Below are 112625 nucleotides of genomic sequence, written 5' to 3'. Positions count from 1 at the left end.
CAGGCGCGGCAGCCGCGCCGAAGCCTGGTGCAGTACGGCGGGGATGTCGGCCTTCGCGTGGAAGGCGCGCGTCAGCAGCAGCGGGAGCGCGACCACATCCTCGACGCCCTCGGCCGCCAGCCGCTCCAGCACCCTGGGGACGGTTGGGGCGTTGAAGTCGAGGAAGCCCGTCTCCACGCGCAGCCCCGGCCGCAGCGAACGGGCACGCTCCACCAGGGCGTGCACGGTCGCCGCGTGCCGCGGGTCGCGGCTGCCGTGGGCGATGACGAGGAGGACAGGACGGTGCATGACGGAGCTCAGTTCTTCACAAGGAGACCGCGGCTGCGCAGCACCCACCGCTCCAGCGGACTGAAGATCAGCAGGTCGATCGCGATACCGACGATCAGGATCAGAATGATGGCGAGGAAGACTCCGGGCATGTCGGCGTTGTTGCGGCCGTTCTCGAGCAACTGACCCAGACCCAGGCCCAGTTCGGGTGAGGAGGCGATGATCTCCGCGGCCATCAGCGAACGCCAGGAGAACGCCCAGCCCTGCTTGAGCCCCGCCACATAGCCGGGCAGCGCGGCCGGCAGCACTATGTGCCACGTTCCGCGCAGCCCGGTCGCGCCGAGCGTGCGCCCGGCCCGCAGGAACAGCGGCGGCACCTGGTCGACACCGGACACCAGTCCGTTGGCGATGGACGGCACGGCGCCCAGCAGGATCACCGCGTACATCATCGACGGTTCGAGGCCGAGCCAGATGACGGCCGGCGGCACCCAGGCGACCGACGGGAGCGACTGCAGCCCGGACAGGATCGGACCGATCGCCGCCCGTACGAACTTCACCCGGGCGACCAGCAGCCCCAGCGGCGTACCGATGGCGAGTGCCATCAGGAAGCCCAGCAGACCGCGCGAGACGCTGGTCCACACGACCTCGAGCAGTGTGCCCTCCAGCCACATCTGGGACACGCTGTCCCACACCGCGGACGGCGCCGGCAGCTTGTACTCCTCGGTGACCTTCGCCCAGACCAGCACCTGCCACACCACGATCACCAGCGCGACGGCGATCAGCGGCGGCAGGACCTTCTTCAGCAGCACCTCGCGTACGGGCGTGCGGTTGACCTGCACCGCGTCGAGTGCGTCGAGGCCGGCTTCCAGACCGGCGAGATCGTCGGCCTTCGCCACCTTCGGGGTGGTGTCAGTGCTGGCCATGTCGGCGGATCTCCCCACGCAGTTCTTCGGTGATCTCGACGGACAGCTCCGCCACGGCGGCATCCTCGATACGGCGCGGCTGCTCGATGTCGACCGTCCACTCCCGGGCGATCCGGCCCGGACGCGATGACAGCAGCACCACCCGCTCCGCCAGCCGCACCGCCTCACGGACGTTGTGCGTGACAAAGAGAACCGAGACGTTCGTCTCGCGCCAGATCCGGGTCAGCTCGTTGTGCAGCACGTCCCGTGTGATGGCATCCAGCGCCGCGAACGGCTCGTCCATCAGCAGCAGCTGGCTGTCCTGCGCCAGCGCCCGCGCCATCGCGACGCGCTGCCGCATACCACCCGACAGCTCGTGCACCCGCTTGTCGTACGAACCCTGGAGGCGTACGAGCTCAAGCAGCCGCTCCGCCTCGATGCGCCGCTCACCCTTGGGCACGCCGCGCAGCCGCAGCGCCAGTTCGATGTTCTTGCCCGCGGTCAGCCACGGGAACAGCGCATGCTCCTGGAACATCAGGGCGGGCCGCCCGCCGGGGGTCTCGATGGACCCCGCGGTCGGACGGTCGAGCCCCGCCACCAGATTGAGCAGCGTCGACTTTCCGCACCCGGAGGCTCCCAGGAGGGTGACGAACTCACCTGGAGCGACATCGAGACTGATGTCGTCCAGCACGAGCTGCTGCCCGGAAGGTCCGGCGAAGGACTTCGAGACATGCTCGAGACGGGCGGCGGGCAGGCCCGTCGCACGGTCCTCGGCCTGGGCCTTGTCCTTGGTGAGGGTCTGGGCCATGGTCGTCACCTCCTGGGAGTGAACGGGGAGCGAGGGTTACTTGACGCCGAGCGAGGCGTCGGCGACCTCGGGCTTGCCCGCGGCCTTGAGGACCTTGTTCAGCGGCTTCAGGTCGTAGATCCCGGCGAGGTCGGGCTGCTTCAGCAGACCGGCCTTGACCGCGTGCTCGGCCTCCGTCTGCAGCGTCGCGGCCAGCGGATCGTCCGTGAACTGGATGGACTTCCACGCCGGGTCGATGACCTCGGGCGGCAGAGCCTTGCCGCTGAGCTCCTTGAGCTTGGCGTTCGCGGACGCCTTCGCCTTGTCCGGGTTGGCGTTGATCCACGCGTTGGTCTTCACCGAGCCGCGCAGCACCGCCTCGACGACGTCCGGGTGCTCCTTGAGGAACTTCTGCGACACGATGATGTTCGTGATCACGAACTTCTTGTCGGGCCACAGCGTCGACTCGTCGAGCAGCACCTTCCCGCCCTCGCTGACCAGCTTGGACGCGGTCGGCTCCGGCACCCACGCGCCGTCGATGGCACCGGACTTGTAGGCGTCCGGGGTGACCTTGTTCTCCGTACGGACGACGGAGACGTCGCCCTTGCCGCTCTGGGCGTCGACCTTCCAGCCCTTCTCGGAGATCCAGTTGAGGAACGCCACGTCCTGGGTGTTGCCGAGCTGCGGCGTGGCGATCTTCTTGCCCTTGATGTCGTCCAGGGACTTGATCTTCTTGGGGTTGACGACGAGCTTCACACCGCCGGACGCGGCACCGCCGACGATCCGCAGGCTCTGGCCCTTCGACTTGACATAGCCGTTGATGGACGGCGAGGGGCCGATGAAGCCGATGTCGATGGAGCCCGCGTTCAGCGCCTCGATCTCGGAGGGGCCGGCGTTGAAGGTCGAGGCGGACAGCTTGGTGCCGCCCAGCTCCTTCTGGATGATGCCTTCCTGGTCGCCGACCAGGGCGGTGGCGTGCGTGAGGTTCGGGAAGTATCCGACCTTCACGGTGTCCAGGCCGCCGACTTTCTCGCCCTTGGCGGCGGGAGCGACCTTGTCGTCCTTCTTGGCGTCCGAGCCGTAGCCGCAGGCGGTGAGCGCCACGGCGAGCAGCGGAAGTGCGGCGGCAGCGGCGAGGCTGCGGCGCAGGGTGATACGGGTGGCAGGCACGGGAGGGTTTCCTCTCGGAGGCCCGGTTCTTACGTCACGTCGGACGTGGCCGGGGTGTCGGCGGTCTTCGTCGCTGCAGGGTGCGGGGGGTGCGGGCGCGCAGGCAGTGCGCGTACGTCATCGCGCACATCGCGCCACCCCGCCCGTTCCCGCGCCGAGGTTGCCGCTGCCGACGCGGCCGCCCTCCTTCGCGAACGTCGCGTAGAAGTCGGTGGTCATCAGAAGTCCCACCCCTCGTCGTCGGCCTCGTGCACGACCTCGGCGCTGGTGGCGAAGGAGTCGCCCGCCATGCCGGCCGCCAGCGTGGTGCCGTCCGCGGGGTCGATCAGCAGGAACGACCCGGTGCGGCGGGAGTCCGCGTACGAGTCGAGCGCGAGCGGCTCGGCGGTACGGACCTTGACCTGGCCGATGTCATTGGCGACCAGCTGACCGGGGTTCGGGTGCTGCGAGAGGTCGTCGAGGGTCAGCCGCGAGGGGATCTCCTTGACGATCGCCTTGACCGTGCGGGTGGTGTGCTTGAGCAGCACCCGCTGGCCGACGGTGAGCGGCTGGTCCGCGACATGGCAGACCGTCGCCTCGATGTCCTGCGTGGTCGCGGGCGCGTCGCCGCTCGGCACGATCAGATCGCCGCGCGAGATGTCGATGTCGTCCTCGAGGAGAAGCGTGATGGACTGCGGGGTCCAGGCGATGTCCACCGATTCGCCGAGCAGATCGATCCCGGCGATCTTCGAGGTGCGGCCCGCCGGCAGAACGGTCACCTGCTCGCCGACCCGGAAGGTGCCGGCGGCGATCTGGCCCGCGTAGCCCCGGTAGTCGGGGTGTTCGGCGGTCTGCGGACGGATCACGTACTGCACCGGCAGCCGCGCGTGGCAGCCGGTCAGATCGTGGCTGACCGGGACCGTCTCCAGGTGCTCCAGGACGGTCGGACCGCCGTACCAGTCCATGTTGGCGCTGGGCTCCACCACATTGTCGCCGGCGAGCGCGGAGATCGGGATCGCGGTGATCTCCGGAACGCCGAGCGACGCCGCGTAGGAGGTGAACTCCTCGGCGATCGCAGCGAAGACGGGCTCGGCGTAGTCGACGAGATCCATCTTGTTCACGGCAAGGACGACATGCGGGACGCGCAGCAGGGCTGCGACCGCGGCATGGCGGCGGGTCTGCTCGACGACGCCGTTGCGCGCGTCGACCAGCACGACCGCGAGCTCGGCGGTGGACGCGCCGGTGACCATGTTCCGGGTGTACTGCACATGCCCGGGGGTGTCGGCGAGGATGAACCGCCTGCGCGGGGTGGCGAAGTAGCGGTACGCGACATCGATGGTGATGCCCTGCTCCCGCTCGGCCCGCAGACCGTCGGTGAGCAGCGCCAGGTCGGGCGTCTCCTGACCGCGCGAGCGCGAGGCGTGTTCGACGGCCTCCAGCTGGTCGGTGAGAACCGACTTGGAGTCGTGCAGCAGCCGCCCCACCAGGGTCGACTTGCCGTCGTCGACGGACCCGGCGGTGGCGAAGCGCAGCAGGGTGGTGGCTGAGATCCCGGAGAGTTGCCCGGTCGTGGTGGTCATGGTTAGAAGTACCCCTCGCGCTTGCGGTCTTCCATCGCGGCCTCGGACATCTTGTCGTCGGCGCGGGTCGCGCCCCGCTCGGTCAGCCGGGATGCGGCGATCTCGGTGATCACGGCGTCCAGCGTGGTGGCCTCGGAGTCGACGGCACCGGTGCAGGACATGTCGCCGACGGTTCGGTAGCGGACGAGACGCGTCTCGACGCTCTCGCTCTCCTTGGGGCCGCCCCACTCACCGGCGGTCAGCCACATGCCGGAGCGCTTGAAGACCTCGCGCTCGTGCGCGAAGTAGATCTCGGGCAGCTCGATCTTCTCGCGCTCGATGTACTGCCAGACGTCCAGCTCGGTCCAGTTGGAGAGCGGGAACACCCGGACATGCTCGCCCGGCGCGTGGCGGCCGTTGTAGAGCTGCCACAGCTCGGGCCGCTGCCGGCGCGGGTCCCACTGCGAGAACTCGTCGCGCAGCGAGAACACCCGCTCCTTCGCGCGCGCCTTCTCCTCGTCCCGGCGGCCGCCGCCGAACACCGCGTCGAAGCGGTGATGCTGGATGGCCTCGGTCAGCGGGACGGTCTGCAGCGGGTTACGGGTGCCGTCGGGGCGCTCGCGCAGCTTCCCGGCGTCGATGTACTCCTGTACGGAGGCGACATGCAGCCGCAGCCCGTGCTGGGCGACAGTGCGGTCGCGGTACTCGAGAACCTCGGGGAAGTTGTGCCCGGTGTCCACGTGCAGCAGGGTGAACGGCACCGGCGCCGGCGCGAACGCCTTGAGCGCCAGATGCAGCATGACGATCGAGTCCTTGCCGCCGGAGAAGAGGATCACCGGTCGCTCGAACTCGCCCGCCACCTCGCGGAAGATGTGCACCGCCTCGGACTCCAGGGCGTCCAGATGCGACAGGGCGTACGGGCTGTCGGTGCCTTCGTGAACAGTGGCGGCCGTCGTCATGCCAGACCCCTCTCGGTGAGCAGCGCGTGAAGCGCCGCTGCGGACTCCTGCACGGTCTGCTGGTGCGACTCGATCCGCAGATCCGGGTTCTGCGGCTCCTCGTACGGGTCGTCGACACCGGTCAGGCCGCTGATCTCACCGGCGGCCTGCTTGGCGTAGAGACCCTTCACATCGCGTACGGAGCAGACCTCCACGGGAGTGGCGACATGCACCTCGACGTACGGCGTGCCCTCGGTGGAGTGGCGCTTGCGGACGGCCTCGCGGCTGTCCTCGTACGGGGCGATCACCGGCACGAGCGCCTTGATGCCGTTGGACGCGAGCAGTTCGGCGACGAAGCCGATCCGCTGGACGTTGGTGTGGCGGTCCTCGCGGCTGAAGCCGAGGCCGGCGGAGAGGAACTCCCGGATCTCGTCGCCGTCGAGCACCTCGGTCCGGTGGCCCTCGGCGCGCAGCCGCCCGGCCAGCTCGTAGGCGATGGTGGTTTTGCCGGCGCTCGGCAGCCCGGTGAGCCAGATGGTGGCCCCAGTCACGTTCTTGTCTCCCAGAATCGTCATCCGTGCAGCCCGCATTCGGTCTTGCCACGCCCGGCCCAGCGCCCGGCCCTCGCGTCCTCGCCCTCCAGCACCCGGCGGGTGCAGGGCGCGCAGCCCACGGAGGCGTAACCGTCCATCAGCAGCGGGTTGGTGAGGACACCGTGCTCGGCGACGTACGTGTCCACGTCGTCCTGCGTCCAGCGGGCGATCGGCGAGATCTTGACCTTCTGCCGCTTCTCGTCCCAGCCGACGACCGGGGTGTTCGCCCGGGTCGGGGACTCGTCGCGGCGCAGACCCGTCGCCCAGGCGTCGTACGCGGTCAGTCCCTCTTCGAGGGGCTTGACCTTGCGCAGCGCGCAGCACAGGTCGGGGTCGCGGTCGTGCAGCTTCGGGCCGTACTCCGCGTCCTGCTCGGCGACCGACTGACGCGGCGTGAGCGTGATGACGTTGACGTCCATCACGGCCTCGACCGCGTCACGCGTGCCGATGGTCTCGGGGAAGTGGTAGCCGGTGTCGAGGAAGACGACGTCGACGCCCGGAAAGGCACGGGAGGCGAGATGGGCCACCACCGCGTCCTCCATCGAGGAGGTGACGCAGAAGCGCGGCCCGAAGGTGTCGGCCGCCCACTTCAGGATGTCCAGGGGCGAGGCCTCTTCCAGGTCCCGCCCGGCCTGCTCGGCGAGCGACTTGAGCTCGTCCTTGGTCTGAATCACCGTCATATCTCGTTCCCTCCACCGTCGTTGCGCTGAAGTCCACGGGACAGCAGCCCGAGGAACTTCAACTGGAAGGCTCGATTGCAGGCTGCGCATTCCCAGGCGCCGTGGCCCTGCTCGTTCGGACGCAGGTCCTCGTCACCGCAGTACGGGCAGTAGAAGGGCGCGGCACGCTCACTCATGACAGGGCCTCCTCGGACGCACGCGCGGCCCAGGTCGCGAAGCGCTCGCCGTCCTCGCGCTCCGCCTGGAAGCGCTTGAGGACGCGTTCGACGTAGTCCGGCAGCTCGGCCGACGTGACCTTCAGACCGCGGACCTTGCGGCCGAAGCCCGCCTCGAGGCCCAGCGCGCCGCCCAGGTGCACCTGGAAGCCCTCGACCTGGTTGCCGTCCTTGTCCAGCATCAGCTGGCCCTTGAGACCGATGTCGGCGACCTGGATACGGGCGCAGGCGTTGGGGCAGCCGTTGAGGTTGATGGTGATCGGGTGGTCGAACTCGGGGATGCGGCGCTCGAGTTCGTCGATCAGCGAGGCGCCGCGCGCCTTGGTCTCGACGATCGCCAGCTTGCAGAACTCGATACCGGTGCAGGCCATCGTGCCCCGGCGGAACGGGGAGGCGTTGACCCGCAGGTCCAGCGCCTCGAGACCGGAGACGAGCGACTCGACCTGGTCCTCGGCCACATCGAGCACGATCATCTTCTGCTCGGTGGTGGTACGCAGCCGTCCCGAGCCGTGCGCTTCGGCAAGCTCGGCGATCTTCGTCAGGGTCGCTCCGTCGACACGTCCCACGCGCGGAGCGAAGCCGACGTAGAAGCGGCCGTCCTTCTGCCGGTACACGCCGAGGTGGTCACGCCACGTCTCGGCCGGCTCCTCGGGCGCGGGACCGTCGACAAGCTGGTACTTGAGGTACTCGTCCTCCAGGACCTGGCGGAATTTCTCCGGGCCCCAGTCGGCGACCAGGAACTTCAGACGGGCGCGAGTGCGCAGCCGGCGGTAGCCGTAGTCACGGAAGATGCTGATGACGCCGCCGTACACGTCCGGCACCTCGTCCAGCGGGACCCAGGCGCCGAGGCGGACTCCGAGCTTGGGGTTGGTGGAGAGCCCGCCGCCGACCCAGAGGTCGAAACCGGGACCGTGCTCGGGGTGGTTGACGCCCACGAAGGCGATGTCGTTGATCTCGTGCGCGACATCGAGCTGCGGGGATCCGGAGATGGCCGTCTTGAACTTGCGCGGCAGGTTCGAGTAGGCGGGGTTGCCGATGAAGCGGCGGTGGATCTCGTCGATGGCGGAGGAGCCGTCGATGATCTCGTTCTCGGCGACGCCCGCCACGGGCGAGCCGAGGATCGTGCGGGGCGTGTCACCGCAGGCCTCGGTCGTGGACAGTCCCACGGCCTCCAGCCGATTCCAGATCTCCGGGACGTCCTCGATCCGGATCCAGTGGTACTGCACGTTCTGCCGGTCGGTGATGTCGGCGGTGCCGCGCGCGAACTCCTGCGAGATCTCGCCGATGACCCGCAACTGCTCGGTGGTCAGCCGGCCGCCGTCGATACGGACGCGCAGCATGAAGTACTTGTCGTCCAGCTCCTCCGGCTCGAGGATCGCGGTCTTGCCGCCGTCGATGCCGGGCTTGCGCTGGGTGTACAGCCCCCACCAGCGCATACGCCCACGGAGGTCGGCCCCGTCGATCGAGTCGAAGCCGCGGTGGGCATAGATCGTCTCAATGCGTGTCCGCACATTGAGACCGTCGTCGTCCTTCTTCGTCTGCTCATTGGCGTTGAGCGGCGTCATATGGCCAACAGCCCACTGACCCTCGCCGCGGTGACGTCCGGCCTTGCGGCGGGGCGCGGCGGGGGCGGGCTTTTCAGGGGAGGCGGCCATGGCGAATACGTCCTTCGAGACTGCAGGAGGGCGGCTCTGAGCTGCACACTCGCGCGAGGGCGCGACAATGCGCAGGAGGGGAACAGAGAGTGGGGAATGCTCGGCTGTGCTGGTCTTTCAGCAGACCGGACAGATGGCGCTGGACATGCGGCCGAGGTCGACGTGCCGCCGACTCACCAAGGCAATTCCAGCTCGAGACATGACGGAAGCGTGTCACGGCGATCCGACGGCAGTCCACCGTCGTCCAAAATGTGGACAACACTGTCCCGCATCGCGAGACAGTGTGTTGCCGGTCACTCAAGCGTGGGCACCTGGCCAGGGGCCGGGCGCGGTCACCTCGGGCTCTTCCTCCGTCCTGGTGTCGAAGAGAGTGAAGCCGCGCCGCAGATAGTTGTCCATGGCATGCGGGCCGTCCTTGGAGCAGGTGTGCAGCCAGACCCGCTTTGTCGGCGTCAGCCCTGGCCACCGCTCCGCCAGGTCCCAGGCCCTCGCGACACCGTAGGAGAGGAGATGGCCGCCGATCCGCCGGCCCCGGAACGCCGGGATCAGCCCGAAGTAGACGAGCTCGACCGAGCCCTCGCCCTGCGCCTCCAGCTCCACATAGCCGGCCGGCGTCCCCTTCTCGTACGCCACCCAGGTCTCGGTGCCCGGCCTGGCGAGCATCTCCTCCCACTGCGCGTACGTCATGCCCAGCCGGTCCGTCCAGCGGATGTCACCGCCGACGGCCGTATACAGAAAGCGGCTGAACTCGGGCGAAGGCACCTCGGCCCGTACGATCCGCAGATCCCCTTCGGGCGCGGCGGCCGGCCGCAGATCTGCCGGCGAGGTCTGCTCCAGGGACCAGGTGGTCACAGTGATGCTCATGAGCGCCAGGGAACCACGATGTCCTGATCCGGCCAAAGCCGAGTCCTCTCTGAGTCGCCCGCAGCCTCGCCGAGCGACCCGGAGCCGCCCGCAGCCTCGCCGAGCGACCCGGAGCCGCCCGCAGCCGCGCCGAGCTGTCCGCCTTCCGCTCACAGCCGCTTGGTCAGTCCGGCGGTCGGCGCGCGCTCACCACCGCCGGGGCCGTCGACTGCGGCAGCAGATCGGCCGGATCGTCCGGCTGGACCAGCTCCACCTCGACCTCGTCGACGAAGCGGTACGGGCGGTGCGCCAGCACCTGCGCCAGATGCCGCCGCAGCCGCGACATCTCGGCCCGCACCGTCACCGTGCGCGTCGGGTCCTCGAAGAGCGCCTGCGCCAACTGCGCCGCGGTCCGCCCGTCCCGGTGCAGCGCCAGCATGTACAGCAGCTCGGCATGGCGTGGGCTGAGCTCCTGCGCCCAGCTGCCGACGGCCCCCGCGACGGTGACCGAAGGCTGCCGTGGCCTGCTCAGATCCAGCACCACCCGGCCCGGCGGCGCCGCGGAGCTCCTCTCGTCGACCCGTATCAGCCAGCCGCCGGGCAGCGGCTCGACCGTGCACATGCCGAGCGAGGGCAGCCAGAGCCGACCGCCGCCGACGGACTTCGGCAGCGAAAGCCGACCGGTGGGCGGCATGCCGGTGACCGCGGCCGGCCAGCCGTTGACGTCCACGGCCAGCGCCCGGCCGGTCAGCCGGGCCAGCAGCGGCGACGCCACGCTGCGCAGCCGGTCCAGCGCCGCGAAGTGCCGGTTGCGCAGTTCGGCCTCGGCGAGCCGGGCGACCGAGGTGACCAGGGAGAGCGTCGCCGGATGCATGGTGGACAGGGGTCCGCTGATGTCGACGACGCCGATCAGCTTGCCGTCGCGCGGATCGGTGACCGGTGCGCCCGCGCAGGTCCAGGTGTGGTGGGTGGAGACGAAGTGCTCGGCGGAGTGCACCTGGACCGGCCGCCGGGAGATCAGCGGAGTGCCGATACCGTTCGTACCGACGAGCCCCTCGCTCCAGTCGGCGCCCAGAACGAAGCCGTGCGAGTCGCCCTTGCGCAGCACGGTCGCCTTGCCCTCGCGCCAGAGCATCCGTCCCTCGGTGTCCGCGACGACCATGATGTGCTGGGCCGCCTCGGCGATCGACACCAGGCTGTCCCGCAGCACCGGCAGCACCTCGCGAAGCGGCGAGGCGAGCCGACGGCGTTCTATCTCCTCCGGCGGCAGCAGCCCGGCCCTGTGGTCCCGGTCGGGATCCATACCGCCGCGCAGCATCCGCTGCCACGACTCGTTGATGTCCGCCCGTGGGCCGACCTGCGAGCGCCGGCCGTTGAGCGTGGCGTCCCGCACGCCCTTCAGTAACCTGGCGGCCTCCGCGGTGTCCATGGCGGCGAGCCTGGCCAGGTCGAGTGATGTGCTCTGCACCGGGGTCCTCCTGGGCGGCGCCGGCGTTCGGATGCGGGGGGCTGGCTCAATCGTGCCCCTTCCCGTGGCAATGCGTGGCGATTTGGGCCACAAGACTGCAACCCCTTGCAACTCTCGCGTACAGGCGTGCACATATATCAGGGTGGTGGAACACCGGTTCGCCGGTCGTCATGCACCGCACTGCCCTGCACTGCAGGGCGCATGACAGCGGGCGGGGTGGTGCCGTGTCGGCGCAGCACCACCCCGACAGCCGTCGGCGGCGCGGGCCTCAGACCACGGCTCGCGCCCGCTCGACGACCGACGCCAGATCGAGCGTGTGCGGCAGCGTGCCGAAGGCCGTGCCCCAGTCCCCGCCGAGCCGTGAAGCGCAGAACGCGTCCGCCACCTCCGGCGGTGCCCACCGCACCAGCAGCGATCCCTGCAGCACCAGCGCCATCCGCTCCACCAGCCGACGCGCCCGCGCCTCGATCCCGTTCAGATCGGCCAGTTCGGTCAGCAGGTCCTTGATCGCCCCGTCCAGCCGGTGATCGGCGCCGCGCGCCTTGCCGACCTCCTGCAGGAAGGCGTTCAGCGACTGCGGCTCACGCTGCAGCGCCCGCAGGGCATCGAGCGCCTGCACGTTGCCCGAGCCCTCCCAGATCGAGTTGAGCGGCGACTCGCGCAGCAGCCGCGGCAGTCCCGACTCCTCTACGTAGCCGTTGCCGCCGAGACACTCGAGCGCCTCGGCCACGGTCGGCGTACAGCGCTTGGTCACCCAGTACTTGGCGGCGGGCACCGCGAGCCGCAGGAAGGCCCGCTCCTCGTCCGTATCGGCGTCGTACGCGGCGGCGAGCCGCAGCGCCAGTGTCGTCGCGGCCTCCGACTCCAGCGCCAGATCCGCCAGTACGTTGCGCATCAGCGGCTTGTCGATGAGCAGCCCGCCGAACGCGCTGCGGTACGCGGAGTGGTGGATCGCCTGTGCCACCGACTGCCGCATCAGCGCGGCCGACCCGATGACACAGTCGAGCCGGGTGGCCGCCACCATCTCGATGATGGTGCGCACCCCGCGTCCCTCGTCGCCGACCCGGCGCGCCCATGTCCCGTCGAACTCGACCTCGCTCGACGCATTGGACTTATTGCCCAGCTTGTCCTTGAGACGCTGGATCCGGAACACATTGCGGGTCCCGTCGTCCAGCACCCGGGGCACCAGGAAGCAGGTCAAACCCCCTGCCGCCTGGGCGAGTACCAGAAAACCGTCACACATAGGAGCGGAACAGAACCACTTGTGACCGGTGAGCAGATACTCCCCGTCACCGGCCAGCGGCTCGGCCCTCGTCGTGTTCGCCCTGACGTCGCTGCCACCCTGCTTCTCGGTCATTCCCATGCCGAACAGGGCCCCGGCCTTCAGTGAGGCGGGCCGCAGCCCCTCCTCGTACACCTGCGAGGTCAGCCGCGGCTCCCACTCCGCGGCCAGCGCCGGGTCCGTACGCAGCGCGGGCACCGTCGCATGCGTCATCGACACCGGACAGCCGTGCCCGGCCTCCGCCTGCGTCCACACCAGGAACCCGGCCGCACGCCGTACATGCCCGGCCGGCCTGCCCCAGGCGTTGGTCAGCCCGGCCGACACGGCCTTGCCGAGGAGCCGGTGCCAGGCGGGATGGAAGTCGACCTCGTCGATCCGGTTCCCGTACCGGTCGTGGGTGCGCAGTTTCGGTGGATTCTCATTGGCCTGCACACCCCACTCCTGGGCCTGTGCGGAGCCTGCGGTGCTGCCGAGCGTCTCGAGCTCCTCCCGGGCCTCGTCGAGGAATTCGGGCGCGACATGCCGTTCCACGCCCTCCGTGAGGGCCTGGTCGGCGCTGAAGACGTCGTACCCGACCAGGGGCGGAGCCTGGTTGGTCACTGTGTGGGTGGTAGCTGCCATGCCGATACGGTAAGGAGGTGCAGGCAGCAAATGAAACACCCGAGCGGCCATCGGGCCGACTCCACCGGGCCCGAGTCCTCTACCGCAACGTCTCCAAGCGGAAGATGGCGTGGGTGCTGCTGAAGGACACGGTCAACTCGTGCATCGAGTACCGCATCCTGGGCCTCGCGGCCGAGGCGGCGTTCTTCACGCTGCTGTCCCTGCCGCCGCTGCTGCTCGGTCTGATCGGCCTCCTCGGCTATGTGGACGTGTGGACCAACACCACCACCGTCGCCTCGATCGAGGAAAACATCCTGAGAGCGGCCGGCACGGTGCTGTCCGACCGGGGTGTCAACCAGATCGCCAAGCCCCTGCTGGAGGACGTCACCCACGGCGGGCGGCCGGACGTCATCTCCATCGGCTTCGCCATCGCGCTCTGGTCGGGTTCGCGGGCGGTCAATGTCTTCATCGACACGATCACCGTGATGTACGGCCTCGACGGTCAGCGCGGCATCGTCGCCACCCGGCTGCTGGCCTTCCTGCTCTACATCGTGGCGCTGCTGATCGGCGCGGTGGTACTGCCGCTGGCGGTGGTCGGCCCCGACCGGGTGGTGGAGTTCATTCCGTGGGGCACGGAAGTCGTCAGCGTCCTGTACTGGCCGGTGGTCAGTCTGCTCTCGATCGCCTTCCTCACCACGCTCTACCACGTGTCCGTCCCGGTGCGCTCGCCGTGGATCGAGGACGTCCCGGGTGCGCTGGTGGCGCTCGGGATGGGGGTGCTGGGCTCCTTCCTGCTGCGTATCTACCTCACCAGCACGGTCGAGGGCCCGACGATCTACGGCTCACTCGCCGCGCCCATCGCCGTCCTGCTGTGGATCGGCCTGACCGCATTCGCGGTCCTGGTGGGCGCGGCGGTCAATGCCGCGATCGACCGCGTCTGGCCGTCGGTCGCCACGGCCGCGGCCCGCGCGGCCAACGAACGCATGCGCACGCTCAACGCCGCAGAGCTCCTCGCCCGGGCGGAGGCCGCCCAGGTCTACGGGGAGGGCGAGAGCGAGGACGAGGACGACGGGGCCATGCCATCGGAATACCCGGAGCGGTGGTCGCGGTTCCTGCCGCCGGACGATGTGAAGTCGCGGCTGCACGCGGGTCGGGACAATGGCCGTGAGAGCCGTGAGAGCAGCCGTGACAAGGAGACCGGGGAGCAGCGGAAACCCTGAGCCGGGCCACCGCTGTCCGTGCGGGTGCATTCCATGAGCGCGCTCATAACGGCCCCCGGCATCAGCGGCGTTGGACCGAGGGGCCGTTCTCGCCGTGCGGGCACGCGCGGGCAGCTGCGGGATAGCCTTGTAAGGGTGTACGAGGAATGGGCGTCGCGGCTCGAAGGAGCCGTCGTCTGGACGCGGACCATGGACCGGCACGCCGGTGCGGTCCACCCCGTGCTGCCCGACGGCTGCATGGACCTGCTCTGGTTCGAGGGCCGGCTCCTCGTGGCAGGACCCGACACCCGCGCCCACACCCCCGGGAGCGGCCCCGGCACCCGGTGGGCGGGGGTGCGCTTCGCGCCCGGGACCGCGCCCGCGATTCTCGGCGTACCGGCGTACGAGCTGCGCGACCGGCGGGTCGAGCTCGCCGATGTGTGGGGCGGGGCCGAGGCGCGCCGGCTCACCGCGCGGATCGACGCGGCCCCGGACCCGGTGGCCGAGCTGGAGGCCGTGGCGCTGCGGCGGGCGGACGCGGCCCTGCCGCCGGACCCGCTGCTGGGCGAGGTGGTGCGCCGGCTGGAGGCGGGCGGCACGGTGGCCGGGGCGGCGTACGCGGTGGGCCTGGGCGCCCGGCAGCTGCACCGGCGTTCGCTGGACGCCTTCGGATACGGGCCCAAGACGCTGGCCCGGGTGCTCCGGCTGCAACGGGCGCTGACGTTCGTACGGGAGGGTGTGCCGTACGCCGAGGCGGCACTCGGCGCGGGCTGCGCCGACCAGGCGCACCTCGCACGCGAGATGCGCGACCTGGCCGGAATCACCCTCGGCGCCTACTCGGCGCTGGCGAACAGCGAGACACCGCAGCCGTCGGGGTCGAGGACCACCGCGTAACGCTGCCCCCAGAAGGCGTTCCAGGGCTTGAGGTGCCCCCGGTATCCCGCCTCGGTCAGCTCGGCGTAGACGGAGTCCACCTCGGCGGGGCTGTCGCAGGCGAAGGCGAGCCCGAGCCGTTCGCCGCCGCCCGGCGGCCGGGTCCACTCGGGGTCGAAGGAACGGATGGTCTCCTCGGTGTCCCACAGCACGCGCAGCCCGCTGGGCAGCGTCGCCTCGGCGTGGGGCGCGGTGTCGGCGTCGGCGGGGATGTCCAGGCCGAGCCGGCGGTAGAAGGCGAGAGAGGCGGCCATGTCGGAGGCGACGAGGCCGATCGCGTCGAGTCGTGGAGTCATGACCTCAACGTAGGCAGGCCGGGACCGGGAGTCTTGAACGAATCGGACGTCCCTCCGTCGCGGGACGTCATCGGCGCGGGACGTCATAGATCCGTAAGGCGCCCCGTGTGATCGACCGCACTTCCTCGGAGGACACTGACCGTATGCACAACATTCTGGTCGTCGACGACGATCCGACCGTCGCCGAGGTCGTCACCGGCTATCTGGAGCGCGCGGGTTTCACCGTGGACCGGGCCGCCGACGGGCCGCAGGCGCTGCGGCTTGCCGCCGGGCGGCGGCCGGACCTGGTAGTCCTCGATCTGATGCTGCCGGGTATGGACGGGCTGGAGGTGTGCCGCAGGCTACGGGCCGGTGCGCTCGCCGCCGTGCCCGTGATCATGCTGACGGCGCGCGGCGACGAGGACGACCGGATCCTGGGGCTCGAGATAGGGGCGGACGACTATGTGACCAAGCCGTTCAGCCCGCGCGAGCTGGTGCTGCGAGTCGAGTCCGTACTCCGCAGAGGGGCCACGGCGGGGGAGCGGCGGGCCGGGCCGGGGCCGGCGGCCGCGGGCATCGTCCTCGACCCGGCCGCCCGCAGGGCCACCAAGGACGGCCATGAACTGGCTCTGACCCTGAGGGAGTTCGACCTGCTCGCGCATCTGATGCGGCACCCGGGCGAGGCGATCGGCCGGGAGCGGCTGATGCACGACGTGTGGGGCTGGGAGTTCGGCGATCTGTCCACCGTCACGGTCCATGTACGCAGGCTGCGCGGCAAGATCGAGGACGATCCCGCCAGGCCGCGACTGATCCAGACTGTGTGGGGCGTGGGCTACCGCTTCGATGTGCCGGGTGACGGGGACGTACCGCGAGACGTAGCGCGGGACGAGCCGAGGGATCCATCGCCCTCGCAGCTGCCGCGGGAAGAGGCCTGATCGTCGTGTGGGACATGCTCCTCATCGCCCTCTTCGCCTTTCTCGGGGCCGCGGCCGTCGGCCTGCTCGGGGCCGTGGCCCTGCGGGCGCTGCGCCACCGGTCCGTCGCCGTCTCCCTCACGATCGTCGCCGCCGTCGCCGTCACCGCGATGCTCGCCGGGACGCTCGCCGTCGCCCAGGCGATGTTCCTGTCCGCGCACGACCTCACCGTCGTCACCACGGTCGTCGCGATGGCGGCGGTCGTCTCACTCGCCACCGCCCTGCTGCTCGGCCGCTGGGTCGTCGCCCGCAGCCGCGAACTGGCCCTGGCGGCACGGTCGTTCGGCGACGGTGGCTCCTTCGCCGCACCCGACGGCGCCTCCACCGCGGAACTGGCCGCACTGAGCCGGGAGCTCGCCGCCACCAGCGACCGGCTCGCCGCCTCCCGCGAGCGTGAACGCGCCCTGGAGACCTCCCGCCGCGAGCTCGTCGCCTGGATCTCCCACGACCTGCGCACCCCCCTGGCCGGGCTGCGCGCCATGTCCGAAGCGCTGGAGGACGGTGTCGTACAGGACCCGGAGCGCTACTTCCGCCAGATCCGTACCGAGGTCGACCGGCTCAACTCCATGGTGGGTGATCTCTTCGAGCTCTCCCGCATCCACGCGGGCACGCTGGCTCTCACCCCCACCAGGATGTCGGTGTACGACTTGATCGGCGAGGCGATCGCCGGCGCGGACCCGCTGGCGCGCGAGCACGGCGTACGCCTCGTCGGCGACAGCGTCGAGTCCGTCCCGGTCGAGGTGGACGGCAAGGAGATGACCCGCGTACTGGCGAACCTCCTGGTCAACGCGATCCGCCGGACCCCCGCCGACGGCACGGTCGCCGTCGCTGCCGAACGCCGCGAGGAGTGGGTGGTTCTCTCCGTCACCGACGGCTGCGGCGGCATTCCCGAGGAGGACCTCCCACGCGTCTTCGACACCGGCTGGCGCGGCACTCAGGCCCGTACGCCCCCGGCCGGCGCCGGTCTCGGCCTCGCGATCGTCCGCGGCATCGTCGAGGCGCACGCCGGCCACGCCGACGTACGCAATGTGACGGGCGGCTGCCGCTTCGAGGTGACGCTGCCCGCCGCGGCGGTCCCACTTGGTTGAAACAGCGAGCGTCTGTATGCGTGACCGCGGAGACTGACGGGCAGTCAAACGTCGATGGCCTCGGGGAGAGGCATCGCGATCCGTAGCCGCAGAAGTCAGGGGTGGGACAGATGGCGCGACAGCTGGATTGGGAGTTCCTGGACGATCGCGGGCGGTCGGCGACGGCGGCGCATAGGCCGTCGAGGCTGGTCGCGTACATCCAGGCCGGAGCGACACTGTTCGACCATGGCATTCGGCCGGTGGGTCTCTTCGGATCCCACCACGACGGCGAAACCGCCGACCCGGCGAAGGCCGGCACGCTGCCGCTCGAGGACATCGCGTACCTCGGATCGGGCACCCGCGTCGGGGTGGACGCGATCCTCGACGCGGAACCCGACCTGGTGGTCGGCGTCGGCTACGGCTCCGACCAGGTCTACGGCCTGGATCCGGACACGGCGAAGCACATCGAGGAACATGTGCCCGTGGTGGTGTGCGACGTGGGCCAAGGGCGTTCGCTCGCCGATGTACGGGACCGGTTCACAGCGCTCGCCCGGTCGCTCGGAGCCGAGCAGAACCTGTCGGGGGCGGCGGAACTCGACCGCGCGGAAGACCGGCTGCGCACGCTCGCGGCCGACGCCGCTCACTTACGGATCCTGGCCCTGTCGCCCGGCACGCCGGAGAGCGTCCATCTCGCCAGGCCACGGGCGTGGCCGGACCTCAGGGCGCTGGCCGAGTGCGGCATCGGCCTGGTGGAGCCCGAGCGGGGTCCAGGGGCCAACTGGTCCACCGTCGACTGGACGGTGGCCGCCTCACTGGAGCCGGACATTGTGCTGACGGACGTACGGGCCAATGCCCTGCCGGTCGGTGCACTCGAGGGAGTCGAGGAGTGGCAGTCAGGCGCGGGCAGGGCCCGGATCGTGCCGTGGAACCCTGAGGTTCCCTGCAGCCATCTGGCGCACGCGCGCTTCTTCGACGCCGTGGCGGACGCGGTACAGGCGTCCGCCTCGTCCGGCAGCTGAACGTCCGCCTCGTCCGGCCGCCGCGGCAACGCCAGAACCCGCGGCAACGCCAGAACCCGCCGGGGAATCCCCGGCGGGTTCTGATGGCGCTGATATGTCGCGTCAGCCCGCGGCAGACGCTGTCCGCGAGGGCGTGCTGCTTCCCGCGGCCGCTGTCCGCTCGGCGCTCGGCACCAGGAGGCGCTCCGCGAGGTGACCGAAGACCAGCGCGAAGAACGTCCAGAGGGTGACCTGGATGGCGAGCGTGGCCAGTCGGAAGTCCCACACCACCGTGGCCGGGAAGTCCTTGGGCACCTCGTTGAACGAGGGCAGGAAGGCGAAGGCGAGCCCGGCCGCCGCGATGAATGCGGCCGCGGCGGCGACGGTCGCGTTCCAGTTGCCCAGCCGGGGAGCCAGCCGCTTCCCGAGGATCACCGCTGCGACAGCGAGCAGCACGCTGAGCACGATCATCAGGAAGTACACGGTGGTGCGCTTGCCGATCGTTTCGGGGTCACCGACGGCCGGCGGGTTCGGCGGGTACTTGAGATACGGCACGACGTACACGGCCAACAGCGCGCCCAGGGAGACCAGGGCGGCCGTGGCGCGCGGGCCGAACCGGCCGATGCGGCCGAGCGCGACACAGAAGGCGAGGGCGGCGATGCCGCCGATCGCGACGCCGAAGACCAGCACACCAGTGGCGAGGCCGGCCGTCGACTGCATGGCACGGCTGACGAGTTCCTCGCCGCCGTGCTCATGGCTGTGCGCTTCCTCGAACGCAATGGCGGAGTCCACGGGGGACTCGCCGAGCAGGTAGGCCACGACCAGGGCGAAGAAGCCTGCGATCAGGCCGGCGAGCATGCCGCGGACGAGCAGAGCTCTGACAGAGATGGAGTTCATGAGTGAGTGTTCCCCTGGTTCTCAGTGTTCTCAGTGGCAGGGGAAGCCGAGCAGGTGGCGTCCGTCGTGGACCCACTCGTGCACGTTCTCGCCGGAGATGAGCGCGGTGGCGCCCTGCTCGGCGCCGACGAAGTAGAGCAGGACGAGCATCAGCACGCCGAAGAAGAGCGCCCACGGGGCGATTGCCTTCAGCGAGATGGGGGTGATGGCCGGTGCGGCGGCGGGTGCAGCAGTCTGTGCCATGACAGAACCTCCTGGGGGAACACGCGTCCCGATCGTGGTGCCTGAGACGAAGGTGCTGGGTCTGACTTCCCGCAGAGGTACGGGTTCACAGTGGCGCGACCGTGCCGGATTCTCACCGGACTTCCGTCACACCGTCGTCATGTCCACGAGACCGTACCGCTTGGCGGCCTGCACCGCTACGGCGCAGGGGCGCATGCCGGGGCGCCTCAACGCCCGTGATGTGCTTGCACCATGGGCCGTCTGGTGGAGAGGAATGTGCGGGATGACGGTACGGGTGATGTTGATCTCACCGGCGATGAGTGCCGCGCTGCGCGAGGCGCGCTTCGACGGGGACGTACCCCTGGACGAGGCGGGAGTGTGCAGCGCCCGCGCCGCCGCCGGTGCGCTGCCGCGCGCCGGCCGGTGGGTGAGCGGCCCGTCCGCGCGCTGCCGTGAGACGGCCGAGGTGCTGGGTCTGCGGGCCGAGCCCGAACTGCGGCTCGGGGGCTGGGACATGGGCCGCTGGCACGGGCGCACACTGGAAGAGGTGAGCGTGAGCGAGCCGGAGGCGGTGTCGGCGTGGCTGACCGATCCCTCGGCCGCTCCGCACGGTGGTGAGTCGCTGCTGGCTCTGTGTGCCCGGGTCGGCGGCTGGCTCGAGTCGCTGTCGGCCGACGGGCGTGTGCTGGCGGTCACCGAGCCCGCGGTGGCGCGTGCGGCGATCGTGCATGCGCTGGCGCTGCCGGCGGAGGCGTTCTGGCGGCTGGACATCGCGCCGCTGACCCTGACCGAGCTCAGCGGACGGGCCGGGCGCTGGAATCTGTGCTGCGGACGGCCGTTGGCGGCGGACGCGGACTGACCTTCGGCGGTCAGTACGGAGAGATCCGCAGGTTGGGGCACCCGCGGGCCTCCCGGTCGTGAATGATGGGCCCGGCATGCCGCAGACCCTCCGTCCTCCGTCTCGCAGCGCGCCGCGCGCTCGGTGGAGTGTGCGGGGCGCTCGGGCGGGTGTGTTCGCACTGGCGAGCGTGGGCCTGGCCGGCGTCGGACACCATGTGGCGTCCGGAAAACCGGTCGCTTGGCTGCTGCTGTCGGCCGCGGCCGGCGCCGCCTTCCTCGGGGTGCTGCCCTGGGCGGGGCGGCGGCGTTCGCTCGCGGTGGTGGTGACCGCGACCTGCGCCGCGCAGCTCGTCCTCCACCAGGTGCTGGCGACGGCCGGGCCCGGCCGGCACGGCGCACCGCACGCAGCCGCCCACCCGATGGCCGGTGATCACGGCCTGCATCCGGGCACGGCCGTGATGCTCCTGGCGCACACGCTGGCCGCCGTGGCCGTGGCGGTGCTGCTGCACCAGACGGACGACCAACTGGCGGCGCTCCCACGGCTCGTGGGCCTTCTCGCCGGCACGGTCCGCGACACCGTGGCGCGCCTGCTCGGCCGGTGGGGTGTGTACGTGTTCCGCTGCCCGGACGCCGCTCCAGCCGTCGCCGGATCGCGGCTGCTCCCAGGAGAGCCGGCGTGCGTCGTCCTCGCGCACATCGTGGTACGCCGGGGGCCTCCCGGTCATGGACCGTCACCGTCCCGTCCATGACCGACCAGCGGGCCTCTCGCCCTGTCGAGGGCTGCGCTGCCTTCGAGTTTCGAGGAGAAGATCCACACCATGAGTACCTTTCCCATGCCGTCCGCCGTCCGGCGGTCGTTGCTTGTCGCCACCCTGGCCGTCGGCACAGTGCTCGCCGTGGCCGGTCCGGCCGCCGCTCACGTCGAAGTGACCGCCTCCGACGACCGGGCCCTGGCGAAGGACGTGACGCTGACGTTCACGTCCGAGGCGGAGTCGGACACTGCGGGCATCGCCAAACTGCAGATCGTCCTGCCCGAGGGCATCGCGCCGGATGCGGTGAAGCTGAAGAAGGCGCCCGACGGCTGGAAGCTCACGCCGGGCGAAGGCGGCTACACCATCGGCGGCAAGGCGCTGGCCACCGGCACGGACGTGGTCCACAGCATCACGGTGACGCAACTGCCGGACGTGAAGTCCCTGGTGTTCAAGACCGTGGAGTCGTACGGCGACGGAAAGATCGACCGCTGGATCGAGGTGCCCAAGGGCGCCCAGGAGCCGGAGAATCCGGCGCCGGTGCTCAACCTGAAGCCGGCCGCGCCGGGCTCGACACCGATCAATGCCGGCTCGAGTCCCACTCCCAGCACGGAGCCGAGTAAGGCCTCGCCCGCGCCGTTGCTCTCACAGCAGCAGCAGCAGCCAGCGGCGAAGAAGAAGGACGACGGCGGAGGCAGCGGGGTTGTCGTCGCGGTCGCCGCCGTCGTGGTGGTGATCGCCGCGGGCGTCGGCCTGTGGTGGTTCAAGCGCCGTCCGGGCGCCGGATCAGCCTGAGCCGGAGGCCGGGGGGCGGCAGGTTGCCGCACCCCGGCCCGGGCGTCCCCGGGCGTTCCCGCAACAGCTGACGCACCGACCGGTCACCGTCCGCCTGTGGGGTCCGGCAACCCGTCGGTCTGCAGCGGCTGTTCCGTCCAGATGACCTTGCCGTCGGCGGTGTACCGCGTGCCCCAGCGCTCCGCGAACTGGGCGACGAGGAACAGCCCCCGGCCTCCCTCGTCCGTGATCGCCGCCTGCTTCAGGTGCGGCGAGGTGTTGCTGTGGTCGGAGACCTCGCAGATCAGGCTGCGGTCGCGGATCAGCCGTACGCGGATCGGGCCGGAGGCGTACCGAATGGCATTGGTGACCAGCTCGCTCAGGATCAGCTCGGTGGTGAACGCCTCCTCCGCCAGGCCCCACTCCGCCAGCTTGTCGGCCACAGCCGCTCGTACGCGTGACACCTCTGCGGGCTCGGGCGAAACCTCCCAGTCCGCCACTCTCCCGGAGTCCAGCACGCGCGTACGGCCGACGAGCAGTGCCACGTCGTCGCTCGGGCTCTCGGGCAGCAGCGCCTGCAGTGCCGCCTCGCAGGTTTCCTCCGGTGTCCGGGCCGCGTGGTCGGCGAGCGTACGGCGGAGCAGGGCCAGGCCGTCGTCGATGTCCCGGCGCCGGTCCTCGACGAGCCCGTCCGTGTACAGCACCAGTCCGCTGCCTTCGGGCAGCCGGATTTCCAGGGTCTCGAAGGGCAGACCGCCGAGCCCGAGCGGCGGGCCGCCCGGTACGTCGGCGAACTCCGCGCTGCCGTCCGGCCGCAGGAGCAAGGGCTGGAGGTGGCCGGCCCGTGCCATGGTGCAGTGGCCGGAGACCGGGTCGTAGATCGCGTACAGGCAGGTGGCTCCGGTGACTCGCGCCTCGGAGCCGTCGACGGCCTCGTCCTGGTCGATACGGGCGACCAGCTCGTCGATGTGCCACAGAAGCTCGTCGGGCGGCAGGTCCAGGGCGGAGAAGTTGTGGACCGCCGTCCGCAGCCGGCCCATGGTGGCCGCGGCATGCAGGCCATGACCTACGACGTCGCCCACCACGAGCGCCACCCGGGCGCCGGGCAGCGGGATGATGTCGAACCAGTCGCCGCCGACTCCGCCGAGTCCGCCGAGCCCGGCCTGTGCGGGCCGGTACCGATAGGCGGCGTCGATGGCGTTCTGCTCCGGCAGGCCGCGTGGCAGCAGGCTGCGCTGCAGGGCCACCGCCATGGTGTGCTCGCGCGAGTAGCGCCGGGCATTGTCGATGCTCACCGCGGCGCGGGCGACCAGCTCCTCGGCGAGCGACAGATCCTCGTCCTCGAACGCCTCGGGCTTCTCCGAGCGCCAGAACATCGCCACGCCCAGAATGACGCCGCGGGCGCGGAGCGGAACCGCGATCATCGAGTGGATTCCGTAGTCGGCGACAAGCTTGCGGGCTCGTTCCGGATCCTGTTCCTGCCAGCCGCCGAAGGCCGCCAGATCCGCCTCCAGGACAGCCTCTCCCGCCCCGATGCCGGTACCCAGCCGGGTGGACGGTACGAAGCGGATCAGCTGGCCGAGCGGGTAGAGCGCCGTGTCGTCCCGGAGGCCCTTGAAAGCCGTACGACGCATCTGCGGGCCGGCTCCTGTCGGCTCCTCGCCACGCAGTACGTCCTCCACCACATCGACGGTGGCGAAGTCGGCGAAGCGGGCCGCGGCGAACTCCGCCAGTTCCTCGCACGTCCGCACCACGTCGAGCGTGGTGCCGATCTCCGTACCGGCGTCGTACAGGAGCTTCAGGCGCCCCCGCGCCACATCGGCCCTGCCGGAGAGCGCCCGCAGTTCGGTGGTGTCGCGCAGCGTCGCCACGCTGCCGGGCGGCCCGCCGGCCTGGTCCGTCGAGCGCTGGTTGACGGCGAGCAGCCGCTCTCCGACCAGATACACCTCGTCGTTGGCGATCCTGCCCGAGACCAGCAGCCGGGCGGTGAGCGGATCCAGCCCCAGCTCGGTGACCGGGGCCCCTTCCACGTCCGCGGGGAGCCCGAGCAGCCGGCGCGCCTCGTCGTTGGCGAGGAGCAGCCGTCCGTCGCCGCCGACGATCAGCACACCCTCCCGTACGGCATGCAGAACCGCGTCGTGGTGCTCGTACATCCGGGTCATCTCGGCAGGGCCCAGACCGTGGGTCTGGCGCCGCAGCCGTCTGCTGACCAGCGCCGTTCCACCCGCGGTCACGAGGAGTAGCGCGGCGGCGGCGCCGAACAGGAGAGGGAACTGATTCTGGACGACACCGCTGACATGCGCGATCGTGATCCCGGCCGAAACCAGGCCGACGATCTTGCCATGGGTGTCGGTGACGGGTACCACGGCCTGCACCAGAGGCCCGATGGTTCCGACGATCTTCTCGGTGACGATGCCGCCGTGCAGCGCAGGCTGGAGGTTGCCGACGAATTTCTTTCCGATCCGGTCGGGAAGTGGGTGCGTGTAGCGGATTCCGTCGGTGCTCAGTACGACGATGAAGTCGACGTCGGACCGTTTGCGTGCCCGCTCGGCCAGGGGCTGCAGTATCGCGGTGGGGTGGGGACTGGACAGGGCTGCCACGATGCCGGGTGAATGCGCGAAGGTCTGGGCCACGGCGACGGACCGATTGCGGGCCTCACGTTCACTGTCGGACCGGGACTGCAGCACGAGCGCCGCCATGGCGGCGGCGACGAGCAACACCACGATCGCCACCTGCAGGAGAAAGACCTGACCTGCGACAGTTCGCATCTTCAGAACCGAGCGCGGGCGGCCGTAGCGTCCGGCCATGTGCTATTTGTACACCTCCGGCATACGCTGGGCGATCCGCATACCGTAGATCGCAGGCGGCGCGCACGCGACGCACTTGCCGTAATCAGCGGCTCGGGGCCGGGTTCTGGACCAGGTGGATCATGGCTGGTACAGGTCGGTCGGGGCGGGGGCGGCGCCAGGCGTCGGGGGCAGGCCGGGGAGCGTGCCTGCGGGATCCGTACATCACCTCGGCCCGCACCGGCCTCACCCGCCCGCACCCGCTGTCGGGGGCGGTGCTGGTGCTGTCGGATGCGGGCCGAGGTCTGCTCTGGCCAGTGCGGCTTTCGGCGGTACGGTCAGTCGCGGTACAGCAACTTCGTCATGACCTCGCGGACGGTGGCCTCCGGATCAGCCACCGCGCCCGCCGACCGCCAGGCGACGAAGCCGTCCGGGCGTACGATCAGCGCGCCCTCCGCCGTCGTGCCGTGCGTCTCGGCCCAGTCGGCCCCGTTCCCGGGCGTCAGGTCGGCGTCCGGTCCCGCACCGATCGCGTACGCGTCAAGCCGCACGGACAGCGGCTCGGCGACCTTCCGGGCCGCCGCACGCCACGCCGTGCCCTCCGAGCTGAGCAGCACGAACGCCCGCTCGTAGAGGTCCAGCGTGGACATCCGCTCACCCGATCTGACGACCCACATATGGGGGGACCTGGTGCCGGGTTCGCCCGTCAGCTGCATTCGCTCGGGCACCACGGGCTGTTCGGGGTCCACACCCAGGACGGCGCCGCGGGGGTAGCCGTAGCCCATGGCCACATTGAGGATCCCGCCCTGCCGCCCGCCGCCCGGGGTGCCGACGGGCGCGTACCCCGGGTGGCTGTGTTCGGCGGAGCGGGCCGACGCGCGCTCGCTCGTCGCGCGCGCCACCGGCAGCCGCTCGGACTCGTACGTCGAGAGCAGTTCCGGCCCCGCCGCGCCCTCCAGTACCGCCGCGAGCTTCCAGGCGAGGTTGTGCGCGTCCTGGATTCCGGTGTTGGAGCCGAAGGCTCCGGTCGGGGACATCTCGTGCGCCGAGTCCCCGGCGAGGAAGACCCGGCCCGAGGAGTACCGCTCGGCGACCCGTTCCGCGGCGTGCCACGGCGCCATGCCGGTGATCTCAACATCCATGCCTGACACGTCCGTTGCCCGGCGGATGTGCTCGATGCACCGCTCGTCGGTGAAGTCCGCGAGCGTCTCGCCCTGCTCCGGGTGCCACGGCGCGTGGAACACCCACTGCTCCTTGTTGTCCACCGGCAGCAGAGCGCCGTCCGCCTCGGGGTTGGTGAGGTAGCAGCAGATGAAGCGCCGGTCGCCCAGCGCCTCCGCGAGCCGCCGCGAACGGAAGGTGATACTCACGTTGTGGAACAGGTCGCCGTGGCCCGTCTGGCCGATGCGGAGCTGCTCCCGGATAGGGCTCCGCGGCCCGTCGGCCGCGACGAGATAGTCCGCGCGCACCTTGGTGTGCTTGCCGGTCTCCCGGTCCTTCATGACCGCGCTCACGCCCGTCGCGTCCTGCTCGAAGGTCATCAGTTCGGTGGAGAACCGCAGGTCGCCGCCCCCCCTCCGAGCACAGGACAGCAGCACGGGTTCGAGGTCGTTCTGACTGCACAGACACCACGAGCTCGGGCTGAAGCGCGCGAGCGCACCACCGGGGTCGATCTCCTTGAACAGCCACTCCTGGTCGTCGCCGGTCAGCGATCCCGCTTGCAGGATGCCGTGGTTCTCCGCGAGGACCGATGCGGCCTGCCGGATCTCCGGCTCTGCCTCGGCGCCGCGGAACAGCTCCATCGTACGAACATTGTTCCCGCGTCCACGCGGGTGCTTCGAGGTGCCTGAGTGCTTCTCGATCAGCAGGTGACTGATGCCGAGGCGGCCCAGGAACAGCGAGGTGGACAGGCCCACCAAGGACCCGCCCACGATCAGGACCGGCACGCGGTGGTCGATGTTCTCTTCCAATGCCATGAGTTGCTCCAGCTCCTGCCGCCCTAGGGGGATGGAACTTTCATGCCCTCTACGGGAGCCGATTGCTCCCGCATTCACCCGCATGGTTCTCAGCTCTCGCGCCACTCGTGGTACCGGACCACGATCGGTTGCGGGAGCGCCCCCCAACACATGGGAGGCGGACCGTCCGTATCCGCAGGGCGATTGACCCGGCGGATTCCACTGACGACGGACGAGGTCCACGCGAAGTGGCGGCCACGCTGTCGCAAAGGAGAGTGAAAGATGACAACCCTGTCGGAACGGACATCGCAGTCCGCCTTCGACGGCTCCAGGCTTCGGGTCGTCCTGCTATTGGATCTTCATGACGGTGCCCAGAACCAGTTCCTGGAGGCGTACGAGCATCTGCGCAACCAGGTGGCGTCGATCCCCGGTCACATCAGCGACCAGCTCTGCCAGTCGATCGAGAACCCGTCGCAGTGGCTCATCACCAGCGAATGGGAGAGCGCACCGCCCTTCCTGGCCTGGGTGAACAGCGAGGAGCACGTCGAGACGGTCCAGCCGCTGCACAGCTGCGTGCGCGACACGCGGTCGCTGCGGTTCAGCGTTCTGCGGGAGACCGAGGGGATCGCCGCCGGTTCACCCGACCAGCTCAAGCGAGGGCTCCAGGCCGCGCCCAGGCTCGGGGACGGCGTGGTCCGTCACGCGCTCACCTTCACGGTCAAGCCGGGCAGCGAGAAGGAGGTCGCGAAGATCCTCGCCGGTTACACCTCCCCGGCGGCCCAGGTCGACGAGCACACCCGGTTGCGCCGTACCTCGCTCTTCATGCACGGCAACCGCGTCGTCCGGGCCATCGAGGTGCAGGGGGACCTGCTTGCGGCACTGCGCTACGTGGCCCGCCAGCCGGAGGTCAGGAAGGTGGAGGAGGCCATCAACCCGTATCTGGAGCAGGACCGGGACCTGAACGATCAGGACTCCGCCCGGATGTTCTTCACCCGGGCGGCGCTCCCGGCGGTCCACCATGTGGCGGCCGAGGGGCCCCCGCCCACCGACGTACACCGGCACGCGCTGCTCTACCAGGCCAAGGAGGGCTGCGGGATGGCCCTGGCCCGGCTGCTCGCCAAGCAGGCCGAGACGGCGGCCAACGACCCCACGACCCCCATCGCGAGCTGCACCATCTTCCAGCGTGACGACATCGTGGTCCGGCTCATCGATATGAGCGGCCCGCTCAAAGCGCGGCCGGAACTGGCGCTCGGCATCAGCGGTGCCAGGAAGGCAGCCACGCTCACCCGTCTGCTCGCCACCGGAAAGGACGGCGTGCCGACGACCGACGAGGAGTTCTCACGCTTCCTCGCCACCTCCGACATGCGCCTGATCACGGACCGCTGCGCCTCGTCGGAATCCTGAACCCGATTGTCCGGCCCATCCAGCCACGCGGCCAAGGCCGTCGGGGGCAACGCACCTGGAGGAAGCAGTCATGACCACGCACCGCCCACGCATCGTGGACCTCAGCGAGACCCAGCCCAACCGCAGGCGCGGAGGCGACCTGCGCGCCATGCTCACCCCGACCGCGGTGGGTGCCACCACTGGCTTCATGGGGCTGGCCATCGTGCAGCCCGGTGAGCGTATCGGGGAGCACTATCACCCGTACTCCGAGGAGTTCGTCTACGTCGTCAGCGGGCTCCTCGAGGTGGACCTGGACGGAGAGACGCATGCGATGCGGCCCGATCAGGGCCTCATGATCCCGCTGAATATGCGCCACCGGTTCCGCAACGTCGGAAACGTGGAGGCCCGCATGGTGTTCCACCTCGGTCCGCTGGCCCCGCGCCCGGAGCTCGGGCACGTCGACACCGAGAACACCGAGCAGGGCCTGCCGCCGGAACGGACTGGGGCGGTGTCGTGAACCGGCGGGTGGCGGTCACCGGGGTCGGTATCGTCGCCCCCGGCGGAGTCGGCGCCACGGCGTTCTGGGACCTGCTCGCCAACGGCCGTACGGCGACGCGGGGCATCACCCTCTTCAACCCGGAGGGTTTCCGCTCCCGTATCGCCGCCGAGGTCGACTTCGATCCGGCGGCGCACGGTCTCGACGAGAACCAGGTGGCGCGCTCGGACCGGTACATCCAGTTCGCGCTGGTGGCCGCCCGGGAGGCGGTACGTGACGCCGGTCTCGACCCCGAGAAGGAGGATCCCTGGCGCATCGGGGTGTCATTGGGCACCGCGGTCGGCGGCACCACACGTCTCGAGCACGACTACGTCGCCGTCAGTGAGAGCGGCACGTACTGGGACGTGGACCACCACCCGGCCGGACCTCATCTGCAGCGCGCGTTCTCGCCCAGCTCACTCGCTTCCGCAGTGGCCGAGCAGGTCGGCGCCCACGGCCCGGTGCAGACCGTCTCGACGGGCTGCACCTCGGGACTCGACGCGATCGGCTACGCCTTCCACGCCATTGAGGAGGGCCGGCTCGACGTCTGCATAGCGGGCGCGTCGGACTCGCCCATCTCACCCATCACCGTGGCGTGCTTCGACGCGATCAAGGCCACCTCGCCGAACAACGACGACCCGGCCCACGCCTCCCGGCCGTTCGACGCCAACCGGGACGGGTTCGTCATGGGCGAGGGCGGCGCCGTCCTCATCCTGGAGGACCTGGAGCACGCTCGCGCCCGCGGCGCGACCGTGTACTGCGAGATAGGGGGTTACGCCACCTTCGGCAACGCCTACCACATGACCGGGCTCACCCCCGAGGGACTGGAGATGGCCCGGGCGATCAACACCGCCCTCGACCACGCCCGTATCGACCCCTCACAGATCGACTACGTCAACGCACACGGCTCCGGCACCAAACAGAACGACCGGCACGAGACGGCCGCGGTGAAACGCTCACTGGGCGCCCACGCCTTCAAGACGCCCATGAGCTCCATCAAATCCATGGTGGGCCACTCGCTGGGCGCCATCGGCGCTATCGAACTCGTGGCCTGCGTGCTGGCCATGGCCCACCAGGTGGTGCCGCCGACGGCGAACTACGAGACCCCCGACCCCGAGTGCGACCTCGACTATGTGCCGCGCACCGCCCGCTCACGGAAGCTGCACAGCGTGCTCTCGGTGGGCAGCGGATTCGGCGGTTTCCAGTCGGCGGTCGTCATGACCAGACCAAGTGGGAGGACCCTATGAGCTCCCGGCAGGATCGGCACACGGTCGTCACCGGCATCGGTGTCATAGCCCCCAACGGGGCCAACACCGAGGCCTTCTGGAAGTCGACCCACGAGGGCGTCAGCGTCCTCGACCGCGTCACCCGCGAAGGCTGCGAGCATCTTCCGCTCCGCGTCGCGGGCGAAGTGCGCGACTTCGACGCGACTGCGCTGATAGAGGAGCGCTTTCTCGTCCAGACGGACCGGTTCACGCACTTCGCGATGGCAGCGGCCGATCTCGCCATGGACGACGCCCGGCTCGGCCGCGGCGACTACGAGGGTTCGCCCTTCGCCGTGGGTGTGGTGACCGCGGCGGGCTCCGGTGGTGGCGAGTTCGGACAGCGCGAACTGCAGCGGCTGTGGGGACAGGGCTCCCGCTTCGTCGGCCCGTACCAATCCATCGCCTGGTTCTACGCCGCGAGCACCGGCCAGATATCCATCCGCGGCGGCTTCAAGGGGCCGTGCGGTGTCGTGGCCAGCGACGAGGCGGGCGGGCTCGACGCGCTCGCGCATGCCGCCGGTGCCATCCGCCGCGGCACCGACGCGGTCGTGGTCGGTGCCGCGGAAGCCCCGCTGGCGCCCTACTCGGTCGTCTGCCAGCTGGGGTACGAGGATCTCAGCACCGGCGAGGAACCGGACCGCGCCTACCGGCCGTTCACCGCCGACGCCTGCGGCTTCGTCCCTGCCGAAGGCGGCGCGATGCTCGTGGTCGAGGAGGAGACGGCGGCCCGCCGCCGAGGGGCCCGGGTCCGCGCCCGGGTGGCCGGGCACGCCGCGACCTTCACCGGACCGTCGCGGTGGGAGGAGTCCCGGGAGGGACTGGCCCAGGCGATCCGTGGCGCTCTGAGGGAAGCCGAGTGCGCGCCGGAGGAGATCGACGTGGTCTTCGCGGACGCGCTCGGCGTACCGGAGGCCGACCGCGCCGAGGCGATGGCGATCGCCGACGCGCTGGGCGCACACGGCTGCAAGGTACCGGTGACGGCGCCCAAGACCGGTATCGGCCGGGCCTACTGCGGCGGACCCGTGCTCGACGCGGCCGCCGCCGTGCTGGCCATGGAGCGCGACCTCGTACCACCCACTCCCAATGTCTTCGACGTGTGCCACGACCTCGACGTCGTGACCGGCCGGGCGCGAACCGCTCAGCTGCGGACTGCGCTGGTGCTGAGCCGCGGGCTCATGGGCTCGAACGCGGCACTGGTGCTGCGGCACGCCACCGAAACCCCCTCATGAGAAGGAGAGCACTCATGTCCGCTCTGACCATCCAAGAACTGGCCGCACTGATGAAGAAGGGCGCCGGCGTCACCGTCGACCCCTTGGACCTGGCAAACCGGCCCAACACCCGCTTCGACGAGTTCGGCCTCGACTCGCTGGGCCTGCTCGGCATCGTCGGCGAGCTGGAGAACCGGCACGGCCGTCCCCTGCCCGCCGACGCGGACCGGTGCAAGACCCCGCAGGAGTTCCTCGAACTCGTCAACAACAGCCTCATGACTGGAGCCTGACGTGCCCGGACACACCGAGAACGAAATCACCGTCGCCGCCCCCCTGGACCTCGTCTGGGACATGACCAACGACCTCGAGAACTGGCCTCAGCTGTTCAGCGAGTACGCGTCGGTCGAGGTCCTGTCCCGGGAGGGCGATACGACGACCTTCCGGCTGACCATGCACCCCGACGAGAACGGCAAGATCTGGAGCTGGGTCTCGGAACGGACGATCGACCGCAAGGGCCGGAAGGTACGGGCCCGCCGCGTCGAGACCGGCCCCTTCGAGCGCATGGACATCCGGTGGGAGTACACGGAGGTCCCCGGCGGCACCCGGATGCACTGGACCCAGGACTTCGCGATGAAGCCGGAAGCCCCGGTCGACGACGCCTGGATGACCGACAACATCAACCGCAACTCCCGGGTCCAGATGGAACTCATCCGGGACAAGATCGAGCAGCGCGACCGCGACAGCCGTACCGCCGCCGTCACCCCCAACTGAGCCCGGGCAAGGAAAGGGAGCCTCCCGATGCACCAAGCTCTGATCGTCGCCCGTATGGCGCCGGAATCGGCCCCGGACATCGCCAAGCTGTTCGCGGCCTCCGACGCCGGCGAACTTCCGCACCTCGTCGGCGTCACCCGCCGCAGCCTGTTCCAGTTCGGCGATGTGTATATGCACCTGATCGAGTCCGAGAAGCCGCCCGGCCCCGAGATCGCGAAGGTGACGGAACATCCGGCCTTCCGGGACATCAGCGACCGGCTCACGGCCTTCGTCAGTCCGTACAACCCGGAGACCTGGCGGACCCCGAAGGACGCGATGGCCCACCAGTTCTATCGGTGGGAGCGCGACGGAACCACATGAGGACATGCGATCGCCCCGGGTCCGGGCTGGGAAGCCGGACTCGGGGCGTTGTTGCGCGTGTTGAGGTGCGGAGAGCGACCACGGTCACCCGGGGACGGTGCATTCGAACGCGTCGAGGTACGGGTTGACCGGGCGGATCTCGCCGATGAGCAGACCCGCCTTCGTCACTCTTTCCACCAGGCTCTGCTTGGTGTGCTTCGCGCCGCCGACGTTGAGCAGCAGAAGCAGATCCATGGCCGTGGTGAACTTCATCGAGGGAGTGTCGTCCACGAGGTTCTCGATGACCACGACCCGGGCCCCCGGCCGCGCCGCCGCGACGATGTTCCCCAGAGTTCTGCGGGTGCTCTCGTCGTCCCACTCCAGGATGTTCTTGATGATGTAGAGATCGGCCTCGACCGGGATGTCCTGGCGGCAGTCCCCGGGGACGATACGGACCCGATCCGCGAGCGAACCCCCTTCGCGCAGCCGGGGATCCGCCTTCGCGACCACGTCGGGCAGATCGAGCAGCGTGCCCCGGACGGCCGGATGCTTCTCCAGCAGGCTCGCGAGCACATGCCCCTGGCCGCCGCCGATGTCCGCGACCACCGAGATACCGGTCAGGTCGAGGAGCTCCGCGACTTCCAGCGCCGACTGCCTGCTGGACGTGGTCATGGCCCGGTTGAACACCTGGGCCGACTCGTGCGCGTCCTGGTGCAGGTACTCGAAGAACCCCTTGCCGTACAGCTCGTGGAAGACGCTCCCGCCGGAACGCACCGCCTCGTCGAGCCGGGGCCAGGCGTCCCAGGTCCACGGCTCTGTGCACCACAGGGCGATGTACCGCAGGCTGTTGGGATCGTCCTCGCGCAGCATCAGCGACATGTCCGTGTGGGCGAACGTCCCGTCCTCGGTCTCGACGAAGATGCCGTAGCAGGACAGGGTGCGCAGCAGCCGGCGCAGCGACTTGGGTTCGCAGTCCACCGCGGTCGCGAGCTGCTCCGCGGTGGCGGGCGACTCGCCGAGCGCGTCGGCCACGCCCAGCCGGGCAGCCGCGCGTACGGCGGCGGCGCACGCCGCCCCGAAGACAAGCTCCCGCAGCCGCATGGCGGGCGGGGGGGTGGACACGACGGGGGTGGTGACGGGGGTGGGACTTACGGTGGTCATACCGCCTCGATTCTCCTGCTGAGGGGGAACACTCAGCACATCCCTGCGGGTTCGGAAGCCAGGCACTCATTGCTGAGGAACTCGTTGCGCGTTCCGCCACCCCGGTTGGCCAGGTCAGCCGTCTTGTTGCCCTGCACCCAGTTGTCCTTGATGACATTGCCGGTGTTGACGGCGCCCACGAAGCTCTGGAACAGCACGACTCCGCCGGAGAGCGGCGAGGAGCCGACATTTTCCATGATCAGGTTTGATTGGACGACGGCGGACTCGGTGCCGGTGAGGACGATGCCGGATCCCTGGATGGCGGGGAGGCGGGTGGTGGCGGGGCAGAACTTGTTGTTCTGGTAGATCCAGTTTTCGCGGACGGTCATCGCCCCGGCTGTGGGTTTCGACTCGTCGCCCACGATGAACAAGCCGGCGCAGTTTCCGGTCATGGTGTTGGCGCGGACGCTGAGGTTTCTGACCCGCCTGACCGTGACTCCGATCCGGTTGCCCGTCAGCCGGTTGTACGCGATCACCGTCCTCTTGGTGTCGGTCGCCCCGCCCTCCCGGTCGACCGTGTTGGCGATGAAGATGCCGGCGTCTCCGCTGCCCCGGACCGTGTTGTTACGGATCACCGACCGGGTGGACATCTCCTGACCGATGCCCCAGGTGCCGTTCTTCTCGGCCGTCACCTGCTGGACCGTCAGCCGGTCGGTGCGGGTGGCCCAGATGGCGCTCTTCTTGAAGCCCGAGAGGGTCAGGGAGCGGATGCTGACGCCTACTACGTCCTTCTTCGCCTTACCCGTCACGCAGATGCCGTTGCCGGCCCGGGCACAGACGTTCGCGGCCGGCGTGGTCGCCGTCCGCGGCTTGATCACGGTCGCCTCGCCCATCCCGCTCAGGGTCAGGTTCGACTTCGTGACAAGGACGCTTTCGCGGTAGGTGCCGGCCGCGATGACAATGGTGTCTCCCGGACTGGCGGCGTTCACCGCTTTCTGGATCGATTCGCCCGGATGCACCGTGTGGGTGGCCGCGCCGGCGGACGGAGCGGCTGCGCCCAGTCCGGAGACCATGATGACCGCGGTGCATGCGAGGCACGTGAACTGTCGTTTCGTCATGAGCCGAAGTTATGGGCGATCATGCCCCCTCGCCACATGGAGTGAGCGTATGGATACATCCCGTGCGCGAGTGGGTGTTTTTCGGTGGTCGCGCGGCCCGGCCCCAGCCCCTCCCGACGGCCCCTCTATGGTGGCCTCTCATGTGGCAAGGACAACAGCCGCCGGGGGGCGAGCAGCACTCCCAGGACGGGTATGTGAATCCGTATCAGCAGCATCAGCAGCCGAATCCGTACGCGACGGGTACGCCGTCCGAGCCTCCGCGCGGCGGCCGCAGCACGACGGCCGTCGCCGTCGCCGCGGCCACCGCCGTCGTCATCGCCGCCGGTGTCACCGGCTATCTGGTCCTGGGCGGCGACAAGGACGACACGGCGGATCCGGGGCCGACCCGATCGGCGTCGTCCCCGGCGTCCAAGCCGACCGGTTCGGGCGACGACGATGCGCGTGACGCCGCCGACCCGAAACCGGTGATTCCCGGCTGGAAGGTCGTGGTGAACCCGAAGGGCGGCATCGCCTTCGACGTTCCCCCGGAATGGGGGCTCAAGTCGCCGAGCTGGTCCAGCTACGTCTCCGACAACAACGACCCGGAGGACAAGCCACTCATCGGCTTCTCGGCCCCGGCGATGTTCAAGGAGAAGTGGTGCCAGTCCGACGACGACAAGAACGGCACCCCGGAGGACACGGCGCTCGGCACTGCCGGCTCCAGAGGCGAGAAGGGGGCCAGGACCACCGAGGAGGCCGCCCGCAACAGCGTGTCCCTGTGGCTCTATGGCGCGTACACCCAGCCGGACAAGAAGAAGATCAAGACCGGTGCGGTGGAGCCGTACACCGCGAGGTCCGGCATCAAGGGCAGCGTGGCGACGGCGGTGTCCACCGGCGTCGACAAGAAGGGCAAGTGCGACACCGACGGCAAGGCCACCACGTTCGCCTTCGAGGACTCCAAGGGCGACTTCGTGTCCTGGACCTTCCTCGGCGCGAAGGGCGTTGCGGGTGAGGTGCCGGACGCGACGGTACGGAAGATCCTGAGCACCGTGCGCCTGGTCGGCGGCTGACACCCGCACCGGAGCTCCACCGGGCCGCGACAGCGGCCCGGTGGAACCGTGTCAGAGGCCGAACACGCCAGGGTCGGAGGCCACGGCGCGGAAGTGCTCGTGCGGGTCGGCGACCAGCTTGCGTGCCTTCAGGTCGAGCAGACCTCCGACGCTGACGACCTCGGCCACGAGAGTGTTGTCGTCCGTACGGTGGAACGTCTGCTCCACCTGGAACGACTTGCCCTCCCCGAAGATGAACGCGCAGGTTATGTCGACGTCATCACCCGCGACCACCTCGCGGTGGTACCGGATCGTGGTCTCCAGATTGATCGGGCCGACGCCCTTCGCCAGCAGCGCGTTCTGCTCGATTCCGGCTGCCCGCAGCAACTCCCAGCGCGCGTGCTCCGCATGCTGCAGATACACCGTGCCGTTGAGGTGCCCCTGCGCATCGATCTCGTAACCGCGGACGGTAACCCTCACGGTAAACAGGTCTGCCATTTTTCAATCCCTTCAACAGGGCGCCGTTCGAGCGCCTTGTGCAAGGTAACGGGCCACTTACATCCGGGAGTTGGTGTCGGTCCCGAGCCCGGCCCTCTGCACATGGGTGGCGTCGCGTCGCGGGGGCAGGGTTCCTTCCCGGACGCGGCCGTGTGTCATGCCCGGGGAACCGCGTTGGTGCGTCGAGGAGCAGGAGCGGGCCGAGCCAGTAGGTGACATCGACGGCCAGGACCAGCCGGCCGTCCTCAGCCCGCGGCAGCGGCACCTCGGCCGGTGCCCGCCGCAGCCGGACGACATCGACTCGTCCGCGGGCCACCGCAGCGTAGAGCCCACCATGGCCCCGGCGGTACTCGCCCACCAGCGACAACTCCGCCAGCGACAGGGCAATCGTTGCCTAGGCGCAGGAGGGGCACAGTCCGCGGTAGGTGACCTCGACCTCGGACACCGTGAAGCCGAACCGTTCCTCCGCCGGGAGGTCGGTCAGCGGATTGCCGGTCGGGTGGACATCGCGGATGGTGCCGCAGTTGGAGCACACCAGGTGCTGGTGCGGGTGGTGTGCGTTGGGGTCGTAACGCTTGGCGCGGCCGTCGGTGGAGACCTCTATGACCTCACCGAGGGAGACCAGCTCGCCCAGGGCGTTGTAGACGGTTGCCCGGGAGATCTCGGGCAGCCGCTGTACCGCGCGGGCGTGCACCTCGTCGGCCGTGAGATGCACGTGGTCGCCGTCGAGGACCTCCGCAACGACACGCCGCTGGGAGGTCATCCGCCAGCCACGCCCTCGCAGTCGCTCCAGCAGGTCGCTCATATCGGTTCACCTATTCAGGTTCGGTGGGATACCCGGAGTTTACTGGTGGACATCCGGGTTCCGATTGGATAGGGGTTTGGCGCACTTCTTGACTTGGACTCTGTCCATTGTAGGATCGGTTCCGGTGATAGCCAAGGGACAGGAAGACTCCAGTACAGACAGGAGACAGAGACGTGATGGGACAACCGCCGCGGAGCTGCGCGGTGCCGGCCTGCGGGTGACGGCCGCCCGCGTCGCGCTGCTCGAGACCGTCCGGGACGGTGACCGCCTCGGTGTCGAGGCGATCGCCTCCGGGGTGCGCGATCGCGTGGGCCATATCTCCCTTCAAGTCGTGTGTGAGGCCCTCCACGCGCTCACCGTGGCGGGACTCGTACGCCGCATCGATCCGGACGGCAGCCCGGCCCGGTTCGAGGGACGCCTCGTGTCGTCGCTGACGTCGACTGCGCGGTCGGCGAGGCCACTGTCTGACCGCATCCGACGACCACGGCTTCTCGATCGACGAGGCCGAGGTCATCCACTGGGGTCTGCACCCCGGCTGTTCCACCGCCCGCAGTTCCTGAGCACCATGATCCGCCCAGTTCGGAAGGATTCCCATGTCTGAGAACCATGATGCGATCGTCACAGACGCGAAGACGGAGGGCGGAGGTGGCTGCCCGGTCGCGCACGGGCGCGCCCCGCACCCGACTCAGGGCGGCGGAAACCGCCAGTGGTGGCCGGAGCGGCTCAACCTGAAGATCCTTGCCAAGAACCCCGCCGTGGCCAACCCCCTCGGCGAGGAGTTCGACTACGCCGAGGCCTTCAAGACCCTCGAACTCCCGGCCGTGAAGCAGGACATCGCGGAGGTGCTGACAACCTCGCAGGACTGGTGGCCCGCCGACTTCGGCCACTACGGCCCGTTCATGATCCGGATGGCGTGGCACAGCGCGGGTACCTACCGGATCAGCGACGGCCGCGGCGGCGGCGGGGCCGGTCAGCAGCGCTTCGCCCCCCTCAACAGCTGGCCGGACAACGGGAACCTCGACAAGGCCCGCCGCCTGCTGTGGCCGGTCAAGAAGAAGTACGGCAAGAGCCTCTCGTGGGCCGACCTCATGATCCTCGCCGGCAATGTCGCCCTGGAGTCGATGGGCTTCGAGACCTTCGGCTTCGGCGGCGGTCGTGCGGACGTCTGGGAGCCCGACGAGGACGTCTACTGGGGTCCCGAGACCACCTGGCTCGACGACGAGCGCTACACCGGCGACCGGGAGCTGGAGAACCCCCTCGGCGCGGTCCAGATGGGCCTCATCTACGTCAACCCGGAGGGCCCGAACGGCAACCCGGACCCGCTCGCCGCGGCCCGCGACATCCGTGAGACGTTCCGCAGGATGGCGATGAACGACGAGGAGACGGTCGCCCTGATCGCGGGTGGTCACACCTTCGGCAAGACCCACGGCGCGGGCCCGGCGGAGAGCGTCGGCCTCGACCCCGAGGCCGCCCCGCTCGAGGAGCAGGGCCTCGGCTGGAGGAACTCGTTCGGCACCGGCAAGGGTGGCGACGCGATCACCAGCGGTCTTGAGGGTATCTGGACGAACACCCCGATCACGTGGGACAACAGCTTCTTCGAGATCCTGTTCGGCAACGAGTGGGAGCTGTACAAGAGCCCCGCAGGGGCGCACCAGTGGAGGCCGCAGGACGGCGCCGGGGTGGGCACCGTGCCCGACGCCCACGACCCGTCGAAGAGCCACGCCCCGACGATGCTGACGACCGACCTCTCGCTCCGGTTCGACCCGGCCTACGAGCAGATCTCGCGGCGCTTCCTGGAGAACCCCGCCGAGTTCGCGGACGCCTTCGCCCGCGCGTGGTTCAAGCTGACCCACCGCGACATGGGCCCGATCGTGCGCTACCTCGGCCCTGAGGTCCCGGCCGAGACGCTGCTGTGGCAGGACCCCCTCCCCGCGGTGACGCACGAGCTCATCGACGCCGAGGACATCGCCTCCCTCAAGGGCCAGATCCTCGCCTCGGGCCTGTCGGTGTCCCAACTCGTGTCCTCCGCGTGGGCGTCGGCCTCGTCCTTCCGCGGCAGCGACAAGCGCGGCGGCGCCAACGGTGCGCGCATCCGCCTCCAGCCGCAGAGCGGGTGGGAGGTCAACGACCCGGACCAGCTGGCGACGGTGCTGCGCACCCTGGGTGGGATCCAGGAGGCCTTCAACGCCGCCCGGACCGGCGGCAAGCAGATCTCGCTCGCCGACCTGATCGTGCTCGCCGGTGGTGCCGCCGTCGAGCAGGCCGCAAAGGACGCCGGCTTCGATGTCGAGGTCCCCTTCACACCGGGCCGCGTGGACGCGTCGCAGGAGCAGACCGACGTGGAGTCGTTCGCCGCGCTCGAGCCGACCGCCGACGGGTTCCGCAACTACCTCGGGAAGGGCAACCGGCTGCCGGCCGAGTACCTGCTGACCGACCGGGCGAACCTCCTGACCCTGAGCGCCCCCGAGATGACGGCCCTCGTCGGTGGCCTCCGCGTCCTGGGCGCGAACCACCAGCAGTCGTCGCTCGGCGCCTTCACCACGACCCCCGGGTCTCTGACCAACGACTTCTTCGTCAACCTGCTCGACCTGGGCACGACGTGGAAGGCGACGTCCGAGGACGCGAACACGTTCGAGGGTCGCGACGCCGCCACGGGCGAGGTCAAGTGGACCGGTAGCCGTGCCGACCTCGTCTTCGGTTCGAACTCCGAGCTGCGCGCGGTCGCGGAGGTCTACGCGAGCGATGACGCGAAGGAGAAGTTCGTGAACGACTTCGTCGCGGCGTGGGACAAGGTGATGAACCTCGACCGGTTCGACCTCGTCTGATCATGACGTCCAGGTCGGCCCCCACCGGCCGACCTGGACGTCCTCAGTCCGAAGGATCTCGACATCGTCCGCCTCCAGCGCGACGTCGAGAGGGTCGCCGCTCGATGCAGGGGGCGAGCCGGTGAGCGTGCCCGCGCGGACAGCCGGCCTCCGGACGGCACCGTGGGCACAGTCCCCAGAACGTGGCATCGGTCTTTATGCGATGCGACGGAAGGACGCCTACTGGAGCGGCCCCACCAGCTGATGACGCCTCTTGTCGGGATGGGACACGAGCGGGGTAGCCGCGCCGCAGGAGCCGGGGACGGCATCGTGCCGGGATCTCACCGGGCCACGGCTAGTGGCCATCCCGGCAGCGGACACCGCTCCGGGTCTGTGGAGTGCAGTTCGTGCAATGGTTTTCTTGCGAGAGATTACGCGCGGCGCGGGTACCTCTGCATAATGCAAAATCAATCCAATTGCGGAAACTGAGGCTCTCGGTCGCACCCGTTCAGCAAATTCTGATCGAGGCGGCTCACAGCAGGCATGGCGATGACTGAACGGGGCCATTGCCCACTCACGTGGTGGATCTTCCAGGGATTTCTCCGCGGACTGTTATGCGTTATCCGGCGACGGTGTAGGAGCGCGCTCCCGTCCCGGCCAGCCCACCGCCGTCGACGATCAGGTACTCCGGGCGGATGGGGCGTCCGTCGAGCCAGGACTCCAGGATCTCCCGGACGCCGGCCGCATAGCGGGCCTGGGCGGAGAGGGTCGACCCGGAGACATGGGGTGTCATCGCCTCGTACGGCATGGTGCGCCAGGGGTGGTCGGACGGTGGCGGCTGGGGATACCAGACGTCACCGGCGTATCCGGCCAGTTGGCCGCTGTTCAGGGCCCGCACCACGGCGTCCCGGTTCACGATGAGCGCGCGAGCGGTGTTGACGATGTACGAACCACGCTTCATGACCCCGATGAGTTCGTCGTCGAAGAGGTTCTGCGTCTGTGGATGCAGGGGAGCGTGGATCGACAGCACGTCCACCGAGGAGGCCAGAGACCGGGCGTCGGGGTGATAGGTCACCCCCAGCTCCTCCTCGATCTCCGGAGGCAGCCGGTGCGGATCGCAGTAGTGCAGAGAGACGTCGAACGGCTTGAGGCGGCGCAGCACGGCCTGGCCGATGCGGCCGGAGCCGAGGATGCCGACGTGCATGCCCTCCAGGTCGTAGGCGCGCGAGACGCTGTCGGCGATGTTCCAGCCCTTCTTGGCGGTCACCCAGTCGTGGGCGGGCATGTAGTTGTGCACGAGCGTGAGGATCTGCATGACGGCGTGCTCCGACACGCTGATGCTGTTGCTGTAGGTCACCTCGGCCACGGTCAGGCCGTGGGTGATGGCGCTCGGGAGGTCGACGTGGTCCGATCCGATCCCCGCCGTGATCGCCAGCTTGAGCTGAGGAGCCCCGGTGATCCGCTCGGGGGTCAGATAGGCGGGCCAGAAGGGCTGCGAGATCACGACGTCGGCGTCGGGCAGCTCGCGGTCCAGGACGGAGTCCGGTCCCTCCTTGTCGCTGGTGACGACATAGGTGTGGCCCCGGTCCTCCAGGAACCGGCGCAGGCCGAGCTCTCCTGAGACGCTTCCCAGCAGCTGGCCCGGGGTGAAGTCGACGGATTCGGGGGTCGGCGCGGTCTGTCCCCCCGGGTAGCCGGTGATGGCCGGAATCTCGTCGCGGGCGTAGGCGGGAGGGTAGCCGCCCACAGGATCGGGATAGAGCACCGAAAGAATCTTTGCCATGGCCGTCCTCCATCGATGGGGCAGCCGCTCCGGTAAGCCGGGCGGGCCTTCCGCCGAGACGCGAGCCACTGGGTTCGGGCTCGAGAGAGCCGGGCGCTGCCGGCAATCAATCGGACCCACCCACCGACGATCTTGAATTCTAAATTTTAGTCGAGCATGCGTCGGCGCTGCAATCCCCGAGGATAATGGGTGAGGTATGCCGAGCAGATAGAGATGCCGCTATTTCATTGAGGCCTGCGGCAGCCATTCGGGTGATCAGTGTGTACGGAGACTTCTGATGCGGGCGGACGAATCCGGGCCCGAGAGGGATTCCCGAGAGCCCGCATACATCCCCGGTGCCGAGCCGGAGCCCTGCCGATCGACCCGGACGCGGACGAGGGGATGCGAGCGGGTTCAGCCGTCCCCACGGCGGCTGGTGAGGGGTTCGGCTCGGACGAGGCCCGACATTTAATCGCTGGCGCCGTGCCCTGGGGTGGGGCTACGGTTCTGCTCGTTCAGGGGCGCGGCCGTGTGCTGTGCCCGGGAAACCGCGTTGGTGCGTCGAGGAGCAGGAGGTGAGGACATTGATGACTGTCACGGAGACGGGCGTTGCCCGCATTCAGGAGTTCATCGTTCCCACCCCCGTGGTCTCCGGCTGACACTCACACTTCTTCCGCGCGCCGAGCGCGCTGCCGGGGCCGCCCTTCGAAGGGTTCCCCTTGTCTCTCTCATCTGTTTCTGCGTCCGCTTCGTCTTCGTCGCACCCGCTGTCGTCCTACGGCTGGGACGAAGGATGGGACGCCGAGTTCGCCCCGTACACCGAACAAGGTCTGCTGCCCGGCCGAGTCGTACGGGTGGACCGCGGCCAGTGCGATGTCGTCACCACCGACGGACTGGTCCGCGCCGACACCGCGTTCGTCACCCCGCACGATCCACTGCGGGTCATCTGCACCGGTGACTGGGCTGCCGTCGACCGTGACGGCGACCCCCGCTTCGTACGGACGTATCTGCCGCGCCGTACCGCCTTTGTACGCTCCACCTCCTCGAGCCGCTCCGAGGGGCAGATCCTCGCGGCCAACGTCGACCACGCGATCATCGCGGTCTCGCTCGCTGTCGAACTGGACCTCGGGCGGATCGAGCGGTTCCTCGCGCTGGCGTGGGAGAGCGGCGCGCAGCCGCTCGTCGTGCTCACCAAGGCAGACCTCGTTCCCGATGTGACCGGTCTTTCGTACCTCGTCCAGGACGTGGAGACGACCGCGCCCGGAGTGCAGGTGCTGCCTGTCAGTTCGGCGTCGGGTGAGGGCGTCGATGTGCTCACCGCCGTCCTCTCCGGCGGGACGAGTGTGCTGCTCGGCGCGTCCGGCGCCGGCAAGTCGACGCTCGCGAACGCGCTGCTCGGCGAGGACGTGATGGATGTGCAGGCGACCCGTGACGTCGATGGCAAGGGCCGGCACACCACCACGACCCGCAACCTCCTCGCGCTGCCCGGCGGGGGTGTGCTGATCGACACGCCCGGGCTGCGCGGCGTGGGGCTCTGGGACGCGGAGTCCGGCGTGGGTCAGGTCTTCTCGGAGATCGAGGAGCTCGCGGAGGAGTGCCGTTTCCACGACTGCGCGCACGAGTCGGAGCCGGGCTGCGCGGTGCTCGCCGCGATCGACGACGGTTCGCTGCCGGAGCGGCGGCTGGAGAGCTACCGCAAGCTGCTGCGGGAGAACCAGCGCATCGTCGCGAAGACGGACGCGCGGCTGCGGGCGGACATCCTGCGCGACTGGAAGCAGAAGGGCGCGGAGGGTCGCGCGGCGATGCAGGCGAAGCGTGGCCGGATGCGCTGATTGCAGGTGGGACCGGCCCGGTGACCTCGTGGGTCACCGGGCCCGATGGTCGCTGACGCCGCCCGTTCCGGCCCTACTCCAGGCCCCAGCTGTGGATCTTCCGCGGGTGGATCCGGATCAGCTCCTCGCTGAAGTGCGGGCCCAACTCGTGCGGGCCCGTCAGCAGTTCGGCCTCGCCTCTGATGTCCACCCCGCGCACCTTCCACGGCTGGAGGCTCACGATGTCGTCGACCACCAGCGCCACCTTCGGATTCTCCCGGAGATTGCGCCACTTCTTCGTCGTGCCCAGGGCGTAGCCGCCGACCAGGATCGTCCCGTCCTCCTGCGGGAAGAAACCGACCGGGTTCGCCTGTGGCTGACCCTTCGGGTCGACGGTCGCCAGCCGTCCCAGGCGCTGGGACTTGAGGTACGCGCGCTCGGCGTCGCTGAATTCGGTCATGGATGCAGCCTCACACGCGTACCGCGTCCCCCGCATCGGACGCGGGAACTGGGCGAGTCCTAGGACTTCGGACCGGCACAGGACCGGCACAGGACCCGTCCGGGGCCGGTCCGGGACCGCTGCTGGACCGGTCAGGCCGGGAGGCCCCACGCCGGGGCCGGCGCGTTCGGAGCCACCGGACGGATCCGCAGGTCCGGGCGGTCCCCACGCGCCGTGATCAGCGCCGACTCGCCCTTCCTCAGCGGGATACGGATCGCACCGTTGCCCGCATTCTCCCACCGCAGCCGCCGGCCCCGCCCGTCGCGGACCTCGATCGGGCCCGCGATGCCGTGGCGTACGGCGCACGGCGCGCCCGCTTCGCTGGTCAGCCGGACCCAGCGGGTCCTCCCCGCCTGCCGTACCGCACTGAGCAGGAACGCCCCCTGTGTACGGAAGTCATGAACGACCAGCTCCCGCCACGCGTCCGGCAGCGCCGGGAAGACCCGGATGACCTCGCCCCACGACTGGCAGACCATGTCGTGCAGCGACTGCGCCGCCGAAAGTGGGGTCTCGATGACGGGGCCCGACTCCTTGTACATGGTGTTGGCCTGGATGAAACGGGTCATCAGTTCGCCGAGGTACTTGAGCGCGTCCTCGCCCTTGCCCAGCAGCGCGGACATGGATGCCGCGCCCGTGAACGTATAGCCCTGCAGCGCCCCTTCGAAGCTGACCCAGTGGCTGAGCGACTTCTCGATCAGGGCGCGTTCCTCGGGCGTACGGCCGGTGATCTCGTACAGCGGATACACCGCGAGAAGATGCGAGTAGTGGCGGTGGGACTTCGCGAACGGGACACCGGCGCCGATCATGTAGCCGTTCGCGTCCACCGGATAGGGGACCAGCTTGGCGAGGACCTCCTGCCAACGGGCGGTCAGAGGGTCGGAGATGCCCAGTTCCGCGGCCGAGTCGATGAGCGTACGGCAGCCCCAGCGCAGCAGCATCAGGTCGTAGTTGCAGTCCGGCGCGTCCACGCCGTACTCCGGCGAGAACGTCGGCGGCAGATGCAGCTTGCCGTCCGGCCCGGGGTTGAGGAAGTGCAGGTAGTAGTTGACCGCCTTGCGCAGCAGCGGGAAGAGGAGGTCGCGCAGCAGCGACTCGTCCATGGTGTGGCGGTACGAGAGCCAGACGTTGTGCAGCGCCCAGGTGAGGTTGCCGACCTCGGGGGTGGGTGGGTTCTGGCCGGGGATGCCGACGCCGTAGCCGGTGCCGGACGGAGTGGCGCCGCCGTTGACGAGCCGGGTGTCGGTGGTGCGGGGGATGCCGGCCGAGTCGCCACGGTAGGGGCCGGCGACCTCGGCGGTCAGCTGGGCCCGGAACTCGCCCAACGCGCGTGAGACGGCGTCGAGTTCAAGATGGTTCGAGCCGTGGATCAGCCAGTACTCCAGCTGGACGTTGAGGTTCCACCAGGTGTTGGGCCAGGGGGTCGACTCCAGCCAGGGCCCGCAGGTGGCCATGACGGGGGCGTCGCGCCGGGCCGCGGAAGCCGTCTTGTACAGCTGGATCCAGTAGAAGCGCTGCAGCCGTGCGTCGGGCAGCGACAGGAAGCTCTTGCGGTAGAAGCGCTCCCACCGGAGACGGTGGGGGAGGGCGAGTACGTCGTACGGCGCCGAGGACGCGTCCCGCACCGTGCGCAGCGCACGGTCGAGTGCGGTCGTCCTCGGGAAGGAGTGCGCGACGGACACATACAGCGTCCGCGTCTCCTTGCGGACGCGCTCCTGCCAGGCGGTGACATGCCGGCCGCCCGCGAGCAGCGGCTGGACCGCGGCCGTCAGCTCGCCGTGCTGCTCGACGACGGCCGGCGGATTGCCCGTGTACCCGTCCGGAAGGGGTTTGAAGGCGGCGCGCGGGCTGATGGCATCGGCCGGGTGGAAGACCCAGCGGAAGTTCTTCTCGCCCTCGCTCGGTGTGATCTCGACGGTGAGCAGGGATGTCGTGGTGTGGACGAAGACGCGCAGGCGCAGCGTGCCCGCCGTGGTGGTGAGGCTGCCGGTGAGCTCGGCGCCGCGCAGCCGCAGCCGCCAGTCGAGGCCGGTGATCGTGCCGACGGGCTCGAGCGTGAAGTGGCCGACGGGCAGCCGGGCGAGGCCGAAGAGCGAGCCGAACTCCGGCCGGTGGTCCTGCACTTCGGAGTGCTGGACATTGAAGCGGACGGCGTTCTTTCCGCCGGGCTCGGCGTAGATGCCGGTGCCCAAGTAGCCATTGCCGAGATATGGGCCCTCGTACCAGGTCTTCGGCATCTTCTGCCAGACGAGATCGGCGTCGTCGAGGACCGTGCGCCAGCTGTCGGCGTGCACCGTGAGAGCGGTGGTGTCCTCCGGGGCGGGCGCGGCCTGCGCCGGGACGGCGGCGGCACCTCCCGCCACCAGCGCTCCGCCGATTGCCGTACCGGTGGCAAGGACGGTTCTTCTGGAGGGGTCCGGTGCAGTGGACGGGTCTGGTGCAGTGGCCATGATGCCTCCCGGTGGCTCGTACGCGGACATGTCAATTCATCCGAGCTATCCCTCGACGGAAGGTAGGCAGGCGGCGGGAGGCAGTCAATACAGCGGAAGAGATCCGATGTGTCTCTGTCTATCTGGACAGCGTTCAGCAGAGGGCAACAGGCACTTGGCTGGAGGACACGGGGACACCGGGTCGCGCTCAGCCCGCGAAGACCGCCCCCAGCCACGCCCCCACGACCAGCAGACAGGCGAACAGCTCCACCAGCACACTGGTCCCCACCGCCCGCATCACCGCCCTCGTCGAGGTCATCGCCGGGCCGTGCCCGCCGAGCCGTTGCCGCTCGGAGCCGTAGATCCCCCCGATGAATCCGGGTATCGCGCCCACCACCGGCACCAGAAGGAAGCCGACCAGCGCCCCCGCGCCCGCGAACAGCGCCATCCGCCGGGTGACCCCCACCCCGCGCAGTCGGCGCGGCGGCAGCAGCCAGACCATCGCCTGGGTGACCACCAGTACGACGGTCGAGCCCACCAGCAGCACCCAGGCCGGTCCGGACTGCTCGTGCATCGACCACCACAGCACCGCGGCCCAGACCAACCACGGCCCCGGAACACCGGGCACAAGCACCCCGAGCAGGCCCAGCAGCATCACCAGGCCGACCATCAGGAGCTGCCATGCGCCCATCTGCCAAGAGTGCAGGATGCTGATCATTCCCGCAGGTCGCGGGCCACCCAGCCCTTCGCGTACGCATGCCAGCCGAGCTGCAGCCGGGTCGTCACACCGGTCAGCTCCATCAGCCCCTTCACCCGGCGCTGAACGGTCCGCAGCCCGAGATCCAGCTGCTTGGCCACACTCGCGTCCGTCATTCCGGCGAGCAGCAGCGAAAGGATCTCCAGATCGGTGGCATCCGGCCCCGGCGCCTTCTCCTCGTCCACCTCGCCACCCACGCCGAGCCGCAGCGGCAGCGCCTCCCGCCACACCGCCTCGAACAGGCCCGTCAGCGACTCCAGCAGCCCGCTCGCATGCACGACGAGTGCCGCGGGATCGGCCCCGCGCCCGGTCAGCGGGACCATGGCGAGCGTTCGGTCGGCGACCACCAGCTTGGTCGGCACCCGGTCCACCACCCGGACCTGTTCGTCACGGCCCAGCGCCGCGCTCAGTTCGGTGATCCCGTTGGGCAGCGAGAACACCTCACGCTCGACCACCACCCGGTACCTCACCCCGCGCGTCGCCGCCTTCAACTCCGCCTCGTTGTCCGTCCCGTTGACCACGACGGGATTTCCGGTGACCAGGGCGCAGACCTCCTCGGTGGCGCCCAACTGCAGCTGTACGAAACGGTGCGCGACGGCACTCGCGCCCGTCACCACCTCGACCAGATCGTGCACGGCCGGAGCGGTGGCCTCCGACCTGAACTCCTGCGCCAGCAGCGCCGCCGCCAGCTCCGCCTGCTCCAGCTCGTGGCGCTGCTGGGTCAGCAGCGCGCCCAGCGCCACGCCGGGCGGGGCCGCCACCCACCGTCCGGTGCCGGCCGAGGACTTCGCGGCAAGGCCCTGCTGCTCCAGCCGTCGCAACGCCCGCTCCGTATCCGTCTCCGGCAGCGCCAGCCGGTGCGCGAGATCGGGGACATCCGCCGCCCCGAGCGCGACGAGCGCGCGGTACGCCGATTCCTGCCTCTCGTCGAGACCTATCGCTCCCAGCATCTGACCCCAGCCCTCCCCGGACGTGCACTTCTTCGGCCGCGCTGGCGGAAACCGGCCAAGGCGTATTCCCGCCGCGTACATCATCCCTGCACCGCCCGTCCCTCTGCCAATGTGGCGCCACCGCAGCACCAACAGCCTCCGGCAACAGGGTATTTCATGCCTATCTGTGCCGGATTCAGATGGGGAGAGTGATGCGCCCGATATCGCGTACGGCACTGGGGGCGGCGACCGCCGCCCTCCTGGCCGTCACGGCGGTCGCGCCGTCGGCGGCCGCTGGGTCGCAGGACGACACGACCGCGAAGAGAGCCCTGGCCGGCAGCGATGCCGCCGCACAGCAGGGGGACAGGCCGGCCACGGTCACCCTTGTCACCGGAGGCAGGGTCCTGGTGGCGGCGCATGGACCGCGACCGTGAACCACGCGGGCGCGGCGGGCAAACCGGTCACCCTGAAGGCCGAACTGACGGACGCCCACGGCAACTCCGTCACCCAGCTCGTGGCCAACGCATACGCCGTGCGCTGACCACGAAACGGTCCGCCGGGCGTCCTTCCCGTGGGGGGTTGGGGCGCCCGGCGGACCACTTGCCGCATATTTCTTTTTTCGGGATGCCCCGTTTTCGTACGGCCCGTGCGGTGGACAATAAGGGCATGAGTCAGCAGGGGGAGAGGCCCGCCACCGAGGACGAATGGTGGAACCGGCTGTACGACGAGTCCGCCCCGGACATCGGTCCCGCGGCGCCCACGCGCGACACGCTGGACGACCGTTTCGACTCCGCGGCGGATGCGGTGGCCGCGGAGAGCACACCCGCGCCGGCGGAGCCGGACGACCCCCGCGGTCCGGGCGATCGCGGCAGATGGCGCCCGCGCGCCTGGTGGGAGGCGCGCCCCACGGATGCGGCGGCGCCCGCCGAGCCGGACATCCCGCACCGTCCTGCGACGCCGCCACGGCAACGCGCGGCGTGGGAACGGCCGACCGCCTCCGACCAGCCGCCCACATTCCGGCCGGCTCCGCCGCCCGAGCCGCCCCTGCCGGACGCGGCGTCCCGGGAGGCAGCCCGCCCGCCGAGGCCCGACGTCGCACCGCGCGGAGAGGCCGAGCCGCCCCGGCCGGATGCGGCGTCCCGGGAGGCAGCCCGCCCGCCGAGGCCCGACGTCGCACCGCGCGGAGAGGCCGAGCCGCCCCGGTCGGATGCCGCATCCAGGGGGGAAGCCCCGCCGCCGCGGCCCGACGTCGTACTGCCCCGGGAAGCGGACCGGCCGCAGCGGCCGGAGGTCTCGCGCGGGCAACTGCCGGTCCCGGCAGAGACCTTCGGCGCCGCGCCCGCCGCGCCCGCCGCCCCCGTGGCGCCCGGCCACCCGGCCACCCGGCCGGACGCGGTACGCGACATTCCCCCGGTTGCCGGCGTAGAGCCGCCCCGGCGCGAAGGCCCGCCCGGACGAGCGACCGCCCCGGACGAGCACTTCGAGGACGCGCCCGCCCCTTCGGCACCGCACCCGCCGGTACCGCCGCGGGTTTCCGCGGAGCCGCCCCCGCCCACCCCCGCCCCTGCGGCACGGCACGCTGCGCCCGTACCGCCGCAAGGCCTCGAGGCACCGAGCTCGACACCCGTACCGCCGCTGGTTTCCGCGGAGCCACACCTGCCCGCCCCGCCGCAGACTGCCGAAGAGCCGCCCCTGCCGCCGCCCGACGCGGGTCTCGTGGAGCCGCGCCCCTACGTCGCGTACGTCGGTGGCGGACCGCCCACCTATGACGCCGAGCCCACCGCGCTGCCCGCGGCCCAGCCGCACGAGCTGGACAACCTCGTCGCCGACACCGTGCTCGACGGGGCCCATTACGGCACGTACACCCTGCGCGCCGCCTCCGTCCGCGGGGACTCCGCGCGCTACCGCGGCGAGCCGCGCCGCGACGCCCTGCTCACCGCGCGCTTCGGCAGCGGCGAGGCCGCGCTCGTCCTGGTCGCCGTGGCCAGCGGTGCCCGCGCCGCCGAAGGGGCCCATCTCGCCGCCGCCGACGCCTGCCGCTGGATAGGCGGTGCCGTCGGCCGCAGCCACGCCCGCCTCGTCGAGGACATCCGGGCCGGCCGCCGGGGCGATCTCAAGTCGGGTCTGCACCGGCTCACCGACCGCAGCTTCGGCAAGCTGCGCGCCCGCGCCGCCGAGCTCGGTGTGGAACCCGAGGAGTACACCGCGAACCTCCGGTGTCTGCTGCTCTCCGCCGACCCCGAGTGCCGTACGCGTGTGTTCTTCGGAGTGGGCGGCGGCGGTCTCTTCCGTCTTCGCGACGGCGCCTGGCAGGACATCGAGCCGCATGTCCCCGAGCCCGCCGCGGTGACCGGAGAACCCGTCGTCGGATACGGCTCGGCGCCCCCCGACACGCCCGCCGAGACCCCCGACGGCGACCGGCTCACCATGGACCTGGGGATCGCGACGGACCCGTCCCCGTACATGGAGGCCCCGCCACCGCCACCCGCCGAACCGTTCCGATTCCGCGCCTCCGTGGCCCGCCCCGGTGACACCCTGCTGCTGTGCAGCAGCGGACTGGCCGAGCCACTGCGCGGGGAGGCTGCCCTGGCCGATGTGCTCGCCGAGCGCTGGGCGCCCGCCCGGCCGCCGGGGCTGGCCACGTTCCTCGCCGACACCCAGCTGAGGGTGAAGGGATACGCCGACGATCGTACGGCTGTCGCAGTCTGGGAGGCGTAACCGTGTCCGCCATGGGTTGATGGACCTTCAGGCCCGAAGCAGGCCGAAGCAGGCCGAAGCAGGCCGAAGCAGGCCGAAGCCGAGAAAGGGTGCGTTCCATGGCCAAGCAGAACGTGGCGGAGCAGTTCGTCGACATCCTTGTCCGCGCCGGTGTCCAGCGGCTGTACGGAGTCGTCGGCGACAGTCTCAACCCCGTCGTCGACGCCATCCGTCGCAACTCCGCCATCGACTGGATCCAGGTCAGGCACGAGGAGGTCGCCGCCTTCGCGGCCGGCGCCGAGGCACAGATCACCGGGAAGCTCGCCGCCTGCGCCGGCTCCTGCGGCCCCGGCAACCTGCACCTCATCAACGGTCTGTACGACGCCCACCGCTCCATGGCGCCGGTACTCGCCCTCGCTTCGCACATCCCTTCCGGCGAGATCGGCCTCGGCTACTTCCAGGAGACCCACCCCGACCAGCTGTTCCGCGAGTGCAGCCACTACTGCGAGATGATCTCCAACCCGCAGCAGATGCCGCGCCTCGTGCAGACCGCGATCCAGCACGCGATCGGCCGGAGCGGTGTCAGCGTCGTCTCGCTCCCCGGCGACATCGCATCGCACGCCGCCCCGGAGAAGTCGATCGAGCACGCACTGGTCACCTCACGCCCCACCGTACGACCGGGGGACACCGAGATCGACAAACTGGTGCAGATGATCGACGAGGCGAAGCGGGTCACGCTCTTCTGCGGCAGCGGTACGGCGGGCGCGCACGCCGAGGTCATGCAGTTTGCGGAGCGCATCAAGTCCCCGGTCGGGCACGCGCTGCGCGGCAAGGAGTGGATTCAGTACGACAACCCGTATGACGTCGGCATGAGCGGACTGCTCGGCTACGGCGCCGCCTACGAGGCCACCCACGAGTGCGATCTGCTGATCCTGCTCGGCACGGACTTCCCGTACAACGCCTTCCTCCCCGACGACGTCAAGATCGCCCAGGTCGATATCAGGCCCGAACACCTCGGCCGCCGCTCCAAGCTCGACCTGGCCGTCTGGGGCGAAGTGCGCGAGACACTGCGCTGTCTTACGCCGCGCGTGCGCGCCAAGTCGGACCGCAGGTTCCTCGACAAGATGCTGAAGAAGCACGCCGACGCGCTCGAGGGCGTGATCAAGGCGTACACCCGCAAGGTGGAGAAGCACACCCCGATCCATCCCGAGTACGTCGCCTCCGTGCTGGATGAACTCGCCGACCAGGACGCGGTGTTCACCGTGGACACGGGCATGTGCAATGTGTGGGCGGCCCGCTATATCTCGCCCAACGGCCGCCGCAGGATCATCGGTTCGTTCAGCCATGGCTCGATGGCGAACGCCCTGCCGCAGGCGATCGGCGCGCAGTTCATCGACCGGAACCGCCAGGTCGTCTCGATGTCGGGGGACGGCGGGTTCGCCATGCTGATGGGCGACTTCCTCACCCTCGTCCAGTACGACCTGCCGGTGAAGATCGTCCTGTTCAACAACTCCTCTCTGAGCATGGTGGAGCTGGAGATGCTGGTGGCGGGACTTCCGTCGTACGGAACCACCAACCGCAATCCCGACTTCGCGGCGATCGCGCGGGCGGCGGGGGCGTACGGCGTACGGGTGGAGAAGCCGAAGCAGCTCGCGGGCGCGCTGAAGGACGCTTTCAGGCACAAGGGCCCGGCACTCGTGGATGTGGTCACCGACCCGAACGCGCTCTCCATCCCGCCGAAGATCAGCGCCGAGATGGTGACGGGCTTCGCGCTCTCCGCCAGCAAGATCGTGCTGGACGGTGGCGTGGGCCGCATGGTCCAGATGGCGCGCTCGAATCTGCGGAACGTGCGGAGGCCCTGACGCCCGGGACGGACTCCCTCTCGGCGGCCCTGGTTCGTTGATGAATGGACATGAGTGGTGTTCCCCGCGTGGGGCATGCATCTCGTGAACGTGTTCGGCAGAAGGGGTAGTTCCGAGAAAACCGGAGAAAGGGTCGTTTCGACGTGCGGGTGGGGATGATGACTGGGCGTCAGAGAGGGGCCGGTCCTGCCGCAAGCGGGCATGGCCGGGAACCTGGGGCGGAAGGAGAACCGGAGAGCCGGCTGCACCGCCGATTAGGGTGCGCGGATCTTACATCCGTTCCGGAAGTACGACGTGCGCTGCGGGATTTGCTGCGGCACTGGGGGAATCCGGACGGGGCAGATGTGGCGGAGCTGCTCGCGAGCGAGCTGGTGACCAATGCGCTGATCCATACCGATCACGGAGCGGTGGTCACGGCCACCGTCGCGGCTTCCACACTCCGTGTGGAGGTGCGGGATTTCATGGCCGGACTGCCTGTCCTGCGTGAACCGGTCGGCCAACTCGGCACGAACGGCAGGGGACTCGTCCTGGTGCAGAGCCTCGCCGACGCGTGGGGTGTACGGACACACGGCGTGGGCAAGGTGGTCTGGTTCGAGCTGTACGAAAGGCCGGCCTGACAGTCGCAGGCCGGCCTTCGCGTGAATCCTCCTGACCGTGCACTCAGCCGAACTGCCGCTCCAGATCAGTGAGCTTCTGCTCCAGAGAGTCCAGCCGCGGCAGCGTCTGGGTGTCGTCCTCGGCGGTGAGGTCGACCGTGCGCGGCTCAGAGCCATCGGTCATCTTCACGGCCTGGAGGGAGGGCCGGGGACGAAGCGGCAGTTGTCCCGGCTCTGGCAGGGCCGGCTCCGCGGCGGACCCGGCAGTGCCGGAGACGGCCTGCGTCGAACCAGTCGCGGAGCCCAGGGCGGGAAGCTCCGAAGACAGCTCGGGCATGCGGTGGGTGCGTCCGCGCCCCCAGGCCCGGTGCTGCCGACTGAGCGCCCTGATCTGCGCCCGCTCCAGCTTCTCCCGGCCTCGTCGGCGGAGTCGGTCCTGCTCCTTCTCCCGGCGGTCCTCGCGGACCTCGTCGACCGCCTGGTCCAGGGTGCGTACGCCCTCCAGAAGCATCAGCGACCAGGCGCCGAAGGTCTCCCGGGGAGCGCGCAGCCAGCGCACGACGCGGATCTGCGGCAGCGGCCGGGGAACCAGGCCCTGCTCGCGCAGCGCCGCCCGGCGAGTCTGCTTGAGCGCCCGGTCGAACAGGACCGCGGCCGACAGCGACATCCCGGAGAAGAACTGAGGGGCGCCGTCATGGCCGAACCCCCGTGGTGCGTGTACCCAGTTGAACCACGCTGCCGCGCCCGCGAACAGCCACACCAGCATCCGCGAGCCGAGCGCCGCGTCGCCGTGGCTGGCCTCGCGCACCGCGAGCACCGAGCAGAACATCGCCGCGCCGTCGAGCCCGAAGGGGACCAGATACTCCCAGCCCCCGCTGAGGTTGAGATTCTGCTGGCCGAAGCCGACGAGGCCGTGGAAGGAGAGTGCGGCGGCGACCGCGGCACAGCAGAACAGGAGCACATAGGAGGCCGTGCCATAGACCGCCTCCTTGCGCCTGCGGCGCTCCTCGCTGCGCTCCCAGGAGTCCTCGGGCGAGGCCTTGTCGCCGGTGCGCTTGCCGCGCGCGAGCACCGTCACCGCGACCAGGACTCCCAGGAGCATCACGCCGCCAGGAAGCAGCCAGTCCAGCGATATGTCGGTCAGTCTCATGGGCGGTGTCCCTTGCATCGCGGTAGAGCGTTTCGGCCGCCATAGTGTCCGAAGTCGCAGCGTGTCCAAGGGGTTTCGGGGCAAGAGAACGCCAATGGGGCTGTACGACATACAGATAGGTGCGATCTCGTCGAACTGTCGTATGCATAAGGGGAGTTGGTTCGATTTACCTCACCCGGTCGGATGGCGTGACGCAGGGCGTGCGGGAGATCAGACGCTCGGCTGGAGCTTCCTCACGCGGTCGGCGTCGCACGTACGCGGACAGGTGACGCAGGTGTCCTCGGGCCGGAGCGTGTAGAAGAGGCAGCAGCCGGCCCGGTCGCGGGTCGGCAGCTGCTCGCCGTTCGGCCCGGTGAGCTCACGGAAGCCGGCGGTGCCGACGTACGGCTCGGTGGCGCCCGGCAGCAGCTGCTCGAGCTCCAGTACGGCACGCCGCTCCGCGCCGAGCAGATGCGCGATGTACCAGAGGCCCTCGGCGATCTCGTCGGTCGCCATGCCCCACAGCGCACGCCTGCCGCGGCGCATCCGCGGCCGGAAGCCGTCCAGGACGGGCCCGATGTGCTCGGCGACGGCGGAGCGCACCTCGGCGCGCAGCGCTTCCTCGTCCTGTACGACACGGGCGCCGGGCAGCTGCGCGGCGGGGTCGTCCGGCAGGCAGGCGAATTCCCTCACCCGTACCGTCATCTGCCCCGCCACGCGCTGGAAGGCGACATCCTCGACGGGCACCCGTGGCACCCGGCGGTGCAGAAACCAGGGCACCGTGATCAGCAGACAGGCCGGCCAGGCGTAACGGTGCAGACCGAAGCCGGCGATCACATCGGGTCGGGCCTGCTGTCCGTAGTCCCGCAGGACCTGTGCGTTGTCCCAGGCGAGGAAGCCGTCAAGCGCGGGCCCACCGGCCGCGAGCTCGTCCGCGCCCACCCAGCCGGCGCCGGACGGGGCCTGCTCGCCGTCCATGAGCTCCCGTACGCGCAGCCCGGGGTAGACCTCGGCCAGGCGGGCATACGCGTCCTCGACGGGTGAGGTGAGGGTGGGCAACAGGGCGGGAACGGTCATGCAGGGACCACCGTATCGCGATCATTAGCAGGTTAGCCTTACCTTACCCGACGCGATCGATGTTTGAACTGTGGCCCCGTCCGCCTATCGTGCTCAGGGGCCCTGCACTCGCCGGCGGGGCCCCGGAACCCGGCCGGAGGAGGACTCGAGTGGAGCAGGCCCGAGCGCGCGATGCCGCGACGCCGCAGCCGTACGCGTCCGCACCCGTCCCCGAACAGGCAGGTAGCGGGCAGCCCGCGCGTCCCCTCACCCCGGAACAGGCCCGCATCCCGGAACAGGCCCTCACCCCGGAACAGGCCCGCATCCCGGAACAGGTCCGGGGCGAGCACACCCACAGCGAGCCGCCCGCGCCCCGCACGGTTCAGCGCTATTCGGTCCGCGGCCAGATCCTCGAAGCCCTGCGCACCGCCCTCGTCGACGGCGATTTGATCCCCGGCGAGGTCTACTCGGCCCCGGTCCTCGGCGAGCGCTTCGGCGTCTCGGCGACCCCGGTACGCGAGGCGATGCAGCAGCTGGCGATCGAGGGCGCGGTCGAGGTGGTCCCCAACCGCGGCTTCCGCGTCGCGGTACGCACCGCCCGCGAGCTGGCCGAGCTCGCCGAGGTCCGCGCCATGCTCGAGGTCCCGGTCATGCTCCGCCTGGCCCGCACGGTCCCCGCCACCCGCTGGGCGGCGCTGCGCCCGCTGGCCGACGCGACGGCAGTGGCGGCGGCGACGGGCGACCGCGCGGCGTACGCGGAGACGGACCGCGCCTTCCACCGCGCGGTACTCACCCTGTCCGGAAACCAGCAATTGGTGATGGTGGCGGACGACCTCCACCGCCGCTCCCAGTGGCCGCTGACGAGCGCACCGGTCACCCGCAGGGCTGACCTGGTGGCGGACGCGGCGGAACACATGGCGCTGCTGGAGGCCCTGGTGGCGCAGGACCTTGCGGTGGTGCAGTCGCTGGTGCGGGAGCACTTCACCGGCGCGGACGGCTGACGGCATCCGCCCGACGCCGGTCTCGGCCGACGATGTACGCGCCCTCGAGCAGCTCGGCGCATTCGGCCGCGGTTGGCTTGTGCGCCTCGTCGGGCCGCGGTGCTGTTGATGCGGATGCGTGCCGACGTCCAGGGTGTTGGTGGCATCGGGCGCTCAGCCGTGAAGGCGGAGGAACAGAGTATGCGCATACCCAGATGCATAGCGGGCCGCCGGCGTTATGCCGCGGCCACCGCTGCGGCGGTGATCTGCTCGGCGGTATTCACCGGGCCGGACCTCGCCGCGGCCGGCGGTGCGCCGTCACCTTCGGTGCCCGCCCCGAAGCTGGACTGGAGACCCTGCGTCCAGGGCAGTCGGTTCGACTGCGCGACCGCGAAGGTGCCGCTGGACTACCTCAACCCCGGTCGTCGCACCATCGAGCTGGCAGTCGTCAAACGGAAGGCAACCGGCCCCGGACGGCGCATCGGCACCCTGTTCTTCAACCCCGGCGGACCTGGCGGGCCCGGAACGGTGCAGATGCCACAGAATTACGAGTTCTTCCCGCGCGAGGTACGGGAGCGGTTCGACATCGTCAGCTGGGATCCACGCGGGATCGGCAGCAGCACCGCGGTGAACTGCTTCGACAGTCGCAAGGAAGCCGACGCGTGGAGTGCGGGCAAACCGGCCGGCTTCCCGGTGGGCGAACAGCAGCGGAAGACCTGGATCGCCGCGTACAAGGATCTGGCCCGGCGCTGTCAGCAGCGTGACCCCGAGCTCCTGCGCCATGTGTCGACCGCCGACACCGCTCGCGACCTCGACCAGCTCCGCCAGGCGGTGGGCGACCGACAACTCACCTACCTCGGGATCTCCTACGGCACGTTCCTGGGCGCCACCTACGCCAACCTCTTCCCCGGCAAGGTCCGCGCCATGGTTCTTGACAGCAACGTCGACCCCCAGGCCTGGACCCACGCCTCCGACGACGACCCCCGGCTCACAACATTCCTGCGCATGGGCGCGGACCGCGGCGCGGCAGCAGTCCTGGACAAGTTCCTCGCCCTCTGCGGGTCCACCACCACCGCCCGCTGCGCCTTCTCCGCCGGCAGCCCCAAAGCGACCCGGGACAAGTTCGACCAGCTGATGCGGCGGCTGAGGGGGCATCCCCTGGGTGCATGGACCTATGGCCGTACGGTCGGTGACGTCGTGAACAGCCTCTACATTGTCCACCCCGGATGGACGGGCCTCGCCGGCAGGCTGCAGAACCTGTGGCAGGGCCGCGTTCCGGAGCCGTCCCCTCTTCCATCCGCACCACCGGTCCCGAATCCGAACCCGTACCTGGGCGATGAACAGGCCGGTGCGGTGTTCTGCAGCGACAGCCCCAATCCCCGTGACCCCGCTGCCTACCACGCCATGGAGGAGGCCAGCGCGACCCGTGCGGGCGACGCCGGACGCTTCTGGACCTGGGCCGCCGAGGGGTGTGCCGACTGGCCGGCCACAGTGGCCAACAGCTATCGCGGCCCGTGGAACAAGCCGACGGCGCACCCCGTCCTTCTGGTCGGCACCACCTACGACCCCGCCACCCCCTACTCGGGCACCCAGGCCATGGCCAGAGAACTGGCCAACGCCCGCCTGCTCACCCACAACGGATACGGGCACACCGCGCTGCTCAACCCCAGCAGCTGCGTCAAGAACTACGAGAGCCGCTACGTCATCGATGGCACCCTCCCCCCGGTCGGAACAACGTGCCTGCAGGACACGCCTCCCTTCTCCGCACCCAAGCCGAGGGGTGGCGTCGCCACCGGGGGCGGAGCGATGGCCGGCACCGTCTCCTGAGTCCGGCTCCGGGCAGTTCCCCCGGGGCACATCGGTAAGACCGTGCGCGCGGATGTCGGTTTGCTGCATTATTCTGTGCCGCCGTTGACGAAGTCCGAACAAACGGGGGGCCATTCATGTCCGCGGAGCTGCCGGAGTCATCCATACCCGACGAGGCGTGGGAGGAGTTCCAGCGCGAGAGCGAAGGGCCCGCACGCCTCGCCGCGCCGAAGGAGCCCTCCGCGCGGGCGCGGATGGTGACCGAGCGGCTGCGGCTCGAGGACGAGGAGGCCGTCCGGCGGCAGCGCCGTCCGCGCGGGTGGGGGAAGAGGGCGGCGGTGCGCGCGGAGCCCGAGGCGTGGCGGGCTTGGCCGTCCCGGCAGCGGCAGGCGCGCAGGCGGCGGGGCTGGGGAGTCTTCGGGGTGGTCGTGACCGTCGTCGTCGTACTGCTCGTCATGAATCCGGAGAGGACACTGTCCTGGCTGGTGTGAGCCGGGGGCTCAGGGCGGCGACTCCAGGCCGGTCAGCAGTGAGGCGATGTCCAGCCCGGTCATGAGGTATCGCTCGAAGGCGAGGTTGTGCAGGGCGTACGAGGAGCGTCGGCGCCGGATCAGGTCGATCGCCCCCGTGCCGTCGTGGCCGAGCTCGATCAGCGTCTGGGCCACCACCAGGCCTGATCTGTTGTAGCCGGAGTAGCAGCGCACGAGCACGGTGCGCCCGGCGCGTACCGCATCGGCGGCCAGCACTGCCAGCCCGCGGACCCGGTCGATCTGCTCGGAGGTCAGCCAGTCGTCCGGGATCGGGGCGACATGGTGTTCGACCCCGTCCGGCGGACCGTGGCCGACGCGGGTGAACAGGCTGATCACCAGGTCGAATTCGCGTTCCACAACAGCATTGAGGCGCCGGTTCCGGTCGTCCTCCCAGACATGGCCACCCATCCAGAGGCCGGTCGTGATCTCGTCCCAGGGCGATCGGGGATCCGGAACGTGGTGGTCCGGGCGACGTGCCTTCACTGAACCCTCCCTTTGCGGGGAGGTCCACGCTAGGTGACGGAGAAGCCGCCGTCCACGAACAAGGTCTGGCCCGTCGTATACCGTGCGGCGTCGCTCGCCAGGAAGACCGCCGCGCCCGTCAGATCAGCCGGCTCGCCGTTGCGGCCCGCCATCGTGCGCGCCGCCATCGCCTCCGTACGGACCGGATCGTCGAACACCGCACGGGTCAGTGGCGTACGGACGAACCCGGGCGCGAGGGCATTGACGCAGACGCCGTGCCGCGACCACGCCTCCGCCTGGGAGCGGGCCAGCGCGGAGACCGCTGCCTTCGACACCCCGTACGCGCCACTGGCGCCGAAGGCCCGAACCGACTGCTGCGAGGCGAGGTGGATGATCCGGCCCCAGCCGCGGCCCGCCATCGACGGGCCGAAGCGCTGCCCGAGCAGGAACGGCGCGTCCAGGTTCAGGGACATCGTCGTGTCCCACTGCGCCTCGGTCAGATCGTCCAGCGGCGGACGGTGGTTGACGCCGGCGGCCGTGACCAGGATGTCCGGCTCGCCGACGAAACCGACCGCCCGCTCGGCCGCGGCCCGCAGCGCGTCCCGGTCGCCGAGGTCGGCGGCCACCCAGTCGGCCTGGTGGCCCGCCGCGCGGAGTTCCTCGACGGCCGTACGCAGCGGAGCCTCGCGCCGCGCCAGCACCACTACCCGCGCGCCCGCCGATGCGAGTGCCTCCGCGATGGCGCGGCCGATGCCGGAACTGCCGCCGGTGATCAGCGCCGTACGGTCTCGCAGGCCGAAGTGGCGGTCGAGGAAGTCATGCTGAGCGCTCATGCGCCCCGATCATGCCGCGCGCCCGATCATGCCCCGGCCCGACCATCCCCCCAGGCCCGATCATGCCGCAGGCTCGATCATGCCGCAGGCTCGATCATGCCGCAGGCTCGATCATGCCGCAGGCTCGGGCTGGGCCGGTGAGGTCTCGAGCGGCACGGTGGAGGTCGCCGGGGCCAGTTGAGTTGCCAGCCAGACCGGTACGCCGCCCAGCAGGCGGAACAGCCGGCCCGCCTCCGCCCGCAAGCGGCTTGCGTCCGGTTCCGGTTCGCAGTCGGCCAGCGCTGCCAGCGAAGGGGCCGTGCCGATCAGGTAGCCGAGCTCCTCGCGGATCCGCAGCGACTCGGAGAAGCCGTGCCGAGCCTCCGCCAACTCACCGTCCCGCAGGGCGAGTCCGGCCAGATGATGCCACGTGAAGGAGAGCAGCAGCGTGTCATCCTGCGCGGTGGCTCCGGCGTGCGCCCGCTGGTACGCGGCGCGGGCCGCCTGCGGCGAGTCGGCGATGTGCTCGGCGACCAGCCCGCGGCGGAAGTCGAGCAGCGGGCGCCTGGGCGAGGTGGGGGCGAGCAGTGCCGCGGCCCTGCCGAGTGCGGAGCGGGCCTCGTCGGCCCGGTCGCGTACGCCGAGGCGGGTCGCCGCGTAGGCGAGCCTCCCGCGCTCGCAGGCCGCGCCGCCGCGTTCGTCGTCGTCCCGGGCCACGGCCTCGGCCGTACGCAGCGCGTCCTCGGCGTCCGCCCAGCCGTCGGCGGTGAACAGACAGCGCTCGACGAGCAGTCCGGCCCGCTCGAGTGCTGCGGCGGGATTCGCTGTGTGGGCTTCGAGCAGGACTGCCGCATCGGTCCAACAGCCGCGCGAGCGCAGCCGCCATACCGCGGTCTGGAGGGGATCGTCACCTGCAGTGGTTCCGGAACCAGACATGGCGGTATGCGCCACATTGCCCTCCCCGAGCACGCCATTGAGCTGTTGAGTCAGTCGCATCTCAGCATGGATAGGCATGCCTGGCCAAGGGGTCAGGTGAATGAATTCACAATCGTGCGGCGGGTGATGGGGCGCGCGGGTGGTCAGTGGGGCGCCCGTTCACGAACCGGGGCCCCGCCCCAGACCTCCGCGCCTCAACCGCCGGCAAGGCCGGATTTTCCCGCCCGTCCGGGGGGCCGGGGCGGGCCGGCTTCAGCTCATCCTCAGCGCCAGGAAGAAGTCCAGCTTGTCCTCCAGGCGCGACAGGTCACGGCTCGTCAGTTGCTCGATTCTGCCCACCCTGTAGCGCAGTGTGTTCACATGCAGATGCAGGCGCGTCGCGCATCGCGTCCACGACCCGTCGCAGTCCAGGAACGCCTCCAGCGTCGGGATCAGCTCCGCGCGGTGGCGCCGGTCGTAGTCGCGGAGCGGGTCCAGCAGCCTGGCCGTGAAAGCGCGGCGCACATCGTCCGGGACGAACGGCAGCAGCAGTACGTGCGAGGCCAGCTCGTGGTGACCCGCCGCGCAGACCCTGCCCGGGCGCGCCGCCGCCACCCGGCGGGCGTGTCGTGCCTCCTCCAGCGCGCCCCGCAGACCTTCTGCCGAGCTCACTGCCGCGCTGACGCCCAGGGTGAGCCGGCCGTCGTCGGCGAGACCCGCCGAGAGCGGGTCGCGTACGGACAGCAGCAGCGCGTCGGCGTGCAGCCCGGCCTCGAAGGAGTCGACGTCGGGGGCGTCCGGGCCGAGGGCGCTCGCGGGCAGCGGGACCAGCGCGATCGCCTCGTCGCCGGTGTGGGCGACCGCGATCCGGTCCGCGGAGTCCGGCCCGGCCGCCGCCGGGTCGACCAGGATCTCCTCCAGCAGCGACTGGGCGACCGGGCCGGCCTCGATGGCCGTAGCCGAAGCGGCGGAAGCACCCGCACCCGCCGTCGTCGTCGCGTCCCCCCAGTCCACCCGCGCCACCACCACCTGCCAGTGCGGCGCCGTCCCGAGCCCCGGCAGCAGCACCGGAGCGGCCACCCGCAGACGCGCCGCGATCTCGGCCGGTGCCGCGCCCGTCTGGACCAGTTCCAGGACCTCCTGGGCGAGCCGTCGGCGTACCGTACGGGCCGCCTCACGCCGGTCGCGCTCGACGGCGATCAGCTGGGTCACGCCCTGCAGCAGATCCAGCCGCGCGGCGGGCCAGTCGCTCGCGTCCGCCTCGACCGCCAGCAGCCAGTCCGACAGGACCGTCTCGCGGACGTCCCTGGAGGCGGGGGTGGCGCCGCGGCCCGTGTTACGGATCGGGAAGAGGGAGTACGTCAGCCCGCGGACCGTCGCCCGATGCGGCCCGCGGCGGCCGGTGCGGGAGGCCGCCAGGTGCTCACCGGCGAGCGTGGCGCTCACGTCGCCGGGCAGCGGGTCGCCCGCGCCCGCGATCTGGCGGCCGGTGGGGGAGAGCACCCAGGCTCGAAGGTCCAGGTCGGAGCCGAGGAGGTCCAGGACAACCTCGGGTCCGCCGCCCGTCGGGCCGGAGGTCATCAGCCGCCTGTGCCTGTCCACGACTGCGGCGAGGTCCCCGGCCCGCTCGCCGGAGACCTGGCGCACCACATGCTCAGTGATCGTCGCGAATGCAACGGATTCATTGACTGCAAAGAGGGGCAGCCGATGGCGCGAACACGCCTCGACGAGATCACCCGGGATGTTTCCCAGCTCCGCCTCGCCGGCCGCCAGACCGGCCACCCCGGCGCCTGCCAGGATCCGGACGAACGGCTCGGAGTCCGCGGCCGTGCGCCGCCAGGCGAGGCCCGTCAGCACCAGTTCGCCGCCCGAGAGATAACGGCTCGGATCTCGCAGGTCGGTGGTCATCACACCGCGTACACCGCGGTCCAGTTCGTCCTCGCCGCCGAGCAGCCGCAGCCCCAGCGCGTCGGTTTCCAGCAGTGCGCGCAGCCGCATCTCGTCGCCACCGATCTGTCTCGTTGTTGCCGGTGGCCGTGACCACCGTTTCCAGGGGAAAACAGTGAGGTTACTGAGCCCCGCCTTTCGTTCGAATCTACAAGACGGGACAGGCGACCAGCCAACTCCTTCATGGTTTCGGTGACTGCACCAGGCGCAGCCCGGCTTGTGTACTGGGGCCACAGCGCGTTAACAGCACATGAATAAGCGCATGAAAAAACAGTCGAGGGCCAGCCGTCCCGGGCCCGCTGCGATGAACGCCCACGATTGAGAAGAAGAGAGCCACTCATGGACTTCCTTCGCCCCGCCAGCTGGGAGGAGGCGCTCGCCGCCAAGGCCGAGCACCCCACCGCTGTGCCCATTGCGGGCGGCACCGATGTGATGGTCGAGATCAACTTCGACCACCGCCGGCCGGAGTACCTCCTGGACCTGAACCGCATCGGCGAGCTGTGCGAGTGGGAGGTCGGCGAGGACACCGTCCGACTGGGCGCCTCCGTTCCGTACACCCAGATCATGGAGAACCTCCGGGCCGAACTGCCCGGACTGGCACTGGCGTCGCACACGGTCGCATCGCCCCAGATCCGCAACCGCGGCGGCGTCGGCGGCAACCTCGGCACCGCGTCCCCGGCCGGCGACGCCCACCCGGCGCTGCTCGCCGCGGGCGCCGAGGTCGAGGTCGAGTCGGTACGCGGCAGCCGCCGCATCCCGATCGACGCGTTCTACACCGGCGTCAAGCGCAACGCGCTGGCGGCGGACGAGCTGATCCGGGCCGTCCACATCGAGAAGGCCGACGGACCGCAGCAGTACTCGAAGGTGGGCACCCGCAACGCGATGGTGATCGCGGTCTGCGCCTTCGGTCTGGCCCTGCACCCGGAGACCCGCACGGTGCGCACCGGCATCGGCTCCGCCGCCCCGACCCCGGTCCGGGCGAAGGCGGCCGAGGAATTCCTGAACGCCGCGCTGGAAGAGGGCGGCTTCTGGGACAGCAGGAAGATCATCACCCCGTCGATCGCCAAGCAGTTCGCGGAGCTCGCTTCCGGCGGCTGCAACCCGATCGACGACGTGCGGGGCACCGCGAGCTACCGCCGTCACGCGGTCGGCATCATGGCCCGCCGGACCCTCGGCTGGACCTGGGAGGCATACCGGGGCAACGGCCACGGCACAAAGGGAGGCGCACAATGCGCGTGAACTTCACGGTCAACGGTCGTCAGCAGGAAGCGGACGACGTGTGGGAGGGCGAGAGCCTTCTCTACGTGCTGCGTGAGCGCATGGGCCTGCCGGGCTCCAAGAATGCGTGCGAGCAGGGCGAGTGCGGCTCCTGCACGGTCCGGCTCGACGGCGTCCCGGTCTGCTCCTGCCTCGTTGCCGCAGGTCAGGTCGAGGGCCGCGAGGTCGTCACCGTAGAGGGCCTGGCGGACTTCGCCAAGCAGCGTGCCGAGCACGGCGGCTGCGCCACGGCCGCCTGCGGCACCACCCTGGACCAGGCCAAGCAGTGGGAAGCCAAGCCTTCCGACTCGCAGACCGGCGAGGGCTCCGAGCTCTCCCCGATCCAGCAGGCGTTCATCGACGCCGGCGCCGTGCAGTGCGGGTTCTGCACGCCCGGTCTGCTGGTCGCCGCCGACGAGCTGCTCGAGCGCAACGCCGAGCCGTCCGACGCGGACATCCGCGAGGCGCTCTCCGGCAACCTCTGCCGCTGCACCGGTTACGAGAAGATCCTCGACGCGGTCCGCCTCGCGGCCGCCCGCCAGGAAGAGGCGGTCTGAGAACCATGGCCACCATCGGTACTCCCACCAACATCTCCCAGGGCTCCCGGACCAAGGGCGGCATCGGCGAGTCGACGCTGCGTCCCGACGGCACCCTCAAGGTCACCGGTGAGTTCGCGTACTCCTCGGACATGTGGCACGAGGACATGCTCTGGGGCCACACGCTGCGCTCCACCGTCGCGCACGCCGAGATCAAGTCGATCGACGTCTCCGAGGCGCTGGCGACGTCCGGCGTCTACGCCGTACTGACCTACGACGACCTGCCCACCGAGGTGAAGAACTACGGCCTGGAGATCCAGGACACCCCGGTCCTCGCTCACGGCAAGGTCCGCCACCACGGCGAGCCGGTGGCCCTGGTCGCCGCCGACCACCCGGAGACCGCGCGCCGCGCCGCCGCCAAGATCAAGATCGAGTACGTCGAGCTGCCGGTCATCACGGACGAGGCGTCCGCGACCGCTCCCGACGCGATCCTGGTCCACGAGGGCCGCGACGACCACCACATCGGTCATGTCCCGCACCCGAACATCGTGCACCGCCAGCCGATCGTCCGCGGCAACGCCGACGAGGCTGCCGAGCGCGCCGACGTCATCGTCAAGGGCGAGTACACCTTCGGCATGCAGGACCAGGCCTTCCTCGGCCCGGAGTCCGGCCTCGCGGTCCCCTCCGAGGACGGCGGCGTCGAGCTGTACGTCGCCACCCAGTGGCTGCACTCTGACCTCCGTCAGATCGCCCCCGTCCTCGGCCTGCCCGAGGAGAAGATCCGGATGACGCTCTCCGGCGTCGGCGGTGCCTTCGGCGGCCGTGAGGACCTGTCGATGCAGATCCACGCCTGCCTCCTGGCGCTGCGCACCGGCAAGCCGGTCAAGATCGTCTACAACCGGTTCGAGTCCTTCTTCGGGCACGTCCACCGGCACCCGGCGAAGCTCTACTACGAGCACGGCGCCACCAAGGACGGCAAGCTCACGCACATGAAGTGCAGGATCGTCCTGGACGGCGGCGCGTACGCCTCCGCATCCCCGGCGGTCGTCGGCAACGCGTCCTCGCTCAGCGTCGGCCCGTACGTCGTCGACGACGTCGACATCGAGGCGATCGCGCTCTACTCGAACAACCCGCCCTGCGGCGCCATGCGCGGCTTCGGCGCGGTCCAGGCGTGCTTCGCCTACGAGGCCCAGATGGACAAGCTCGCGGCGAAGCTGGGCATCGACCCGGTGGAGTTCCGCCAGCTCAACGCGATGGAGCAGGGCACGATCATGCCGACCGGGCAGCCGGTCGACTCCCCGGCCCCGGTCGCGGAGCTGCTGCGCCGTGTCAAGGCCAGGCCGCTGCCGCCCGAGCAGCAGTGGCTCACGGCCGGTGAGGAGGCGGACGTCCGCGCCCTGCCGGGCGGTCTGTCCAACACCACGCACGGCGAGGGTGTCGTCCGCGGTGTCGGCTACGCGGTCGGCATCAAGAATGTCGGCTTCTCCGAGGGCTTCGACGATTACTCCACCGCGCGGGTGCGTATGGAGGTCGTGGGCGGTGAGCCGGTCGCGACCGTGCACACCGCGATGGCGGAGGTCGGCCAGGGCGGTGTCACCGTCCATGCTCAGATTGCCCGTACCGAGCTCGGTGTCTCGCAGGTGACGATCCACCCGGCCGACACCCAGGTCGGCTCGGCCGGCTCCACCTCCGCCTCCCGTCAGACGTACGTCACCGGCGGCGCGGTCAAGCACACCTGCGAGAACGTCCGCGAGAAGGTCCTGGAGATCGGCCGCCGCAAGTTCGGCTCGTACCACCCCGCCTGGGCCACCGCCGAGCTCCTGCTCGAAGGCGGCAAGGTCGTCACCGACGGCGGTGAAGTCCTCGCCGACCTGGTGGACGTACTCGAGGGCGAGTCGGTCGACCTGGAGCTCGAGTGGCGCCACCGCCCCACCGAGGCCTTCGACCTGCATACGGGTCAGGGCAACGGCCACGTCCAGTACTCGTTCGCCGCGCACCGCGCGGTCGTCGAGGTGGACACCGAGCTCGGCCTGGTCAAGGTCGTCGAGCTCGCGGTCGCCCAGGACGTCGGCAAGGCGCTCAACCCGCTGTCCGTCGTCGGCCAGATCCAGGGTGGCACCACCCAGGGCCTGGGCGTCGCGGTCATGGAGGAGATCATCGTCGACCCGAAGACAGCGAAGGTGCGCAACCCCTCCTTCACGGACTATCTGATCCCCACCATCCTCGACACGCCGACCATCCCCGTCGACGTACTCGAGCTGGCAGATGACCACGCGCCGTACGGACTGCGCGGCATCGGCGAGGCCCCGACCCTTTCGTCGACCCCGGCCGTCCTCGCGGCGATCCGGAACGCGACGGGGCTGGAGCTCAACAGGACACCGGTACGCCCCGAGCACCTCACCGGTACCTGATCCCCGCCTTCTCCGGGCGGTGCGCCGTGCCTCCGAGGAACGTCACACTTCCCGACCGCCTGTCGCGCCGCCCGGAGAACTCAAGTACCGCACCGCTCGCGGTCCTTGAAACCCAGCACCACGAGCAGCACCCGGCACCATCCAGTTCGCCTCGGGCCGTCCCCCGGGTCGTGCAGCCAGCGCACCATCCCAAATCCCGCGATTTCAGTCCCCATGCGGGTGCCCCTGTGAACCTTGGGAGTAGGCACCATGACCCAGCAGTCTCTTGAGACCAAGACCACGGCGGAGGACGCCGGCGCGGGTACGCGCCAGCCCGCCGGAAGGTCCTGGCTCGACCGGTACTTCCACATAACCCAGCGAGGATCGACCGTCGGTCGGGAGGTGCGTGGCGGCATCACCACCTTCATGGCGATGGCGTACATCATCCTTCTCAACCCGGTGATTCTCTCGGTTCCGGATGCGGCCGGTCACAGGCTCGACGGTGATCAGCTCACCACCGCGACCGTCTTCGCCGCCGCGGCCACCACCATCGTGATGGGCTTGATCGGCAATGTGCCGCTGGCCCTCGCGGCGGGACTCAGCGTCTCCGCCGTCATGGCCTTCCAGGTCGCCCCGGAGATGACCTGGGAAAACGCGATGGGCATGTGCGTCATCTACGGCGCCGTGATCGTCCTGCTCGTCGTCACCGGCCTGCGCGAACTGATCATGAACGCCATCCCCTTGGCACTGAAGCACGCGATCACCATGGGGATCGGCCTCTTCGTCTGCCTCATCGGCCTGGTCCAGGCGGGTTTCGTCACCTCCATGCCCGGAGACGGCGGTATCGCCGGAGCCAAGCCGATCCAGCTCGGCACGAGCGACATGCTCACCGGCTGGCCGGTGCTCTGCTTCGCCGTCACCGTCCTGCTGATCTTCCTGCTGCAGGTCCGCAAGGTCCCCGGCGCGATCCTCATCGGCATCGTCGGCGGTACGGTCTTCGCCGCGGTGGTCCACCAGTTCGCGGGCCTCGACAAGAAGGCCTGGGGCGGACTGAACGCACCCGAGATCACCGGCTCCATCGTGAGCACGCCGGACTTCGGTCTCTTCGGCAGTGTCTCTTTCAGCGGCATGGGTGGCGTCGGTGGCATCACCGTCGGCGTCATCGTCTTCACCCTGGTGCTGGCCGGCTTCTTCGACGCCATGGGCACCATCATCGGCATCGGCCAGCAGGCCGAACTCGCCGACGACAAGGGCAAGATGCCGGGCCTCAACAAGGCCCTGGCCATCGATGGTGCGGGCGGCGCGTTCGGCGGCCTCGCCGGCGCCTCCGGCCAGACGGTGTTCGTGGAGTCCACGGCGGGCGTCGGTGACGGTGCGCGCACCGGCTTCGCCAGCGTGATCACCGGTCTCGCCTTCACGCTCTGTCTGTTCTTCACTCCACTCGCCCAGGTCATCCCCACCCAGGTGGCCGCCGCCGCGCTCGTCGTCATCGGATCGATGATGATGACCAATGCCAAGCACATCGACTGGAACGACCAGGCCACCGCGATCCCGGTGTTCCTGACCACCGTGCTGATGCCCTTCACGTACTCGATCACCGCGGGCATCGCGGCGGGCGTCATCGCCCACGTCCTGATCAAGGCCGTGCAGGGCAAGGCGCGCGACGTCGGCTGGCTTATGTGGGTGCTGTCCGTCGTCTTCCTGGCCTACTTCGCCCTTCACCCGATCGAGGGCTGGCTGGGAGTCAAGTAACTCCCCGTCACCCCTACACACACCTTGAGGAGACCGACGTGCTGGACATCGCCGAAGAGCTGAACCGGTGGGTCGAGCAGGGCCGCGAATTCGCTGTCGCCACCGTGGTGGCGGTCGGCGGCAGCGCGCCCCGGCAGCCGGGCGCCGCTCTCGCGGTGGACAGCGAGGGCACGGCGATCGGGTCGGTCTCCGGAGGGTGTGTGGAAGGGGCGGTGTACGAGTTGTGTCAGCAGTCGCTCGAGGACGGTCTCACCGTCCTCGAGCAGTTCGGCTACAGCGACGAGGATGCCTTCGCCGTGGGCCTGACCTGCGGCGGAATCATCGACATCCTCGTCACGCCGGTACGCGCGGACTCTCCCGCGAGGGAGGTGTTCGCGGCCGCGGTGTCCGCCGCCGCCCAAGGGGAGGCGGCGGCGGTCGCGCGGATCACCGACGGACCGGCGGAGGTCAGGGGCCGTGCGCTGCTGGTCCGGCCGGACGGTTCGTACGACGGGGTCCTCGGCGGTCACCCCGAGCTGGACCGCACGGCTGCGGCCGAGGCCCGCGCGCTGCTGGACGCCGGCCGTACCGGCACGGTCGTCGTCGGCGAGGACGGCAGCCGCTGCGGACAGCCGTTGACGCTTCTGGTCGAATCGAGCGTCCCGGCCCCCCGCATGATCGTCTTCGGTGCGATCGACTTCGCGTCGGCACTGGTCCGGGTCGGCAAGTTCCTCGGCTACCACGTCACGGTCTGCGACGCCCGTCCCGTCTTCGCGACGAGGACCCGCTTCCCGGAGGCGGACGAGATCGTCGTCGACTGGCCGCACCGCTATCTGGAGTCGACGGAGGTGGACGGCCGCACCGTCCTCTGCGTCCTCACTCACGACGCCAAGTTCGACGTTCCGCTGCTCGAACTGGCCCTGAGACTTCCCGTCGCCTATATCGGCGCGATGGGTTCCCGGCGTACGCATGAGGACCGCAACAAGCGGTTGCGTGAGGTCGGCGTGACCGAACTCGAACTGGCCCGACTGCGCTCGCCGATCGGCCTGGACCTCGGCGCGCGTACGCCGGAGGAGACGGCGCTGTCGATCGGTGCGGAGATAGTGGCGAAACGGCGCGGCGGCAGCGGAGTCTCCCTGACGGGAGCGCACACCCCGATCCACCACGATGGCCTGCAGGCCTCGGTGGGGCGGATAGGTTCGGTCGCCTGACGCCGTTTGCAGCCTTCCGTTGCCCGGCGTGCTGAATAAATTCGGTTGCTGTACGCCCGTGCGGCGGGATCTCATCAGGCGACCGGATGTCGAGGCAGAGGTGGTGCGTGTATGCCCAGGGCCCAGCGGAACCGTTCTCGCGATCGAGGAAGGCCTCCCGCCCTCGCGGTATGAACTCCCTTGATGCGAGACGGCGTTCAGAGCTGACGCCCATCCCGCGCATCACACCAGGAGTCGTGTCCACGATGTCCCGCAGCACCTCACGCAAGACCCCGGGCAACGCCTCACGCAACACCCCGGGCAACACCTCCAGGCGCGCCCGCACCGAAGCGCGTGCCCAGTCCTTCCGCTGCCTTCACTGCGGTCTCGACGTATCGATGACCGCAGCCGGTACCGGTCACCGCAATCACTGCCCCAACTGCCTGTGGAGCCGTCATCTCGACGACACCCCCGGCGACCGGGCTGCCGACTGCGGAGCCCGGATGGAACCTCTCGCCATCTCCGTCCGCGGCGACGGCGAGTGGGTGCTCGTCCACCGCTGCACCGGTTGCGGGGTGCTCCACGCCAACCGCACGGCGGGTGACGACAATGCCCTGCCGCTGACCCGGCTCGCGGTGCGCCCGCTGGCCCAGCCGCCGTTCCCGCTCGAGCGGCTCGGCACTCTCTGAGGAGTGTCCGGATCTCGAACTGCCTTCCGCCCATGGCTGACTGGTTCGAGATCCGGTCTCTCCGTGCTGTAGAAGAGCGCGCTTCAGCGCTGTCCTCCTGCGAATTGACGGAATGTCAGGACAGTCGCCGCGTCAGTGCCGGTCGGTGCTCAGTCCGTCCAGGATGAGGTCGAGGAGACGTTCGGCCTGCTCGCGCTGTTCGGGTTTTCCGGAGGCCAGAGCAATGCCGGTGAGGCCGGCGAACATGTCGGTCGCGCTGATGTCCGACCGGATGGTGCCGGCGCTTACGCCGGCGTTCAGGAGAGAGGTCAGGGCGGACAGCATCATCTCGTGGCTTTGGGCGTAGGGGTTGACGCCCGACTCGACGAGGGCCCGCAGGGCATCGGCCATGCCCAGTTTGGCGGTCGCGTAGTCGATGAAGCGGCCCATCCAGGCGCGCAGCGCCTCGCGCGGCTCCATCGTGGTCAGAAGGTCGGGGGCGGCGTCGCACAGCCGGCTCAGCTCGTTGCGGTACGCGGCCTCGATCAGGATCTCCCGGGTCGGAAAGTTCCGGTAGAGGGTCCCGGTGCCTACGCCGGCTTCTTTGGCGATGCGCTCCAGGTGTGCGTCCAGTCCCTGCTCGGCGAAGACGCGCACCGCAGCGGAGAGGATCTTGTCCCGGTTGCGCTGCGCGTCGGCCCGCAGCGGGCGCCCTGTCTCTCTGGTCATCGGCGGTCTCCTGTCGTCCCGGCCTGACGTCCCGGGTTGCTAAGTGGAGGCGCATCCGTCACGAATCTCGCGTCCATGGAGATGATGTACCGGGAGGTCAAGACGCGGTACGGACGGCTCGACGCGGTCGTGGCCAACGCCGGCATCGGCGCACACGCCCCGCTCGGCTCGATCACGGAGGAGCAGTTCGACCGGACCTTCAACGTCAACGCGAAGGGCGTCCTGTTCACCGTCCAGCCGGCACTGCCGTTGCTGCCGTCCGGCGGAACGGTCGTCATCATCGGATCGACGGCTTCCATCCAGCCTCCGCGCGGGATGAGCATGTACGGCGGCGCGAAGGCCGCGGTGCGCGGTTTCATCCGGTCCTGGATCCAGGACATCAAGGGGTCGGGCATCCGGATGAACGTCCTCAGTCCCGGGGCGGTCGACACCGAGTCCCTCAGGCGCGCTCTGGAGATGGCGCAGGGAGCCGACCAGGTGGACGCCGCGATCAAGACCATGGGGGAGGGCAACCCGACCGGGCGGATCGCGGATCCCCGCGAGATGGGCAAGGCCGCGGTGTTCCTCTCCAGCGATGCGTCGAGCTTCATCACCGGCGTGGAGCTCTTCGTGGACGGCGGCATGGCCCAGGTGTGAAGCACCGGCGCCTACTGCTTCGGCCGACAGCCGAACGTTGTCCACCGCACGACGGGCCCCGAGCAGGCCGGCTGATCAGCCCCGGGGGTGTCCCGCACGCCCCAGCCGTTGAACGCCGTCCCGTCCGCTTCCGTATACCTGGGCGGCTCATGTGCTTCCGCATGGGCCGTTCCGGCAGGGGAGGCAGATCTATGGCCGGCAGCAATGTCACCGCACTCTTCCGCGCGTCCACCGCGCACAGCCCTTCGTACTTCACCCTGAACAGGGCAGCCGGCGGTGAGGGCGGCGAGATCACGGACTTCTGCATCCCCTGCAATCCGTACTTCCCCACCCCAGTGATGTTCGATCAGCTCGCTGACCGCCTACGCGAGATCCTGACGTACTACCCGAGCAGTGCGGACACCATCACCGCCGAGCTGTGCCAGGTGCTCGGCCTCAACCCGCAGACCGTCGCCATGGGAAACGGCTCCACCGAACTGATCACCTGGATCGACCATTTGCTGGTCAAGGAGTCGCTGGCGGTCCCTGTCCCCACCTTCGGACGGTGGACCGACCAGCCGATGGAGACCGGCAAGCGTGTCGACATGCTCCTGCTGCCGGAGGCACGCGGTTTCGGCCTCGACCCGGAGTCCTTCGTGCAGTTCATCCGCAGCCGCGGCTCCCGCGCGGCGGTCATCTGCAACCCCAACAACCCCGATGGCGGTTACCTCCCCAAACAGCAGCTCCTCGCCATGCTCGACTCACTCCAGGACCTGGACCTGGTCGTCGTCGACGAGTCCTTCCTCGAATTCGCGGACGCCGAACCGGAGCCGAGCGTCGCGGCGGAGGCCGTACTGCGGACGAACGTGATCGTGCTGCGCAGCCTGGGCAAGAACTTCGGGCTGCACGGCGTGCGCTTCGGCTACCTCGTGTCGAATCCCAGCCTCGCCGCGAAGGTGCGGGCCGCGCTGCCGAAGTGGAACCTCAACTCCTTCGCCGAAACAGTGGTGTTCATGCTGAAGGAGCACCGCCAGGAGTACGCCGAGAGCCTCCAGCAGGCCCGGCGCGACCGGCAGGAGATGACCTGGCGCCTCTCTCAGCTGCCGGGCCTCACCATCTACCCCTCGCAGGGCAACTTCCTCTATGTCCGCCTGCCGGAGGGTGTGGACGGGGCGGTCCTGCGGGACCGGCTGCTCGCCGAACACGGCGTATTGGTGCGCGAGTGCAGCAACAAGGTCGGCAGCTCTAGCCGCTTCCTGCGCCTGGTGGTGCGTCCGCATCAGGACGTGATCCGGCTGATATCGGCGATGGAGCAGGTGCTGTACGGACAGCGCACCCAGGTGGCCGAACCGCCTCCGCAGCCGATGGCACCGATGCTGGCCCAGGCGCCCGCGCCGCAGCAGCAGAGACCGATGAGGCAGACACCGATGCAGCAGACGCCGATGCTCGCTCTGGCCCAGCAGCCGGTCGCCGCCCGGGGCCTGGCCCCGGCGGCCCGGCAGCAGAACTTGCCGCCCGCCGGTGCCATGCCCGCCGCTGCTCCCATGCCCGCCGCGTACGGGGAGACTGGCGCCGGCTACACCTCGGGCACGGCAGCGGTGGACCGCCTGATCGCCCAGGCGTAGGAGTGCTTCGTCAGGTCCATGGCTGTCATCTGTTTCCTGGGTTGGTCAGGGGGCGTCCGTAGGCGGTGCAGTACCTGCCTCGGTTCGCACAGCACGTGCGTGCCAACGCTGAGCGGCAGGGGCAGGCGCTGTACGGTCCGGAAATGCTGCGTCCGATCAGCTGAGTCCCGGGAGCCGTCCTTCTCGTGGCCGACCACGACGAGGGCGGCCCCTCCGGCGGCTTCATGGTCGCGGGGCCGTGTGTCCACATCCCGCTGCCATGCCCGCCCGGTGGTCGGTGGTCGCCGCGCACCTGGACGAGGACGTGATCCGGGGCGCGCCGTTCGGGCCGGGTCGGTCACCTGGCCTGCCAGGCTGATCCTGGCGCCGAACGAGGCCGGGAAAGTCCGGCCCGCGGAAAGACAACCATTTGCGCCGCAGCGGTACCTGATTCGCCGTAAGCCTGCTTCGGCCCTGCGGTATGGGCTGTTGGGATGACACTCCCATATCCGATGAGGCAACTCGATCTCGGAAGATTGTGCATTATCTCCCTCTATGGTGCCCGCCCGCACGACCGGCCCGCACGATCGCTCGCCCGCAGGACTCTCCCAGGGCCGCCCTGGGAGCAGAAGCCATGGTCAAGTGCCTCCGCCCTTCTGCCAGGTGGGAGGTGGACTGCCCAGGCGACGGGCCAGGAAGGGTTCTTGGGCCACGACGGCTCCCGCGCAGATGCCGACGGCGATCGCCGCGCAGACCACGATCAGCCATGACAGCAGGACGAAGACCGAGCCGACCGACCCGTACTCGGAAAGGGCGCGATTGAGCGCCCGGGGCATGTAGAACCGCGCTCCGATCGACAGAAGGGTCACGGCGACCGCCGTGATGACGGCACCGGGCAGCAGGGGCGGCCAGCGGATCAGGCCGCCCAGCAACAGATGCTGGGTCCACCACCAGAGCGCGGTCTGGGTCACCACCGTGACCGGGATGCCCAGCCACAGCCCGGCACCGAAGCCGTCGCGCAGCGGCGCCTGCACGATCAGAACCGCCAGCCAGATCCCGATCCATACAAGCCACCGCCAGGCGGCGATCCTGGTCCCCGCCCTGGGGACCTCCCAGGCCCGTTTGCACAGCCGCTGCATCGCCCGGCTGACGGCCGTCGCGGAGAGCAGCAGCATGAGCCCGCCCACCACACCGGTGGCCTCGCGCAGGGTGTCGGTACTGGACTGATAGACGTGGTTCAGCTGGTCGTTCGCGGCGCCGGCGAGCCCGAAGACCGCGCGGACGGAGCTGATCAGCTGATTGCGCACTGCCTCCGGTGCGAAGGACGCGACGACGAAGAGCAGTGGGACCGCGGTCAGAAAGCACTGGGCAGCCAGCCGGGTGGCGGAGTCGAAGATGTTCACCGACACCATCCGTGCGGCGAGATGCGAGATGACCGGGAAGCGGGACTCGGCCTGCGTGTGCAGCCACTTCGCGGTGGCGACCAGCTTCCGGGACCGGATCTGCCACCAGGACGGCCGGAAGACGGAGCCGGGACGGCGGTCCGCCGCGCTCTCTTCCCCGGGGGGCGTCCCTTCGCCCTTGCCGGGCTGCCCCTTGCCCTTGCCCGGCTTCCCCCGGAGGTCCTCGGGCTCGCTGGGAGGCATCAGCCGGCCGACAGGGCACCCGGGCTCTGCGAACGGCCCCCCACCTTCGACGGCACCCGTCCGGAAGTCGTCATGGAGCTGCTCCTTTCCTGCGTCCAGGGTGGGGGACACAGCGCGCGGCGGCATCTCCGGCAAGCCGGTGGCGCCGTGACCAAAAGGTGTCGTTTCCCGGTCCTCTGCATATTCTCGTGATGTCGCCACACGATTGGGTCGCCATGGTCATCGACCTGCTCCTCATCGCGCTGGCCATCACGCTCGACCCACTGCCGATCATGGCTTTCGTCCTGGTGGTGTCGTCCGCCAGGGGCGTGTGGAAGGGGCTGGCCTTCATCCTGGCCTGGCTGGCCTGTCTCGTCGCAGTGATCGCTCTGGTCCTCGCGCTGACCGGCGGACAGCCCCCGCCGCCCAGATCTCCGCCGTCCACAGCGGCGCTCGCGGCCAAACTGGCCATCGGCCTATCGCTGGTGCTCTACGGCGAACACCGGCGACGGCGGCTCGGAGCGGCTCATGAGCCGGTCCCCGGATCCGCCCGCACGTCGCCCCGCACGCCTCGCAGGCCTTTTCGCAAGCCGCCTCGCACGTCTTCCCGTTCCCCGTCGTCCCCTTCCATGACCTCCCGGATGGACCGGAGCTCGGCCTGGGCGGCTGCGGGGCTTGCCGTGTTCCTGCAGCCCTGGGGCATCGTCGCCGCGGGGGCGACCACGGTCATCGAGGCCGACCTGTCGCACTTCTCGTCGTATCTGGCGCTGTTCGGCTTCTGCATCCTCGCCACCTCGAGTCTGCTGGCCGCCGAGCTGTATGTGGTGTTCGCACCGGAGGCGGCCCAGGTGCGGCTGATGAAACTGCGCACGTGGCTGGAACGCCGCCAGGAGCCGGCGATCGTGGTCATCTGTCTGTTTCTCGGCCTGTGGCTCACCGGGAAGAGCATCTACCAGCTGACCAGTTGACGCGGCAGGCGCCAGGTCTCAGGAAGTGCGAAGCCTTCCGCCGGGTGTTGCAATGGCCTGAAAGGGCCGCTCCGTCGCTGTCTGTCGCGGCGAGCGCCGCCGGACATGAGCGGTGGTCGAGGCCCGTACCCGACGCGCTCGTGAGGAGTGGCCATGGGCGACGACATCGAAGAGATGGGCCCCGTCGACTACCTGGTCGTCGAGTTCCCCGGCAACCGCATGACGGGCGAGGGCTTCCCCCTGCTCGTCGATCTGGTCGATCGCGGCATCATCCGTATCCTCGACCTCCGCTTCATCCGCAAGGACAGCGACGGCTCGGTTACCGCACTTGAACTGACGAATCTCGGGGACGGGCTCGACCTGACGGTCTTCGAGGGCGCCTCGTCCGGGCTGCTGGGCCAGGACGATCTCGACGAGGCCGCGACCGCGCTGGAGCCGGGCAACTCCGCCGGAGTCCTGGTGTACGAGAACCTCTGGGCGGCACCCTTCGCCCGAGCCATGCGGCGCAGCGGTGCGCAATTGGTGACGGGCGGCCGAATTCCCGTCCAGGCCCTGCTGGCCTCCCTGGACGAGGCCGAGGCGACGGCCCCCGGCGGCCCCGCCGCCGACTGAAGGCAACGGGCCCATGGACCGCCCCTGCGGCGGTCCGCCCGCACCCACCGTGGGAGATGAGTGAACATGCCCGGACTTATTCGTGGCGTCGCCCGCACCGCCGTCGTCGCCGGAACCGCGACCGCGGTGTCCAACCGAGTGTCGCGGCGTCAGGCGGGCCGATGGGCACAGCAGGACGACCAGCAGCAGCAGCCGCAGGCCGCGGCACCCGCTCCGGCCCCAACGCCGCCCGCTCCACCCGGCGACGACATGAGCAACAAGATCGATCAGCTCAAGCAACTGGGCGACCTGAAGGCCCAAGGGGTTCTGACCGAAGAGGAATTCGCGGCTGAGAAGCGCAAGATCCTTGGCTGACACCGGAGTTGGGGACCGGGAAAGGACGACCCCATGACGGAGCCGAGTCCGCGACCAGCCGCGTCCGGCGGTGGAACGCAGCCGGAGGAGGCGGACCGGCTGCGCGACATGCTGCGCACCCCGACATACCTGAAAACGCTCGCGTTCAGCGCCCTCATCGGTATTCCGGTATCGCTCGCCGCGTTCTGGTTCCTCGTCGGGCTCCACCAGTTGGAGCATCTGATGTGGACCGATGTGCCGCAGGCTCTGGGCTGGGACGCCCCGCCGTGGTGGTGGCCGCTGCCCCTGCTGCTGGTCGCCGGCATCCTCGTCGGCCTGCTGGTCACACATCTGCCCGGCGCCGGCGGCCACATCCCCGCCTCCGGACTGCATGCGGGGGGCTCCTCGGCCGCGGCGCTGCCCGGAGTGATCCTCGCGGCCGCGGCCAGCCTCCCGCTCGGCGCCGCCCTGGGTCCCGAATCCCCGCTGGTCGCCCTCGGCGGGGGCCTGGCGCTGCTCTTCGGGAACCTCGCCCGGGCGCCGGCCACCCCGCAGAACAAGGCGCTCCTGGGCGCGGCGGGGGCCGCCGCGGCCGTCGCGACGATCTTCGGCAACCCGCTGATGGCCGCGGTGCTGCTCATGGAGATGGCGGGGGTCGGCGGACCGCAGCTGTTCGCGGTCATGCTGCCGGTGCTGCTGTCCAGCGGGGTGGGTTCGCTCGTGTTCACCGGCTTCGGCCGCTGGACCGGCCTCGAGACCGGCGGCCTGTCCCTGAAGCTGGGTGACACGGTTCCCCGTATCGATACCGGTGACGTGTTCTGGTCGGTGCTGATGGCTGTCGCGATCGGTGTCCTCGTACATCTGATCCTGGCCGGCGGCCGGCTGGCCGCCGTGTTCGTCTCGATGCGCCCGGTCGTCCACACCGCCGTCTGCGCGCTGGCCGCCGGAGTCTGCGCGTCCGTGTATGCGCTCACCACCGGCCTGTCACCTGCGGACGTGGCCTCGTCCGGTCAGGGCACGCTGACCGGGCTGGCCGCCGATCCGCACGCCTGGGGGGTCGGTGCCCTGATCGCCGTACTGCTCTGTAAGGGCGCGGCCTACGCGCTCTGTCTGGGCAGCCTGCGGGGCGGACCCATCTTCCCCGCCCTGTTCCTGGGCGGCGCGGTGGGTGTGCTGCTCGCGCCCCTTCCGGGGCTGGGGGTCGTACCGGGAATGGCCGCGGGCATGGCGGCCGCGGCGACCAGTGCCCTGCGGCTGCCGGTCAGCAGCGTGGTGCTCGTCGTCCTGCTGCTCGGCAAGACCGACATGATCCCCGTGGTGATCCTGGCGGCCGTCGTGGCCTTCGTGACCACCGAGCTGCTGCCTCCCGGCGGCGCTGTTCCGCCGGTGGTCAAGCCCGCCGCATCTCCGGCCGTCCGCGTGGCCGACCCCGCCTGAGGATGGCCGCGCGCAGCCGCCGAACAGCCGCCGGGACATGAAGCGGACACCATGGGCCGTGATGGGAGGCGTCGTGATCGTTGTCGCCGGATTCGTCATCCGGGCGCCGTGCGCGGCTCCCCGTCCTTGGAGGGCTGATGACCGGGGCGCTCCCGGATCCGGCGGGTGACGCGCCCGCCGGGGTGCCCGATGCCTTGGTGCTAGTCGTCGGCGTGGCGGGATCCGGCAAGTCCACGGTGGCGCGGCTGCTCGCCGACCGGCTCGGCTGGCCCTACCGGGACGCGGACGATTTCCACTCCCCGGCCAACCGCGCCAGGATGGCGGCCGGTCAACCGCTGACCGACAAGGAGAGGCGACCGTGGCTGAACGCCATCGCCGCCTGGATGGACCAGGAGATTGCCGCGCGGCAACCGGCCGTGGTCACGTGCTCCGCGCTCAAGCGCGCCTACCGGGACCAACTGCTCGGCGGACGGCCCGTGCGCCTGGTGTACCTGCACGGTTCGCGGCAGCTCATCCGCTCCCGACTGGTCGCCCGGCACGGCCACTTCTTCCAGGCCGGACTGCTGGACAGTCAGTTCGCGGATCTCCAGGAGCCGGAGCCCGACGAACACCCCTTGGTGGTGGAGATCGACCAGCGGCCCGAAGGCATCGTCGAGGCCGTCATATCCCTGCTGCGCGCGGACACCGCACCGCTTCCCCCGCGGACCGGCGCGCCGACCCCAGGCACCGTACCGAGTGAGGAGCTGCGCATGCCCCCCAGCGCGACAGACGAACACCGGACAGACGAACGCGCGACAAGACAACACGCGACGGGAGAACAGTGGCAGCTGCGCCACGCCGAGCAGACGGCCGTCGTGGTCCAGCTGGGCGCCGCCCTGCGCCACTACGAGGTGGACGGCCGTCCGCTGCTGGACGGATTCACCGCCGACGCACGGATCACCGGCGGCCGAGGGCAACTTCTCGTTCCCTGGCCCAACCGGGTGGGCGGCGGGCGCTACCACTTCAATGGCCAGGATCTGCAACTCCCGCTGACCGAGCCGGAGAAGCACAACGCGATCCACGGACTCCTCCGCTGGACCCCGTGGGAGCTGCTCGCCCGCAGCGACGACGGAGTCAGGGTCGGCACCACGCTCTTCCCACAGCCGGGCTATGCCTTCCTGCTGGAGGTCGTCGCCGAGTACCGGCTGGGGCCGCAGGGGCTCGAGGTCGCCGTCACCGCGACCAACGTGGGGGACACCGCGGCACCTTATGGCGTGGGCCAGCACCCTTATCTGACCGTGGGCACGGACCTGGTGGACACGGCGCTGCTGACCGTACCCGCCCGCTACCGGCTGCGCACCGACGAGCAGAGCCTGCCGGTCGGCCGGGAACCGGTCGAAGGCACGGCGTACGACTTCCGCGTCGCCCGGCCCATCGGCGAGCAGCAGCTCGACACCGCGTTCACCGGACTCGACCGGGACCCCTCCGGCCGGGCCGTGGTGCGGCTGGCGCACCCCTCGGGGCTGCGCGGTATCGACGTACGGCTCGACGAAGGCACCCGGTACGTCCAGGTGTACACAGGTGACACCCTGCCCGAACCCGGGCGGCGGCGCCGCGGTCTCGCCGTGGAAGCCATGTCCTGTCCGGCGGACGCTTTCCGCAGCGGTACGGATCTGACCACCCTGGAGCCGGGCGCCAGCCATGTGCTCCGGTGGGGCCTCGGCCCCTGGGAGACCACCGGTTGAGGCCGGCGCCGCTGTCGCGGGCCCGGACCGGCCGCCCGACAATGAGACGCCGGACGCCCGAATCGTCGGCGGGAGGCAGCATCCCCATGGCCCCGTACACGGAACCCTCAGCCCCGCAGCCCATGACCGCGGACGCCTTCCGGCAGCTGTACGAGCACCTGCGCGACGAGGCCCGGCGCAGTCCCGACGACCGGCGCGGAGCACTCAACCACCTGACGCCCGAGCGGGTGCTCGCAGCCGCCGCCGAGGTCAGGTCCGGGCACTCGGTGTCCCTCGCCGCGCCCATCGAGACCCGGGCCGGCCCGGACAATCCCGAGCCCGCGGACCACCGGATGACCGGACCCGCGCCCGGTGACATCTGCGCGGACGGGCTGCACTTCGCCCTCGACCGGTTCGCGATGAACGTGCACGGGGACGCGGACAGCCATCTCGACGCGCTCTGCCATGTGCTGCTCGACGGCGAGCTCTACAACGGGGTGCCGGCGAGCACTGTGACACAGGACGGCGCCGGTTCGCTCTCCCTCGACGTGGTACGGGACGGCATCGTCGGCCGCGGCGTGCTGCTGGACATCCCGCGAGTGCGCGGCGTGCCCTGGCTGGAACCCGGCGACCATGTGACGGCCGACGACCTCACCGCAGCCGAGGCCGCCCAAGGGGTCCGGGTCGGGCCGGGGGATCTGCTGCTCGTCCGGGTGGGGCACCGGGGCCGGCGCCGGGAGCTCGGGGCCTGGGACGCGGCGCAGGCCCGGTGCGGCCTCCATCCGACGGCGATGCGGTTCCTGGCCGAGCGGCAGGTCGCGGTGCTGGGCGGGGACGGCAACAACGACACCGCCCCCAGCTCGGTGGCGGAGATCGCCTTTCCCGTGCATGTGCTGGCCATGCACGCCATGGGAGTGCATCTCATGGACTACCTGCAGTTCGAGGAGCTGGCTCCGGCGTGCGAACGGGCGGGCCGCTGGAGTTTCCTGTGTGTGGTCGCGCCGCTGCGGCTGCCGGCGGCAACCGGCTCTCCGGTGAATCCGATCGCCGTTCTGTGAACGCGTCCGCACGGCGCTCCCCGGTCGCCGCGAACCGAAAGGGCGGTTACGTTCGAAAAGGCGGAATGGTTCCTTTGTCTCCGCAGCGCGACGTGACAGGTCCCGGCGAGAGGGCAGGGCCGCGAGAGCAAGGACGGTGGTCGCCTTGGGCGACTCCCCGCACTATGACGTCATCATCATCGGCAGCGGCGCCGGCGGCGGTACGCTCGCCCACCGGCTCGCCCCCTCCGGCAAACGGGTGCTCATCCTCGAACGCGGTGACTATCTCCCGCGTGAGCGGGACAACTGGGACTCCACCGCCGTGTTCGTCAAGGGCAAGTACCGGGCCCCGGAATTCTGGTTCGACAAGCACGGCAACGAGTTCCCGCCCGAGGTCAACTACTACGTCGGAGGAAACACCAAGTTCTACGGCGCCGCCCTCTTCCGGCTGCGGCCCGAGGACTTCGGCGAACTCCGCCACCACGACGGCGTCTCGCCCGCCTGGCCGATCCGCTACGAGGATCTGGAGCCGTACTACACCCAGGCCGAACACCTCTATCTCGTACACGGGCGGCACGGCGAGGACCCCGGCGAAGGGCCGGCGAGCGCGCAGTACGGGTACCCGCCCGTCGAACACGAGCCACGCATCCAGCAGTTGAGCGACGACCTGGAGAAGCGGGGCCTGCACCCCTTCCATCTGCCCATCGGGGTCAACCTGACCCAGGACGGCAACGGGCGGGCGACCCACTCCAGCGTCTGCATCCGCTGCAACCGGGTCGACGGATTCCCGTGTCTGGTGCGCGGCAAGTCCGACGCCCAGGTGATCTGCGTGGAACCCGCCCTGCAGCACCCCAACGTCGATATGATCACCAATGCCCGAGTGGTCCGGCTGGAGACCGACCCGGCCGGACGCAGCGTCAGCACGGTCGTCACCCGGAACGCGGACGGGTCGGAGGACCGGTACGCGGCGGACATCGTGGTCGTCGCCTGCGGGGCGGTCAACTCCGCCGCTCTGCTGCTGGCTTCGGCCAACGACCGGCACCCCCGCGGGCTGGCCAACAGCTCCGACGTGGTCGGCCGTTTCTACATGCGGCACAACAACCTGGCCCTGATGGCCGTGTCGAAGGAACCCAACGACACCCAGTTCCAGAAGACCCTCGCCATGAACGACTGGTATCTGGGCGCGGACGACTGGGACTACCCGCTGGGCGGAATCCAGATGCTCGGCAAGTCGGACGCCGAACAGATCCACGGCGAGGCCCCACGCTGGGCCGGCGCGGTCTCGCCCGACATGCCCTTCGAGGTGCTGGCCCATCACGCCGTCGATTTCTGGCTGTGCGGCGAGGACCTTCCGCTGTCCGACAACCGCGTCACCCTGGACGGCGACGGCAGCATCCATCTGGCCCTCGACGAGAAGAACAACGTGGAAGGCCTGAAGCGTCTGCAGCACAAACTCCAGGGCATGCTCGGCCACTTGGGCATGCATGAGCACCGGTTGCTGTCCCACAGCATCTATCTGCACAAGGGCATGCCGATCGGCGCAACCGCGCACCAGGCCGGCACCGTCCGGTTCGGCGACGACCCGGCCGCCTCCGCCCTGGACGTCAACTGCAAGGCCCACGACCTGGACAATCTCTACGTGGTCGACACGAGCTTCTTCCCGAGCATCGGCGCGGTCAACCCGTCCCTGACGGCCATCGCCAACGCCCTGCGGGTGGGCGACCACCTCATGGAACGGCTGAGCTGACCGCCGGGCGACCACTGGTCCGACCGGGCGAAGATGCTCCGCCGGGCAGCCCAACGTCAGTTCGCCGGAGGTGCCGCGTCCCGACACCGGTGATTCTCTGACGCCGGGACTCGACCGGGCCGCGGGCCGGCGGACCGGGGGCCACGCAGCCAGGAGGCAGGCAATCGTGAATTCCACCGCGGGTGTACCCCAGGGCGTGATCCCGACGCATCTGCTGAAGGGGCAGAAGGCACTGGTCACGGGCGCCAACTCCGGAATCGGCATGGCGACGGCCATCGGTCTTGGCCGGGCCGGCGCCGACGTGGTCGTGAACTATGTGGCCGACCGTGCGGCCGCCGAGCAAGTGGTCAAGGAGATCACCTCGTTCGGGGTGCGCGCTGCGGCGTACGAGGCGGACGTGTCCCAGGAGGACCAGGTCGTCGGCATGATGGACCGGATGGTCCAGGAGTTCGGGACGATCGACATCCTGGTCGCCAACGCCGGTCTGCAGCGCGACGCCCCGTTCACGGAGATGACCCTCGCCCAGTGGCAGAAGGTGCTGGACGTCAACCTGACGGGTCAGTTCCTGTGCGCCCGGGAGGCGACGAAGGAGTTCCTGCGGCGCGGGGTCGTCCCGGAGGTGTCGAGCGCGGCAGGGAAGATCATCTGCATGAGCTCGGTGCACCAGCTCATCCCGTGGGCGGGGCACGTCAACTACGCCTCCTCCAAGGGCGGCGTACAGATGATGATGGAGACACTGGCCCAGGAACTCGCACCGCAGAAGATCCGTGTGAACGCGGTCGCCCCTGGAGCCATCAAGACGCCGATCAACCGCAGCGCCTGGGAGACGCCGGAGGCCCAGGAGGATCTGCTGCGGCTCATCCCGTACAAGCGCATCGGCGAACCCCAGGACATCGCCCATGCCGTCGTCGGCCTTGCCTCCGACCTCATGGACTACGTGGTGGGAACCACCCTCTATGTGGACGGCGGGATGACCCTCTTCCCCGGCTTCGCCACCGGCGGCTGAGGTTCCCCGATCTCCCTCTGCCATCCCGAGCAGCAAAGGCACGTAGGCACACACGGTCCATCTGCTGGCGGATGCCCCGGCCCAACTGCTTCCGGCCAGAGAGCTCATGGCCTTCACCCTCGCCTCCCGCATCATCCTTCCGCGCCGGGTATCGACCGTCAGCCGCCGGCGCTCGGCCGGTCCCCGATCGGCACCGCCGAGAGGGGAGCACGGTCCGCCGTACCGAGCGGGATCGAAGTCCCGGTCTCCCGCGCCCGGTTCAAGGTCGCGTCCAGGGTGATGGCCGCGTCGATGAGTGCCAGATGGGTGAACGCCTGTGGGAAGTTCCCCAGTTGTCGACCCGTCAGGTCGATCTCCTCGGAGTACAGGCCCAGATGGTTGGCGTACGTCAGCATCTTCTCCAGGACGAGTCTGGCCTGATCGGTCCGCCCGGCCCGCGCCAGTGCGTCGACGTACATGAACGTGCACAGGGAGAATGTCCCTTCGGAGCCGCGCAGCCCGTCGGGCGAGGCTTCGGGGTTGTACCGGTAGACCAGGCTGTCGGTGACCAGCTCCCGGTCCATCGCGTCCAGCGTGGACTTCCACATCGGGTCGTCGGGGGTGATGAAGCCCACCGTCGGCATCCGCAGCAGCGAGGAGTCGAGCACATCGCTGCCGTAGTGCTGGACGAAGGCGTTGCGTTCCGGGTCCCAGCCCCGCGTCAGGACCTGCTCGTAGATCTTGTTCCGCTCACTGCTCCAGCGGTCGAGCGCGGCCGGCCGGCCGCTGGCGGCCGCGAGCCGCAGCGCGCGGTCGAAGGCGACCCAGGACATCACCCGGCCGTAGGTGAAGTCCTTGCGGCCGCCCCGGGTCTCCCACAGGCCCTCCCCGGCCTGGTCCCAGTGATCGGTGAGCCAGTCGAGGATCGTGTGCAGCGAGGTCCAGCCCCCGTGGTCCAGCTGGATACCGTGCTGGTGCGCGAAGAAGATGCTGTCCAGCGCCTCGCCGTAGATGTCCAGTTGCAGCTGGTTGGCGGCGCCGTTGCCGATACGCACCGGGGCGGAGCGCTGGTACCCCTCCCAGTGCTCCAGGACCTCTTCGACGAGGTCGGAGGAGCCGTCGACCCGGTACATGATGTTCAGCGGTCCTGTGTCACCGTCACTGCCGGCCTTCTCCTTCACCCGGTCGCGCAGCCAGCCGATGAACGCGGTCGCCTCCTCCTTGAACCCCAGTCCCAGCAGGGCGTACACGGAGAACGAGGCGTCGCGGATCCAGGTGAACCGGTAGTCCCAGTTGCGCTCGCCGCCCAGTTGCTCCGGCAGCCCCGCCGTCGGGGCCGCCACCAGGGCGCCGCTGGGTGCGTACGTCATCAGCTTCAGCGTCACGGCGGAGCGCTCCACCGCCTCCCGCCACCGGCCCGAGTACCGGGACTGGCCGAGCCAGGACCGCCAGTACTGGATGGTGTCGTCGAAGAGCTGCTGGAACTCGGTGAGGCGGATCTCGCGCGGCGGTCCGCCGGCGGACGACTCCATGACCAGGCCCCGCTGCTGACCGGCGTGCAGGGTCACCGAGAAGTGCAGATCCTGTTCGCCCGTGAGGGAGTTCAGCAGCCGCTCGTCCTCCGGTTCGCGGACCGCGTGGACGGTCAGTTCCAGATCCTCCGCGGTGAACACCGCTCCATGGTCGGTGATGTGCAGCTTGTGCGGCTTGCGGCCGTAGTCGAATCGGGGGGCGATGTCGATCTCGAAGGTCATGCTGCCGCGCACGCATCGGAGCATGCGGACCAGACGGTGCCGAGGGGTGGCCGTCTGCCCGGTCACCGGCATGAAGTCGACCACCTCGCCGGCGCCCGACTCGGTCATGAACCGGGTCACGAGAATCGCGGTGTCGGGAAGGTACAACTGCTTTGTCGCGTAGGTCTTGGTTGCCGGGGCGACCGTGAAATGCCCACCCTTTTCTCGGTCCAGCAGAGCGCCGAACACGCTTGGCGAGTCGAAGCGCGGACAGCAGAACCAGTCGATCGTCCCGTCGGTGGTCACCAGCGCCGCGGTCTGCAGATCACCGATCAGGCCGTGGTTCTCGATCAGCGGGTAGTCGTCCATGGTGAGCCCCTTCCGGCCCGGGCCGGAGACTTACGGCCGCGCGACCCCCCCGGGTACGGCTCGGCAGCATCGCGGACATCAACCTCATGTGCCGTTGAGCCGATCCGGTGCCACCCGGTCAGCTTAAGCAAGGAACTCCCCACGGGCCTGCCGAGCCGGTCCGGACCTGGCCTTTGAGTGGCGGAAACACGGCGCGGACCCGGAAGCGCGCAATTCCGGGAAGCCCGGACAGCGTCCTGTTTCTGCGCCCGCGATGTCACGCTGGGAGCAGTGGGATTGGACGCACTTCCTGAACATTGCCGAGGACGGCTGTTTCCCCGGCCTGGAGGCCAAGGCCACCGCACGTCCGGACAATCGTGAGGCATACTTCCCGGGTTTCCCCCTGGCGCTGCGGGCCGTTCATGTCATCGTCCCCGACTGGACTGTGGCCGGCCTGGTCATCTCCCTCGCCTCTGGGGCAGTAGCCGTGCTTGCCCTCTCGCGAATCGCGCAACTGCACCTCCCGGGCAGTCGCACAGCGCCGCGTGCCGTTCGGCTGAGCATCATGGGCGTGTGGTGTCGCCGGCTCGGTCAGGACGCGGGATCAGCCGCAGCAGTGTCGACCGGCTCGCCGTGACACCCGCCCGGCACGGGCAGTTCCGGCTGCGCAACTGCTCACCGCGGGGCGGACCGGTGACCGAACCAGTGCGTCCCACGGCGACGTTGCCCCGTGACGGCAGGGCGATCGTCCCTCTGTACCTCGGCCGTCTCGCCCCGGGCGGTATCCCGTTCCTGGATCAGGTCAACACGCTCCTGGCCGGAAGGGCCCTTTCACGCCGTGACCGGGTGGGTCCGCGGCGCGCGAGGGTGCTGCGGCGACTGGCGCGGCGCGCGCCGATCACCAGCAGACTCAGTCCGACCCTCGCGCATGTCGTCCAGAGCCGTCACCGCCCCTCACGCCTCCTGCGTGGCGTCGATCTCCGCGATCAGGGCCTCGATGCGGTTCTTGATCTCGTCGCGGATGGGGCGTACGGACTCGACACCCTTGCCGGCCGGGTCCTCCAGCGCCCAGTCCAGGTACTTCTTGCCGGGGAAGATCGGGCAGGCGTCGCCGCAGCCCATGGTGATGACGTAGTCGGACGCCTTCACGGCCTCGGTGGTCAGCACTTTCGGCTGCCGCGCGGAGATATCGACGCCGACCTCCTTCATCGCCTCGACCGCGGCCGGGTTGACCTGCTGGGCGGGCAGCGACCCGGCCGAGCGGACCTCGACACGGTCACCGGCGAGGTGGGAGAGGAATCCGGCGGCCATCTGCGAGCGTCCGGCGTTGTGGACGCAGACGAACAGCACGGACGCGGCGGGGCTGGAGGGCATCAGGTCTTCCCTTTGCGAGACGGTTCAACAGGTGGGCGGGCTGGGGGTGTTCAGTTGCCCGGGAGGGAGCCGGCAGCTCGGTGGTGTGGGCGCCGGTCTCGAGAGCATCGGGGCGTTGGGAACCCGGGGAATTCCGCGGCGTACAGCTGCACACCGTGGACCGCCCCTCCCCGCATGACCTCGTCGGGCAGCGCGTGATCGTGGTCGGCGATCCCTCGGCGGCGAGGACTGACCGCCGGGTACACGTCGGCGGGGCATGATCAACGACTGGCGGACAGCAGGCCGGCCATGGCGGCCAGCACCTCAGGGGCCACCCGGTAGTACACCCAGGTCCCGCGTCGCTCGGAGGTCAGAAGTCCGGCCTCTTTGAGCTTCTTCAGATGGTGGGAGACGGTCGGCTGGGACACGCCGACGTCGGAGATGTCGCACACGCAGGCCTCCCCGCCCGCGTGCGAGGCGACGAGCGAGAAGAGCCGGAGCCGCACGGGGTCGCCGAGAGCCTTGAACATCGCGGCGGTGCGCACGGCCTCTTCGGCTGTCAGTGGACGCTCGGTCAGTGGCGGGCAGCACGGCGCCACGGACTCCGGCTCCAGGAGCGGCAGCGTCTTCGTAGTCGGCATGTGTCCATTGTTCCTGCGAGTTCGACAAATGTCTATGTTGACACATGTCGATACAGAGCTCATGCTGACCCCATTGGACATCGACATACGTCGAAACAAAGGAGAGCCGTCGTGACTGCGCCCGCCATCACCGAGCTGCCCGTCGTCGTGATCGGGGCCGGCCCTGTAGGCCTGGCCGCCGCTGCCCACCTGATCGAGCGCGGCCTCGAACCGCTGGTCCTGGAAGCCGGACCGGCCGCGGGCAACGCCGTGCGGGAGTGGTCTCACGTGCGGCTCTTCTCCCCCTGGGGCGAGGTCGTCGACCCGGCCGCCGAGAAGCTGCTCGCTCCCACCGGGTGGGTGCGCCCGGACGGCGCGACGTACCCGACCGGCGGTGACTGGGCGGAGCGGTACCTCCAGCCGCTGGCTGACGCCCTCGGCGACACGGTCCGCTACGGCGCGACCGTCACCGGCGTCGCCAGGGCCGGCCGTGACCGCATCGTCGACTCCGGGCGCGACGAGCAGCCGTTCACGGTGCACCTGACCACGGCGGACGGCCGGGAGGAGCGAATCACCGCCCGCGCGGTACTCGACGCCTCCGGCACGTGGACGACCCCCGGCCCGATCGGCGCCGACGGCCTGCCCGCCATCGGCGAGCGCGCGGCTGCCGACCGGATCTCCTACCGCGTCCCTGACCTCCGCGACGCGGCCGTACGCGCCCGTTTCGCCGGCAAGCGCACCGCTGTCGTCGGCTCCGGCGCCTCCGCATTCACCGCCCTTGCCGCCCTCGCCGATCTTGCGAAGGGTGAACCCGGTACGCACGCGATGTGGATCCTGCGCCGGGGAATCGGTGCCCATACCTACGGCGGCGGCGAAGCGGACCAGCTCCCCGCTCGCGGCGCCCTGGGGCTCGCCGCGAAGGCTGCGGTCGAGGCCGGGCGCGCGAGCGCGGTCACCGGCTTCCGCACGGAAGTCGTCGAGCGTGCCGGCGACGGGCGTCTGGTGCTGGTGGCGGACGATGGCCGCCGCACCGAGCAGGTCGACGAGGTCATCGTGCTGACCGGCTTCCGCCCCGACCTGTCGTTCCTCTCCGAGGTCCGCCTCGGCCTGGATGAGCGTCTCCAGGCTCCGACCTCGCTGGCGCCGCTGATCGACCCCAACGTGCACTCCTGCGGCACGGTCTACCCGCACGGCGTGAACGAGCTGTCCCACCCGGAGAAGGGTGTCTATCTGGTCGGTATGAAGTCCTACGGCCGCGCGCCGACGTTCCTGGCCATGACCGGATACGAGCAGATCCGCTCCATCGCCGCGGCCCTCGCCGGCGACCGGGAGGCCGCTGAGCGTGTCGAACTCACCCTGCCCGAGACCGGAGTCTGCGGTGGCGCCGGACTCTTCGACAAGCCCGAAGCCGGCGAGAGCTCTGGCGGGGGCTGCTGTGCCGCGCAGGCCACCCTGCAGATCGGCATCGGCGCCCCAGCGGCCACGGGCGGTTGCTGACCGTCGTGACCGAGGTGCACGCCTGCGCGGCCTCGACCGGAACAGGGCGTGCCAGTCACGGGGGGCCGGGGAACGAGCGCCATGGGCATGATCGTGAAAAAGAGAGGCCCTGGGCGTCCGGGCGGATCACCGTTCGGGCACCGGGGTCAGCGGTCGGCGATGTCCTCGCGGAGGCCGTCGGAGAACTCCCACCACGACAGTGGAAGCCAGTCGCCGTTGACGAAGGCATCGACAGTCGCGCCGCGACCGCGTACCGCCACCGTCGTTCCGGGCGGGTACGTGGTGCCGGACAGTCCGGGTACTGGGACGAGCAGGGTCCCGAGCCGTTGTGCTGCCATTTCCTCGCCCTCCTTTTCCCGGTGCGACACCAGGCCTGATATTCCTCCCGAGACTAGCGGGTTGTCTCTTGGCGCAGGTCGGAGAATCATGAGAGATAGGTCACGCGAATATAGCGGGCGGGGGGGCAGGATTTTACGTGCATTGCCGAGCGGAGGTGCCAGTCATGAAAGCCGTCGTGTACAAGGGACCGTTCTCCGTGGCGGTCGAAGACGTTGAAAAGCCAAAGATCCAGCACCCGAACGATGTGATCGTACGGATCACCTCCACCGCGATCTGCGGCTCCGACCTGCACATGTATGAAGGCCGTACTGCCGCCGAGCCCGGCATAGTCTTCGGCCACGAGAACATGGGAATCATCGAGGAAACCGGCCAGGGCGTCACCTCGCTCAAGAACGGCGACCGCGTCGTCATGCCCTTCAATGTCGCCTGCGGGTTCTGTACCAATTGCGTCGAGGGGTTCACCGGATTCTGTCAGACCGTCAATCCCGGCTTCGCGGGCGGCGCTTACGGCTATGTCGCCATGGGGCCCTGGCCGGGCGGCCAGGCGGAATACCTGCGCGTTCCCTACGCCGATTTCAACTGTCTGAAGCTGCCGCCGGGAAACGAGCACGAGTCCGACTTCATGCTGCTCGCCGACATCTTCCCCACCGGCTACCACGGCTGTGAACTCGCCCAGGTCCGCCCGGGTGAGAGCGTCGCCGTGTACGGCGGCGGGCCGGTAGGGCTCATGGCCGCCTACTCGGCCCTGCTGCGCGGCGCGAGGAAGGTGTTCGTCGTGGACCGCGTTCCCGAGCGGCTGGAGAAGGCTCGGGAGATCGGCGCGGTTCCGATCAACTTCGCCGAGGGCGATGCCGTGGAGCAGATCAAGGAGCAGACCGAGGGCGTCGGCACGGACAAGGGCGTGGACGCCGTCGGCTATCAGGCGATGGCGCACGGCGCTGACCGCGAGGAGCCGGCGACCGTCCTGAACTCGCTCGTCGGCACGGTCCGGGCCACGGGAGCGCTCGGCGTGCCCGGCCTCTACGTCCCGGCCGACCCCGGAGGCCCTGACGAGCAGGCCAAGCACGGCATGCTCCTCGTCTCGATCGGCAAGCTCTTCGAGAAGGGTCTGCGGATGGGTACGGGGCAGTGCAACGTGAAGCGCTACAACCGGTACCTGCGCGACATGATCATCGAGGGCAGGGCGAAGCCGAGCTTCGTCGTCTCGCATGAACTGCCCCTGGACCAGGCGCCGTCGGCGTACGACAAGTTCGACAAGCGGATCGAGGGCTACACGAAGGTCGTGCTGCACCCGTAGCGGAAGGTCCGACCGCAGCGTCGTATGAACTGGGTGGGCACTCCCCAGGTCCCAAGGACCTGGGGAGTGCCCACCCGGGCACGACCCGGGTGGTGCCCGCCTGCTCCGGCCTACTGGGGTCCGTCGTGGCCTGGTCGTGAGCTGCCCGCTCGATGCCACTACGGATTGAACTTTCGGCAGTGCCGGATGGCCCACGTCTTCCGTACCGTCACGTCCGTGAACAAGACCACGACCGAAGACGAGAGCGCGGCCGGGTCCGGGGCGGCCGGCTTCCGGCGGGTGCTTGATCCGGCCGCCTCGACCCCTCGCAACGTTCGGCAGGGCCGCTCCTCGTCCACAACCAGCTTCAGCGCCTCGCTGATCGCGTAGGCGGCAATGGTGCCGACACCGATCACGATGGCTCCTGCGGCGCCGGCCGCGTCCTTGCGGCGGACTGCTGCCCAGCACAGCCAGACCAGCAAGAGCCCAAGGATCACCAGGGTGCCCTCGGTGGCCACCTCAAGAAGCGAGCCCATCCACGCCGGTGCGTCCGCCACCGCTTCGGTCGCCGACCGGTACGCGGATACCGAAGCCCCTTTCGTGACCTCAGTTGCGCCGGCCTCGCCCAGCCCGCCCGGGGACAGCCGGACAATCGCGCCGGCCCCCGCTCCCAGTAATGCCACGGAGCCCATCAATCGGGCGACCCAGAAGGTGTGGCAGACGCCAGTGCGACAGGACCAGCGGGTGGGGATGTCGCTCGGACCGCCCGCCTTTGGGGTGGTGATGCCGCTGCGGGCGAGAGGGGGCCGGTGCCCGGTGCACCGGGTGCTGGTAGACCGCGAGAGTGGAGCGGATCGAGGTGATGGCTTTGCGGGTGCGGTCGGAGATCGTGCCTTCCAAGCGACTCGGTGTCCGTCTGGCTCGACCCCAACCACGGCGACCTCCTCACCGACCTCCTGGTCGGAAGGTAGAAGAGATCACGGCGCGCTGATTCTCCCCAGCCACTCCCCAGTGGGCGCAGAGTGCTATGGCAAGGTGTGCGCGATCGCAGATTCAATGGCGTTGGTGAGGGCTGGGGGTGGCGGCCTAAAGCCAGTCGCGGCGCTTGAAGATGAAGTACAGGCTCACACACACGACGGCCATCAGCAGGATCGCGAACGGATACCCCGCCGCCCACTTCAGCTCCGGCATCGTCTCGAAGTTCATGCCGTAAATCGTTCCCACGAGTGTGGGAGCAAAGAGGATGGCGGCCCAGGACGAGATCTTCTTGATCTCCTCGTTCTGCTCGAAGCCGGCCTCCGCCAGCGCCCGCATCTCCGCGTTCTGCTGCTGCGTCACCAGCGTCGCGTTGACCGTGAGGATGTCCGCCAGCGCCTGGCGGAAGCCGTCCACGCGCTCGCTGGTGTGCGTGACATGGTCGGCGACGTCGCGCAGATAGCGCTGGAGCTCCTCGTCCGTGCCGTACTTGGCGAAGCCCGCCATCAGGCCGTGGAGCATGCCGACCAGGGGGCGGGTGGCGCGCTGGAACTCGACCATTTCGCGGGAGAGTTCGTAGATACGGCGGGACACCGCCGGGTCGCCGCCGAACACCTCGGTCTCGATCTCGTCGATGTCGTTCTGCACGCCCGCGACGACCGGGGCGTAGCCGTCGACGACCGCGTCGAGGATCGCGTACAGCACCGCCTCCGGGCCGAGCGCGAGAAGTTCGGGAGTCTTCTCCATCCGGTTGCGTACGGCAGACAGGTCCGGGGCTGCTCCGTGGCGGACCGTGATCAGGAAGTCCTTGCCGACGAAGGCATGCAGCTCGCCGAAGTCGACCTCCTCCTGGGCGTCGAGATAGCGGGCGGCGCGCAGCACCACGAACAAGGTGTCGCCGTACCGCTCCAGCTTCGGGCGCTGGTGGGCCTCAAGAGCGTCCTCGACGGCGAGTTCATGGAGGTCGAACTCCGCGGCCAGCGAGAGGAGTTCGGCCTCGGACGGGCGGTGCAGCCCGATCCATGCCATGCCGTCCGGGTACTCACGCAGCTGACGGAAGGTCTCGGCGAGCGAGTCCGGCGTCGAGACGCGGCGTCCGTCGCGGTAGAGCGCGGCCTGGACGACGCTGCCCTGGTCCTTGTGTACGGGGGAGGGGGCGGGCGGCTCGGCGGCTGCGGGTGCTTGTGGGGGCGGGCTCGCGGGCGGCAGTGGGCGGCGGCGCCATTGGTGCCTCTTCGAGGAGCGTGGCATCGCGGTCTCACCTCCCACCTCGAACGTCTGCGGCTTGCGCCGGTATGGCCTCGGAGCAGGATATCCGGGCCGAATTGCCCTGGCATGACGGGGTGGCGGCCCAGGCGTACCACCATTGCGGACAGAAGTTGTCCGCAAGCCTGGGTAGCGTGTGGCGCATGGCCTCGAAGACGACGAACCCCGTACTCGGCAACCGCGCGCTGAACCGCGCCACCCTGGACCGTCAGCTCCTGCTGCGTCGCGCCCCCAAGTCCGCGATGTCCGTCAAGGGCGCCGTCGAGCACCTCGTCGGCCTCCAGGCGCAGAACGTGAAGCCCCCGTACTACGCGCTCGCCGCCCGCCTGGACGGCTTCGACCCCGAGGAGCTCTCCGCGCTGATGGCTTCCCGCGACGTCGCCCGCCTGGTCACCATGCGCTCCACCATTCACACGCACTCCGCCGACGACTGCCTCACGCTGCGGCCGCTGGTCCAGGCGGCGCGCGACCGGGAGCTCACGCAGTTCCGCAAGGGTCTGGCCGGGGTCGACCTGGCCCGGCTCGGCGCCCTCGCCCGCGAGCTGGTCGAGGAGCAGCCGCGGACCATGAAGGAGCTGCGCGAGGCTCTGCTGAAGGAGTGGCCGGACGCCGATCCGTTCGCACTCTCCGTCGCCGCCCGCTGTGTACTGCCGCTGGTGCAGGTCACCCCACGTGGGCTGTGGGGCAGAAGCGGCCAGGTCACGTTGACCACTGCCGAGCACTGGTTCGGCAGGGCGACCGAGCCGGTGCCCGCGCCCGACGGCACCGTGATCCGCTATCTCGCCGCCTTCGGGCCCGCATCGGTCAAGGACATGCAGATGTGGTCCGGACTGACCCGGATGCGGGAGGTCTTCGAGCGGCTCCGGCCGCAGCTGGCCGTCTTCCAGGACGAGAAGGGCGTCGAGCTCTTCGACCTCCCCGACGCGCCCCGCCCCGACGCCGACACCCCCGCGCCGCCCCGCTTCCTCCCCGAGTTCGACAATCTGCTGCTCTCGCACGCCGACCGCAGCCGGGTGGTGGCCGAGGAGTACAAGGCGCGCACCTGGAAGGGCAACATGGCCCACTGCACCTTCCTCGTCGACGGCTACCTGGCCGGCATCTGGCGGCTGGCCGAGACCAAGGAGCGCGCGACCCTGACCGTGCAGGCCTTCGGGAAGCTGACCCGAGCGCAGTGCGACGCGCTGGCCGAGGAGGGGGAGCGGATGCTCACCACCATGACCTCGGCCACCGCGCACGACATCCGCTTCGGGACCTTCAGCGAGTAGACCTGTCCGGGCCTTGATCGGCGGTAAGGGTTGGTTGTTCGCGCCTTGATCGGCGGTGGGGCTTGGTTGTCCGGGGGCAGGCCCCAGCTACGGCAGCAGGCCCGCGCGGCGCGCCGCCACCACCGCCTCGAGCCGGGTGTGCGCCCCCAGCTTCCGCATCGCGGCCCGCAGATACCCCTTCACCGTCTCCGGCTTCAGGCCAAGACGCTCCGCCGCTGCCGCGTTCGTCGAACCCGCCGCGACACAGGCGAGCACATCCAGCTCGCGCGGCGCCAGCGCGACGGTCTGCTCGCGCGGCGGGCCGCCCGCCGCGGCCGCCAGCCGGCGGCCGACCGCCAGGAGCGTCTCCCGCAGTGTCTGGTCGCCGATCCGCGGTGCCAGCGCGCGCAGCTCCCCGTGGACCTCGCGGACCTCCTCCCACGCCCCGGGGCCGGCCACCGGCTCCCGGGCCGCGGCCAGCAGCCGCTGCACCTCGTCCCGTACGACCAGGGCCTGCTCCACATCGCGCGCCGCCGCCACCGCCGCGTCGAAGGTCCGCTCGCCCAGCGCCACCGGCTCACGGAGCGCGCCGTACAGCACACCCCGCACCTTGCGCCGCACGACGACGGGCACCGCCAGCACCGAGCGCAGCCCCTCCGTCGCCACCGCCGCGTCGTACTCATGGCTGATGTGCCGAGCCGAGGGGTAGTCGCTCACCGCGCACGGCCGCGACAGCGCGATGGACTTCCCGCCGAGGCCGTTGCCCGCGCTGATCGCAAGACCGCGCAACGCTCCCGTCGCCGTGCCGCTCAGTTCGGCGATCCGCAGCTGTCGGGCATCGTGCAGCAGTCCGCCGAAGGCGACCGGCAGCCCGGTCGAGCGGCGCAGCCGGTGCAGCGCCGCTCGCATCTCCACAGCATCGACCGACTCGGACACCTGCTCTTCTCTCTGTGAGGGGTCACCCCCGTACGGGGGTAGTGAGACCTGGGTCACTGATTACACGATGTCGGTAGCCGGTCCCGCAATGAGGAGGACACATGACGTCTGGCAGCGCGACGGAGAGGTTCCGGGCCGCCCGGGATTTCCTGCTGCAGCACAGGGATGACTACGCAACGGCGTACGAAGGCTTCGCCTGGCCGCGGCTCGAGCGCTTCAACTGGGCACTCGACTGGTTCGACGAGATCGCCACCGGCAACGGCAGGACCGCGCTGCACATCGTCGAGGAGGACGGCAGCGAGGTCAAGATCTCGTTCGGCGAGATGTCCGTGCGCTCCGACCAGGTCGCCAACTGGCTGCGGGCGCAGGGCGTAGAGGCCGGCGACCGGATCCTCGTGATGCTCGGCAACCAGCAGGAACTGTGGATGACCGCGCTGGCCGCGATGAAGCTGCGGGCGGTCGTCATTCCCGCGACCCCGCTGCTCGGCCCGGTGGACCTGCGGGACCGGATCGAACGTGGACGCGCACGGCATGTCGTCGTGCGCGAGGCGGACACGGCCAAGTTCGCCGAGGTGCCGGGGGACTACACCCGGATCGCGGTGGCGGACCGGGGCGCGGCCGGTGTGCCGGGCTGGCTCGACTTCCACCAGGCGTTCTCCGTGCCGGGCCGCGGCGACTTCGAGCCCGACGGCGTCACGCATGCGGACGACCCGCTGATGCTCTACTTCACCTCGGGCACCACGGCCAGCCCCAAACTGGTCGAGCACACCCATGTCTCGTACCCCGTCGGCCACCTGTCGACCATGTACTGGATCGGCCTCAAGCCCGGCGACGTCCACCTCAATATCTCCTCGCCCGGCTGGGCCAAGCACGCCTGGTCGAACCTCTTCGCGCCCTGGAACGCCGAGGCGACCGTCTTCATCCTCAACTACACACGCTTCGACGCCGGCCGGCTGATGTCCGAGATGGACCGGGCGGGCGTCACCAGCTTCTGCGCCCCGCCGACCGTCTGGCGGATGCTGATCCAGTCCGATCTGAGCGGGCTGCGCACGCCGCCGCGCGAGGTCGTCGCGGCGGGCGAACCACTCAACCCGGAGGTCATCGAGACGGTCCGCCGGGAGTGGGGCGTGGTGATCAGGGACGGCTTCGGCCAGACCGAGACCGCCGTCCAAGTCGCCAACTCTCCGGGCCAGTTGCTCAAGGCCGGCTCGATGGGCCGACCCTGTCCCGGCTTCAAGGTGGAGCTGCTCGACACGGTGACGGGCCGGCCGGGCGCGACGGAGGGCGAGATCTCGCTCGACCTGTCCGGCGGTCCGGTCGGTCTGATGACCGGGTACCACGGCGACCCGGAGCGTACGGCCGAGGCGATGGCGGGCGGCTTCTACCGCACCGGTGACATCGGCGCGCGGGACGCCGACGGATACATCACCTACATCGGGCGCTCCGACGACGTCTTCAAGGCCTCCGACTACAAGATCTCGCCGTTCGAGCTGGAGAGCGCGCTCCTGGAGCACGAGGCGGTGGCGGAGGCGGCTGTCGTACCGGCCCCGGACCCGGTACGGCTCGCCGTGCCCAAGGCGTTCATCGTGCTGGCGGAGGGCTGGGAGCCGGGGCCGGACACGGCGAAGCTGCTCTTCGAGCACTCGCGCGCCGTCCTGGCCCCGTACAAGCGCATCCGCCGTCTGGAGTTCGCCGAGCTGCCGAAGACGGTGTCCGGGAAGATCCGCCGGATCGAGCTGCGCGAGCGTACGGCCGAGGGCTCGGCCGCCGAGTACGACGAGGGGGACCTGCGATGACGCTCTCCTACGCGCACGGCACCGGCACGACGGCGCTGCTCGGCGACACCATCGGCCGCAACCTGGACCGCGCGGTCGCCGCCCACCCGGACCGCGAGGCGCTCGTCGACGTCCCGTCCGGGCGGCGCTGGACGTACGCGCAGTTCGGCGTGGCGGTCGATGAGCTGGCGCGCGGCCTCCTCGGGACCGGTGTGCGCAAGGGCGACCGGGTCGGGATCTGGGCGGTCAACTGCCCCGAGTGGGTGCTCGTGCAGTACGCCACCGCCCGCATCGGCGCGATCATGGTGAACATCAATCCGGCATACCGGGCGCATGAGCTGGAGTATGTGCTGAAGCAGGCCGGGATCTCGGTCCTGGTCGCCTCGCTCGCCCACAAGACCAGCGACTACCGGGTGCTGGTGGACCAGGTGCGGGCCGACTGCCCCGAGCTGCGTGCCGTCCACTACATCGGCGACCCGTCGTGGGACGAACTGCTCGCCGCCGCTCAACCGGGCTCACCGGATGCCGAGTTGTCCTGCGACGACCCGATCAACATCCAGTACACCTCCGGCACCACCGGTTTCCCGAAGGGCGCCACGCTCTCCCACCACAACATCCTCAACAACGGTTACTTCGTGGGGGAGTCGGTCGGCTACACCGAGCAGGACCGGATCTGCATTCCCGTGCCCTTCTACCACTGCTTCGGCATGGTCATGGGCAACCTCGCGGCCACCTCGCACGGCGCGTGCATGGTCATCCCGGCGCCGTCCTTCGATCCGGCCGCCACGCTCCGCGCGGTCGCCGAGGAACGCTGTACCTCGCTCTACGGCGTCCCGACGATGTTCATCGCCGAGCTGAACCTTCCCGACTTCGCGACGTACGACCTCTCCTCGCTGCGCACCGGCATCATGGCGGGCTCGCCCTGCCCGGTGGAGGTGATGAAGCGGGTCGTCGCCGAGATGAACATGGCGGAGGTGTCGATCTGCTACGGCATGACGGAGACCTCCCCGGTCTCCACCCAGACCCGTCGCGACGACGACCTGGAACGCCGCACCGGCACCGTCGGCCGTGTCCTGCCCCATGTCGAGGTCAAGGTCGTCGACCCGGCCGGCGGCGTGACCCTGCCGCGGGGGGCGGCGGGCGAGCTGTGTACCCGCGGCTACAGCGTGATGCTCGGCTACTGGAACGAGCCGGAGAAGACCGCCGAGGCGGTCGACGCGGGCCGCTGGATGCACACCGGCGACCTGGCGGTGATGCGCGAGGACGGCTGTCTCCAGATCGTCGGCCGGATCAAGGACATGATCATCAGGGGCGGCGAGAATATCTATCCGCGCGAGATCGAGGAGTTCCTGTACGGCCACCCCAAGATCGCGGACGTTCAGGTCGTCGGTGTCCCCGACGAGAAGTACGGCGAGGAGATCCTGGCCTGTGTGATCCCGCGCGATCCGGCGGACCCGCCGACGCTGGAGGACCTCGCCGAGTACTGCCGCGAACAGCTCGCGCACTACAAGATCCCGCGCAGGCTGGAGGTCCTCGCGGACTTCCCGATGACGGTGAGCGGCAAGGTCAGAAAGGTGGAGCTGCGCCGGCGGTACGGCCCTGAGGAGCGCTAGGCGAGTTCCCGGCGCATGCACACCCGGGGCCAGTGGTCCAGGCCGTGCCGGGCCTCCGCACGTCTGATCTCCCGCAGCCCTTCGGTGAGTTCGTCCTCGTCGAGCGTGCGGAAGCCCAGGCGGGTGTAGTACGGCGCGTTCCACGGCACCTTGGTGAACGTCGTCAGCGTCAGCGCCGTCAGCCCGTCGGCGACGGCGCACGCCGCGAGGTGGTCGATCAGGGCGCTGCCCAGTCTGCGACGGGCGGCGTCCGGATGGACCGACACCTGCTCGATATGGGCCGCGCCGTCGACGTCGTCGGAGATCAGATACGCGAGCGGGCGGCCCGATCCGTCGGCCGACACCCAGGCGCGGCCCCGCCGCCGGTAGCGGTCCAGGAGATCGAGAGCCGGGGGTTCGTCGTCGGCGATCGCCGCCATGCCGAGGCCGCGGAAGGGCTCTCCGGCAGCCCTCTCGATGTCCTGGAGCAGGGGGAGTTCGGCGAGTGCGGCCGGTCGGATACGCATACGGGGAGTATGGCCCAGCGGTTTCAGGCCCCGCAGCTCGCTCCGCCGCCCATCGGGTTGTGGGCACGGAAAGGCCGGGATCGTTGCTGCCGCGCCCGAGCAGTCCGCCGTTCCGGGCGAAGTGCGGTACGAACCGGAGCAGGGCCGGATCCCCGTACAGCGCGACCGACATTCCATGCCGTTATGCGCCGGTGGAGATCAATTCGTCCGCCGGGCCGTTGACCGGCTGAGGGCTGCCCGTGAGGTCCATGACGAAGAGCGGGATGCCGAGGTGGTCGGCGCGGGACCTGGCGTCCTCCGCGTACCCCGCGAGAGAGAAGAAGACGCTCGCGGCCGAGATGCTCAGTCCGTTCAGCCAGAGGCATTCGACATCGCGCAGAGTGGCGGGGTGGGTGGACGGGTCGACCTGGGCGACCAGGCCGGGACCGCGCAGATCTATCCCGGACGAGGGCCTGACCTCCGGCTGGACGACATCGCGGAATCCCAGCCACTTCAGATAGAGCGCCGCCGCGGTCACCGCGTCGCGCGCCGTGCGGATGGTGAGCGGGCGGAAGGTGGGGCGCGGCGCGGTGACCGTACGGGGGAACCGGATGGGCGCCGGGCGCATGGGTGGGGCGGCCGACGTGGCGGCCGGTGACGCCGGGAGCGGGGCGCTCACCGGGCGGACCGGGATACGCAGCACCGTGCCGCAGGGGCAGCCGAGCTCCGGCTGCGGCCACTGGTCCTGGCGCCCGCACTCCTGGCAGCGGACCGTCACCCAGTCGTCCGTCCAGGTGCGGTGGGTGATCCGTTCCGGGGGAGCGCCGCGCAGCAGCGGCGGGGCGAGCGGGGCACCGCACGCGCAGGGATAGAGCGTCGGCGCGTACAGGTGGTCGCGGCGGCAGGCAGGACAGCGAACCGGCACGGTCTCGGCCATCGCGGTCCCCCTTCCCCAGGTGCTCCGGTCCATCGTCTACCAAGCGCGAGGCCTTGGGGAGCGACTTCGGGCATCCCTTGACGTCGCTCCGCAGGCGTCCTACATTACTTCCGTATAGCAGAACTAAACTTCCGCATTATGGAATCGATGCTCTCGAGTGACGCGCAAGAGCCCGACTCCGCCCGGCTGAAGCAGGAGCACCCATGCCTCGTATGACCGCTGCCCGAGCGGCAGTTGAGATCCTCAAGCGCGAAGGCGTCACGAACGCGTTCGGTGTGCCGGGCGCGGCGATCAACCCCTTCTACAAGGCACTGCAGGCCGGCGGGGGCATCGACCACACGCTCGCCCGCCATGTCGAGGGCGCCTCCCACATGGCGGAGGGCTACACCCGCGCCAACCCCGGCAACATCGGTCTCTGCATCGGAACGTCAGGTCCGGCCGGCACCGACATGATCACCGGGCTCTACTCGGCCATCGGCGACTCGATCCCGATCCTCTGCATCACCGGCCAGGCGCCGACCGCGGTGATCCACAAGGAGGACTTCCAGGCCGTCGACATCGCCTCGATCGCCAAGCCCGTCACCAAGGCGGCGACCACCGTCCTGGAGGCCGCGCAGGTCCCCGGCGTCTTCCAGCAGGCCTTCCACCTGATGCGGTCAGGACGGCCCGGACCGGTCCTCATCGACCTGCCGATCGACGTTCAGCTGACCGAGATCGAGTTCGACCCGGAGACGTACGAGCCGCTGCCGGTCTACAAGCCGTCCGCGACCCGCGCCCAGGCCGAGAAGGCCATCAAGCTGCTCAACGCGTCCGAGCGCCCGCTGATCGTCGCCGGCGGCGGCATCATCAACGCCGACGCCTCCGAGCTGCTGGTCGAGTTCGCGGAGCTGACCGGCATCCCGGTCGTCCCGACCCTGATGGGCTGGGGCATCATCGCCGACGACCACGAGTTGAACGCCGGGATGGTCGGCCTGCAGACCTCGCACCGCTACGGCAACGCGACCTTCCTCGAGTCGGACTTCGTCCTCGGCATCGGCAATCGCTGGGCCAATCGCCACACCGGCGGCCTGGACGTCTACACCAAGGGCCGCACGTTCGTCCACGTCGACATCGAGCCCACCCAGATCGGCAAGATCTTCGCCCCGGAGTACGGCATCGCCTCCGACGCCAAGGCAGCGCTGGAGCTCTTCATCGAGGTGGCGAAGGAGCTCAAGGCCGCCGGCCGGCTGCCGGACCGCGCCGAGTGGGCCGCCTCCGCGCAGGAGCGCAAGGCCACGCTGCAGCGCCGTACGCACTTCGACAACGTGCCGATGAAGCCGCAGCGCGTGTACGAGGAGATGAACAAGGCCTTCGGTCCGGAGACGCGCTACGTCACCACCATCGGCCTCTCCCAGATCGCCGGTGCGCAGATGCTGCACGTCTACAGGCCGCGCCACTGGATCAACTGCGGCCAGGCGGGCCCGCTCGGCTGGACCATCCCGGCCGCGCTCGGTGTCGCCACCGCCGACCCGGAGACTCCGGTCGTCGCGCTGTCGGGCGACTACGACTTCCAGTTCATGCTCGAGGAGCTGGCGGTCGGCGCGCAGCACAGGATCCCGTACGTCCATGTCCTGGTGAACAACGCGTACCTGGGCCTGATCCGCCAGGCGCAGCGCAATCTCGACATCAACTTCCAGGTCAACCTGGAGTTCGAGAACATCAACTCCCCGGAACTGGGCGTCTACGGCGTCGACCACGTGAAGGTCGTCGAGGGCCTGGGCTGCAAGGCGATCCGCGTCACCGAGCCCGACCAACTGCTGCCGGCCTTCGAGGAGGCCAAGAAGCTGGCCGCGGAGTACCGCGTCCCGGTCGTGGTCGAGGCGATCCTGGAGCGGGTCACCAACATCTCGATGGGTGTCCAGATCGACGGCGTGAACGAGTGGGAGGAGCTCGCCACCGAGCCGGGTCACGCCCCGACGTCGATCAAGCCGCTCAAGGTCTGACGCTCACCCCGCGGCGTCCAATGCCGCCGTGTGGAATGCCGCGGCGTCCAATGCCGCGGTGTGGAATGCCGCAGTCACGAACGGCCTCCGTCCCGGACTCACTCCCGGACGGAGGCCGCTTCGTTGTCCGCCTCATTGCCTGCGCCGTCGCCGCGCAGAAGGCCACCGATGGCCTCGATACCCGCGCGGACGGCACGCTCGCCGAGATTGCCGAAGCCCAGGACGAGTTGGGCCGGGTCCGTCGCGCACGACGAGCGGTGCGGACTCATGCCGTACAGGCTCAGCGAGCGCGCCCTGGCCGCGGTGATCACCGACTGCTCGTCGGCGCCTCGCGGCAGATGGGCCACGGCATGGAAGCCGGCCGCGAGACCGGTCAGCCGGACCTCGGGCGCGTGCTCGGTGAGTGATGCGACGAGCGCGGCGCGCCGCTGCGCGTAGACCGTGCGCATCCGCGCAAATGCCGGTCGTAGCGGCCCGATTCGATGAGCGCGGCCGGCGCGAGTTGGTCGAGTTCGGGGCAGCCGCGGTCAGGACGCCGCTACAGCTCGGCGACCGCGCCGGCCGGTGCCGGCGGGCAGAGAATCCAGCCGAGCCGTATCGCGGGCGCCAAAGACTTGCTGACGGTGCCGAGAGCGACCACCCGGTCCGCGGCCAGGCCCTGCAGCGCGCCCACCGGTTCGCGGTCGTAGCGGAACTCCGCGTCGTAGTCGTCCTCGACGATCGTCGCGTCGTGCCGCGCGGCCCAACTCGCCAGTGCCAGACGCCTTTCCGGGCCAGTACGATGCCCGGTCGGCCACTGGTGGGCGGGCGTGAGGACGACCGCGCGGGCGCCCGTCGTCTCGAGCGCGTCGACGTCGACGCCGTACGTGCCGACCGGCACGGCAACGGCGTCCATACCGGCCGCGGCGGCCGTCTCGTTGTACCCGGGGTCCTCGAAGGCGACCTTCCGTACGCCGCCGTCGGCCGGCGCGCGCAGTACGAGATTCGATGGCGGTCGGCTCCTGGTGGCGGGGCTCTGCCGTGACGCTGGTGAGCTCGTACAGCATCGCCCAGGCGGTCGTCCCGGTGGAGCACCGCACGGAGGGCATGACCTGGCTGACCACCGCGGCCTCGGCGGGCACGGCCCCGGGCGCGCCCCTGGCAGCCCACTTGGCCGATGCCTACGGCTCGGCGGCCGGCTTCCTCTTCGCCTTCGCCGCGGGTCTGATCGCCCTCGCCGTCACCGGCCTGGGCCGCCGGGCGCGCTGGCCGTGTGAGACCGCCGGGGCAAAAAGGGCGCCGAGTACGGGGCTGTCCGTACTCGGCGCTCGGGCTGTGAAGTTGTTACCGCCCGACGGCGCGAGGCTGGCGCGACAGGACATTCGCGCCGCCGGGCGGAGACTGTGGGTCGGGCTGGGACCGCAGCGGCGGTGATTGCTCCCCGGGCTCCCCTTCCTTCAGGTCAGAAAGGGGACCCGGGGACCTTCACCACCGCACTGGCATCACCTGCCGCTGCGGTCCTCGCCTCCGCCCGCTCCGCATGACCACCCCTCATCCGGATCTTGCGGTGCGGGCTCGGCGCCCGGATGTCTGACTTTCCGTCAAATACCGGGCGCAGCCTTGTTGCTAGTCCTCGCGCAGGGCGCGGACCGCTTCCTCGACGCGCTTGCCGTAGTCGGCGTCGGCGGCGTGGAAGTGGGCGAGGTTCTTCTCGATCACGTCGTCGCGGGTGACCTGCGAGAGGCCGCCGGCGATGTTGGCGATCAGACGGGACTTCTCCTCGTCCGACATCAGGCGGTAGAGCTCGCCCGCCTGGAAGAAGTCGTCGTCCTTGACATGGGCCGGCGCCGCGTGGGTGCCGGTCCAGCCCTGGACCGCGAGCGGAGCCGACAGCGCGGCGTCCGTCTGAGCGGGACCGGCGTACGAGTTGGGCTCGTAGTTCTTGTCGGTGCGGCGGCCGTTGCGGGTCGCCATCAGGCCGTCGCGGCCGTAGTTCTCGGCAACCGTCGCCCTCGGCGCGTTCACCGCGAGCTGGGTGTGGTTGACGCCCAGGCGGTAGCGGTGCGCGTCCGCGTAGGCGAACAGCCGGCCCTGGAGCATCTTGTCCGGCGAAGGACCGATACCCGGAACGAAGTTGTTCGGCGAGAACGCGGCCTGCTCGACCTCGGCGAAGACATTGTCGGGGTTCCGGTCCAGGACCAGACGGCCGACGCGCTGCAGCGGGTAGTCGCTGTGCGGCCACACCTTGGTGAGGTCGAACGGGTTGAAGCGGTAGTCCGCGGCCTCGGCGGCCGGCATCACCTGGACGTACAGGGTCCAGGACGGGTTCACACCGCGCTCGATGGCCTGCAGCAGGTCCGTCTGGTGGCTGTTGGCGTCCTTGCCCGCGAGCTCGGCGGCCTGCTCGCTCGACAGGGAGCGGATGCCCTGGTTCGTCTTGAAGTGGTACTTGACGAAGAAGGCCTCGCCGGCGGCGTTCGTCCACTGGTAGGTGTGCGAGCCGTACCCGTTCATGTGGCGGTACGAGGCGGGGATGCCGCGGTCGCCCATCAGCCAGGTCACCTGGTGCGTCGCCTCGGGGGCGTACGCCCAGAAGTCCCAGACGTTGTCCGGCTCCTGCTTGCCCGTGAAGGGGTCGCGCTTCTGGGAGTGGATGAAGTCGGGGAACTTGATCGGGTCCTTGATGAAGAACACCGGGGTGTTGTTGCCGACGAGGTCGTAGTTGCCCTCGTCGGTGTAGAACTTCAGCGCGAAGCCGCGCGGGTCACGGACCGCGTCCGCGCCGCCGAGCGAGTCGGCGACGGTGGAGAAGCGGATGAACGTCTCCGTGCGCCGGCCGACCTTGCCGAGGAAGTCGGCCTTGGTGAAGCCGGTGACATCGTCGGTCACCTCGAAGTAGCCGTACGCGCCGCTGCCGCGGGCGTGCACGACGCGCTCCGGGATGCGCTCACGGTTGAAGCGGGCGAGCTTCTCCAGCAGGTGCTGGTCCTGGAGAAGGATCGGGCCACCGACGCCGGCGGTGGCGGAGTTCTGGTTGTCGGCGACCGGGGCGCCTGACTCGGTCGTAAGCACACGCTGCGTCATGGTGGCGGGATTGACCTTCCGGGCTGGAGCTGCTGACGGCCCCTGGAGCGTAGATTCGCGGAGAATGTAACGTCAACAGTTTGTTGAAATTGAAGTTGTGGTTCCCGGGCAGCGGCAGCGCCTGGGCGCGACAGGACAGGTGTCAGCGCTGCCGCGGCCCGGAGATCAGGGGGTGAGGCGATGAGCCTCGGTCACTCAGACGTGCTGACCGGAGAGGCGCTCGACGGAGCGCAGCAGCGCGGAGTGGTCCAGGCCGCCGTCGCCCTGCGCACGCAGGGAGGCGACCAGTTGGGCGACGACCGCACCGACGGGCAGCGCGGCACCGACGTTGCGGGCGGCGTCGGTGACGATGCCCATGTCCTTGTGGTGCAGGTCGATCCGGAAGCCGGGCTTGAAGTCCCGGTTCAGGAAGTTGTCCTTCTTGCGGGTCAGGACCGTGGAGCCGGCCAGGCCGCCGCCCAGGACGTCCAGGGCCGCCTGGAGGTTCACGCCGGACTTCTCGAGGAAGACGACGGCCTCGGCGCAGGCCTGGATGTTGACCGCGACGATCAGCTGGTTGGCGGCCTTCACCGTCTGGCCGGAGCCGTGCGGACCGCACAGCACGATGGTCTTGCCGAGAGCCTCGAGGATCGGCAGCGCGGCGTCGAAGTCGGCCTGCTCGCCGCCGACCATGATCGACAGTACGGCCGCGATCGCGCCGGCCTCGCCGCCGGAAACCGGGGCGTCAAGCACGCGGATGCCCTTCTCGGCACCGGCCTTGCCCAGGTCGACCGAGGTCTGCGGGGTGATCGAGGACATGTCGATCAGCAGGGCGCCCTGCTTGACGTTCTCCAGGATGCCGTCGGGGCCGTAGGCGATGGCCTCGACGTGCGGGGATGCGGGCACCATCGTGATGACGACGTCGGCGTCCTTCACGGCCTCGGCGATCGAGCCGGCGGCGGTGCCGCCCGCCGCGGCAAGACGGTCCAGCTTGTCCTGCTCCAGCGTGAAACCGGTGACGTCGTAACCCGCCTTCAGCAGGTTCTCGGACATGGGCGAGCCCATGATGCCGAGGCCGATCCAGGCAATCGCCGGGCGGGCCGGGTGGGAAGAAGCTGCGGGGGTGCTCATGAGGGTGCCTCTCTCAAAACTTTTGTACGTCACGTCAGTTGGCGGCGCGGGCCTCGGTCGGCAGCCAGGCGAAGGACTCGGCGCTCGGGCGGTCGCCGGCCTTGTACTCCAGGCCGACCCAGCCGTCGTAACCGGCCTTTGTCAGCTCGTCGAGGAGCTGCTCCAGCGGAAGCGAGCCGGTGCCCGGCGCGCCACGGCCCGGGTTGTCCGCGATCTGTACGTGGCCGGTCCTGTCGGCGTAGGCCGCGATGACCTGGCTGACGTCCTCGCCGTTCATCGACAGGTGGTAGATGTCCAGCAGGAACTTGGCGTTGCCGAGTCCCGTCGCCGCGTTCACCTTGTCGACGACCTCGACCGCGGCCGGTGCGCTCACCAGCGGGTAGAGCGGGGACTCCGGCTTGTTGAGCGTCTCGACCAGCAGGATCGCCCCGACCCGGTCGGCCGCGCGGGCCGCCAGAACCAGGTTCTCCAGGGCGAGGGTGTCCTGGACCTGCGGGTCGACGCCCTCGACGCGGTTCCCGTACAGCGCGTTGAGCGCCTTGCAGTCCACCGAGGCGGCGAAGTCCGCGGCCACCTCGATATTGGCCCGGAAGCGGTCGGACTCGTCGCCGGGCACGGAGAGCGCGCCACGGTCGGGGCCCGGCAGCTGCCCGGCGTAGAAGTTCAGTCCCACCAGCTGGGTGCCGGCGTCGTCGAGCGCCTTCTTGAGGGCGTCGAGCTCGGCCTGCGGCGGGGTCGGGGTCTCGATCCAGGGCCACCACAGCTCGACCGCCGTGAAGCCCGCCGCGGCCGCGGCGGCGGGGCGCTCCAGGAGCGGGAGTTCCGTGAAGAGGATCGAGAGGTTCACATCGAAGCGCTGGTCCGCGCCGCGCTTGTCCCGAAAAAGAGGGGCCATGAGGGGCTTGCGCTCCTTCCGTATTGCGGAAGTTAATTTCTGCTTGATGGAAGACTGCCTGGAGCGGGGGAGGACTGTCAAGAGCGGACACGAAAAAGTGCCCCCCGAGCGGGGACGACAGAAGCACTTCTCCAGGCTTCTGTCGTCCCGGCTCAGGAGGCACTCAGGAGTGTCCGGGCGGGCGCGTACGGGAGGTGCGGCTGCACGCGGTCCCGCGCGCAGCCGCACCGGGCTACAGCGCGTCGACGGCGCTCACCTTCCAGCCGTGCGAGGTGCGGGTGAGGGTCATCCGCACCCGGTTGAGGTCGACGCGGTCTCCCGTGACCTGGGTGCTCCGGGTGACCTGGTTGACGAAGAGCAGAACGACGGCCTTGTCCGGCGAGGCCGACACCACCGAGGCCGCGGGGGTGCCGCCGCCCTGCGGCTTCGCCACCGTCGCCTTGACCACCCCGTGGTACTTCGTCGCGGTGGGCGCGACCACCGTCGTGGTCGTCCTGCGGTACTCGTCGCGGAAGGCACCGGTCAGATGGCCGAGTGCAGCGGCGAAGTCCTTGTCGAGACGCCGGTAGTCGTACGACAGGACGACCGGGGCGGCCTTCTGAGCGGCGGCGAGGGCCTGCACCCGCGCCGTATCCGCCTGCCGGCTGTCCCGGTACGCCGAGCCGAGCACCGCGACCGCGATCAGCCCGGCCACGACCAGCACGGCGAGCGCCGCACTGCCCAGCACACTCCGGCGTCGGCGTGCCGCGTCGGCCACCGGGCCGTCGGCGTGCAGGACAGGGCCGGCGTGCTGCTCGTCCGGCCGCCGCGCCTGGCTCGCGTCGTCCGGCGCCTCCAGTCGTATCCCGTCCGGTTCCGCCAGGTCCGTTGCCGCGCCCGCCCTCGTACTCGTCGCGGCACTGCGCTCCGCCACGCGGACCGGTGCGTCCGGTCCGGGCCCGACCCGTTCCGTGCGCTTGGCCGCCGCGCGGGCGGCCGCGGCCATCGAGCGGCGGCCGGGGGATGCGACGCCGGAGCCTCGTCCAGTCAGATTCGCCACGGTCTTGCTCCTCACTGCTGGTGATACGGGTGTGTGCGCGGGCGCGCGGTCAGCCGACGAACTCGACCGAGGACGTCAGCCAGCGACCGCCCTCGTGGACGAGATCGAGCTGCAGCCGGTAGGTGCGGGCCTGTCCCTGCGGAGCTGCGGTGTTGGTCACCTTGCTGTCGGCCACCACCAGGACGCGGGCCTTGCGTTCGTCGGCCCGGGTGATGCCCGCTTCGAGCACCTGCCCCTCGGAGACCGACTTGTTCGCGGCGACCAGCTTCGTCAGCTCCGCGGTCTGCGCCGCGAACTGCTCCTTGAAGTCGCCGGTGGCACCCTTCAGTACGTTGGTGCTGTCCCGCGTGTAGTGCCGGTAGTCGAGCGAGGTGAAGTTCAGCGCCGACTGACGGGCCGCGGCCAGAATGTCCTGGTTCCGATGCTCCTGCGCCCGCTGCTCGTACACCTGGACGCACAGCCAGCCGCTCAGGGCCGTTGTCACGACCGTCGCCACGGCGAGAGCCGCGGGCAGCGCCCTGCCGCGGCGCGCGGCGCCCATCAGCCTGGCACCCAGGCGGCGGATCGGCCGGATCGCGTACGCGACGGGGCCCTTACTCATGCCATCGGTCCGACGAGCAGCCATTGCCACGAGTCCTTTCCGAACACGTTCTGTTCGCCGCCCGTCGAGCCGATCTCGACAGGCGTTCCGTCCGGGCCGACGGCGGTGCCGGTCTCCGGGTCGTACGGGGTGATGTACGCGGCAGGGTCCGCTCCGCCGGTGCTGCCGCGTCCCGAGGCGCCGGGGGCGTTCTGGGCGCCGCGGACCGATGTGCCGCCGCCGCGAGCGGTGCAGCGCGCGCCGGTGTTCGCGGGCCGCTCGCCGGTGTCCGAGGGGTCGCGCCGCTGCGTGCCGTAACCCTGTCGGCACGGCGGTGGATCGTCGGCGCCCGCGACCATGCCGAAGTGGGTGGTGCCGTCGCCGGGGATCACGGTGTAGCTGCCGGCGACCACCAGCGGGAAGGTGACCAGGGCCTGCTCGACGCCGGGCAGCCGGGCCACCGTGATCTGGCCGCCGCTGATCAGATTGCCCAGCAGGACGGGCAGATGGGGCCGGTTGGTCTGGAGCAGCGAGTTCACCTCCTGTGCGGCGGGGGCGCCGGAGCCGATGACTCTGCGGAGGTCACCGTCACTCGCCTTCATTTGGCCCGTGAGATCGGCCAGGTCGCGCGAGAACGACTTGATGGCCGAGCCTTGATCGGCCTGTGTCTTGAGGACTTTCCGCGAGTCCTCGATCAGCGCGATCGTCTGCGGCAGCGAGCCGGACGCCGACTCGACGAGCTCATTGCCCGAGTCCACAAGCCGGCTCAGGTGCGGGCCCGTCCCGGCGAACGCCTTGCCCAGCTCGTCGACGGTGATCTGCAGATCCTTCTTGCCCACCGAGTTGACCAGTCGGTCCAGGCTGAGGACCAGATCCGATGTGGGCAGAGGTACCCGCGTATCGCGGCGGGCGATGGTGCTGCCGTCCCGCAGATAGGGGCCGCCGGAGGCGCGCGGCTGCAGATCCACGTACTGCTCGCCGACTGCCGAACGGTTCGCCACGACGGCCAGGATGTCCGCCGGGATCCGCGACGCGTCCTCGATGTCCAGTGCCACGGACACTCCGCCGGAGCCGGTCAGCCGAAGTTCGCCGACGCGGCCCACCGGCACCCCGCGATAGGTGACTTCGGCGCCCGGGAAGACGCCCCCGGAATCGACGAAGTCGGCACGCACCGTGTAGGCACGGTCGAGAAGGCTGTCGCCCAGCCCTGTGTACTGGGCGCCGACATACGAGACGCCGACGGCAGTGACGGTGGCGAAGGCGAGCAACTGGGCCTTGACCGTAGGTGTGATCACAGTTGCATCCCCTTCAGCATGAGCTCGGCGAGGGCGAGATCGACCCCGGCCGGGTAGCGGTTGCCGTCCCCGCTTCCGTACGCGGCGTAGCTGCTGGTGCACACCGGCGGGCACAGCGGGTCGCCGCCGCCCGAGGGGCCCGAGGGCGCCGAGGGGGCGCGGGGCGTCTTGGGCAGCCCAGGCGCGTCCGGCAGTGAGGTGGGCAGGGGGAGACCGGGGACCCCCGGGACCTTCGGCAGTTCGGGCTTCGCCGGGGCGCCCGGCTTCTTGGGCTTGTCGGCGAGATTCCCGTAGATACTGGCCAGATCGAGATCCGCGGTGATCTTGAGATTGACGTAGTCGCCCTTGATGGCGTCCGAGACATTGCGCGGGAACGGATACGTCGTCAGCAGTTCCAGGGAGTTGGGCAGATCGCTGCCCGCCTTGTTCAGCTGTTCCAGAACCGGCCGCAGACTCCGCAGATTGGCGACCACGTCGTCCCGCGAGGCATTGACCACCTTGGTGCCCGTCACTCCGAGTTTCGACAACGAGGTGAGCATCCGGGTCAGATTGCGGCGCTGGCCGTCCAGCACTTTCAGGGCGGGCGGCAGGGTGTCGACGGCCAGGGCGATCGTCTTCTTCTCACCGCCGAGTCGGGCGGCCAGCCGGTCGATGCCCTTGAGCGCGCGGATGATCTCCGCCCGTTGGCTGTCCAGGCCGGCGAGGAAGGTGTCCAGCTCGGTGAGCAGGGACTTGACCCGGTTCTCCCGGCCCTCGAGGGCCTTGTTCAATTCCGTGGTGATGGTCTTGAGCTGGGCCACCCCGCCGCCGTTGAGCAGTGCCGACAGCGCCGACAGCACCTCTTCGATCTCCGGGTTGCGGCCGCTGCGGGACAGCGGGATCCGGTCGCCGTCGGCAAGCCTGCCGGCCGGCGAGGTGCCGGTTGGGGCGGACAGCGCCACGTACTTCTCGCCCAGCATGCTCGTCTGCCGCAGTTCGGCGATCGCGTTCCCGGGCAGCTTCACCGCGTCGGCGACCCGCAGCCGGACCCGGGCGTGCCAGCCGACCAGTTCCACCTTCTCGACGCTGCCCACCGTGACGTTGTTGACCTTCACGGCCGACTGCGGCACCAGATCGAGGACGTCCCTGAACTCGACCGTGACCCGGTAGGCGTTGCCGTCGGCGGCTGCGCCTCCAGGCAGTTGGACGTCGTACAGGCCGTTGAACTCGCAGCCGGTGAGCAGCACCGAGCCGACAGCCGCCCACGCGGCCACCACGGTCTTGCGCCGTACGCTCATGCTCGGGCCTCCAGGATTCCGCCGAGCGTCCTGTCGACCGAACCCGTGCCCGACACCGGCTTGGCCGACGGCAGTTCCGGCAGGGAGTCGAACAGCTTCGTCAGTTCTCCGCAGTCGGGGTTCTTCCCTCCGGCGTCTCCGGTCGTCTTGAGCAGGGAGCACAGCAGCGCGGCCGGGTCCTGCGGGGTGTCCGGGTTGTTGCGGGTGTCCAGGGTCCCGGAGGACGGGTTGTAGGCGTTCTGCAGATTCGAAAGGCCGGTGGGTGCGACCTCCATCAGCTCCGCGAGCGCGGCGCGCTGGGTGACCAGCACCTTGGTGACCTTGCTGAGGCCCTTCACATCCGCTGTCAGCGCCTTCTTGTTCTTCTTCACGAAGTCGGCCACGTCCGCGAGTGCCGGCCCCAGATTCCGCAGCGCCGCCGCGAGGTCCTTGCGTTCCCCGGAGAGCTGGTCGGCCACCTTGGCGAGGCTGTCGTTGAACGACCGGACATTGGTGTCGTCGGACGCCAGCGCGGCGGTGAACACCTGCAGATTCCGGATGGTGCCGAACAGGTCCTTCCGGCCGTCGGACAGTGTGGTGACCGCCAGCGACAGGTCCTCGACCGTCTGGTTCAGCTGCTGACCCTGGCCCTGGAGGTTGTCCGCGCTCACGCCGAGCAGCCGGGCCAGTGAACCGTCCGCGTTCGCGCCGTGCGGGCCGAATGCCTCGGCCGTCGTATGCAGGCTGTCGAAGATACGGTCCAGTTCGACCGGCACGGCCGTGCGGCTCTCGGGGATGACAGCGCCGTCGCGCATGGCCGGCCCCTTCCGGTACACCGGGAGCAGCTGGACGTAACGGTCGCTGACGACCGAGGAGTTGATGATGGCCGCCTGGGCCTCCGCCGGGATCCTGCGCCCGGACTCGTACTCCAGCTCCACCCGCACCCGCTTCCCCTCCGGCGTGATCTTCTTGACCTCGCCGATACGGACACCGAGCACCCGTACGTCCGAGCCGGGATAGATGCCGACCGTGCGCGGGAAGTACGCCGTGACGCGGACCGGCGACGACCGTGGCCAGAGCACGACCGCCGTGCCGGCGACGAGTGCCAGCGCGACGCCGAGCGCCACGCAGCGCGCGAGACGCCCCTTCGGCACGAGCCTCTTCGGCAGGAAGCGCCCCTTCGGCAGGAAGCGGCCGTTCATCGTGAGCCTCCAGTTCGCGGAGCCACCGGAGTGGGTGCGACCAGGTTCTGGATGTAGCTGTCGAACCAACGGCCGTTGCCGAGGGTGTTCGTGAAGACGCGCAGATAGGGAGCGAGCAGCCTGACGCTCCGGTCGAGGCTCGCCTGATTGCGTTCGAGCATG

105 protein-coding genes and 4 pseudogenes (2 of these 109 running past the window's edge) are annotated in these 112625 nt (G+C 69.9%); 50 read left to right on the top strand and 59 right to left on the bottom strand.

All coding sequences use genetic code 11. The annotated features are described in order from the left end of the window. The 14 genes from AB0D12_RS05220 to AB0D12_RS05155 form a co-directional block, all read right to left on the bottom strand. On the bottom strand, positions 1-288 hold the start of the coding sequence (locus tag AB0D12_RS05220; RefSeq protein ID WP_362677224.1) for a sirohydrochlorin chelatase. The gene continues 459 nt to the left of window position 1, outside the view; 288 of the gene's 747 nt are visible here — the first part of the coding sequence; the start codon lies at positions 286-288; the stop codon falls past the left edge of the window. Positions 289-296: 8 nt separating this feature from the next. Further along, positions 297-1190 carry an ABC transporter permease gene (locus tag AB0D12_RS05215; RefSeq protein WP_362677222.1) on the bottom strand — a complete coding sequence of 298 codons (894 nt, stop codon included), beginning with the start codon at positions 1188-1190 and terminating at the stop codon, positions 297-299. After that, entirely contained in the window at positions 1177-1977 is an 801-nt protein-coding gene (locus tag AB0D12_RS05210; RefSeq protein ID WP_362677220.1) for an ABC transporter ATP-binding protein, read from the bottom strand. Before AB0D12_RS05210 ends, AB0D12_RS05215 begins: the two co-directional genes overlap by 14 nt. Positions 1978-2013: 36 nt before the next feature. Beyond that, positions 2014-3126, bottom strand: a complete 1113-nt coding sequence (locus tag AB0D12_RS05205; protein WP_362677218.1) for an aliphatic sulfonate ABC transporter substrate-binding protein — start codon at positions 3124-3126, stop codon at positions 2014-2016. A 218-nt stretch (positions 3127-3344) separates the two neighbouring features. Beyond that, entirely contained in the window at positions 3345-4685 is a 1341-nt protein-coding gene (locus tag AB0D12_RS05200) for a GTP-binding protein (RefSeq protein WP_327326725.1), read from the bottom strand. 2 nt (positions 4686-4687) lie between these two features. Beyond that, a complete protein-coding gene (gene cysD, locus AB0D12_RS05195) occupies positions 4688-5623 on the bottom strand; it encodes a sulfate adenylyltransferase subunit CysD (protein ID WP_362677216.1) in 936 nt (311 codons plus the stop codon). Next, entirely contained in the window at positions 5620-6177 is a 558-nt protein-coding gene (cysC, locus tag AB0D12_RS05190; RefSeq protein ID WP_362677214.1) for an adenylyl-sulfate kinase, read from the bottom strand. Before cysC ends, cysD begins: the two co-directional genes overlap by 4 nt. Beyond that, positions 6174-6875, bottom strand: a complete 702-nt coding sequence (locus tag AB0D12_RS05185; RefSeq protein ID WP_362677212.1) for a phosphoadenylyl-sulfate reductase — start codon at positions 6873-6875, stop codon at positions 6174-6176. Before AB0D12_RS05185 ends, cysC begins: the two co-directional genes overlap by 4 nt. Beyond that, positions 6872-7051: a hypothetical protein gene (locus AB0D12_RS05180; protein ID WP_327326729.1), complete on the bottom strand. Its 180-nt coding sequence runs from the start codon at positions 7049-7051 to the stop codon at positions 6872-6874. The genes AB0D12_RS05185 and AB0D12_RS05180 overlap by 4 nt, the downstream gene beginning before the upstream one ends. Further along, positions 7048-8745 carry a nitrite/sulfite reductase gene (locus AB0D12_RS05175; RefSeq protein ID WP_362677210.1) on the bottom strand — a complete coding sequence of 566 codons (1698 nt, stop codon included), beginning with the start codon at positions 8743-8745 and terminating at the stop codon, positions 7048-7050. Before AB0D12_RS05175 ends, AB0D12_RS05180 begins: the two co-directional genes overlap by 4 nt. Positions 8746-8862: 117 nt before the next feature. Beyond that, positions 8863-8946, bottom strand: a complete 84-nt coding sequence (locus AB0D12_RS05170) for a putative leader peptide (RefSeq protein ID WP_351448512.1) — start codon at positions 8944-8946, stop codon at positions 8863-8865. 96 nt (positions 8947-9042) lie between these two features. After that, positions 9043-9609 carry a GNAT family N-acetyltransferase gene (locus tag AB0D12_RS05165; RefSeq protein WP_362677208.1) on the bottom strand — a complete coding sequence of 189 codons (567 nt, stop codon included), beginning with the start codon at positions 9607-9609 and terminating at the stop codon, positions 9043-9045. 163 nt (positions 9610-9772) lie between these two features. Beyond that, a complete protein-coding gene (locus AB0D12_RS05160; protein ID WP_362677206.1) occupies positions 9773-11056 on the bottom strand; it encodes a GAF domain-containing protein in 1284 nt (427 codons plus the stop codon). Between the two features lie 268 nt (positions 11057-11324). Continuing rightward, positions 11325-12959 carry an acyl-CoA dehydrogenase family protein gene (locus AB0D12_RS05155; protein ID WP_362677204.1) on the bottom strand — a complete coding sequence of 545 codons (1635 nt, stop codon included), beginning with the start codon at positions 12957-12959 and terminating at the stop codon, positions 11325-11327. A gap of 17 nt (positions 12960-12976) precedes the next feature. Between AB0D12_RS05155 and AB0D12_RS05150 the strand changes: the two genes are divergently transcribed. Beyond that, positions 12977-14158 (top strand): YihY/virulence factor BrkB family protein, encoded by a 1182-nt coding sequence (locus AB0D12_RS05150; RefSeq protein ID WP_362677202.1) that lies wholly within the window; start codon positions 12977-12979, stop codon positions 14156-14158. A 135-nt stretch (positions 14159-14293) separates the two neighbouring features. Beyond that, positions 14294-15031, top strand: a complete 738-nt coding sequence (locus AB0D12_RS05145; protein ID WP_362677200.1) for a DUF6597 domain-containing transcriptional factor — start codon at positions 14294-14296, stop codon at positions 15029-15031. Here the strand turns inward: AB0D12_RS05145 and AB0D12_RS05140 are convergent. Next, a complete protein-coding gene (locus tag AB0D12_RS05140; RefSeq protein WP_362677198.1) occupies positions 14971-15366 on the bottom strand; it encodes a VOC family protein in 396 nt (131 codons plus the stop codon). The genes AB0D12_RS05145 and AB0D12_RS05140 overlap by 61 nt on opposite strands. A 143-nt stretch (positions 15367-15509) precedes the next feature. Between AB0D12_RS05140 and AB0D12_RS05135 the strand changes: the two genes are divergently transcribed. The 3 genes from AB0D12_RS05135 to AB0D12_RS05125 all read left to right on the top strand — a co-directional run bounded on the left by AB0D12_RS05135 (position 15510) and on the right by AB0D12_RS05125 (position 18405). Beyond that, positions 15510-16280: a response regulator transcription factor gene (locus AB0D12_RS05135; protein ID WP_362677196.1), complete on the top strand. Its 771-nt coding sequence runs from the start codon at positions 15510-15512 to the stop codon at positions 16278-16280. A 5-nt stretch (positions 16281-16285) separates the two neighbouring features. Continuing rightward, positions 16286-17407 carry a HAMP domain-containing sensor histidine kinase gene (locus tag AB0D12_RS05130; protein ID WP_362677194.1) on the top strand — a complete coding sequence of 374 codons (1122 nt, stop codon included), beginning with the start codon at positions 16286-16288 and terminating at the stop codon, positions 17405-17407. A gap of 110 nt (positions 17408-17517) precedes the next feature. After that, complete coding sequence (locus AB0D12_RS05125) at positions 17518-18405, top strand: ABC transporter substrate-binding protein (protein ID WP_362677193.1); 888 nt, start codon at positions 17518-17520, stop codon at positions 18403-18405. A 102-nt stretch (positions 18406-18507) separates the two neighbouring features. Here AB0D12_RS05125 and AB0D12_RS05120 read toward each other — a convergent pair whose 3' ends face one another. Beyond that, on the bottom strand, positions 18508-19281 hold the full coding sequence (locus AB0D12_RS05120) for a CbtA family protein (RefSeq protein ID WP_362677191.1): 774 nt from the start codon (positions 19279-19281) through the stop codon (positions 18508-18510). 30 nt (positions 19282-19311) lie between these two features. Continuing rightward, positions 19312-19524, bottom strand: coding sequence for a CbtB-domain containing protein (locus tag AB0D12_RS05115; RefSeq protein ID WP_327326740.1), 213 nt, complete (start codon positions 19522-19524; stop codon positions 19312-19314). A gap of 262 nt (positions 19525-19786) precedes the next feature. Here AB0D12_RS05115 and AB0D12_RS05110 point away from each other — a divergent pair, with 262 nt between their 5' ends. The 3 genes from AB0D12_RS05110 (at position 19787) to AB0D12_RS05100 (ending at position 21887) form a co-directional block, all read left to right on the top strand. Then, the gene (locus AB0D12_RS05110; RefSeq protein ID WP_362677189.1) at positions 19787-20362 is read left to right on the top strand and encodes a histidine phosphatase family protein; all 576 of its coding nucleotides are present in this window, start codon (positions 19787-19789) and stop codon (positions 20360-20362) included. A 151-nt stretch (positions 20363-20513) separates the two neighbouring features. Beyond that, entirely contained in the window at positions 20514-21092 is a 579-nt protein-coding gene (locus tag AB0D12_RS05105; RefSeq protein WP_362677187.1) for a hypothetical protein, read from the top strand. A gap of 69 nt (positions 21093-21161) precedes the next feature. After that, entirely contained in the window at positions 21162-21887 is a 726-nt protein-coding gene (locus AB0D12_RS05100; RefSeq protein ID WP_362677185.1) for a DUF1775 domain-containing protein, read from the top strand. Between the two features lie 83 nt (positions 21888-21970). On the opposite strand, the gene AB0D12_RS05095 is transcribed toward AB0D12_RS05100, so the two are convergent. Continuing rightward, the gene (locus AB0D12_RS05095) at positions 21971-24673 is read right to left on the bottom strand and encodes a SpoIIE family protein phosphatase (protein WP_362677183.1); all 2703 of its coding nucleotides are present in this window, start codon (positions 24671-24673) and stop codon (positions 21971-21973) included. A gap of 188 nt (positions 24674-24861) precedes the next feature. Between AB0D12_RS05095 and AB0D12_RS05090 the strand changes: the two are divergent. Beyond that, positions 24862-24960, top strand: a pseudogene (locus AB0D12_RS05090) (SMP-30/gluconolactonase/LRE family protein); the annotation flags it as partial. A 30-nt stretch (positions 24961-24990) separates the two neighbouring features. Here AB0D12_RS05090 and AB0D12_RS05085 read toward each other — a convergent pair. Continuing rightward, positions 24991-26622 (bottom strand): FAD-dependent monooxygenase, encoded by a 1632-nt coding sequence (locus tag AB0D12_RS05085; protein WP_362677288.1) that lies wholly within the window; start codon positions 26620-26622, stop codon positions 24991-24993. A 267-nt stretch (positions 26623-26889) separates the two neighbouring features. Here AB0D12_RS05085 and AB0D12_RS05080 point away from each other — a divergent pair, with 267 nt between their 5' ends. From AB0D12_RS05080 to AB0D12_RS05050, 7 genes are all read left to right on the top strand, one after another. Next, positions 26890-28011: a SchA/CurD-like domain-containing protein gene (locus AB0D12_RS05080; protein ID WP_362677181.1), complete on the top strand. Its 1122-nt coding sequence runs from the start codon at positions 26890-26892 to the stop codon at positions 28009-28011. Between the two features lie 70 nt (positions 28012-28081). After that, positions 28082-28507, top strand: coding sequence for a cupin domain-containing protein (locus tag AB0D12_RS05075; protein WP_362677179.1), 426 nt, complete (start codon positions 28082-28084; stop codon positions 28505-28507). Further along, complete coding sequence (locus AB0D12_RS05070; RefSeq protein ID WP_362677177.1) at positions 28504-29772, top strand: beta-ketoacyl-[acyl-carrier-protein] synthase family protein; 1269 nt, start codon at positions 28504-28506, stop codon at positions 29770-29772. The genes AB0D12_RS05075 and AB0D12_RS05070 overlap by 4 nt, the downstream gene beginning before the upstream one ends. Beyond that, positions 29769-31019, top strand: a complete 1251-nt coding sequence (locus AB0D12_RS05065) for a beta-ketoacyl synthase N-terminal-like domain-containing protein (protein WP_362677175.1) — start codon at positions 29769-29771, stop codon at positions 31017-31019. The genes AB0D12_RS05070 and AB0D12_RS05065 overlap by 4 nt, the downstream gene beginning before the upstream one ends. A gap of 14 nt (positions 31020-31033) precedes the next feature. Then, the gene (locus AB0D12_RS05060; RefSeq protein ID WP_327326749.1) at positions 31034-31288 is read left to right on the top strand and encodes an acyl carrier protein; all 255 of its coding nucleotides are present in this window, start codon (positions 31034-31036) and stop codon (positions 31286-31288) included. Position 31289: 1 nt separating this feature from the next. Further along, the gene (locus AB0D12_RS05055; protein ID WP_327326750.1) at positions 31290-31769 is read left to right on the top strand and encodes an SRPBCC family protein; all 480 of its coding nucleotides are present in this window, start codon (positions 31290-31292) and stop codon (positions 31767-31769) included. A 27-nt stretch (positions 31770-31796) separates the two neighbouring features. Next, positions 31797-32129, top strand: coding sequence for a TcmI family type II polyketide cyclase (locus AB0D12_RS05050; protein WP_327326751.1), 333 nt, complete (start codon positions 31797-31799; stop codon positions 32127-32129). A gap of 84 nt (positions 32130-32213) precedes the next feature. On the opposite strand, the gene AB0D12_RS05045 is transcribed toward AB0D12_RS05050, so the two are convergent. Beyond that, on the bottom strand, positions 32214-33269 hold the full coding sequence (locus AB0D12_RS05045) for a methyltransferase (RefSeq protein WP_362677172.1): 1056 nt from the start codon (positions 33267-33269) through the stop codon (positions 32214-32216). Positions 33270-33301: 32 nt separating this feature from the next. Further along, entirely contained in the window at positions 33302-34366 is a 1065-nt protein-coding gene (locus AB0D12_RS05040) for a right-handed parallel beta-helix repeat-containing protein (protein ID WP_362677170.1), read from the bottom strand. Between the two features lie 140 nt (positions 34367-34506). Here AB0D12_RS05040 and AB0D12_RS05035 point away from each other — a divergent pair, with 140 nt between their 5' ends. Beyond that, positions 34507-35415: a hypothetical protein gene (locus tag AB0D12_RS05035; RefSeq protein WP_362677168.1), complete on the top strand. Its 909-nt coding sequence runs from the start codon at positions 34507-34509 to the stop codon at positions 35413-35415. Positions 35416-35466: 51 nt separating this feature from the next. Here the strand turns inward: AB0D12_RS05035 and AB0D12_RS05030 are convergent, their stop codons facing one another. From AB0D12_RS05030 to AB0D12_RS05020, 3 genes and pseudogenes are all read right to left on the bottom strand, one after another. Next, positions 35467-35892: a thioesterase family protein gene (locus tag AB0D12_RS05030; RefSeq protein ID WP_362677166.1), complete on the bottom strand. Its 426-nt coding sequence runs from the start codon at positions 35890-35892 to the stop codon at positions 35467-35469. Positions 35893-36088: 196 nt separating this feature from the next. After that, positions 36089-36271, bottom strand: a pseudogene (locus tag AB0D12_RS05025) (transposase); the annotation flags it as partial. A gap of 15 nt (positions 36272-36286) precedes the next feature. Further along, the gene (locus AB0D12_RS05020; protein WP_362677164.1) at positions 36287-36697 is read right to left on the bottom strand and encodes a Fur family transcriptional regulator; all 411 of its coding nucleotides are present in this window, start codon (positions 36695-36697) and stop codon (positions 36287-36289) included. Between the two features lie 217 nt (positions 36698-36914). Between AB0D12_RS05020 and AB0D12_RS05015 the strand changes: the two are divergent. Then, positions 36915-37257: pseudogene (locus tag AB0D12_RS05015) on the top strand (transcriptional repressor). Positions 37258-37290: 33 nt separating this feature from the next. Further along, positions 37291-39522, top strand: coding sequence for a catalase/peroxidase HPI (gene katG, locus AB0D12_RS05010; protein ID WP_362677162.1), 2232 nt, complete (start codon positions 37291-37293; stop codon positions 39520-39522). Between the two features lie 598 nt (positions 39523-40120). On the opposite strand, the gene AB0D12_RS05005 is transcribed toward katG, so the two are convergent. Next, on the bottom strand, positions 40121-41284 hold the full coding sequence (locus AB0D12_RS05005) for an NAD-dependent formate dehydrogenase (RefSeq protein ID WP_362677160.1): 1164 nt from the start codon (positions 41282-41284) through the stop codon (positions 40121-40123). A gap of 698 nt (positions 41285-41982) precedes the next feature. Between AB0D12_RS05005 and rsgA the strand changes: the two genes are divergently transcribed. Continuing rightward, positions 41983-43095 carry a ribosome small subunit-dependent GTPase A gene (gene rsgA / locus AB0D12_RS05000; RefSeq protein WP_362677158.1) on the top strand — a complete coding sequence of 371 codons (1113 nt, stop codon included), beginning with the start codon at positions 41983-41985 and terminating at the stop codon, positions 43093-43095. A gap of 73 nt (positions 43096-43168) precedes the next feature. Here the strand turns inward: rsgA and AB0D12_RS04995 are convergent, their stop codons facing one another. The 5 genes from AB0D12_RS04995 to AB0D12_RS04975 all read right to left on the bottom strand — a co-directional run bounded on the left by AB0D12_RS04995 (position 43169) and on the right by AB0D12_RS04975 (position 48076). Continuing rightward, complete coding sequence (locus AB0D12_RS04995; protein ID WP_362677156.1) at positions 43169-43534, bottom strand: PPOX class F420-dependent oxidoreductase; 366 nt, start codon at positions 43532-43534, stop codon at positions 43169-43171. 131 nt (positions 43535-43665) lie between these two features. Further along, the gene (locus AB0D12_RS04990) at positions 43666-46020 is read right to left on the bottom strand and encodes a glycoside hydrolase family 95-like protein (RefSeq protein ID WP_362677154.1); all 2355 of its coding nucleotides are present in this window, start codon (positions 46018-46020) and stop codon (positions 43666-43668) included. 187 nt (positions 46021-46207) lie between these two features. Continuing rightward, on the bottom strand, positions 46208-46690 hold the full coding sequence (locus tag AB0D12_RS04985; RefSeq protein ID WP_362677152.1) for a DUF456 domain-containing protein: 483 nt from the start codon (positions 46688-46690) through the stop codon (positions 46208-46210). A 23-nt stretch (positions 46691-46713) separates the two neighbouring features. Further along, entirely contained in the window at positions 46714-47706 is a 993-nt protein-coding gene (locus AB0D12_RS04980; protein WP_362677150.1) for a helix-turn-helix domain-containing protein, read from the bottom strand. 175 nt (positions 47707-47881) lie between these two features. Continuing rightward, positions 47882-48076: a hypothetical protein gene (locus AB0D12_RS04975; protein WP_362677148.1), complete on the bottom strand. Its 195-nt coding sequence runs from the start codon at positions 48074-48076 to the stop codon at positions 47882-47884. Between the two features lie 275 nt (positions 48077-48351). On the opposite strand from AB0D12_RS04975, the gene AB0D12_RS04970 reads away from it, so the two are divergent. The 3 genes from AB0D12_RS04970 (at position 48352) to AB0D12_RS04960 (ending at position 52861) form a co-directional block, all read left to right on the top strand. Next, positions 48352-50403, top strand: coding sequence for a protein phosphatase 2C domain-containing protein (locus AB0D12_RS04970; protein WP_362677146.1), 2052 nt, complete (start codon positions 48352-48354; stop codon positions 50401-50403). Positions 50404-50501: 98 nt separating this feature from the next. Next, complete coding sequence (locus AB0D12_RS04965) at positions 50502-52244, top strand: pyruvate dehydrogenase (protein ID WP_362677144.1); 1743 nt, start codon at positions 50502-50504, stop codon at positions 52242-52244. 158 nt (positions 52245-52402) lie between these two features. Further along, a complete protein-coding gene (locus AB0D12_RS04960; RefSeq protein ID WP_362677142.1) occupies positions 52403-52861 on the top strand; it encodes an ATP-binding protein in 459 nt (152 codons plus the stop codon). Between the two features lie 43 nt (positions 52862-52904). On the opposite strand, the gene AB0D12_RS04955 is transcribed toward AB0D12_RS04960, so the two are convergent. Both AB0D12_RS04955 and AB0D12_RS04950 read right to left on the bottom strand, forming a co-directional pair. After that, complete coding sequence (locus AB0D12_RS04955) at positions 52905-53990, bottom strand: DUF2637 domain-containing protein (RefSeq protein WP_362677140.1); 1086 nt, start codon at positions 53988-53990, stop codon at positions 52905-52907. A 210-nt stretch (positions 53991-54200) separates the two neighbouring features. Beyond that, positions 54201-55046, bottom strand: a complete 846-nt coding sequence (locus AB0D12_RS04950; RefSeq protein ID WP_362677138.1) for a (2Fe-2S)-binding protein — start codon at positions 55044-55046, stop codon at positions 54201-54203. A 149-nt stretch (positions 55047-55195) separates the two neighbouring features. On the opposite strand from AB0D12_RS04950, the gene AB0D12_RS04945 reads away from it, so the two are divergent. The 3 genes from AB0D12_RS04945 to AB0D12_RS04935 all read left to right on the top strand — a co-directional run bounded on the left by AB0D12_RS04945 (position 55196) and on the right by AB0D12_RS04935 (position 58302). Continuing rightward, positions 55196-56026: a GntR family transcriptional regulator gene (locus AB0D12_RS04945; protein ID WP_362677136.1), complete on the top strand. Its 831-nt coding sequence runs from the start codon at positions 55196-55198 to the stop codon at positions 56024-56026. Positions 56027-56206: 180 nt separating this feature from the next. Further along, positions 56207-57832 carry an alpha/beta fold hydrolase gene (locus tag AB0D12_RS04940; protein ID WP_362677134.1) on the top strand — a complete coding sequence of 542 codons (1626 nt, stop codon included), beginning with the start codon at positions 56207-56209 and terminating at the stop codon, positions 57830-57832. Positions 57833-57948: 116 nt separating this feature from the next. Next, on the top strand, positions 57949-58302 hold the full coding sequence (locus AB0D12_RS04935; protein WP_362677132.1) for a hypothetical protein: 354 nt from the start codon (positions 57949-57951) through the stop codon (positions 58300-58302). A 9-nt stretch (positions 58303-58311) separates the two neighbouring features. Here the strand turns inward: AB0D12_RS04935 and AB0D12_RS04930 are convergent, their stop codons facing one another. The 4 genes from AB0D12_RS04930 to AB0D12_RS04915 all read right to left on the bottom strand — a co-directional run bounded on the left by AB0D12_RS04930 (position 58312) and on the right by AB0D12_RS04915 (position 62528). Continuing rightward, positions 58312-58824 carry a protein phosphatase gene (locus AB0D12_RS04930; RefSeq protein ID WP_362677130.1) on the bottom strand — a complete coding sequence of 171 codons (513 nt, stop codon included), beginning with the start codon at positions 58822-58824 and terminating at the stop codon, positions 58312-58314. Positions 58825-58853: 29 nt separating this feature from the next. Continuing rightward, positions 58854-59636 (bottom strand): SDR family oxidoreductase, encoded by a 783-nt coding sequence (locus AB0D12_RS04925; RefSeq protein ID WP_362677128.1) that lies wholly within the window; start codon positions 59634-59636, stop codon positions 58854-58856. A 111-nt stretch (positions 59637-59747) separates the two neighbouring features. Beyond that, complete coding sequence (locus tag AB0D12_RS04920; protein ID WP_362677126.1) at positions 59748-60611, bottom strand: hypothetical protein; 864 nt, start codon at positions 60609-60611, stop codon at positions 59748-59750. 192 nt (positions 60612-60803) lie between these two features. After that, positions 60804-62528 (bottom strand): PucR family transcriptional regulator ligand-binding domain-containing protein, encoded by a 1725-nt coding sequence (locus AB0D12_RS04915; RefSeq protein WP_362677124.1) that lies wholly within the window; start codon positions 62526-62528, stop codon positions 60804-60806. 288 nt (positions 62529-62816) lie between these two features. Here AB0D12_RS04915 and AB0D12_RS04910 point away from each other — a divergent pair, with 288 nt between their 5' ends. The 6 genes from AB0D12_RS04910 to AB0D12_RS04885 all read left to right on the top strand — a co-directional run bounded on the left by AB0D12_RS04910 (position 62817) and on the right by AB0D12_RS04885 (position 70270). Continuing rightward, complete coding sequence (locus AB0D12_RS04910) at positions 62817-63716, top strand: xanthine dehydrogenase family protein subunit M (protein ID WP_362677122.1); 900 nt, start codon at positions 62817-62819, stop codon at positions 63714-63716. Continuing rightward, on the top strand, positions 63707-64291 hold the full coding sequence (locus tag AB0D12_RS04905; protein WP_327326793.1) for a (2Fe-2S)-binding protein: 585 nt from the start codon (positions 63707-63709) through the stop codon (positions 64289-64291). The genes AB0D12_RS04910 and AB0D12_RS04905 overlap by 10 nt, the downstream gene beginning before the upstream one ends. Before the next feature lie 5 nt (positions 64292-64296). Beyond that, complete coding sequence (locus AB0D12_RS04900) at positions 64297-66681, top strand: molybdopterin cofactor-binding domain-containing protein (protein ID WP_327326794.1); 2385 nt, start codon at positions 64297-64299, stop codon at positions 66679-66681. Between the two features lie 249 nt (positions 66682-66930). Further along, positions 66931-68412 carry an NCS2 family permease gene (locus AB0D12_RS04895; protein WP_362677120.1) on the top strand — a complete coding sequence of 494 codons (1482 nt, stop codon included), beginning with the start codon at positions 66931-66933 and terminating at the stop codon, positions 68410-68412. Between the two features lie 38 nt (positions 68413-68450). Continuing rightward, positions 68451-69602, top strand: coding sequence for an XdhC/CoxI family protein (locus AB0D12_RS04890; RefSeq protein WP_362677118.1), 1152 nt, complete (start codon positions 68451-68453; stop codon positions 69600-69602). Between the two features lie 245 nt (positions 69603-69847). Then, positions 69848-70270, top strand: coding sequence for an RNHCP domain-containing protein (locus AB0D12_RS04885; protein WP_327326797.1), 423 nt, complete (start codon positions 69848-69850; stop codon positions 70268-70270). A gap of 132 nt (positions 70271-70402) precedes the next feature. On the opposite strand, the gene AB0D12_RS04880 is transcribed toward AB0D12_RS04885, so the two are convergent. Then, positions 70403-70978 carry a helix-turn-helix domain-containing protein gene (locus AB0D12_RS04880; protein WP_362677116.1) on the bottom strand — a complete coding sequence of 192 codons (576 nt, stop codon included), beginning with the start codon at positions 70976-70978 and terminating at the stop codon, positions 70403-70405. A gap of 36 nt (positions 70979-71014) precedes the next feature. On the opposite strand from AB0D12_RS04880, the gene AB0D12_RS04875 reads away from it, so the two are divergent. Both AB0D12_RS04875 and AB0D12_RS04870 read left to right on the top strand, forming a co-directional pair. Continuing rightward, on the top strand, positions 71015-71614 hold the full coding sequence (locus AB0D12_RS04875) for an SDR family oxidoreductase (RefSeq protein WP_362677114.1): 600 nt from the start codon (positions 71015-71017) through the stop codon (positions 71612-71614). Between the two features lie 191 nt (positions 71615-71805). Next, a complete protein-coding gene (locus AB0D12_RS04870) occupies positions 71806-73218 on the top strand; it encodes an aminotransferase class I/II-fold pyridoxal phosphate-dependent enzyme (RefSeq protein ID WP_362677112.1) in 1413 nt (470 codons plus the stop codon). Between the two features lie 617 nt (positions 73219-73835). On the opposite strand, the gene AB0D12_RS04865 is transcribed toward AB0D12_RS04870, so the two are convergent. Further along, entirely contained in the window at positions 73836-74843 is a 1008-nt protein-coding gene (locus AB0D12_RS04865; RefSeq protein ID WP_362677110.1) for a YhjD/YihY/BrkB family envelope integrity protein, read from the bottom strand. Between the two features lie 215 nt (positions 74844-75058). On the opposite strand from AB0D12_RS04865, the gene AB0D12_RS04860 reads away from it, so the two are divergent. From AB0D12_RS04860 to AB0D12_RS04825, 8 genes are all read left to right on the top strand, one after another. Next, positions 75059-75790, top strand: a complete 732-nt coding sequence (locus AB0D12_RS04860; protein ID WP_362677286.1) for a GAP family protein — start codon at positions 75059-75061, stop codon at positions 75788-75790. A gap of 153 nt (positions 75791-75943) precedes the next feature. Next, the gene (locus AB0D12_RS04855) at positions 75944-76402 is read left to right on the top strand and encodes a DUF6325 family protein (RefSeq protein ID WP_362677108.1); all 459 of its coding nucleotides are present in this window, start codon (positions 75944-75946) and stop codon (positions 76400-76402) included. 66 nt (positions 76403-76468) lie between these two features. Then, positions 76469-76756 (top strand): SHOCT domain-containing protein, encoded by a 288-nt coding sequence (locus AB0D12_RS04850; protein ID WP_362677106.1) that lies wholly within the window; start codon positions 76469-76471, stop codon positions 76754-76756. A gap of 33 nt (positions 76757-76789) precedes the next feature. Further along, positions 76790-78172: a chloride channel protein gene (locus AB0D12_RS04845; protein WP_362677104.1), complete on the top strand. Its 1383-nt coding sequence runs from the start codon at positions 76790-76792 to the stop codon at positions 78170-78172. 137 nt (positions 78173-78309) lie between these two features. Beyond that, positions 78310-79896, top strand: a complete 1587-nt coding sequence (locus AB0D12_RS04840) for a gluconokinase, GntK/IdnK-type (protein WP_362677102.1) — start codon at positions 78310-78312, stop codon at positions 79894-79896. A gap of 122 nt (positions 79897-80018) precedes the next feature. Next, positions 80019-80933, top strand: a complete 915-nt coding sequence (locus AB0D12_RS04835; protein ID WP_362677284.1) for a cyclase family protein — start codon at positions 80019-80021, stop codon at positions 80931-80933. A gap of 145 nt (positions 80934-81078) precedes the next feature. Further along, positions 81079-82659 carry a GMC family oxidoreductase gene (locus tag AB0D12_RS04830; RefSeq protein WP_362677100.1) on the top strand — a complete coding sequence of 527 codons (1581 nt, stop codon included), beginning with the start codon at positions 81079-81081 and terminating at the stop codon, positions 82657-82659. Positions 82660-82870: 211 nt separating this feature from the next. Further along, positions 82871-83665 carry an SDR family oxidoreductase gene (locus tag AB0D12_RS04825; RefSeq protein WP_362677282.1) on the top strand — a complete coding sequence of 265 codons (795 nt, stop codon included), beginning with the start codon at positions 82871-82873 and terminating at the stop codon, positions 83663-83665. Between the two features lie 158 nt (positions 83666-83823). Here AB0D12_RS04825 and AB0D12_RS04820 read toward each other — a convergent pair whose 3' ends face one another. Then, complete coding sequence (locus tag AB0D12_RS04820; protein WP_362677098.1) at positions 83824-85746, bottom strand: glycoside hydrolase family 15 protein; 1923 nt, start codon at positions 85744-85746, stop codon at positions 83824-83826. Between the two features lie 253 nt (positions 85747-85999). Between AB0D12_RS04820 and AB0D12_RS04815 the strand changes: the two genes are divergently transcribed. Continuing rightward, the gene (locus AB0D12_RS04815; RefSeq protein ID WP_362677096.1) at positions 86000-86362 is read left to right on the top strand and encodes a hypothetical protein; all 363 of its coding nucleotides are present in this window, start codon (positions 86000-86002) and stop codon (positions 86360-86362) included. 317 nt (positions 86363-86679) lie between these two features. Here the strand turns inward: AB0D12_RS04815 and AB0D12_RS04810 are convergent, their stop codons facing one another. Together AB0D12_RS04810 and AB0D12_RS04805 are read right to left on the bottom strand one after the other, a co-directional pair. Continuing rightward, on the bottom strand, positions 86680-87099 hold the full coding sequence (locus tag AB0D12_RS04810) for an arsenate reductase ArsC (RefSeq protein WP_362677094.1): 420 nt from the start codon (positions 87097-87099) through the stop codon (positions 86680-86682). 260 nt (positions 87100-87359) lie between these two features. Beyond that, complete coding sequence (locus AB0D12_RS04805) at positions 87360-87719, bottom strand: metalloregulator ArsR/SmtB family transcription factor (protein WP_362677092.1); 360 nt, start codon at positions 87717-87719, stop codon at positions 87360-87362. Between the two features lie 111 nt (positions 87720-87830). Here AB0D12_RS04805 and AB0D12_RS04800 point away from each other — a divergent pair, with 111 nt between their 5' ends. After that, on the top strand, positions 87831-89195 hold the full coding sequence (locus tag AB0D12_RS04800; protein ID WP_362677090.1) for an NAD(P)-binding domain-containing protein: 1365 nt from the start codon (positions 87831-87833) through the stop codon (positions 89193-89195). A gap of 146 nt (positions 89196-89341) precedes the next feature. Here the strand turns inward: AB0D12_RS04800 and AB0D12_RS04795 are convergent, their stop codons facing one another. Continuing rightward, on the bottom strand, positions 89342-89533 hold the full coding sequence (locus AB0D12_RS04795) for a hypothetical protein (RefSeq protein WP_327326814.1): 192 nt from the start codon (positions 89531-89533) through the stop codon (positions 89342-89344). A gap of 164 nt (positions 89534-89697) precedes the next feature. Here AB0D12_RS04795 and AB0D12_RS04790 point away from each other — a divergent pair, with 164 nt between their 5' ends. After that, on the top strand, positions 89698-90831 hold the full coding sequence (locus tag AB0D12_RS04790) for a glutathione-independent formaldehyde dehydrogenase (protein ID WP_362677087.1): 1134 nt from the start codon (positions 89698-89700) through the stop codon (positions 90829-90831). A 158-nt stretch (positions 90832-90989) separates the two neighbouring features. On the opposite strand, the gene AB0D12_RS04785 is transcribed toward AB0D12_RS04790, so the two are convergent. The 3 genes and pseudogenes from AB0D12_RS04785 to AB0D12_RS04775 form a co-directional block, all read right to left on the bottom strand. Next, on the bottom strand, positions 90990-91493 hold the full coding sequence (locus tag AB0D12_RS04785; protein ID WP_362677290.1) for a hypothetical protein: 504 nt from the start codon (positions 91491-91493) through the stop codon (positions 90990-90992). 145 nt (positions 91494-91638) lie between these two features. Then, a pseudogene (locus AB0D12_RS04780) lies at positions 91639-91710 on the bottom strand (tat (twin-arginine translocation) pathway signal sequence domain-containing protein); the annotation flags it as partial. A gap of 186 nt (positions 91711-91896) precedes the next feature. Beyond that, entirely contained in the window at positions 91897-93036 is a 1140-nt protein-coding gene (locus AB0D12_RS04775) for a magnesium and cobalt transport protein CorA (RefSeq protein ID WP_362677085.1), read from the bottom strand. A gap of 158 nt (positions 93037-93194) precedes the next feature. Here AB0D12_RS04775 and AB0D12_RS04770 point away from each other — a divergent pair, with 158 nt between their 5' ends. Next, positions 93195-94316, top strand: coding sequence for a winged helix DNA-binding domain-containing protein (locus AB0D12_RS04770; RefSeq protein WP_362677083.1), 1122 nt, complete (start codon positions 93195-93197; stop codon positions 94314-94316). Between the two features lie 87 nt (positions 94317-94403). On the opposite strand, the gene AB0D12_RS04765 is transcribed toward AB0D12_RS04770, so the two are convergent. Beyond that, complete coding sequence (locus AB0D12_RS04765; protein WP_362677081.1) at positions 94404-95231, bottom strand: helix-turn-helix transcriptional regulator; 828 nt, start codon at positions 95229-95231, stop codon at positions 94404-94406. Between the two features lie 101 nt (positions 95232-95332). On the opposite strand from AB0D12_RS04765, the gene AB0D12_RS04760 reads away from it, so the two are divergent. After that, entirely contained in the window at positions 95333-97027 is a 1695-nt protein-coding gene (locus AB0D12_RS04760) for an AMP-binding protein (protein WP_362677079.1), read from the top strand. Further along, positions 97024-98619, top strand: coding sequence for an AMP-binding protein (locus AB0D12_RS04755; protein WP_362677077.1), 1596 nt, complete (start codon positions 97024-97026; stop codon positions 98617-98619). Before AB0D12_RS04760 ends, AB0D12_RS04755 begins: the two co-directional genes overlap by 4 nt. Here AB0D12_RS04755 and AB0D12_RS04750 read toward each other — a convergent pair. After that, on the bottom strand, positions 98616-99125 hold the full coding sequence (locus AB0D12_RS04750; protein WP_362677075.1) for a GNAT family N-acetyltransferase: 510 nt from the start codon (positions 99123-99125) through the stop codon (positions 98616-98618). The genes AB0D12_RS04755 and AB0D12_RS04750 overlap by 4 nt on opposite strands. A 181-nt stretch (positions 99126-99306) precedes the next feature. Then, the gene (locus AB0D12_RS04745) at positions 99307-100041 is read right to left on the bottom strand and encodes a hypothetical protein (RefSeq protein WP_362677073.1); all 735 of its coding nucleotides are present in this window, start codon (positions 100039-100041) and stop codon (positions 99307-99309) included. Between the two features lie 203 nt (positions 100042-100244). Between AB0D12_RS04745 and gcl the strand changes: the two genes are divergently transcribed. After that, complete coding sequence (gene gcl, locus AB0D12_RS04740; protein ID WP_362677071.1) at positions 100245-102023, top strand: glyoxylate carboligase; 1779 nt, start codon at positions 100245-100247, stop codon at positions 102021-102023. Between the two features lie 98 nt (positions 102024-102121). Here the strand turns inward: gcl and AB0D12_RS04735 are convergent, their stop codons facing one another. Together AB0D12_RS04735 and AB0D12_RS04730 are read right to left on the bottom strand one after the other, a co-directional pair. Then, the gene (locus tag AB0D12_RS04735) at positions 102122-102472 is read right to left on the bottom strand and encodes a hypothetical protein (protein ID WP_362677069.1); all 351 of its coding nucleotides are present in this window, start codon (positions 102470-102472) and stop codon (positions 102122-102124) included. A gap of 89 nt (positions 102473-102561) precedes the next feature. Further along, positions 102562-102918 (bottom strand): hypothetical protein, encoded by a 357-nt coding sequence (locus AB0D12_RS04730; RefSeq protein ID WP_362677067.1) that lies wholly within the window; start codon positions 102916-102918, stop codon positions 102562-102564. 134 nt (positions 102919-103052) lie between these two features. Between AB0D12_RS04730 and AB0D12_RS04725 the strand changes: the two genes are divergently transcribed. Beyond that, the gene (locus AB0D12_RS04725; RefSeq protein ID WP_362677065.1) at positions 103053-103436 is read left to right on the top strand and encodes a hypothetical protein; all 384 of its coding nucleotides are present in this window, start codon (positions 103053-103055) and stop codon (positions 103434-103436) included. 192 nt (positions 103437-103628) lie between these two features. On the opposite strand, the gene AB0D12_RS04720 is transcribed toward AB0D12_RS04725, so the two are convergent. From AB0D12_RS04720 to AB0D12_RS04680, 9 genes are all read right to left on the bottom strand, one after another. Beyond that, on the bottom strand, positions 103629-105086 hold the full coding sequence (locus AB0D12_RS04720; RefSeq protein WP_362677063.1) for a catalase: 1458 nt from the start codon (positions 105084-105086) through the stop codon (positions 103629-103631). Positions 105087-105281: 195 nt separating this feature from the next. Continuing rightward, complete coding sequence (locus tag AB0D12_RS04715; protein WP_362677061.1) at positions 105282-106196, bottom strand: 2-hydroxy-3-oxopropionate reductase; 915 nt, start codon at positions 106194-106196, stop codon at positions 105282-105284. A gap of 34 nt (positions 106197-106230) precedes the next feature. Beyond that, positions 106231-107091, bottom strand: coding sequence for a TIM barrel protein (locus tag AB0D12_RS04710; RefSeq protein ID WP_362677059.1), 861 nt, complete (start codon positions 107089-107091; stop codon positions 106231-106233). A gap of 232 nt (positions 107092-107323) precedes the next feature. Beyond that, a complete protein-coding gene (locus tag AB0D12_RS04705; protein ID WP_362677057.1) occupies positions 107324-108130 on the bottom strand; it encodes a hypothetical protein in 807 nt (268 codons plus the stop codon). Between the two features lie 49 nt (positions 108131-108179). Then, a complete protein-coding gene (locus tag AB0D12_RS04700) occupies positions 108180-108671 on the bottom strand; it encodes a hypothetical protein (protein WP_362677280.1) in 492 nt (163 codons plus the stop codon). A 56-nt stretch (positions 108672-108727) separates the two neighbouring features. Beyond that, the gene (locus AB0D12_RS04695) at positions 108728-110005 is read right to left on the bottom strand and encodes an MlaD family protein (RefSeq protein WP_362677055.1); all 1278 of its coding nucleotides are present in this window, start codon (positions 110003-110005) and stop codon (positions 108728-108730) included. After that, positions 110002-111282: an MCE family protein gene (locus AB0D12_RS04690; RefSeq protein WP_362677053.1), complete on the bottom strand. Its 1281-nt coding sequence runs from the start codon at positions 111280-111282 to the stop codon at positions 110002-110004. Before AB0D12_RS04690 ends, AB0D12_RS04695 begins: the two co-directional genes overlap by 4 nt. Continuing rightward, positions 111279-112388 (bottom strand): MCE family protein, encoded by a 1110-nt coding sequence (locus tag AB0D12_RS04685; protein ID WP_362677278.1) that lies wholly within the window; start codon positions 112386-112388, stop codon positions 111279-111281. The genes AB0D12_RS04690 and AB0D12_RS04685 overlap by 4 nt, the downstream gene beginning before the upstream one ends. A 71-nt stretch (positions 112389-112459) precedes the next feature. Further along, positions 112460-112625, bottom strand: the 3' end of a protein-coding gene (locus AB0D12_RS04680) for an MCE family protein (protein ID WP_362677051.1). The gene runs 818 nt beyond the window's last position; only the last 166 of its 984 coding nucleotides appear in the window; its start codon lies beyond the right edge, outside the window; the stop codon is at positions 112460-112462.

Source organism: Streptomyces sp. NPDC048479, from assembly GCF_040651435.1.
Taxonomy (GTDB): domain Bacteria; phylum Actinomycetota; class Actinomycetes; order Streptomycetales; family Streptomycetaceae; genus Streptomyces.
Note: the sequence above shows the minus strand (reverse complement) of the source record. Positions and strands in the feature narration are given on the sequence as shown.

Bases quoted from the DNA above. Each gene is read 5' to 3' on its own strand.
- AB0D12_RS05215 (WP_362677222.1), bottom strand. From the start codon at position 1,190: ATGGCCAGCACTGACACCACCCCGAAGGTGGCGAAGGCCGACGATCTC.
- AB0D12_RS05210 (WP_362677220.1), bottom strand. From the start codon at position 1,977: ATGGCCCAGACCCTCACCAAGGACAAGGCCCAGGCCGAGGACCGTGCG.
- AB0D12_RS05200 (WP_327326725.1), bottom strand. From the start codon at position 4,685: ATGACCACCACGACCGGGCAACTCTCCGGGATCTCAGCCACCACCCTG.
- cysD (WP_362677216.1), bottom strand. From the start codon at position 5,623: ATGACGACGGCCGCCACTGTTCACGAAGGCACCGACAGCCCGTACGCC.
- cysC (WP_362677214.1), bottom strand. From the start codon at position 6,177: ATGACGATTCTGGGAGACAAGAACGTGACTGGGGCCACCATCTGGCTC.
- AB0D12_RS05185 (WP_362677212.1), bottom strand. From the start codon at position 6,875: ATGACGGTGATTCAGACCAAGGACGAGCTCAAGTCGCTCGCCGAGCAG.
- AB0D12_RS05180 (WP_327326729.1), bottom strand. From the start codon at position 7,051: ATGAGTGAGCGTGCCGCGCCCTTCTACTGCCCGTACTGCGGTGACGAG.
- AB0D12_RS05175 (WP_362677210.1), bottom strand. From the start codon at position 8,745: ATGGCCGCCTCCCCTGAAAAGCCCGCCCCCGCCGCGCCCCGCCGCAAG.
- AB0D12_RS05170 (WP_351448512.1), bottom strand. From the start codon at position 8,946: ATGTCTCGAGCTGGAATTGCCTTGGTGAGTCGGCGGCACGTCGACCTC.
- AB0D12_RS05165 (WP_362677208.1), bottom strand. From the start codon at position 9,609: ATGAGCATCACTGTGACCACCTGGTCCCTGGAGCAGACCTCGCCGGCA.
- AB0D12_RS05155 (WP_362677204.1), bottom strand. From the start codon at position 12,959: ATGGCAGCTACCACCCACACAGTGACCAACCAGGCTCCGCCCCTGGTC.
- AB0D12_RS05140 (WP_362677198.1), bottom strand. From the start codon at position 15,366: ATGACTCCACGACTCGACGCGATCGGCCTCGTCGCCTCCGACATGGCC.
- AB0D12_RS05135 (WP_362677196.1), top strand. From the start codon at position 15,510: ATGCACAACATTCTGGTCGTCGACGACGATCCGACCGTCGCCGAGGTC.
- AB0D12_RS05125 (WP_362677193.1), top strand. From the start codon at position 17,518: ATGGCGCGACAGCTGGATTGGGAGTTCCTGGACGATCGCGGGCGGTCG.
- AB0D12_RS05120 (WP_362677191.1), bottom strand. From the start codon at position 19,281: ATGAACTCCATCTCTGTCAGAGCTCTGCTCGTCCGCGGCATGCTCGCC.
- AB0D12_RS05115 (WP_327326740.1), bottom strand. From the start codon at position 19,524: ATGGCACAGACTGCTGCACCCGCCGCCGCACCGGCCATCACCCCCATC.
- AB0D12_RS05110 (WP_362677189.1), top strand. From the start codon at position 19,787: ATGACGGTACGGGTGATGTTGATCTCACCGGCGATGAGTGCCGCGCTG.
- AB0D12_RS05100 (WP_362677185.1), top strand. From the start codon at position 21,162: ATGAGTACCTTTCCCATGCCGTCCGCCGTCCGGCGGTCGTTGCTTGTC.
- AB0D12_RS05095 (WP_362677183.1), bottom strand. From the start codon at position 24,673: ATGGCCGGACGCTACGGCCGCCCGCGCTCGGTTCTGAAGATGCGAACT.
- AB0D12_RS05080 (WP_362677181.1), top strand. From the start codon at position 26,890: ATGACAACCCTGTCGGAACGGACATCGCAGTCCGCCTTCGACGGCTCC.
- AB0D12_RS05075 (WP_362677179.1), top strand. From the start codon at position 28,082: ATGACCACGCACCGCCCACGCATCGTGGACCTCAGCGAGACCCAGCCC.
- AB0D12_RS05065 (WP_362677175.1), top strand. From the start codon at position 29,769: ATGAGCTCCCGGCAGGATCGGCACACGGTCGTCACCGGCATCGGTGTC.
- AB0D12_RS05060 (WP_327326749.1), top strand. From the start codon at position 31,034: ATGTCCGCTCTGACCATCCAAGAACTGGCCGCACTGATGAAGAAGGGC.
- AB0D12_RS05050 (WP_327326751.1), top strand. From the start codon at position 31,797: ATGCACCAAGCTCTGATCGTCGCCCGTATGGCGCCGGAATCGGCCCCG.
- AB0D12_RS05045 (WP_362677172.1), bottom strand. From the start codon at position 33,269: ATGACCACCGTAAGTCCCACCCCCGTCACCACCCCCGTCGTGTCCACC.
- AB0D12_RS05040 (WP_362677170.1), bottom strand. From the start codon at position 34,366: ATGACGAAACGACAGTTCACGTGCCTCGCATGCACCGCGGTCATCATG.
- AB0D12_RS05035 (WP_362677168.1), top strand. From the start codon at position 34,507: ATGTGGCAAGGACAACAGCCGCCGGGGGGCGAGCAGCACTCCCAGGAC.
- AB0D12_RS05030 (WP_362677166.1), bottom strand. From the start codon at position 35,892: ATGGCAGACCTGTTTACCGTGAGGGTTACCGTCCGCGGTTACGAGATC.
- AB0D12_RS05020 (WP_362677164.1), bottom strand. From the start codon at position 36,697: ATGAGCGACCTGCTGGAGCGACTGCGAGGGCGTGGCTGGCGGATGACC.
- katG (WP_362677162.1), top strand. From the start codon at position 37,291: ATGTCTGAGAACCATGATGCGATCGTCACAGACGCGAAGACGGAGGGC.
- AB0D12_RS05005 (WP_362677160.1), bottom strand. From the start codon at position 41,284: ATGGCAAAGATTCTTTCGGTGCTCTATCCCGATCCTGTGGGCGGCTAC.
- AB0D12_RS04995 (WP_362677156.1), bottom strand. From the start codon at position 43,534: ATGACCGAATTCAGCGACGCCGAGCGCGCGTACCTCAAGTCCCAGCGC.
- AB0D12_RS04990 (WP_362677154.1), bottom strand. From the start codon at position 46,020: ATGGCCACTGCACCAGACCCGTCCACTGCACCGGACCCCTCCAGAAGA.
- AB0D12_RS04985 (WP_362677152.1), bottom strand. From the start codon at position 46,690: ATGGGCGCATGGCAGCTCCTGATGGTCGGCCTGGTGATGCTGCTGGGC.
- AB0D12_RS04980 (WP_362677150.1), bottom strand. From the start codon at position 47,706: ATGCTGGGAGCGATAGGTCTCGACGAGAGGCAGGAATCGGCGTACCGC.
- AB0D12_RS04970 (WP_362677146.1), top strand. From the start codon at position 48,352: ATGAGTCAGCAGGGGGAGAGGCCCGCCACCGAGGACGAATGGTGGAAC.
- AB0D12_RS04965 (WP_362677144.1), top strand. From the start codon at position 50,502: ATGGCCAAGCAGAACGTGGCGGAGCAGTTCGTCGACATCCTTGTCCGC.
- AB0D12_RS04960 (WP_362677142.1), top strand. From the start codon at position 52,403: ATGACTGGGCGTCAGAGAGGGGCCGGTCCTGCCGCAAGCGGGCATGGC.
- AB0D12_RS04955 (WP_362677140.1), bottom strand. From the start codon at position 53,990: ATGAGACTGACCGACATATCGCTGGACTGGCTGCTTCCTGGCGGCGTG.
- AB0D12_RS04950 (WP_362677138.1), bottom strand. From the start codon at position 55,046: ATGACCGTTCCCGCCCTGTTGCCCACCCTCACCTCACCCGTCGAGGAC.
- AB0D12_RS04940 (WP_362677134.1), top strand. From the start codon at position 56,207: ATGCGCATACCCAGATGCATAGCGGGCCGCCGGCGTTATGCCGCGGCC.
- AB0D12_RS04935 (WP_362677132.1), top strand. From the start codon at position 57,949: ATGTCCGCGGAGCTGCCGGAGTCATCCATACCCGACGAGGCGTGGGAG.
- AB0D12_RS04925 (WP_362677128.1), bottom strand. From the start codon at position 59,636: ATGAGCGCTCAGCATGACTTCCTCGACCGCCACTTCGGCCTGCGAGAC.
- AB0D12_RS04920 (WP_362677126.1), bottom strand. From the start codon at position 60,611: ATGCGACTGACTCAACAGCTCAATGGCGTGCTCGGGGAGGGCAATGTG.
- AB0D12_RS04915 (WP_362677124.1), bottom strand. From the start codon at position 62,528: ATGCGGCTGCGCGCACTGCTGGAAACCGACGCGCTGGGGCTGCGGCTG.
- AB0D12_RS04910 (WP_362677122.1), top strand. From the start codon at position 62,817: ATGGACTTCCTTCGCCCCGCCAGCTGGGAGGAGGCGCTCGCCGCCAAG.
- AB0D12_RS04905 (WP_327326793.1), top strand. From the start codon at position 63,707: ATGCGCGTGAACTTCACGGTCAACGGTCGTCAGCAGGAAGCGGACGAC.
- AB0D12_RS04900 (WP_327326794.1), top strand. From the start codon at position 64,297: ATGGCCACCATCGGTACTCCCACCAACATCTCCCAGGGCTCCCGGACC.
- AB0D12_RS04895 (WP_362677120.1), top strand. From the start codon at position 66,931: ATGACCCAGCAGTCTCTTGAGACCAAGACCACGGCGGAGGACGCCGGC.
- AB0D12_RS04885 (WP_327326797.1), top strand. From the start codon at position 69,848: ATGTCCCGCAGCACCTCACGCAAGACCCCGGGCAACGCCTCACGCAAC.
- AB0D12_RS04880 (WP_362677116.1), bottom strand. From the start codon at position 70,978: ATGACCAGAGAGACAGGGCGCCCGCTGCGGGCCGACGCGCAGCGCAAC.
- AB0D12_RS04870 (WP_362677112.1), top strand. From the start codon at position 71,806: ATGGCCGGCAGCAATGTCACCGCACTCTTCCGCGCGTCCACCGCGCAC.
- AB0D12_RS04865 (WP_362677110.1), bottom strand. From the start codon at position 74,843: ATGCCTCCCAGCGAGCCCGAGGACCTCCGGGGGAAGCCGGGCAAGGGC.
- AB0D12_RS04860 (WP_362677286.1), top strand. From the start codon at position 75,059: ATGGTCATCGACCTGCTCCTCATCGCGCTGGCCATCACGCTCGACCCA.
- AB0D12_RS04855 (WP_362677108.1), top strand. From the start codon at position 75,944: ATGGGCGACGACATCGAAGAGATGGGCCCCGTCGACTACCTGGTCGTC.
- AB0D12_RS04850 (WP_362677106.1), top strand. From the start codon at position 76,469: ATGCCCGGACTTATTCGTGGCGTCGCCCGCACCGCCGTCGTCGCCGGA.
- AB0D12_RS04845 (WP_362677104.1), top strand. From the start codon at position 76,790: ATGACGGAGCCGAGTCCGCGACCAGCCGCGTCCGGCGGTGGAACGCAG.
- AB0D12_RS04840 (WP_362677102.1), top strand. From the start codon at position 78,310: ATGACCGGGGCGCTCCCGGATCCGGCGGGTGACGCGCCCGCCGGGGTG.
- AB0D12_RS04835 (WP_362677284.1), top strand. From the start codon at position 80,019: ATGACCGCGGACGCCTTCCGGCAGCTGTACGAGCACCTGCGCGACGAG.
- AB0D12_RS04820 (WP_362677098.1), bottom strand. From the start codon at position 85,746: ATGGACGACTACCCGCTGATCGAGAACCACGGCCTGATCGGTGATCTG.
- AB0D12_RS04815 (WP_362677096.1), top strand. From the start codon at position 86,000: ATGTCACGCTGGGAGCAGTGGGATTGGACGCACTTCCTGAACATTGCC.
- AB0D12_RS04810 (WP_362677094.1), bottom strand. From the start codon at position 87,099: ATGCCCTCCAGCCCCGCCGCGTCCGTGCTGTTCGTCTGCGTCCACAAC.
- AB0D12_RS04805 (WP_362677092.1), bottom strand. From the start codon at position 87,719: ATGCCGACTACGAAGACGCTGCCGCTCCTGGAGCCGGAGTCCGTGGCG.
- AB0D12_RS04795 (WP_327326814.1), bottom strand. From the start codon at position 89,533: ATGGCAGCACAACGGCTCGGGACCCTGCTCGTCCCAGTACCCGGACTG.
- AB0D12_RS04790 (WP_362677087.1), top strand. From the start codon at position 89,698: ATGAAAGCCGTCGTGTACAAGGGACCGTTCTCCGTGGCGGTCGAAGAC.
- AB0D12_RS04775 (WP_362677085.1), bottom strand. From the start codon at position 93,036: ATGCCACGCTCCTCGAAGAGGCACCAATGGCGCCGCCGCCCACTGCCG.
- AB0D12_RS04770 (WP_362677083.1), top strand. From the start codon at position 93,195: ATGGCCTCGAAGACGACGAACCCCGTACTCGGCAACCGCGCGCTGAAC.
- AB0D12_RS04760 (WP_362677079.1), top strand. From the start codon at position 95,333: ATGACGTCTGGCAGCGCGACGGAGAGGTTCCGGGCCGCCCGGGATTTC.
- AB0D12_RS04755 (WP_362677077.1), top strand. From the start codon at position 97,024: ATGACGCTCTCCTACGCGCACGGCACCGGCACGACGGCGCTGCTCGGC.
- AB0D12_RS04750 (WP_362677075.1), bottom strand. From the start codon at position 99,125: ATGCGTATCCGACCGGCCGCACTCGCCGAACTCCCCCTGCTCCAGGAC.
- AB0D12_RS04745 (WP_362677073.1), bottom strand. From the start codon at position 100,041: ATGGCCGAGACCGTGCCGGTTCGCTGTCCTGCCTGCCGCCGCGACCAC.
- gcl (WP_362677071.1), top strand. From the start codon at position 100,245: ATGCCTCGTATGACCGCTGCCCGAGCGGCAGTTGAGATCCTCAAGCGC.
- AB0D12_RS04735 (WP_362677069.1), bottom strand. From the start codon at position 102,472: ATGCGCACGGTCTACGCGCAGCGGCGCGCCGCGCTCGTCGCATCACTC.
- AB0D12_RS04730 (WP_362677067.1), bottom strand. From the start codon at position 102,918: ATGGACGCCGTTGCCGTGCCGGTCGGCACGTACGGCGTCGACGTCGAC.
- AB0D12_RS04720 (WP_362677063.1), bottom strand. From the start codon at position 105,086: ATGACGCAGCGTGTGCTTACGACCGAGTCAGGCGCCCCGGTCGCCGAC.
- AB0D12_RS04715 (WP_362677061.1), bottom strand. From the start codon at position 106,196: ATGAGCACCCCCGCAGCTTCTTCCCACCCGGCCCGCCCGGCGATTGCC.
- AB0D12_RS04710 (WP_362677059.1), bottom strand. From the start codon at position 107,091: ATGGCCCCTCTTTTTCGGGACAAGCGCGGCGCGGACCAGCGCTTCGAT.
- AB0D12_RS04700 (WP_362677280.1), bottom strand. From the start codon at position 108,671: ATGGGCGCCGCGCGCCGCGGCAGGGCGCTGCCCGCGGCTCTCGCCGTG.
- AB0D12_RS04690 (WP_362677053.1), bottom strand. From the start codon at position 111,282: ATGAGCGTACGGCGCAAGACCGTGGTGGCCGCGTGGGCGGCTGTCGGC.